At 48.0% G+C, this 107428-nt stretch carries 104 protein-coding genes, 1 tRNA gene, 2 pseudogenes and 1 riboswitch (1 of these 108 only partly in view); of the genes and pseudogenes, 43 read left to right on the forward strand and 64 right to left on the reverse strand.

All coding sequences use genetic code 11. The annotated features are described in order from the left end of the window. From BM124_RS07590 to BM124_RS07610, 5 genes are all read left to right on the forward strand, one after another. Positions 1-298 carry the 3' portion of an ABC transporter permease gene (locus BM124_RS07590; RefSeq protein WP_093336508.1) on the forward strand. Its footprint begins 623 nt before the window's first position, so the window shows 298 of its 921 coding nt (coding positions 624-921); its start codon lies off the left edge, out of view; its stop codon occupies positions 296-298. 29 nt (positions 299-327) lie between these two features. Beyond that, the gene (locus tag BM124_RS07595; RefSeq protein WP_093336509.1) at positions 328-1362 is read left to right on the forward strand and encodes an ABC transporter ATP-binding protein; all 1035 of its coding nucleotides are present in this window, start codon (positions 328-330) and stop codon (positions 1360-1362) included. Then, positions 1334-2344 carry an ABC transporter ATP-binding protein gene (locus BM124_RS07600; RefSeq protein ID WP_093336511.1) on the forward strand — a complete coding sequence of 337 codons (1011 nt, stop codon included), beginning with the start codon at positions 1334-1336 and terminating at the stop codon, positions 2342-2344. Before BM124_RS07595 ends, BM124_RS07600 begins: the two co-directional genes overlap by 29 nt. A gap of 101 nt (positions 2345-2445) precedes the next feature. Further along, positions 2446-3030, forward strand: a complete 585-nt coding sequence (locus BM124_RS07605; protein ID WP_170841030.1) for an EAL and HDOD domain-containing protein — start codon at positions 2446-2448, stop codon at positions 3028-3030. 30 nt (positions 3031-3060) lie between these two features. Continuing rightward, a complete protein-coding gene (locus tag BM124_RS07610) occupies positions 3061-3996 on the forward strand; it encodes a PD-(D/E)XK nuclease family protein (protein ID WP_093336514.1) in 936 nt (311 codons plus the stop codon). 4 nt (positions 3997-4000) lie between these two features. On the opposite strand, the gene manA is transcribed toward BM124_RS07610, so the two are convergent. Then, complete coding sequence (manA, locus tag BM124_RS07615; protein ID WP_093336515.1) at positions 4001-4960, reverse strand: mannose-6-phosphate isomerase, class I; 960 nt, start codon at positions 4958-4960, stop codon at positions 4001-4003. A 122-nt stretch (positions 4961-5082) separates the two neighbouring features. On the opposite strand from manA, the gene BM124_RS07620 reads away from it, so the two are divergent. The 3 genes from BM124_RS07620 to BM124_RS07630 all read left to right on the forward strand — a co-directional run bounded on the left by BM124_RS07620 (position 5083) and on the right by BM124_RS07630 (position 8046). Continuing rightward, positions 5083-5523: a DUF6884 domain-containing protein gene (locus BM124_RS07620; protein WP_170841031.1), complete on the forward strand. Its 441-nt coding sequence runs from the start codon at positions 5083-5085 to the stop codon at positions 5521-5523. Positions 5524-5646: 123 nt separating this feature from the next. Then, the gene (gene ytvI, locus BM124_RS07625; protein WP_093336517.1) at positions 5647-6765 is read left to right on the forward strand and encodes a sporulation integral membrane protein YtvI; all 1119 of its coding nucleotides are present in this window, start codon (positions 5647-5649) and stop codon (positions 6763-6765) included. 363 nt (positions 6766-7128) lie between these two features. Next, positions 7129-8046 carry a peptidoglycan-binding protein gene (locus tag BM124_RS07630; protein ID WP_212634945.1) on the forward strand — a complete coding sequence of 306 codons (918 nt, stop codon included), beginning with the start codon at positions 7129-7131 and terminating at the stop codon, positions 8044-8046. A 52-nt stretch (positions 8047-8098) separates the two neighbouring features. Here the strand turns inward: BM124_RS07630 and mnmH are convergent, their stop codons facing one another. Further along, positions 8099-9127 carry a tRNA 2-selenouridine(34) synthase MnmH gene (mnmH, locus tag BM124_RS07635; RefSeq protein ID WP_093336519.1) on the reverse strand — a complete coding sequence of 343 codons (1029 nt, stop codon included), beginning with the start codon at positions 9125-9127 and terminating at the stop codon, positions 8099-8101. Between the two features lie 149 nt (positions 9128-9276). Here mnmH and BM124_RS07640 point away from each other — a divergent pair, with 149 nt between their 5' ends. Next, entirely contained in the window at positions 9277-10794 is a 1518-nt protein-coding gene (locus BM124_RS07640; protein WP_093336521.1) for an aldehyde dehydrogenase family protein, read from the forward strand. 167 nt (positions 10795-10961) lie between these two features. Here the strand turns inward: BM124_RS07640 and BM124_RS18870 are convergent, their stop codons facing one another. After that, positions 10962-11168, reverse strand: a complete 207-nt coding sequence (locus BM124_RS18870; protein WP_170841032.1) for a hypothetical protein — start codon at positions 11166-11168, stop codon at positions 10962-10964. 26 nt (positions 11169-11194) lie between these two features. On the opposite strand from BM124_RS18870, the gene BM124_RS07645 reads away from it, so the two are divergent. Beyond that, positions 11195-11620 carry a hypothetical protein gene (locus BM124_RS07645; RefSeq protein ID WP_093336523.1) on the forward strand — a complete coding sequence of 142 codons (426 nt, stop codon included), beginning with the start codon at positions 11195-11197 and terminating at the stop codon, positions 11618-11620. Positions 11621-11647: 27 nt separating this feature from the next. Here the strand turns inward: BM124_RS07645 and BM124_RS07650 are convergent, their stop codons facing one another. Next, positions 11648-11851 (reverse strand): hypothetical protein, encoded by a 204-nt coding sequence (locus BM124_RS07650; RefSeq protein WP_093336524.1) that lies wholly within the window; start codon positions 11849-11851, stop codon positions 11648-11650. Positions 11852-12064: 213 nt separating this feature from the next. On the opposite strand from BM124_RS07650, the gene BM124_RS07655 reads away from it, so the two are divergent. Beyond that, entirely contained in the window at positions 12065-13255 is a 1191-nt protein-coding gene (locus BM124_RS07655) for an MFS transporter (protein WP_093336656.1), read from the forward strand. A 38-nt stretch (positions 13256-13293) separates the two neighbouring features. Here the strand turns inward: BM124_RS07655 and BM124_RS07660 are convergent, their stop codons facing one another. After that, positions 13294-14709, reverse strand: a complete 1416-nt coding sequence (locus BM124_RS07660; RefSeq protein ID WP_093336526.1) for a sodium/glutamate symporter — start codon at positions 14707-14709, stop codon at positions 13294-13296. A gap of 198 nt (positions 14710-14907) precedes the next feature. On the opposite strand from BM124_RS07660, the gene BM124_RS07665 reads away from it, so the two are divergent. Both BM124_RS07665 and BM124_RS07670 read left to right on the forward strand, forming a co-directional pair. After that, on the forward strand, positions 14908-16011 hold the full coding sequence (locus BM124_RS07665; RefSeq protein WP_244504274.1) for an ABC transporter substrate-binding protein: 1104 nt from the start codon (positions 14908-14910) through the stop codon (positions 16009-16011). Positions 16012-16014: 3 nt separating this feature from the next. Further along, positions 16015-18048 carry an iron ABC transporter permease gene (locus tag BM124_RS07670; RefSeq protein ID WP_093336529.1) on the forward strand — a complete coding sequence of 678 codons (2034 nt, stop codon included), beginning with the start codon at positions 16015-16017 and terminating at the stop codon, positions 18046-18048. A 53-nt stretch (positions 18049-18101) separates the two neighbouring features. On the opposite strand, the gene BM124_RS07675 is transcribed toward BM124_RS07670, so the two are convergent. Further along, a complete protein-coding gene (locus BM124_RS07675) occupies positions 18102-18938 on the reverse strand; it encodes an ABC transporter ATP-binding protein (protein WP_425288580.1) in 837 nt (278 codons plus the stop codon). Positions 18939-19114: 176 nt separating this feature from the next. On the opposite strand from BM124_RS07675, the gene BM124_RS18875 reads away from it, so the two are divergent. The 3 genes from BM124_RS18875 (at position 19115) to BM124_RS07695 (ending at position 20514) form a co-directional block, all read left to right on the forward strand. Further along, complete coding sequence (locus BM124_RS18875) at positions 19115-19291, forward strand: SE1832 family protein (protein ID WP_170841033.1); 177 nt, start codon at positions 19115-19117, stop codon at positions 19289-19291. A 721-nt stretch (positions 19292-20012) separates the two neighbouring features. Then, on the forward strand, positions 20013-20390 hold the full coding sequence (locus BM124_RS07690; RefSeq protein ID WP_093336534.1) for a helix-turn-helix domain-containing protein: 378 nt from the start codon (positions 20013-20015) through the stop codon (positions 20388-20390). Beyond that, positions 20380-20514 carry an anti-repressor SinI family protein gene (locus tag BM124_RS07695; protein WP_093336536.1) on the forward strand — a complete coding sequence of 45 codons (135 nt, stop codon included), beginning with the start codon at positions 20380-20382 and terminating at the stop codon, positions 20512-20514. Before BM124_RS07690 ends, BM124_RS07695 begins: the two co-directional genes overlap by 11 nt. 9 nt (positions 20515-20523) lie before the next feature. On the opposite strand, the gene BM124_RS07700 is transcribed toward BM124_RS07695, so the two are convergent. The 6 genes from BM124_RS07700 to BM124_RS07725 all read right to left on the reverse strand — a co-directional run bounded on the left by BM124_RS07700 (position 20524) and on the right by BM124_RS07725 (position 25267). Further along, positions 20524-20850 carry a helix-turn-helix domain-containing protein gene (locus tag BM124_RS07700; protein WP_093336659.1) on the reverse strand — a complete coding sequence of 109 codons (327 nt, stop codon included), beginning with the start codon at positions 20848-20850 and terminating at the stop codon, positions 20524-20526. Between the two features lie 202 nt (positions 20851-21052). Further along, complete coding sequence (locus tag BM124_RS07705; RefSeq protein WP_093336537.1) at positions 21053-21172, reverse strand: anti-repressor SinI family protein; 120 nt, start codon at positions 21170-21172, stop codon at positions 21053-21055. Between the two features lie 33 nt (positions 21173-21205). Further along, positions 21206-21295: riboswitch (cyclic di-GMP riboswitch) on the reverse strand. A 72-nt stretch (positions 21296-21367) separates the two neighbouring features. After that, the gene (locus BM124_RS07710) at positions 21368-22264 is read right to left on the reverse strand and encodes a diacylglycerol/lipid kinase family protein (RefSeq protein WP_093336539.1); all 897 of its coding nucleotides are present in this window, start codon (positions 22262-22264) and stop codon (positions 21368-21370) included. Positions 22265-22416: 152 nt separating this feature from the next. Continuing rightward, positions 22417-22905 (reverse strand): hypothetical protein, encoded by a 489-nt coding sequence (locus BM124_RS07715; protein ID WP_093336541.1) that lies wholly within the window; start codon positions 22903-22905, stop codon positions 22417-22419. Positions 22906-22925: 20 nt separating this feature from the next. Beyond that, positions 22926-23282, reverse strand: a complete 357-nt coding sequence (locus BM124_RS07720) for a DUF2325 domain-containing protein (protein WP_425288581.1) — start codon at positions 23280-23282, stop codon at positions 22926-22928. A gap of 125 nt (positions 23283-23407) precedes the next feature. Next, complete coding sequence (locus BM124_RS07725; RefSeq protein WP_093336542.1) at positions 23408-25267, reverse strand: cation:proton antiporter; 1860 nt, start codon at positions 25265-25267, stop codon at positions 23408-23410. A gap of 394 nt (positions 25268-25661) precedes the next feature. On the opposite strand from BM124_RS07725, the pseudogene BM124_RS07730 reads away from it, so the two are divergent. Beyond that, a pseudogene (locus tag BM124_RS07730) lies at positions 25662-26102 on the forward strand (peroxiredoxin-like family protein); the annotation flags it as partial. A gap of 18 nt (positions 26103-26120) precedes the next feature. Here the strand turns inward: BM124_RS07730 and BM124_RS07735 are convergent. Then, positions 26121-26678: a 3-dehydroquinate synthase II domain-containing protein gene (locus tag BM124_RS07735; protein WP_093336545.1), complete on the reverse strand. Its 558-nt coding sequence runs from the start codon at positions 26676-26678 to the stop codon at positions 26121-26123. A gap of 38 nt (positions 26679-26716) precedes the next feature. Beyond that, entirely contained in the window at positions 26717-26917 is a 201-nt protein-coding gene (locus BM124_RS07740) for a hypothetical protein (RefSeq protein WP_093336547.1), read from the reverse strand. A 227-nt stretch (positions 26918-27144) separates the two neighbouring features. Here BM124_RS07740 and BM124_RS07745 point away from each other — a divergent pair, with 227 nt between their 5' ends. Then, positions 27145-27780: a superoxide dismutase family protein gene (locus BM124_RS07745; RefSeq protein ID WP_170841034.1), complete on the forward strand. Its 636-nt coding sequence runs from the start codon at positions 27145-27147 to the stop codon at positions 27778-27780. A 91-nt stretch (positions 27781-27871) separates the two neighbouring features. Here the strand turns inward: BM124_RS07745 and BM124_RS07750 are convergent, their stop codons facing one another. The 3 genes from BM124_RS07750 to cshA all read right to left on the reverse strand — a co-directional run bounded on the left by BM124_RS07750 (position 27872) and on the right by cshA (position 32160). Continuing rightward, positions 27872-28660 (reverse strand): TerC family protein, encoded by a 789-nt coding sequence (locus tag BM124_RS07750; RefSeq protein ID WP_093336549.1) that lies wholly within the window; start codon positions 28658-28660, stop codon positions 27872-27874. Between the two features lie 69 nt (positions 28661-28729). Continuing rightward, positions 28730-30625: an ABC-F family ATP-binding cassette domain-containing protein gene (locus tag BM124_RS07755; protein ID WP_093336551.1), complete on the reverse strand. Its 1896-nt coding sequence runs from the start codon at positions 30623-30625 to the stop codon at positions 28730-28732. Between the two features lie 116 nt (positions 30626-30741). Beyond that, complete coding sequence (gene cshA / locus BM124_RS07760) at positions 30742-32160, reverse strand: degradosome RNA helicase CshA (RefSeq protein ID WP_170841035.1); 1419 nt, start codon at positions 32158-32160, stop codon at positions 30742-30744. Between the two features lie 379 nt (positions 32161-32539). On the opposite strand from cshA, the gene BM124_RS07765 reads away from it, so the two are divergent. Then, on the forward strand, positions 32540-32761 hold the full coding sequence (locus BM124_RS07765) for a hypothetical protein (RefSeq protein WP_093336552.1): 222 nt from the start codon (positions 32540-32542) through the stop codon (positions 32759-32761). A gap of 198 nt (positions 32762-32959) precedes the next feature. Further along, a complete protein-coding gene (gene mqo, locus BM124_RS07770) occupies positions 32960-34459 on the forward strand; it encodes a malate dehydrogenase (quinone) (RefSeq protein WP_093336554.1) in 1500 nt (499 codons plus the stop codon). 847 nt (positions 34460-35306) lie between these two features. Here the strand turns inward: mqo and BM124_RS07775 are convergent. The 10 genes from BM124_RS07775 to BM124_RS07820 all read right to left on the reverse strand — a co-directional run bounded on the left by BM124_RS07775 (position 35307) and on the right by BM124_RS07820 (position 47915). Beyond that, complete coding sequence (locus BM124_RS07775) at positions 35307-37481, reverse strand: DNA topoisomerase III (protein ID WP_093336555.1); 2175 nt, start codon at positions 37479-37481, stop codon at positions 35307-35309. A 159-nt stretch (positions 37482-37640) separates the two neighbouring features. Then, positions 37641-39080, reverse strand: a complete 1440-nt coding sequence (locus BM124_RS07780; RefSeq protein ID WP_093336557.1) for a bifunctional 2-methylcitrate dehydratase/aconitate hydratase — start codon at positions 39078-39080, stop codon at positions 37641-37643. Positions 39081-39086: 6 nt separating this feature from the next. After that, positions 39087-40004: a methylisocitrate lyase gene (gene prpB / locus BM124_RS07785; protein WP_093336558.1), complete on the reverse strand. Its 918-nt coding sequence runs from the start codon at positions 40002-40004 to the stop codon at positions 39087-39089. A gap of 15 nt (positions 40005-40019) precedes the next feature. After that, complete coding sequence (locus tag BM124_RS07790) at positions 40020-41396, reverse strand: SLC13 family permease (RefSeq protein WP_093336560.1); 1377 nt, start codon at positions 41394-41396, stop codon at positions 40020-40022. Positions 41397-41429: 33 nt separating this feature from the next. Then, the gene (locus BM124_RS07795) at positions 41430-42929 is read right to left on the reverse strand and encodes a tripartite tricarboxylate transporter permease (protein WP_170841036.1); all 1500 of its coding nucleotides are present in this window, start codon (positions 42927-42929) and stop codon (positions 41430-41432) included. Positions 42930-42944: 15 nt separating this feature from the next. Continuing rightward, positions 42945-43388, reverse strand: coding sequence for a tripartite tricarboxylate transporter TctB family protein (locus BM124_RS07800; protein ID WP_093336561.1), 444 nt, complete (start codon positions 43386-43388; stop codon positions 42945-42947). Positions 43389-43457: 69 nt separating this feature from the next. After that, on the reverse strand, positions 43458-44447 hold the full coding sequence (locus tag BM124_RS07805; protein WP_093336563.1) for a tripartite tricarboxylate transporter substrate binding protein: 990 nt from the start codon (positions 44445-44447) through the stop codon (positions 43458-43460). A 209-nt stretch (positions 44448-44656) separates the two neighbouring features. Further along, positions 44657-45334, reverse strand: a complete 678-nt coding sequence (locus BM124_RS07810) for a response regulator (RefSeq protein ID WP_093336565.1) — start codon at positions 45332-45334, stop codon at positions 44657-44659. Position 45335: 1 nt separating this feature from the next. Continuing rightward, positions 45336-46940 carry an ATP-binding protein gene (locus BM124_RS07815; protein ID WP_093336566.1) on the reverse strand — a complete coding sequence of 535 codons (1605 nt, stop codon included), beginning with the start codon at positions 46938-46940 and terminating at the stop codon, positions 45336-45338. 564 nt (positions 46941-47504) lie between these two features. Beyond that, positions 47505-47915 (reverse strand): organic hydroperoxide resistance protein, encoded by a 411-nt coding sequence (locus tag BM124_RS07820; RefSeq protein ID WP_093336568.1) that lies wholly within the window; start codon positions 47913-47915, stop codon positions 47505-47507. 200 nt (positions 47916-48115) lie between these two features. On the opposite strand from BM124_RS07820, the gene ytvA reads away from it, so the two are divergent. Together ytvA and BM124_RS07830 are read left to right on the forward strand one after the other, a co-directional pair. Further along, the gene (ytvA, locus tag BM124_RS07825) at positions 48116-48904 is read left to right on the forward strand and encodes a YtvA family blue-light photoreceptor (RefSeq protein ID WP_093336569.1); all 789 of its coding nucleotides are present in this window, start codon (positions 48116-48118) and stop codon (positions 48902-48904) included. A 173-nt stretch (positions 48905-49077) separates the two neighbouring features. Then, entirely contained in the window at positions 49078-49278 is a 201-nt protein-coding gene (locus BM124_RS07830; RefSeq protein WP_026703289.1) for a cold-shock protein, read from the forward strand. 207 nt (positions 49279-49485) lie between these two features. Here the strand turns inward: BM124_RS07830 and BM124_RS18880 are convergent, their stop codons facing one another. Further along, the gene (locus BM124_RS18880) at positions 49486-49632 is read right to left on the reverse strand and encodes a hypothetical protein (protein WP_170841037.1); all 147 of its coding nucleotides are present in this window, start codon (positions 49630-49632) and stop codon (positions 49486-49488) included. Between the two features lie 61 nt (positions 49633-49693). Continuing rightward, complete coding sequence (gene recQ / locus BM124_RS07835; protein WP_093336571.1) at positions 49694-51475, reverse strand: DNA helicase RecQ; 1782 nt, start codon at positions 51473-51475, stop codon at positions 49694-49696. 131 nt (positions 51476-51606) lie between these two features. Between recQ and BM124_RS07840 the strand changes: the two genes are divergently transcribed. Further along, positions 51607-52704 (forward strand): PQQ-dependent sugar dehydrogenase, encoded by a 1098-nt coding sequence (locus tag BM124_RS07840; protein WP_093336573.1) that lies wholly within the window; start codon positions 51607-51609, stop codon positions 52702-52704. 302 nt (positions 52705-53006) lie between these two features. On the opposite strand, the gene BM124_RS07845 is transcribed toward BM124_RS07840, so the two are convergent. The 5 genes from BM124_RS07845 to BM124_RS07865 form a co-directional block, all read right to left on the reverse strand. Beyond that, entirely contained in the window at positions 53007-53576 is a 570-nt protein-coding gene (locus tag BM124_RS07845) for a manganese catalase family protein (protein ID WP_093336574.1), read from the reverse strand. Between the two features lie 15 nt (positions 53577-53591). Then, positions 53592-53861: a spore coat protein CotJB gene (locus BM124_RS07850; protein WP_093336576.1), complete on the reverse strand. Its 270-nt coding sequence runs from the start codon at positions 53859-53861 to the stop codon at positions 53592-53594. After that, the gene (locus BM124_RS07855; RefSeq protein ID WP_425288582.1) at positions 53858-54085 is read right to left on the reverse strand and encodes a spore coat associated protein CotJA; all 228 of its coding nucleotides are present in this window, start codon (positions 54083-54085) and stop codon (positions 53858-53860) included. The genes BM124_RS07850 and BM124_RS07855 overlap by 4 nt, the downstream gene beginning before the upstream one ends. A 48-nt stretch (positions 54086-54133) precedes the next feature. Further along, positions 54134-54799, reverse strand: a complete 666-nt coding sequence (locus tag BM124_RS07860) for a hypothetical protein (RefSeq protein ID WP_212634946.1) — start codon at positions 54797-54799, stop codon at positions 54134-54136. A gap of 92 nt (positions 54800-54891) precedes the next feature. Beyond that, complete coding sequence (locus BM124_RS07865) at positions 54892-56262, reverse strand: dipeptidase (protein ID WP_093336578.1); 1371 nt, start codon at positions 56260-56262, stop codon at positions 54892-54894. Between the two features lie 113 nt (positions 56263-56375). On the opposite strand from BM124_RS07865, the gene BM124_RS07870 reads away from it, so the two are divergent. Next, positions 56376-56463: transfer RNA gene (locus BM124_RS07870), tRNA-Leu, on the forward strand. Positions 56464-56588: 125 nt separating this feature from the next. Here the strand turns inward: BM124_RS07870 and BM124_RS19715 are convergent. The 3 genes from BM124_RS19715 to uxuA all read right to left on the reverse strand — a co-directional run bounded on the left by BM124_RS19715 (position 56589) and on the right by uxuA (position 58906). Next, complete coding sequence (locus BM124_RS19715; RefSeq protein ID WP_093336664.1) at positions 56589-56699, reverse strand: HepT-like ribonuclease domain-containing protein; 111 nt, start codon at positions 56697-56699, stop codon at positions 56589-56591. 294 nt (positions 56700-56993) lie between these two features. Continuing rightward, positions 56994-57839 carry an SDR family oxidoreductase gene (locus tag BM124_RS07880; RefSeq protein ID WP_093336580.1) on the reverse strand — a complete coding sequence of 282 codons (846 nt, stop codon included), beginning with the start codon at positions 57837-57839 and terminating at the stop codon, positions 56994-56996. After that, positions 57836-58906 carry a mannonate dehydratase gene (gene uxuA, locus BM124_RS07885; RefSeq protein WP_093336581.1) on the reverse strand — a complete coding sequence of 357 codons (1071 nt, stop codon included), beginning with the start codon at positions 58904-58906 and terminating at the stop codon, positions 57836-57838. Before uxuA ends, BM124_RS07880 begins: the two co-directional genes overlap by 4 nt. 221 nt (positions 58907-59127) lie before the next feature. On the opposite strand from uxuA, the gene BM124_RS07890 reads away from it, so the two are divergent. The 8 genes from BM124_RS07890 (at position 59128) to BM124_RS18535 (ending at position 65005) form a co-directional block, all read left to right on the forward strand. Then, positions 59128-59784 (forward strand): GntR family transcriptional regulator, encoded by a 657-nt coding sequence (locus BM124_RS07890; RefSeq protein ID WP_093336583.1) that lies wholly within the window; start codon positions 59128-59130, stop codon positions 59782-59784. Between the two features lie 18 nt (positions 59785-59802). Beyond that, positions 59803-61026 (forward strand): glucuronate isomerase, encoded by a 1224-nt coding sequence (locus tag BM124_RS07895; protein ID WP_139217085.1) that lies wholly within the window; start codon positions 59803-59805, stop codon positions 61024-61026. A 14-nt stretch (positions 61027-61040) separates the two neighbouring features. Continuing rightward, positions 61041-62078 (forward strand): C4-dicarboxylate TRAP transporter substrate-binding protein, encoded by a 1038-nt coding sequence (locus BM124_RS07900; protein ID WP_093336586.1) that lies wholly within the window; start codon positions 61041-61043, stop codon positions 62076-62078. 21 nt (positions 62079-62099) lie between these two features. Continuing rightward, positions 62100-62618 carry a TRAP transporter small permease gene (locus BM124_RS07905; protein WP_093336588.1) on the forward strand — a complete coding sequence of 173 codons (519 nt, stop codon included), beginning with the start codon at positions 62100-62102 and terminating at the stop codon, positions 62616-62618. Then, positions 62615-63895 (forward strand): TRAP transporter large permease, encoded by a 1281-nt coding sequence (locus tag BM124_RS07910; protein WP_093336589.1) that lies wholly within the window; start codon positions 62615-62617, stop codon positions 63893-63895. Before BM124_RS07905 ends, BM124_RS07910 begins: the two co-directional genes overlap by 4 nt. 252 nt (positions 63896-64147) lie before the next feature. Next, complete coding sequence (locus BM124_RS07915) at positions 64148-64552, forward strand: MFS transporter (protein WP_139217086.1); 405 nt, start codon at positions 64148-64150, stop codon at positions 64550-64552. 10 nt (positions 64553-64562) lie between these two features. Continuing rightward, a complete protein-coding gene (locus BM124_RS18530) occupies positions 64563-64805 on the forward strand; it encodes a hypothetical protein (protein ID WP_139217087.1) in 243 nt (80 codons plus the stop codon). A gap of 29 nt (positions 64806-64834) precedes the next feature. Then, positions 64835-65005, forward strand: a complete 171-nt coding sequence (locus BM124_RS18535; protein ID WP_139217088.1) for an RCC1-like domain-containing protein — start codon at positions 64835-64837, stop codon at positions 65003-65005. A 179-nt stretch (positions 65006-65184) separates the two neighbouring features. Here BM124_RS18535 and BM124_RS07920 read toward each other — a convergent pair whose 3' ends face one another. Together BM124_RS07920 and BM124_RS07925 are read right to left on the reverse strand one after the other, a co-directional pair. Further along, positions 65185-65358: a nucleotidyltransferase domain-containing protein gene (locus BM124_RS07920; protein ID WP_093336593.1), complete on the reverse strand. Its 174-nt coding sequence runs from the start codon at positions 65356-65358 to the stop codon at positions 65185-65187. 184 nt (positions 65359-65542) lie between these two features. Then, on the reverse strand, positions 65543-66049 hold the full coding sequence (locus BM124_RS07925) for a DUF1648 domain-containing protein (protein ID WP_093336594.1): 507 nt from the start codon (positions 66047-66049) through the stop codon (positions 65543-65545). Positions 66050-66168: 119 nt separating this feature from the next. On the opposite strand from BM124_RS07925, the gene BM124_RS07930 reads away from it, so the two are divergent. After that, a complete protein-coding gene (locus BM124_RS07930) occupies positions 66169-66897 on the forward strand; it encodes an NAD-dependent protein deacylase (RefSeq protein WP_093336596.1) in 729 nt (242 codons plus the stop codon). 157 nt (positions 66898-67054) lie between these two features. Continuing rightward, entirely contained in the window at positions 67055-67327 is a 273-nt protein-coding gene (locus BM124_RS07935) for an ammonium transporter (RefSeq protein WP_093336598.1), read from the forward strand. A gap of 173 nt (positions 67328-67500) precedes the next feature. Here BM124_RS07935 and BM124_RS07940 read toward each other — a convergent pair whose 3' ends face one another. The 5 genes from BM124_RS07940 to BM124_RS07960 form a co-directional block, all read right to left on the reverse strand. Further along, positions 67501-67872: a DUF3221 domain-containing protein gene (locus BM124_RS07940; RefSeq protein WP_170841038.1), complete on the reverse strand. Its 372-nt coding sequence runs from the start codon at positions 67870-67872 to the stop codon at positions 67501-67503. Between the two features lie 163 nt (positions 67873-68035). Then, on the reverse strand, positions 68036-69283 hold the full coding sequence (locus BM124_RS07945) for a YeeE/YedE family protein (RefSeq protein ID WP_093336601.1): 1248 nt from the start codon (positions 69281-69283) through the stop codon (positions 68036-68038). 710 nt (positions 69284-69993) lie between these two features. Continuing rightward, positions 69994-71523, reverse strand: a complete 1530-nt coding sequence (gene ahpF / locus BM124_RS07950) for an alkyl hydroperoxide reductase subunit F (RefSeq protein ID WP_093336602.1) — start codon at positions 71521-71523, stop codon at positions 69994-69996. Between the two features lie 116 nt (positions 71524-71639). Then, positions 71640-72203, reverse strand: coding sequence for an alkyl hydroperoxide reductase subunit C (gene ahpC, locus BM124_RS07955; protein ID WP_093336604.1), 564 nt, complete (start codon positions 72201-72203; stop codon positions 71640-71642). A 283-nt stretch (positions 72204-72486) separates the two neighbouring features. Further along, the gene (locus BM124_RS07960; RefSeq protein WP_093336605.1) at positions 72487-73068 is read right to left on the reverse strand and encodes a DNA-3-methyladenine glycosylase; all 582 of its coding nucleotides are present in this window, start codon (positions 73066-73068) and stop codon (positions 72487-72489) included. A 350-nt stretch (positions 73069-73418) separates the two neighbouring features. On the opposite strand from BM124_RS07960, the gene metE reads away from it, so the two are divergent. The 4 genes from metE (at position 73419) to BM124_RS07980 (ending at position 80379) form a co-directional block, all read left to right on the forward strand. Next, entirely contained in the window at positions 73419-75698 is a 2280-nt protein-coding gene (gene metE, locus BM124_RS07965; protein WP_093336607.1) for a 5-methyltetrahydropteroyltriglutamate--homocysteine S-methyltransferase, read from the forward strand. 47 nt (positions 75699-75745) lie between these two features. Further along, positions 75746-78025, forward strand: coding sequence for a ribonucleoside-diphosphate reductase subunit alpha (locus BM124_RS07970; RefSeq protein ID WP_093336609.1), 2280 nt, complete (start codon positions 75746-75748; stop codon positions 78023-78025). 26 nt (positions 78026-78051) lie between these two features. Next, positions 78052-79089 carry a ribonucleotide-diphosphate reductase subunit beta gene (locus BM124_RS07975; protein ID WP_093336610.1) on the forward strand — a complete coding sequence of 346 codons (1038 nt, stop codon included), beginning with the start codon at positions 78052-78054 and terminating at the stop codon, positions 79087-79089. 90 nt (positions 79090-79179) lie between these two features. Then, a complete protein-coding gene (locus BM124_RS07980) occupies positions 79180-80379 on the forward strand; it encodes a CynX/NimT family MFS transporter (RefSeq protein WP_244504275.1) in 1200 nt (399 codons plus the stop codon). On the opposite strand, the gene BM124_RS07985 is transcribed toward BM124_RS07980, so the two are convergent. Further along, positions 80361-81569: a DUF2515 family protein gene (locus tag BM124_RS07985; protein WP_139217089.1), complete on the reverse strand. Its 1209-nt coding sequence runs from the start codon at positions 81567-81569 to the stop codon at positions 80361-80363. The genes BM124_RS07980 and BM124_RS07985 overlap by 19 nt on opposite strands. A 91-nt stretch (positions 81570-81660) precedes the next feature. Between BM124_RS07985 and BM124_RS07990 the strand changes: the two genes are divergently transcribed. Continuing rightward, positions 81661-82986, forward strand: a complete 1326-nt coding sequence (locus tag BM124_RS07990) for a DUF2254 domain-containing protein (protein WP_170841039.1) — start codon at positions 81661-81663, stop codon at positions 82984-82986. A gap of 113 nt (positions 82987-83099) precedes the next feature. Here BM124_RS07990 and BM124_RS07995 read toward each other — a convergent pair whose 3' ends face one another. Further along, positions 83100-83630: a hypothetical protein gene (locus tag BM124_RS07995; protein ID WP_093336616.1), complete on the reverse strand. Its 531-nt coding sequence runs from the start codon at positions 83628-83630 to the stop codon at positions 83100-83102. A 179-nt stretch (positions 83631-83809) separates the two neighbouring features. On the opposite strand from BM124_RS07995, the gene BM124_RS08000 reads away from it, so the two are divergent. Further along, positions 83810-84532, forward strand: a complete 723-nt coding sequence (locus BM124_RS08000) for a DUF421 domain-containing protein (RefSeq protein ID WP_139217090.1) — start codon at positions 83810-83812, stop codon at positions 84530-84532. A gap of 35 nt (positions 84533-84567) precedes the next feature. Here BM124_RS08000 and BM124_RS08005 read toward each other — a convergent pair whose 3' ends face one another. After that, the gene (locus BM124_RS08005; RefSeq protein ID WP_093336618.1) at positions 84568-85191 is read right to left on the reverse strand and encodes a CAP domain-containing protein; all 624 of its coding nucleotides are present in this window, start codon (positions 85189-85191) and stop codon (positions 84568-84570) included. A gap of 96 nt (positions 85192-85287) precedes the next feature. Between BM124_RS08005 and BM124_RS08010 the strand changes: the two genes are divergently transcribed. Then, on the forward strand, positions 85288-85896 hold the full coding sequence (locus BM124_RS08010) for an RsiV family protein (protein WP_093336619.1): 609 nt from the start codon (positions 85288-85290) through the stop codon (positions 85894-85896). A gap of 43 nt (positions 85897-85939) precedes the next feature. Next, the gene (locus tag BM124_RS08015) at positions 85940-86395 is read left to right on the forward strand and encodes a hypothetical protein (protein WP_093336620.1); all 456 of its coding nucleotides are present in this window, start codon (positions 85940-85942) and stop codon (positions 86393-86395) included. 62 nt (positions 86396-86457) lie between these two features. Here BM124_RS08015 and BM124_RS08020 read toward each other — a convergent pair whose 3' ends face one another. From BM124_RS08020 to BM124_RS08045, 6 genes are all read right to left on the reverse strand, one after another. Then, the gene (locus BM124_RS08020; protein WP_093336622.1) at positions 86458-87645 is read right to left on the reverse strand and encodes a nitrate/nitrite transporter; all 1188 of its coding nucleotides are present in this window, start codon (positions 87643-87645) and stop codon (positions 86458-86460) included. Positions 87646-87909: 264 nt separating this feature from the next. Then, a complete protein-coding gene (locus tag BM124_RS08025; RefSeq protein WP_093336623.1) occupies positions 87910-89904 on the reverse strand; it encodes a hypothetical protein in 1995 nt (664 codons plus the stop codon). Further along, a complete protein-coding gene (locus BM124_RS08030) occupies positions 89879-90781 on the reverse strand; it encodes an ABC transporter ATP-binding protein (RefSeq protein ID WP_093336625.1) in 903 nt (300 codons plus the stop codon). Before BM124_RS08030 ends, BM124_RS08025 begins: the two co-directional genes overlap by 26 nt. Further along, entirely contained in the window at positions 90774-91157 is a 384-nt protein-coding gene (locus BM124_RS08035; RefSeq protein WP_090926921.1) for a GntR family transcriptional regulator, read from the reverse strand. The genes BM124_RS08030 and BM124_RS08035 overlap by 8 nt, the downstream gene beginning before the upstream one ends. Before the next feature lie 195 nt (positions 91158-91352). Then, a complete protein-coding gene (locus tag BM124_RS08040; RefSeq protein ID WP_093336626.1) occupies positions 91353-92750 on the reverse strand; it encodes a hypothetical protein in 1398 nt (465 codons plus the stop codon). Between the two features lie 78 nt (positions 92751-92828). Continuing rightward, complete coding sequence (locus BM124_RS08045) at positions 92829-93806, reverse strand: Gfo/Idh/MocA family protein (protein WP_093336667.1); 978 nt, start codon at positions 93804-93806, stop codon at positions 92829-92831. Positions 93807-94027: 221 nt separating this feature from the next. On the opposite strand from BM124_RS08045, the gene BM124_RS08050 reads away from it, so the two are divergent. Next, positions 94028-94231 carry a hypothetical protein gene (locus BM124_RS08050; protein WP_093336628.1) on the forward strand — a complete coding sequence of 68 codons (204 nt, stop codon included), beginning with the start codon at positions 94028-94030 and terminating at the stop codon, positions 94229-94231. Between the two features lie 138 nt (positions 94232-94369). Here BM124_RS08050 and BM124_RS08055 read toward each other — a convergent pair whose 3' ends face one another. From BM124_RS08055 to BM124_RS08105, 11 genes and pseudogenes are all read right to left on the reverse strand, one after another. Continuing rightward, positions 94370-94744, reverse strand: a complete 375-nt coding sequence (locus BM124_RS08055) for a YbaN family protein (protein ID WP_093336629.1) — start codon at positions 94742-94744, stop codon at positions 94370-94372. 274 nt (positions 94745-95018) lie between these two features. Continuing rightward, a complete protein-coding gene (locus BM124_RS08060) occupies positions 95019-95678 on the reverse strand; it encodes an HAD family hydrolase (protein WP_093336631.1) in 660 nt (219 codons plus the stop codon). Positions 95679-95681: 3 nt separating this feature from the next. Next, on the reverse strand, positions 95682-96599 hold the full coding sequence (locus tag BM124_RS08065; RefSeq protein ID WP_093336632.1) for an aldo/keto reductase: 918 nt from the start codon (positions 96597-96599) through the stop codon (positions 95682-95684). A gap of 519 nt (positions 96600-97118) precedes the next feature. Beyond that, on the reverse strand, positions 97119-99119 hold the full coding sequence (locus BM124_RS08070) for an alpha-L-fucosidase (RefSeq protein ID WP_170841040.1): 2001 nt from the start codon (positions 99117-99119) through the stop codon (positions 97119-97121). 353 nt (positions 99120-99472) lie between these two features. Further along, a complete protein-coding gene (locus BM124_RS08075; RefSeq protein ID WP_093336635.1) occupies positions 99473-100816 on the reverse strand; it encodes a GntP family permease in 1344 nt (447 codons plus the stop codon). Between the two features lie 108 nt (positions 100817-100924). Further along, positions 100925-102109: an L-rhamnonate dehydratase gene (gene rhmD, locus BM124_RS08080; protein WP_093336636.1), complete on the reverse strand. Its 1185-nt coding sequence runs from the start codon at positions 102107-102109 to the stop codon at positions 100925-100927. A 15-nt stretch (positions 102110-102124) separates the two neighbouring features. Further along, complete coding sequence (locus BM124_RS08085) at positions 102125-103150, reverse strand: zinc-dependent alcohol dehydrogenase (protein WP_093336637.1); 1026 nt, start codon at positions 103148-103150, stop codon at positions 102125-102127. Positions 103151-103160: 10 nt separating this feature from the next. Next, entirely contained in the window at positions 103161-104060 is a 900-nt protein-coding gene (locus BM124_RS08090; RefSeq protein WP_093336639.1) for a fumarylacetoacetate hydrolase family protein, read from the reverse strand. Positions 104061-104090: 30 nt separating this feature from the next. After that, complete coding sequence (locus BM124_RS08095; protein WP_093336640.1) at positions 104091-104837, reverse strand: IclR family transcriptional regulator; 747 nt, start codon at positions 104835-104837, stop codon at positions 104091-104093. Positions 104838-105108: 271 nt separating this feature from the next. Continuing rightward, positions 105109-105351 (reverse strand): annotated as a pseudogene (locus BM124_RS08100) (AAA family ATPase); the annotation flags it as partial. 444 nt (positions 105352-105795) lie between these two features. After that, positions 105796-107190, reverse strand: coding sequence for an IS1380 family transposase (locus BM124_RS08105; RefSeq protein ID WP_342028612.1), 1395 nt, complete (start codon positions 107188-107190; stop codon positions 105796-105798). Positions 107191-107428 lie beyond the last annotated feature (238 nt).

The following is a 107428-nucleotide window of genomic DNA, read 5'->3' on the forward strand; positions in this document are numbered from 1 at the left end:
GCGTGCTAAAGGTGTAAAGGAACGTATTGTCATTTACAAACATGCGTTGAAAAATGCGATGATTCCTGTTGTTACGGTTATCGGCCTTGAATTCGGGACACTGCTTACAGGTGCGGTACTGACAGAGACGGTGTTTTCCATCAACGGTCTCGGACGCTTTGTCGTAGAGTCCATCACAGCACGGGACTTCCCTGCCGTACAGGGATCAGTCCTTGTGATAGCGCTGATCTTTATTCTTGTGAACCTGCTTGTCGATTTGTCCTACCGTTTTCTGAATAAACGGATTGATTTGAACTGATTAACGAAAGAAGAAAGGCGGAATGAGATATGTCCAATGACGCCGATGTTCTGCAGATACAAGACCTTCAGACCTCCTTTTTTGTGGACGACGGAGAAGTGAAAGCCGTGGACGGGGTCTCCCTCGATATTCCGAAAGGAAAAACGGTCGGTATTGTCGGAGAGTCCGGTTCCGGAAAAAGTATCACGTCCATGTCGGTGATGCGTCTGATCCGCAATCCGGGCCGTATCAAAGGCGGTTCCATCCACTATAACGGAGAAGATCTGCTGCAGAAAACGGAAAAACAGATGCAGAAGATAAGAGGCAATAAGATTTCCATGATATTTCAGGAGCCGATGACGTCCCTGAACCCGGTTTATACTATCGGACAACAGATTTCTGAAGTGATTCAGATCCACCAGGGGCTTTCTAAAAAAGACGCCCTGTCGAAATCTGTGGAAATGCTTGAACTTGTCGGCATTCCTTCCCCCAAAGACCGGGTGAAACAGTATCCGCACGAATTATCCGGCGGTATGCGGCAGCGCGTCATGATCGCAATTGCCCTCGCCTGTAATCCGGAGCTGCTTATCGCCGATGAGCCGACGACAGCTCTTGACGTAACCATCCAGGCCCAGATTCTCGATCTTATCAATGAGCTTCGGCGGAGTCTCGGCATGTCGGTCATTCTTATTACCCATGACCTTGGCGTTGTGGCGGAGACGTGCGATTATGTAGCGGTCATGTATGCTGGGAAAGTAGTAGAGTACGCGGACGTCCATACGCTCTTCAAGGAGCCGAAGCATCCCTATACAGTGGGGCTGATGAATTCACTGCCAAGACATGATATGGACCAGGATGAATTGAATGTTATTGAAGGGAACGTACCGAAACCAGGCGAAATGCCGGAAGGATGCCGCTTTGCTCCGCGCTGTCCGTTCGCATCGGATATCTGTACAAATGAACTTCCCGATCTCATGGAAACAGAGGACGGTAACCAGGTGCGGTGCTGGATTTACAGTGAAAAATGGGACGGAGATCCGGAGGTGAATGTGAAAAATGACTACCAAACTGCTCGAAGTCAATAATTTAAAACAGTATTTTCCCATTAAAGGCGGTGTGTTCGGACGAACCGTCAACCATGTCAAAGCCGTGGACGATGTCAGCTTTTATGTAAATGAAGGGGAAACCCTCAGCATTGTCGGCGAATCCGGGTGCGGCAAATCGACAACCGGACGGGCGGTGCTCCGTCTCGATGAACCAACCAACGGCAATATTCAGTTTAACGGGGAAAACCTGCTTGATTTAAATAAAAAAGAAATGCGGAAAAAACGAAAAGACATGCAGATTATTTTTCAGGACCCGTACGCTTCCATTAATCCACGTCAGACCGTCCGTCAGGTACTCGAAGAAGCGATGGCCATTCAGGACGCGGTGCCAAAATCTGAACGGGTCGACAAAATGATGGAACTGCTCGACACGGTCGGACTTGGTTCCCACCAGCTGGACCGGTTTCCGCACGAATTCAGCGGCGGCCAGCGTCAGCGCGTGGGAATCGCCCGTGCGCTTGCGGTCGATCCAACATTCATCATCTGTGATGAGTCTGTATCAGCGCTTGACGTGTCGATTCAGGCACAGGTTTTGAACCTTTTAAAAAACCTGCAGCAACAATATAACCTGACGTACCTCTTTATTGCCCACGACCTGGGGGTTGTCCGTCATATCTCCGACCGTGTTGCTGTCATGTATCTTGGAAAAATAGTGGAAATCGGCGAGAAGAAAGAGATTTTTGACAATCCGAAACATCCTTATACAAAATCCCTTCTCTCTGCTATTCCGGTGCCCGATCCTTCGCATAAACAGGAACGGATCGTACTCAAAGGGGACGTTCCGTCACCGATTGATCCGCCATCCGGGTGCCGCTTTCACACGCGCTGCCCGTTTGCCACCGATAAATGCCGCGACGAAAAGCCGGAACTGAGGAAGACGGAAACGATGACCGGCACTCATGAGGCAGCCTGTCATTACATCGAAGATATCGAAGCCGGTAGACACAAAGCAGCAGAATAACCCATAAAACGATTGTCGGCAGGATTTTTTTCTTCTGACAATCGTTTTTTTTGGTATAATGGAAGCGAAGAATGTATGTCGCTCGTAATCTGGAGGGCTGTATGAGTGGCTTTGTAGCTGTACAACCAATTGTGAATGCAGATGAAGAGATTTATGGATATGAACTGTTATACCGGGCTTCGGAAGAACATGATTTTATGAAGGAGGATCCGGATACGGCGACTTTCGATGTTGTGTCCAAAGGACTTCTCTGCATCAATCCGGACACGGTCACCGGACCACACCCCGCATTTTTCAATTTCACAGAACAATCGCTTCTCGAGCGGCTGCCTCTCTCGCTCCCCGCTTCTAAAATCACGGTAGAGATTCTCGAGGATATTAAAGGCTCAGATGAAATGGTGGAGGTTCTCCGGGAGTTAAAAGAAAGCGGCTATCAGATTGCTCTGGATGATTTCGTGCTCGATCATTCCAATGAAATGTTTCTGCCGTTTGCCGATATCATTAAAGTCGACTGGCAGAACAGCAGCAGCGCTAATCTTGAGCGCATCATCGAGTCCCGGCGCCTTTATGATTTTTATCTGCTGGCTGAAAAACTGGAGTCGGCCGCTGAATTCCAAAAAGCCAAATCGATGGGATTCACACTGTTTCAGGGATATTACTTCGGCTGCCCGCAGCTTATGAAATGAATGCCTATCAAAGAAAGAAGGTGAACCGGCATGTTTGAAATCAAAACCTACCCCGAATTTTCCTGGTCACTGTCGCGTCACAAAACGTTGATGCACTGCGCCAGGCAGTACGCTCATCAGTATTATACGTCTCACAACGGCTGGCTGAAGAATGCCGAACCTCTCAGCAGACACGCCTACCGCCTGAAGAACCTGACGAATCTTGAAATGTTCTTCGGCTCCATCGTGCACGACTTGATAGAAAATGTGATTGATAATTACCTGAATACCGGCTGGATTCCGCCGGAAGACGAACTGCGCGGACGGATCCGGACATCGCTGAATGAAGGGTTTCTTGATTCCACCCGCCGAATGGAGCAGTGGAAGCAGAAACCGAAAAAAACGACGATGTTTCACGAAATCTATTACGGCAGCTCCAACCAGCTCCCCGAAGTCAAAGTGGAAAAAATAAAGGGGCGCATGCAGACGACAGCCGGCCATTTTCTAAACAGCCGGACGATGCAGGAACTTGCCTACAATGAAAACATTGAATTTCTGGAATCCGAAAAGTTCCGTATTCTGTATGTCGGACGTCTGAAAGTGTTTGTCGTGCTCGACCTTCTCTACAAAGATACAGCGCGGGACAAATGGATTATCGCCGACTGGAAAACCGGAAAGAAGTCGGAAGAAGACCCCTATCAGCTGGCGCTTTATGCTCTGTACCTTCTTGAAAACTATGAAGTGGACAACCTGGAGGACATTATTATACGAAATGAATACCTGCTCGAAGGCGAAGCAGTGGAACATCAACTCGATCATGTCACACTGGAAAAGGTCCAGGAGCTGATCGGAAGCAGTGTGGAACGAATGACAGAGTATCTGGAGAGTCCGGTGGACAACCAGCCCCTGCCACTCGAGGAGTTCCCGCAGACGACGGATGAGAATGCCTGCCGGTTCTGTAATTTTTATGAGCTTTGTTTTCCCTGATTCATCATTGCCTGGTGCTTACAATCAGTTCTATATCCCCCTTTACTTCCCAGTGCTGCATGGTGGCGGGAATAATAAAGTGCTGCCCCTTTTCCACCGGTATCGTCTTTTCCTCTGTTTCGATAGTTCCTTCACCGCGCAGAACCGTTGCGAGTACGTAAGGCGCATCCAGTCCGGGAGAGAGTCGGCTTCGGCAGTGCATGCGGTACACCTGGAAATACGGTGAATGGACAAGCTGCTCAACGACGCCGTTATCACCCTGATGCACGACATCACGGGAGCTTTTTGGATCCTTGTGCGGTACCTTTGCGGCCTCGAGTGACTTACCGAGGTGAAGCTCCCGCTTGTTTCCGTCCGCATCCGTACGGTCGTAATCATACACCCGGTATGTCGTATCCGAGCTCTGCTGGGTTTCAAGAATCAGGGCTCCGCCTCCGATAGCATGGATGGTACCGCTCGGCACGTAGAAAAAGTCTCCCGCCTGCACTGGAACTGTCCGGAGCAGTGCTTCCCAGTCCCCTTCTTTCATTCGTTTCTCCAGTTCTTCTTTACTGTCCGCGTTATGACCGAGAATCAGCGAAGCACCCGGATCCGCCTGAACAACGTACCAGCACTCTGTTTTTCCAAACGCTTCTCCTTCTTCAAGGACACGCGCCTTGCTGTCGTCCGGATGAACCTGTACGGATAAATCATCAGCCGCATCAAGCAGTTTCACAAGCAGCGGGAACTCCTCCCCGTCTTCCCGGCCGAACAACTCTCTGTGTTCTTTCCAGGCGGTACGCAGAGTCTGTCCGTGAAGCGGTCCGTTTTTTATCGTGCATGCGCCGTTTGGATGCGCGGAAATCCCCCAGCATTCCCCTGTCTGATCAGATGGCAGAAAATAGCCGAATGCCTCATTCAGTTTCGTTCCTCCCCAGATTCTTTCTTTTAACACCGGCTCCAGAAATAGTGGTTCGTTGTACATCAGCCAGCCCTCCTGTTTTTCTATGTTTCCTCCTGTATTGTATCATATAGAACATACCGTTTTTCATGGAAAGCGGGAACCACCTTCCCATCCAGCACAACACAACAAAGGAGACTTGCGCTGTGACAATGCTCTGCATCATTCCATGCGGAAAAAAGAAAATATGGGATATGGATCCGGCAGCCGGGTGCGTCTATGCCAAAGATGCCTACCAGGGAACCCTGCACAAAAAATGCAGAAAGTATGCGGAAGCACACGGCTGGGACTGGACCGTTCTTTCCGCCCGCCACGGCTTTTTGCTGCCGCTGGATATTGTTCCCGAAAACTATGACACCGGCTTTCATTTTCCAAAAGACCAGGTTATCGATGACAAAACACTGACGCAGCAATGGCACGACAAAAGCCTCGACGACACCGACACTATCGTTCTTTTGACAGGAAAAAAACATGAGAATGTGCTCCTGCGTGTTCTTCCTCACCCTAAGCAGTATGAATGGCAGAAACCGCTGCAGGGGTGCCGGGGCATCGGTGACATGCTGCGGCGGCTTGACTTTCTCTCCTGATACATTCTGTGAAGGAGTATGCTGCAAGTACCTGCCCCTTTCACTATGTGTGACCCTGGCAAAAATTCGCTGGAGTAAGTAAAATAGATGTAACAGATGTTTCTACCTGCTAGGAGGATACGTGTGAAAAAAGAAACCGCCTGGATTATCGTCAGATCCCTTATAACCGTAGCTGCAGTGGCAGTCGTTCTTTGGCTGATCGCTGTATTATTCCAATTAACCTATCCATTCTGGCTGGCTGCCTTTTTTACTTGGATGCTCAAACCACTGTCATCCTTCCTGCATCATAAAGCAAGGTTTCCCCGCGGCATCGCTGCGTTGTGTGCCCTGCTCTTCGGTCTCAGCGTCGTCGGCGGCATTATAACCGGATTGACGTTTCTCATCATTGACGGCATCCAGCGTTTTGCCGACAAAGTGCCGAACTGGACGGAACAGACCTTCAGCAATATTCAGCGGTTTTTTAATGAATCAGTCCTGCCGTTATGGCAGCAGATCCGCGGTGCGGCGGATAACCTGAGCAGCGGACAGGGACTGCCGATTAACGGCGGCATCTCTCAAATCGGTTCCCAGCTCGGAACCGCGGTCGGCCAGTATGCCCAGCGCCTGGCTGATGCTCTGACGCAGATCGTATTGAACGTTCCCACCTTTTTGGTTGCGTTTCTTTTCATTCTGATTGCGATTTATTTCTTCGGCAAAGACTGGGAAAAATTCACCCGGGGCGCGGCTCACTATATTCCGGAATCTGTTTTGTCCCGGCTCCGAGCGTTTTATTTTTCTCTCCGTTCCAGGGTATTCGGCTATATCCGCGCACAGCTGATTCTGATGCTGATTACCGGGATTATTGTATTTATCGGGCTGTCCCTGCTTCAGGTCAACGGGAAAGTTTTACTTTCGGTCATTGTCGGCATCGCTGAATTTCTCCCGTATCTCGGCACAGGCACTATTCTTCTTCCGTGGTCGCTGTATCTGCTTCTCACGGGCAGCATTGGGCTGAGTATCGGGCTTGCTGTGTTATACGGTATTACGATGATCGTCCGGCAGACGATAGAACCAAAAGTACTCTCCTCCAGTATGAATCTAAACCCGATAGCCGTGCTCGTCTCGATGTTTGCCGGTCTCCAGCTGTTTGGCGCCGTCGGGCTGCTTCTCGGGCCCGTCCTGCTCGTGTTGATCGTCATACTTATCGATATCGGCGTATTTCGGGACCTGAAACAGTTTATTGTGCACGGATTCAGAGACTAACCCCCCGCATACCTGCCAACGACCATAAAAGACGGCAGCAACCCAAAAAAGCCCGGGAGTTTCCCGGGCTTTTTTGGGTTGGACAGGCCTGGGGCATGATACAACCGGAAGATTCTTTGTGTACGCAGCAAAATGAATCAGCTCCGGAATCATTACGCTTTTTTCCTTCCATAACCTCTCTTTATGCATTTCATATTTGTTAAAAACGTCCTCTTAGATTATAGATAGATTTCCCACGTTTACATTCCTATTTCAATTTGATTAAAACCGCTGATTTCCATTGATTTCCCATTGTCCCGCTTGATACGATGTGAATCGTTGAAGCGGCAAAAGGAAGTATCAATCAAAAAGGAGGTTTATATTTTGAATATAAAACCACTACATCATACATGGAAATTAATCGGTATTCCAGCTCTGGCAGCCGGCATTACACTCGGAGCCGTACCTGCGGCAGCCGGTGCCCAGGAAACCGCAGACACGGATTTAACAAAAGGAGACTCCGGCAGTGAAGTAAAAGAACTGCAGACCCTTCTTGAAGACAGAGGTCTTCTTCAAAGCAGCGACGTAAATGGAACATATGATGAAAACACCGCTTCTGCCATCAAAGATTATCAAAATAAATTCGATCTTAGTGAAGACGGTATTGCAGGTCCTGTTACGGTAGGTTCCCTTGAAATTCTCTCCCAGGGAGATGAAGGAGAAGCTGTGGAGTACCTTCAGGAAAGTCTTTCAAACCTGGGACACTATGAAGGAGAAGCAGACGGTGTCTTTTCCGAAGACCTTCATCAAGCCGTCATAGACTTCCAGCGCTCACAAAATATCCTCGTTGACGGACTTGCCGGTCCTCAAACATTCGGCACGATCAACGCTGAAATCAATGAAGCCGAGCGGGCGGAACAGCGCCAGGCAGAACAGGAACAAGAGGCAGCTGAAACGTCCAAAAACCATAACGAAAGCGTTGCCGCTGAATCGAGCAGTTCCGAGCAGGAAGGCAGAACCATCAACGTCAGCGCCACAGCGTACACAGCTGACTGCGCCGGCTGCTCCGGTGTAACGGCTACAGGAGTTAACTTAAACGCAAATCCTAGCGCCAAAGTTATTGCCGTTGACCCTGACGTCATCCCGCTCGGATCCAAGGTTCACATTGAAGGCTACGGCACTTACACCGCAGCTGATACCGGCGGTTCCATCCACGGCAACAAAATCGATGTTCATATGCCAAGCAAAAGTGCAGCATACGACTTCGGACGCAGAAATCTCGAAGTTACCATCCTCAATTAAATGCGAGGCACACCAAAAGGAGCAGCCCAAAAAACCGGGCTGCTCCTTTTTATTATGATTTTACACTGGAACGAGCGGTGTGCTGCTGCAGATATCCTCTTACTTTTTCCAGGTTACGCACAGTGGTTGGCTCGTTGATGATGACAGCTTCCTGTTCGTACTGCTCGAACGCTTTTTTGTAGCGCGGGTCATAATAATACGTCAGGAGGTTCTCAACTACTTCTTCATACCTTTGCCACTGCAGTGCGTCCTCAAGACGTTCCCTCACGTCCTCAGACATGTTCTTCTTTATCTTTTCCACGGCCTGAACAACCTCATTATGATGAGATTCGGGGGCATACGTTTCCATAATGACCTGCACCCGTTCTTTCATCGGGAGCTGCACATTCAGACGCGTGCCGGCCGCTTTTCCTTCCATTAAGAAATCCGGAAGATTAATGTTGCCGATGCGCCTGCTTTCCCCTTCTATGATAACATAGGGATTTTCACGCAGTTCTTCGAGTCGTTTCCACAAATCAAATTCAAATTGTTTCTGGCTTTTACGCTTCAGCCCTATGTTACCAAACGCAGAGCCGCGGTGGTTGGCAAGGCCTTCAAGATCAATGACCGGCCATCCTTCCTCCTGGAGCCGATGCAGAATAACGGTCTTCGCTGTTCCGGTTCCTCCAGTAATAACGATGTAACGACGACTGCTCTGTTTCTCCTGTTCCAGCGTCTCTATTACCTTTTTCCGCCACGATCGTATCCCGCCCTGCAGCCGGGTGCAGGCTATACCGAGCATCTGCATGGAGGAAACAAACGAACGGCTTCTCATGCCGCCTCTCCAGCAGTACACGACGATTTCTTTATCCCCTGCGGCGTCCGCCGTTTCTTTCATTTTTTCATAATAATCATGGAGCTTCGGGCCTGTTATTTTCAGCCCCTCTTTTACGGCCTGTTCTTTTCCCTGCTGTTTGTATATAGTGCCTACGTGCGCCCGCTCGTCATCACTGAACAACGGGATGTTTACCGCTCCGGGAAGCGCGTATTCTTCAAACTCCGACGGCGAACGTACGTCAACAAATTGTGTGTCTTCAAACATCGGTGGTTCACTCCCTTATAGAACAAGTCTATGCTTTCAAAGAGCATTACACAAGGGTGGCGGACGGAACATAAAGGTTTAAGATGACGTCCGGAAAGGAACAAAGATAGAGGAAAGACTGTTACGAAACTAGAAAGGAGCACATCGATATGGTATTGAAAGCACAGGCGCCGTCTGATGGCGCCGTACTCGGCTCATTTGAGGAAACTCCGGCGGCTGAAACCGGCCGAATCTATGAAAACAGCCGCGCTGCCCGGGATTCGTGGGCGACGCTGTCCACCGTACAACGGTCAGCCTATCTTAAACGATTCCGTCACGTGCTGATTGACCTCCAGGAGGAAATCGCAGATATTATTTCCGCTTCCACCGGCAAAACCAAAACGGACGCATTAACGACAGAAGTGATGGGAGCCGCGGATGCATTGAAACATGTGGAAAAAGAAGCACCAGGCTTGATGTCCAACGAAAAAGTGAAAACGCCTATTCATTTTGCGGGAAAAGCTTCGTATATTAACCGTAAACCGCGCGGCACCGTATTAATCATTTCTCCCTGGAATTTCCCTTTTCAACTGGCTGTTTCTCCGGTGGCCGAGGCCCTCGCTGCAGGAAATACCGTCATTTTGAAACCTTCGGAGGATACGCCGATGGTGGGAGAACTGCTGCGTCGTCTTGCTGCGTTATTTCCAAAAGATGTGCTGCAGGTCGTGATGGGCGATCCGGACCTTGGAGAGGCATTAACGAGCGGAAATCCAGACTTTATCCATTTTACCGGTTCTGTCTCCACAGGCCGAAAGATTCAGGAGAAAGCAGCGAAGGAATTAATCCCTACCACCCTTGAACTTGGCGGAAAAGACGCCATGACCGTTTTTGAGGATGCCAACGTCACTCGTGCCGCAAAGGCTGCGGTCTGGGGATCCTTTCATAACAGCGGGCAGGTCTGCCTGTCCACCGAACGCGTCTTCGTTCAGAAAGGTATCTATGATTCTTTTCTGACAGAAGTGAAACAGGAAGCCGCAAAACTCCGGCAGGGACAGGACACTGACGCGGATATCGGCTCGATGACGACCCGCCGGCAGTATGATCATGTGAAAGAGCAGGTGCAGGAGGCGCTGGATCAGGGGGCGGTTCTTGAAACCGGAAAAGTTCCGGCAAACTGGGATGACAGTAATCTGTTCATTGAACCGGTTATCCTTACCAATGTCACACCTTCGATGGCGCTGTGGAGTGTGGAAACATTCGGACCAGTGATGCCGATTATGGCTTTTGAAACCGAAAAAGAAGCGGTGACCCTTGCCAATGATACCGAATACGGGCTTGGCGGCAGTGTGTTTACAAGCGACATCCCCCGTGCGGAACGATTCACCGCCGGGATGAAAACCGGAAACATGAACATCAACGAAGTGCTGCTAAGTGTCGCGAACTTCTACCTCCCTTACGGCGGTGTAAAAAACAGCGGCATCGGAAAGTATCACGGCCGCGACGGCATGCGCAGCTTCTGTATCGAAACGTCGGTTCTGGCTGATAAAGGTACCGAAGACAATGAAATCATCTGGTATCCAAACGCCGGAAAATACGACCTATTCCTGGACATGATTTCGAACTTCTGGGGACAGCGCCGCAACTGGAAATCGTTTATCCAGTCCTACATGAATTTGAATAAATCATAAAAAAGAGACCTGAGTAACATAATACCAGTTCTCTCATGATCCGGACGTTGGGATAATCTGCTGCGTGCAGCACGATGCTACCGCGTTCGGATTTTTTGTGCTCCTGCCTTTCACACCGGCAGGACGCGCTTACCAGCCGAATGGCTGCATTTACATGCCGAATACCGTCATTTACGTGCCAAATCAAGAGCAATACTGTCCGAATGATACGTTACCGGCCAACCGGCACCTTTTACAAGCCGAATCAGACCAAATACACGCCAAACAAGTACACTTACAAGCGGACGCTGCAAAGCATCATTAAAAAAATGATACGGAACATGCAGGATTTCGGTTGGATTCTGTTTTATTGTTATGTGTGATACACTTCTCAAAGCGACTTGAACAGGAGAGAGACGACATGCGCCTGAAATCTATGATGCAGTACCTTCACCCCGACTCGTTAAAACAAAAATGGAAACAGCTCTCGGGATCTGTGGAAGACCCCTTGGAAGCTGTGAGCCGGATGGACCGCCGGCGCCAGTTGAAAGAGTCCAAACTGGATCATTATCTGTTCCGGTTTTCCCTTTATGCCTTTGGCTTGATCTGCTTCCTGCTTGCTGTTATGCCGTTTATTTATTTTCTGCCTTGGGAGCAGGCTGCCGAATGGATTGTTTATTTTCTTCTGGGTGCCCTGTTTTTATCCTTCAGTTTATCAGCGGTCACCATCCGAAAGCAGTCCAAATATGTAAAACTACCCTATATGTGGGCGATTATGATTTTCTCCATTCTGCTGCTGCTGTTTTATCTATTTATCCTGATATATTTCCGGCTGCTGCTTCCATAAGCACCAGCCGGAAAAAAATATACCCTTCTACATTCCTCCGCCATCCATTCCTCCGGCTCCCGGAGGCCCGTTTCGGCGGGATTTTGCTTTTTCCTCCTCTCTTTCCACCGCTTTTTGTTCTTCGGTGTATTCTCCATTATTCGTTTTATTTTTTTGTCTTCTTTTGTCTATATAGAACATACCGGCGATAATAATGGCAGCTGCTGCTATCCATAAGAGATCTGAAACCAATCGTCTCCTCCTTTCCAAACGGTTCTTCGTTCCATCACTGACTTCCGCTGTAAACTCCCTTTTTTACTATGTTACCTTTTTCATTTTATTCCAAACACAAGGCCCTTCATTCCTTTTATTTATCTCTGTTTTTTTGCTTATGTGATTGGACAATCATCACCGGTATGACGTACGATGGTAGTTTGTGAGAAAAAACAGAGGAGAGAATAAATGATGAAGCTTGATTTTCCACGCAGCGTCATTTTGGCCGTGTTTATGCTTGGAACCTTCGCGGTCGGAATGACAGAATATGTCGTCACCGGTTTATTGACGCAGTTTGCAGAAGGGCTTGATGTGAAAGTATCCACCACCGGGGTGCTGCTCAGCGTTTACGCTATTAGTGTAGCGGTATTTGGACCGCTCCTTCGCATGGTTACGATCAAGTATTCTCCGAAACCGCTTCTGCTTGTATTCATAAGTATTTTTATCATCAGCAACATCATAGCTGCTGCGGCACCGACGTTTGAAATACTGGTACTGTCCCGATTATTTTCAGCAGCCATGCACGCGCCGTTTTTCGGCCTCTGTATGTCGCTTGCCGTTCAGATGTCCGCCCCCGAAAAGCGGACGCAGGCTATTGCATCCGTGCAGGGCGGCCTGACCATCGCGATTATGCTTGGTGTTCCGTTCGGATCGTTTATCGGCGGCGCCCTGGACTGGCGGCTCGTCTTCTGGTTCATTGCACTGCTTGGTGTCCTCACATTCATCGGCCTCGCTGTGGTTACACCGAATGTGAAACCATCAAGCACGCCGCAGCTCAAAAAAGAGCTGGCCGGCATGCTGAAAAACAAAAGCGTCTTAATGGTGATTGCTATCATTGTTTTTGGTTTTTCCGGTGTATTTACCGCTTATACCTTCACGGAACCGATGCTGCGCCAATTCGCCGGCTTCGACGTAACCGGCGTTACCACAGGACTTTTCTTTTTCGGATTGGGTGCTGTCGCCGGCAACTTTGCTTCCGGACGTATTCACCCGGAGAGGTTGACCGAGCGTCTAATTGTATTTCTTGCGGTGCTCGGGGGGATTGTGGCGCTGTTCACCTTTCTTCTTGAGTTTTCTGTATTGGCGTTTATTATGTGCTTTCTGTTCGGCGCAGGCACGTTTGGGACAACCCCGATTCTCAATTCCAAAATCATTATCGCTTCCCCTGACTCCCCGTCGATGTCAGGCACGGTCGCGGCGTCTGTTTTTAACCTTGCCAACTCCATCGGGGCGACGCTGGGAACGGTGTTTCTGGATGCCGGTTTCCCCTACGTCATGATTACGTTTATTGCCGCAGGAATCATTTTCTTTGGTATGATACTAACAATTATTACGCATCTGGTGGAGGATAAATCATTATTCCAGTCACACACTGATGCCTAAAAAGAAGGCAGTCCCGCACGGACCGCCTTCTTTTTCTATTATTCTTCTTTTTTCCGGCCGTAATGCAGCAGACCAAGAAGCATAAAGGCTATCATGAGAACTGTTACGACGATGAATACTGGAATAGCGCCGAATTGGTAAATAAACGGAAGCGCGGTGGCTGTCACGAGGCCCCCGCCGACCATTGGTTCAAATAATATCTGTTTGTACCCGAATGCAGTAAACGCGGGTGATTTATTACCAGGATCGGCCACGCGCATTAAGAGAAGCCCCGTCGCTGCGACACCGGTGGACTGCCCGAAATCGCCGAGAGCCCTCTCAAACCAGTAAGATGGAATCATGCGGGGAGCCAGGTAGATAAAACCGAGCACGTTCAGCGCGATACCGGAAACAGCAAGAACGACAAACGGAATGAAATACGTGCCGAGCACCGATAATTCCAGACTTGCCAGTGCCGATACGATAAGCAGATCAAGAGAAAGCCCTTGAATACGGTTGATCAAACCGCGGTCGATCAGATCATATTTGTCGAACTTCGTAAACGTCATCTGAACAATAATACCACCCAGCATGGCGAGTGGGAACAACGGCACATATTCAAAAATGTACACGTCACTCCATGCCCCCCAGGTCACCGATTCCAGCCATTTCAGTGCTTCCAGCAGTACATAACCGAGAAATACCGCAATGGCAACCAATGCCGCATGGAACGTGAGCGGGTCTATGGAAGTGGGGGACGTCGTCATTTTTCCTGCCGGGTCCCTTGCGTCAAATTCGTTGATCCCAAGCTGGGCATCCACAGAAATCTCTTCCGGTTTCTGAAGGACTCTCGTTTTTTTGCGGCGCACGCCCCAGTTCAGTAAAATCACGCCGGCGATGACACCGGATAACACACCAACCGTTGCAAGACCCACAGCCAGATCATAGCCTGCTTCAAAACCAAGCTGGTTAAAGGTGTTCTGCATACCGGCTGCGGTGCCGTGTCCACCGACAAAGCCGATTTCAATTAAAGCACCAGCCCCCGGCGGCAGCCCGAACACCGGGGTTAAAAAGAGCAGACACAATCCAATCCCCACAACATACTGCCCCCAGGACAAGGTGTAGCCAAAGGCGATCTGCGGCCCGCCGATGCGGAGGATCTCTTTTACGTTCGGGATGCGGAAACCAATAAATAAACCGGCAAAAACGACATTAATTAAAAGGCCGGGCATCGCACCCCAAACTTCGAAGATACCGGACGTAAACAGTCCGTTTTCCAGAAACCCCTCACCAAACAGGTCCTGGGTGACCCGTCCTAAAACCCCGGGGCCGAGAAGCAGGGCCAAAAACCCTCCGATTAAAGCACTCGGAAGGAACAAGCGCTGCATAAGCGGGATGCGGATACGAATCCACTTCCCCAAAGCAAGCATAATACTGATAATGACGATTCCCATTCCTATTACATCATACGACATCTGAACCCTTCCTTTCTTTGTTGGTTGGAATCCGGATTATAACAGAAGGTTATATTGAACGATGTTCTATTTTACCATGTATTCAAACCTATAGAAATACAGAACACCTCAATGATAGCTGATTTGATAGGGACTCATTCAATTTTTGACAAGCCAGCTTTCTATTGACCCGGCGTTGATTTCATAGTATGATTTTTAATGAAATTGATAATCTTTATCATTAATGAAAGGGACGGTTCTATTATGAAATTTGGCAAATCGTTTTACATAGTACTTCTCGCTGTTATGACGGCTCTGGTACTGGCGGCATGCGGCAGTGGATCAGACAGCGGCACTAATAATGACAGCGGTTCCGGCGGGGAGACGTCGTCGGAGAGTACAGAAGATAACAGTGGAAATACCGAAAACAGTGAAAACAGCAGCAGTGAAACGATTACGGTAACCGATGCCACAGGGGAAAAACAACTGGAAGGAACACCGCAGAAGATCGTTGTGCTGGAATGGGTCTATGCGGAAAATCTGCTTTCTCTTGGTGTACAGCCAGCAGGTGTAGCTGATGTACAAGGGTACAAACAATATGTCAATATTGAACCAAAACTCACGGATAGCGTAACAGATGTCGGCACCCGTCAGGAACCGAGCCTGGAAAAGATTGCACAGCTGGAGCCGGATCTCATTATTACAACGAAATCCAGGCACAGCAGTATCGGCAGTGAATTGAACGAGATTGCGCCTACATTGGTATTTCAGCCTTATCCGGGAGAGAACGGTCCGACGCAGTATGAAGAAATGGAAACAACGTTCAAGCAGATTGCCAAAGCCGTAGGTAAGCAGGATAAAGCCGAACAAGTCTTGTCAAATCTTGATCAGCGGTACAGTGAACTCAGTACCCGTCTGAGTGAAGCAGGAATGGACGGCACTGAGATTTTGCTCTCCCAAACCTACAGTTCTAATGAAACAGCGACACTGCGGTTTTTCACGGACAACTCCATGGTGATGGAGATCATGACTAAGATCGGACTGCAAAATGCGTATGAGAGCTCTAAATTCCAGGCTTATGGATTTGCAGAGGGGACGGTTGAAGACCTCGAGCCTTATCAGGACAGCACCTTTATGCATATTACCCAGGAAAATGACAATGTAATCAAAAACCAGCTGCAGGGCAATCCTGTCTGGGAAAACCTCAACTTTGTACAGGAAGACCGTGTCTATGCTCTTCCGGGCGGTACCTGGACATTCGGCGGCCCGCTTTCAGCCGAGGTCATCGCTGAGGAAGCCGTGCAGGCATTGACAGGAGAGTAAAACATGAACGCAATCACGCGTATGAACAGGACTGTCTCTCTGTTTGGGGGAGGGGCAGTTCTCCTTCTTTTTCTTATCTTACTGCATTTATATCAAAGCACCGGCGATATTCTGCTGCAAAGCGTCTGGGCAACGTTGTTCTTATCCGGAAGTGACCTGAACCACCAGATTGTGCGCTCTGTATATCTTCCGAGAATTGTCATCGGTATTCTGTCCGGTGCGGCCCTTGCCGCAGCTGGTGTCATTTTTCAGACATTGACGAAGAATCCTTTGGCGTCGCCGAGCACGCTGGGTGTGCATTCCGGGGCGTATTTTTTTGTTATCGTGGGCACGGTGTCACAAGTGGCATGGCTTGAAAACAGCGGTTTTCTGCTGGCTTTTTTGGGGGGAGCATTTGCAGCGGTTCTCGTCTTTATCATGTCCGGCGGTTCATCAGCCACTCCGGTCAGGATGGCCCTTGCCGGAATGGTTCTGACATTAATGTTTTCCTCCTTTACCTCCGTGCTTCAAATCTTCTTTGAGTATGAAACATCCGGTCTGTTTTTGTGGGGAAACGGCACCCTCGTGCAGCAGGACTGGCAGGGAGTGCTTTTCACACTCCCATGGCTTGGGCTGTTGTTTCTTGTTATCATATGGCTCGGCCGGAAGATGGATCTGCTTCTGCTTGGCGAAGACCAGGCCGGGACGCTCGGGGAAAACGTCCGGCTGATTCAGGTGCTGATGTTTTTCACCGCTGTCGCTCTTACGGCGCTCCCGGTCAGTGTTGTAGGTCCTGTCGCGTTTATCGGGCTTGTTGCGCCGCATATTATCCGCCTTGCAGGGTTCCAGCTTCATGGCAAATTAATTGGTGCTTCCATGCTGTGGGGAGCCAATCTCTTGGTTGGCGCCGATATTCTCGGTCGTTTCCTTGATCCTTCCCTTTCAGAACTTCCGGTCGGATCAATTACAGCGCTGATTGGGGGGCCGTGGCTTGTCTGGCTGATTGTAAAACACAGACAAACCCTTTTTGGATCACGGTCTCAGGAAAGTCTTTCTTCGGGCAGCAATGTATTGTCTCTGCCCTATCCGTTTATCGTCAGCGCGGCGGCGGTCCTTCTTGTGGCCTCCTTTTTTGCAGCACTCGCCGGAGGCGGGGACGGATTTGCATTTGTTGATACGTGGAACGCCCTGCGGGACAGTGGTACGTCCGGCCAAAGATATATTATTTTTGATTTGCGGCTTGGCAGAATCCTCGCAGCTGCGGCCGCCGGTTTACTGCTTTCATTAAGCGGTCTGTTGTTTCAGGGAATTCTCCGGAATCCTCTGGCCGACCCCTCGATTATTGGTATCACTTCCGGCGCAGGCGTTGGTGTATTACTGATCATGTTTGTGTTTTCCGGGCTGTCGGCGGCCTGGTTTCCGGCGGGAGCCATTATCGGTGCCCTGCTTGCTGTCGCGGTGGTTCTGTTTTTCTCCTGGAAAACGGAGTTCGATCCATCAATTCTCGCTCTTACCGGCATCGCAGTTTCAGCGGCATGCAGCGCGGTGACCCAGATACTTATTACCCGCTTCAATATGAACGCTGCCGCTGCGTTGACTTGGCTGTCCGGGAGCACTTATGCGACCGGATACAGTGAATTACAGATGTTTCTAATCTGGCCGATTCTTGTGCTGATTCCAGTGTCCGCCTTTTTGCTGGTGAAACTCAATATTCTTTCTCTCGGAGATCAAACCTCGGTTGGATTGGGTGTCAGGATAGGAGCTGTGCGCTGGGTTACTGCACTTACCGCAACATTTTCAGCAGCGATGGCGGTAGCCGCCGTGGGAACGATTGGTTTTATCGGCCTCGTTGCCCCGCATCTCGCGCGGCTTCTCGTCGGCCAGGATCACCGGAAGATTCTACCCGTGGCGCTTCTTCTCGGCGCTTCTCTTCTCGTCGTTTCCGATATGACCGGACGCATGCTGCTGGCCCCGAAAGAAATTCCATCGGGCCTTGTAGCGGCCGTTATCGGGGCTCCATTCTTTCTATGGCTGATGAGCCGGTCATCCAAAAAATAAGGATGGAACCCGCAGAACATGCGGATTCCATCCTTTCTTTTTTTACGGCGCTGTTATACTTCCGCCAGTGCTTGTTTCCTGTCCTTATCCGGCACGGATTCCAGGTGACGTCCTACCAGATCATATGTCATGCAGACCGGCTTTTTGGTACGCGGATCTTCCACCACGTAGGCATCAATGCCGAATACATTACGAAGAACCGGTTTGCTGATAACCTCCTCCGCGCTGCCGATGTGTTCGGCCGTTCCATCTCTCATGGCAATCAGATGGTCCGAAAAGCGGGCTGCGTGGTTCAAATCATGCAGCACCATGACAATGGTACGTTCTTCTTTCTTATTAAGCGACTCCAGCAGTTCCAGTATTTCAAGCTGATGCGCCATATCAAGATACGTCGTCGGTTCATCGAGGAGCATAACTTCGGTCTCCTGGGCGAGCGCCATCGCTATCCATGCCCGCTGGCGCTGTCCGCCGGACAGCGCATCGAGCGTCCTGTCCTTAAATTCCATCATGCCGGTGTCTTCGATCGCTTTCTCCACCGCTTCTTTGTCTTCCGCCGTCAGCCGTCCGGCGCCGCGGCGGTGCGGATAACGCCCGAAGGAAACGAGCTGGGATACCGTCAGGGTCTGCGGGATATCAGGAGACTGGGCCAGAATAGCCATCTCTTTGGCTACTTCTTTTGTTTTCATTTCATGTATATTGCGTCCGCTTAAATAAACAGCGCCCTGAGTAGGTTTCATAATGCGTGACATAGCTTTCAGCAGCGTGGATTTCCCGCATCCGTTCGGCCCGATGATCGACGTAATGACGCCATCGGGTATCTCTATGTTCATGTCATCAATAATGGTATGATCATTGTAGGCAACTGCTATATGCTCGGTAGACAATTTCATTATGTCCGATGCCCCTTTCCCGGTCGCACGCGTGTGTAACACTGATAATCATTTTCACTTAAAATTATAAAGGCTGCTGCACCAGTTTGCAAGACTTCATTGAAAAATCTTATCATTTGAGTCCTTGAAATCGTTATGATATGTTTCGGACAGCAGGAAAAATGGAGGCTGAAAACATGGATAGAAATGAAATCGAAGAACGGATCCAACATCTGAAAATGGATTACATCCGCATCCAGGGAGATCTCGATAAACTGGAAACCGTAGGAGGAAACGCCGCCGGAGCCATCCGTGAACTCGAACTTATCGAAACAGAAATGAAAGAACTCCGTCAGACGTTGGATAGAATATAAAAAAGAGGGCGGTCTGAACAGTCCGTCCTCCTTTTGCTTATAAAGCAGATAATATGTCGGTGGCGTAGCCGGGCTGGGTTTGAACCAGATAGTATCCGATGAAGCATAAAATGATAAGTATCAATGATATAACGAGCATCCGTTGAAACAATGAGGACTCTCCTTCACACAGCATGTCTTTTTTACTATTTTGTGTGATGATCTTTCCAGTTGTCAATGAAAAAAGAAACATGGTCTGTGTCTGTTTCTTCACACTCTCACATGCACAAAGAGCCCCCTCTGCCCCTCCTGCCAGATGTTACACCCGTTGTAATGAAGGCCCTTTCGTCTGTCGTGATGCTGCAACCTCTGGATCTTTGCTTTCGTGTACTGAAAAGGCACCCTGCCTTTGAATGATCCATCAATATAAAGACGGCTCTCGTTGCATCTGATATGAAACAAAACGATCAAATGCCCCTGTATCCAGGTATAGTATGTACCACCCCGTAACCTCACCATGTTTTCCCAACCCCTTCGATGTGTTCGTTTTATAGAATATAATATAACTATATAATGAATAAAGAGACCTGAAAAGCTCCGAATATTCTTTATTTACGTTATATAGAACAAATATCGTTCTATATAACGTAATTTTCTCCTTATTCCTTTAGATTTCATTTTTTGAAAATTTATTTTTGTTTTATATAATGAACAAAAGGACAGGGATAAGGGAGATAAGCATATGCTGGGTCATAAATTGAGATCATACCGGAAAAAACAGGGGATATCCCTGGCGGATTTATCAAGACAGACGGAGATCTCCAAGTCGTATTTAAGCTATATAGAACGAAATGTGAAACAAAATCCCTCCATCGAGGTACTGAAAAAAATAGCTGCTGTTATGGACATATCGGTGGAAGAATTAATCGGGGATACATGGACAGAGCTCTATCACGAAGAAGAGGAGGAACTGCTTGATGAAGAGTGGGTGCTTCTTATAGAAAAAGCGATACAGGAAGGAGTCAGTAAAGAACAGTTTAAACATTTTCAGGAATATATCAAATACCTGAAGTGGGCAGAACAAAACAAGAAAAACGGGGGAACGTTACATGAGCAGTAATGAAGAAAGCCGCGATCTGGACAAGGAATGGGTGGAACTTATAGATGAGGCAAAGTATATTGGATTATCTCCCGAAGAAGTTCTCGTTTTTTTGAGCGGCAGTAATAAAGATGAGTCGGGATAAAGTGCCGGATTACTTATTTTGAGAACGCCATTTATTGAATTCAAGAAATTCTTTAAACTGTTCTTTCGTCACCCCGGAATCCATAGCTTCCTGGACGATGGAACGCCATTCCTCATCGAGCTCCTGATCATTAGGAGCTGTTTCGTCTTTCAAAAGGGCATCCACCGGCACATCGAGAACACCGGACACTTTCTCAAGAAACTGTACGGAAGGGTTGGTCTGAATATTTCGTTCCATGGCGCTTAAATACGATTTCGCCACACCGGCCTGCACAGCAAGTTCTGTCAGCGAGATGTTTTTTTCTTTACGGTATTTATTTACTCTGTCGCCAATCATAGTCATGGGGTGGACTCCTTTTTCTTAACATGTATGTCATGATTATAACATATAACGAATGAATGTCTGTTATAATGAACAACAAAAACGTTTGAAATATCTGGAACACCATGGCGGGAACCTGTTTTTTCATCAAGCAAAAGGTTCGGGGTATCCATGCTATATAAATAAAGCCAACCTTGGATAGATTGGCTCGTTCCTTTCAGGATGTTACCTGCCGTTCATTCAAAAAAGCTTTCACTTCTTCCACACTTAATCCCGCTTGTTTCGCTTCTTTTATCAGAATCACCCATTCCTGATCGAGCTGCGCCGGATTTTTCATTTGATTCAACCCCCTAAAGCCTGTTGGAATGCCTTAGGCAGCCCAGCCGCCGTGGTCACTGAACATGACGACAGGCCTGTGACTTTGCGTCCCTGCCTTTCGACAGAGTTGCCTTTTTCTCAAGGTAGGTATTCATCGAACCTGTGTGTACGTGTCCCCTTCTGCCGTGCCATACCATCTACTCTTTTAGACCGTTTACTGCGGTGTATCCGGCACGAGAAAAGGGATTCGCGCGGGAAGATTTTCGATAACCGCCGGTGTCTTCATGTAGATTTCGCCATCCGTGTCCGCCTTCATCGGCTCCGGCGTGCTTAAAGCAACGTGCCGGGCTTTATAATGTTTCACATCTGTTGGTTCGGGATCCCATGCAAATGGATTTTTGGCTGTCAGGTATTCCCGCAAGAGCGATGCTCCCCCCTGGCTGACGACAAATACATTGAACAGGCCATCATCCGGAACAATGCCCTGAAATGGAAGCTGCGAAGCTCCAATGAAATTGCCGTTTACGACCAGCACCATCACTGCCTCATCCGTCATCGTTTCGTCATCAAGCGTCAGCTCAAACGAAAACGGATCGGGATTGGTGAACGTCTGAAGAGCGCTGAGCAGATAACTGACTTTCCCCAGCTTGTTTTTCCAGTCTCCATTGATATTTTCCGACGTTTGTGCGATCAGACCGATTCCATAAAAATTGGTGAAAAAACGTTCATTCATCGTTCCGATGTCCACGTGTCTCGTTGTTCCGTTCATCAGACTGTCGGCCGCTCTCTTGATATTCTGGGGAACAGCCAGTGTTCTCGAGAAATCATTGCATGTGCCGCCGGGAAGAATGCAGACGCTCGGCGGATCATTTAGGGCAGCAAGTCCGTTCACGCATTCATGAACGGTACCGTCGCCGCCCATGATAATAATAAGGTCGTACTCTTTGCCGGTACTTTGCAGCACTTCCTCCGCATGCCCCTTGTAATGCGTTTTTCGGATGATAAGTTCTTCAATATGGTTGGTCAATATTCCTGCTGTGAGCTCTATATTTTTTTGGATAAAAGAAGGTCCGGCATTCCCATTTATCAGCATCAGCGCTTTTTCGTACATTCAGTTCATCCTTCTGCATAATGATGTTGATTTTAATGTAACCTTCCAGATGGTGTTTGTAAACCAAATCGATTAGAACCGACAGAAAAACCCCCATTCCAAATGAGGATATGGGAGAGGTGGCAGGTATTTTCACCGGGAGGCCCGTGCTGCTACGGCATGTATTTTCTGCGGGAAAAGCGTTCTGCAGAGAGTGGGTCAGCCGCTGTGAGCGTCCAGGATATGTCCGGAAACTTCTGCTCCAGGATGTGTACCGCCCGCGAGAGCAGGTGTTGTTTGTGCGCTCTCGTGCCGTGAATAAACATCCACGCTTCTGCTCTCTTCTCTTTGTAATGCATGCTTCCTGTCAGGAGAACATCTTCCACGTGTTCCTGAAAACGTTCCCCTGGAAGCGGAAAGGCGGAGAACAGTTTCAGCGATTCATCCATCATTACAGGAAGTGTAATCACATACTGATATATATCCGAAAATTGATCGACAGCAACAAGTTTCCAATTTTGCTTCATCATACGAAGCAGATCGGCGGATGTGACGTTATCTGCCGTGGAAAGCATCCCGAGCACGAGGTTGAAGTAATTCTGCACACTGTATCCCGGGCTTTTCTGCATGGCGTGCTGTAAGTGTTCTGGTTCTTCATTCATGTATATCCCTCCCCGGTCTATTATTTCGACATGCTTTTGATTGCCGGGCACTTCCGGCATACTTCTTCGGAATTGACAAGCGTTTTATAGATCGAACACCATGACCGTTTCGCGTAACAGACGGGCACATTTTGTTCTTTTGCTTTCTTTTTGAGTTTGTCGGTTATGTTATGGTTAATGAAGTCAGTGAGAATCAATATTAAATCCACGTGCTCCGGAATGCTTTTCTGCACCATTTTCACTTTCCTGCCGCTTACATGGGAAATATCCTCAAACCCTGCCTCCTGCAGCCGTTTCGGTATAGACCCAAGCTTGTCCGCTCCTACAATCATCAGCGTATCCAACGGATAAGCACCTCCGACAATAATGATAATCATTCTCAATATTTCTTACCTTTAGTCTATTGGTTTTCTTTTCCGGTGTCAACAAGAAAAAGCGTAAACACCTGACCACCCGAAAATGTCTCCTTCCTTGTCCGTTCCATACAAAAAAACCTCCCTGCTTATTCAGGAAGGTTTTTTTGCGTGTCGTCTTTCGGCGGCATAATATCTCCAACTGTTTCTTCAGGACTGACCGGGGGCACGAGGCTGATAATCGTGTCACCAGCTTCCGGTTTCAGCGGTGCCTCACTCGTAAAGAAATCAAATTTGCCGGTCGGTTTAAAATTTAGAATCGGCAGCGTATCCGCCTGAATGTCCTGCAGAAATGTCTTGTACGTGTACTGTTTGGACAGGCGTGTCTGCACAAAATAATACCCTTCTTCAATTTTGCGGTTCAATTCAGCATAGGTGGCCCCTTTTTCAAACAGAATGCGCCCGCCGATCCGCAGAACCAGATCATCCGGATGTTCTTTTTCCGGATCGTGCCAGCTGAGCTGAAAGAGGTCATTCCGCCCAATATCCGGTACGAAGGTTGTGCAGACCAAAGAGTTATAGGAATCCTTGTCTGTCGCTGCAATTAATTTCTCATATGGTGTAAGATCGAGGTAATATTCCGTCTGCTCTGACAGAATCTCCCCTCTGTAATACGGAACCCCTTCGGCTCTTGCGTTGAACAGCTGCTCAAAGGACGTATCCGTAATAAGAACCGGAATATTCATGGATTTCAGCGTTTTGGCAAGGGCGGTCGTGAAGGAACTGCCGCCGACGATAATCACCCCGGGTTTTCCTTCCAGGGAAAGTCCGAGTTTGCGCGCCAGTGCTCCAATGGAAAAACCGTGCGCACAAACAGTGGCAAACACAAGCGCAAACGTCAGCGGTGTGACGATGGAAGCCCCCGGATAACCTGCCTGTTCGAGCACGTTCGCAAAGTAGCCCGCCACCGTTAATGCGACAATGCCGCGTGGAGCAATCCAGCCGACCAGCGCTTTTTCCTTAAAAGACAGCTCTGTGTTGATCGTTGATATCCAGATCGACAACGGCCGGACGACAATGAGCATTAACAGAACATATGTCAAAATGCGCGGATCAAACACCTGAAGCAGGGTTTCCCGGTCCAGAGATGCCGTAATCATGATAAAGATGCCGGACAAAAGCAGCACCGATATATTTTCTTTAAAATGCCTCATGTCGCTCAAGGAAGCAATATGCATATTCGCCATCGTCATGCCCATCGCTGTCACCGCAAGCAGTCCGGTTTCATGCATTACTTCATCAGCCAGGGCAAAACAGGCGATAACAACGGTGAAGACAATCGGCGACTTTAAAAACTCCGGTACGAATCCGGTCTCAAACATCCAGCCGATTCCCCGGCCGCATGCCCAGCCGATGGCAATCGCAAACAGGGAAGCAAGAAAAAATAACAGGAGCGCGCCGGCTGTTACGGAATCCACCGTTAAGAATTGAATGATTTCAAAAGCAAACACAGCCAGGAGCGCGCCAAGCGGATCCACTACCACTCCTTCCCATTTCAGGATCGCCGCCGGCCTGGCTTTCAGTTTGGCCTGGCGGAGAAGCGGAAGAATAACAGTCGGGCCGGTCACAATAAAAAGTCCTCCGATGACGAAGGAAACAGCCCAGGACAAATCGGCGACAAAATAAGCAGTCAATGAGCCGAGAATCCAGGCCAGAAAAGCGCCCAGCGTAATAATACGGTACACGGACTTCCCAAGGCCCTGTATTTCTCTGTAATCCAGGTTCAGACTACCTTCAAATAAGATGATTGCCACAGCTACCGATATGATGGGGTTAAACAACGCTCCGAAATCCTCACTCGGTGTCATAAAACCGAAAATAGGTCCGATAAGCAGACCCGCTACCGACATGACAACGATCGCCGGCATGCGGAAACGCCATGCAAACCACTGTGACCCTATCCCGAGTACACCAATCAGCATCAAGTGGGACAAAATTGATTCAAACATATCAGGTTCCTCTCTCTTTCGTGTGACATAAATACAGCGCTTATGCCGGCAGGACTCCACTCCTTTTCAAGCGCTGCAGATGCATCCGATATGCAAACAACGGGATGCTGTATTGCAGGTGACGCGTTCCTATGTTAAATGGTATACGTGTATGTCAATGCTGGCATGATGCCCGAAACAAAACAATACAACATGAAGAGGGTTTTTTTCAATCCATTGGCTTTGATTCATAAAAACTTTATAATGGGTGTAGATGAAAAGAGGAGGTTCACTCGTGGATACCGACTATATATTAAAAAAAACAGATGGTTCGGACTGCCACCTGGAGAATAGAATTGCCGGCACCCCGGCGTTTGTCATTTTTCTCCGTCACCCCGGCTGACCATACTGCAGAGATTTTCTCGCGCAGTTGCGTGAGTACGCAGATGAATTCCAGGACAAACGCGGAGTTAAAATAATCACGATTTTCCCGGCATCGGTCACACTGCTTTCCCAATTTGAGGAAGCGTACGGCCCGTTCCCATTTCCGTTGTACGCCGATCCGGAAAAAGAAGCGTTCCGGGGCTTCGGCCATCAAAGCATGAACCCGCTTAAACTGCTTGGTAAAGCGGCTCTTGGAACGATGACCGGAAAAGTGAAAGATCTGCTTCCAAAAGAAGAAGAAAAACGAAAAGTCGTCAAGACTTCCATGCAAAAGTCTGACGTATTCATCCAGGGAGGCGCCTGGTTGTTTGACGCCGGCAGAAAGCTGCAGTGGCAGCATGTCGACGATTCGCCGGAAAACCATGCTTCCATCGAGCAGCTGAAAGAGGCTGCAGACACATATATTATGTAAAACGGAGCCTGTCCTCTGCTAATATTCGTTAATCTGTTCTTCTATTTTCTGCCCCAGATGGCGTCCGGGTTCATCCAGAAAGCAGCGGATCCGGTCGCCTTCTTTCACTTCTTTCATCGAAACAGCACTCCCGTCCTCACCTAGCAGAAAGACACTTTCCGCATCCTGAAGCGTCGCCGATACGTGGATACCTCCGGCGTTCACTTCCATCCGCACGAGATTACGTTTTTCCATTTTCACCCGGCCGATGGGAACCTCTTTGGACGCTGCCCCGTCGTAAACGACCAGTCTGTCACCGCCGCGTAATTCTTCCAGGTAGCGCGTGCCGCCCTGCTGATAAAGGTATTGATGGAGACCACCCGCATTAATCCGGAACGTACGCGGAGGATACGTTTCCGACGCCCGGTTTTCCGACAGGACAAGCAGATAGCCGTGTCCGGTATTTCCCGTGAGCACTCCTTCGGTGGGTGTTAGAATGTCTGCTGTGTCGATGCACACTCTTGTACCAGTGCCGATCGGCGTCACTTTTTCCACGATTCCGCACGTCAGGCTTTCTTTTTCCTGCTCATTCTCCACATCTATCTTCCTTTCTGAACCTGATCATTTCCTGTAATCTACGATCCTGAAGAATCCTGTTCCATTTCCCGCACAATACCGCGCTTGAATTCACGCACTACCACGACAGCAAAGGCCATCATCATAAGTATCGTTACCATATCCGGAACACCGGCCAGCGTCACCGCATAGGCCGATAAAACCTGAAACATCAACATGATGAACCAGATACCGGTCATGATTTTCAATATATTCTTCACCCGTTATCACCTTCGTTATTCCTTTTTTCACCCTGTCTCCAGTATAACGCACCCTGCCTTATTCATCATCTTCTTTCAGTGAAAACATGACAGTCTTTATAAAGACCTTCCGTTCAAATGTAAAAACAGCCGGCGCAGCAGCTGAAAGAACAGAGAGTGAGAATCTTCCTTCTTTGGAATAAATAATGAAAGCAGTGGCAAAGATGGTCCTGAAGGAGGACGAATATATGTTTAAAAAAAGTGCATGGGTGATGGCAGCCGCCGTTTTAACCACAGCCGCAGGATGTGCTCCATCTGAAGAGGAACAAAGCATGCCGCGGCAGGAAGCTGAAGAAGTAGCTTCCGAAAATCCTTACGCAGAGGCGGCCCCCATCGCGAAAGCAGAAATGGTGAACACGGATGACACGAAGATCGGCCTTGTTCGATTTTTTGAGAAAGAGAACGGTGTCATGATGCACAGTGAGTTCGAAGAGGGGGTGCCGGAAGGATTTCACGGGTTCCATATTCATGAGACCGGTCTGTGCGAACCAAATGCGCCCGATGGGCCATTTACCACCGCCGGAGGTCATTTTAATCCGGGAGGCACGGTTCACGGGTCCCACGCCGGTGATATGCCGTCGCTTTTCGGGATGAAAGACGGTTCCGCCTATCTTAAAAGCACGCTCGACAGGATTACACCGGAGCAGCTCATGAACGAAAATCTTGCTGTCATTCTTCATGACGGTCCGAACAATTTTGCCAACATCCCGAACCGGTACGTGCAGGCCGACACCGGTGAACGGGGCCCTGATGAACAGACACTGAGGACCGGAGACTCCGGAAGCAGAATTTCCTGTGGTGTGATCAAACCCGCAAATGCCTGATTGTTTCAACCACTTTCTCTCCACCCGCGGCGGCCGGGTGGATTTTTTTATGTAGAAAAGCCGCCACAGTCATGTGATGACTGTGTCAGCTTTATGCCGTTGACCCTTTTCCCCCGTCGTCTTCTTTTTTTCCGGACAGAAACCAGCCGCCGAGCGCAATCAGTACCAAAACACTGTAAAACGTGATTTTCCATGGTTTGGACTCAGCGAACGCTTCCGGCAGGACGGCAAGCGCCGGGTGCGAAAGCGTGTAAATGGCGAGTTTGATCCCCACCCAGCCGACGATAATGAACGCGGCGATTTCGAGGCCCGGCCGCTGTTTCAGCAGTCTCACAAACAACGTTGCCGCAAAACGCATGATAATAACCCCGATCAGTCCGCCTGTTAAAATGATAATAAACTTGCCTCCATCCAGACCGCCGATATTGCCGATCGGCGTATTCGGAAGGGTGACAGCAAGGGCGACCGCGGCTAGAATGGAGTCCACCGCAAACGCGATATCGGCGACTTCCACTTTCAGCACCGTACCCCAGAAACCCGCGGCACCAGCTTTCTTTTCTTCCGCTTTTTCTTCCGGAGATTTCTCTTTGTCGAGCCATACTTTCCGTACGATATGGTTTCCGGCCATAAACAGAAGATACAGCGCACCGACCGCCTGCACCTGCCAGACATCCACGAGAAACGATATGACAAACAGCGAAGCAAAGCGGAACACAAAGGCTCCGGCCAGCCCGTAAAAAAGGGCTTTTTTCCGCTGTTTTTCCGGAAGTCCTTTCACCATAATCGCGAGGACCAGCGCGTTATCCGCGGCCAGAATGCCTTCCAGCACAATGAGCACCAGAAGCACCCAGCCGTATTCCATCAGTATGCCTGCATCCATAATCATCTTCCTTTATCATTGCTGACCTTAGACTGCCTCTCCAAGGATCAGTTTATGCAGTGCAGACTATTAGTTGTTTATTTCTTCGAGCTCTTCGGCGATCATGGACAGCTCCGTCCAACGGTCCACTGCCTGCTCAATTTCGGTATCGAGTTCTTTCTGGCGTTCCACCCATTCCTGCGCTTTTTCAAAATCACTTCCCGCCTGTTCAACTTTTGCTTCCACTTCCGCTTTTTCCTGCTCCAGTTCATCGATTTTTGCTTCGATGGTTTCCCATTCCTGTTTCTCTTTGTAGGACATTTTTTTACGGGAGGCTTTCGGCTTTTCCTCCGTTTTTTGTTTAAGCGGGGCGGCGGCAGCGGCCTCCTGCTCTTTTCTCTCTTCGATCAATTCTTTATAGCTGCCCTGATACCGTTCGATAGTGCCATTGTCCTGAAAAACGAGCAGCCTGTTTACGACGCGGTCGAGAAAGTAGCGGTCGTGGGATACAGTGATGACAACACCTGGAAACTGGTCGAGGTAATTTTCGAGCACGCTTAATGTCTGGGTGTCGAGGTCGTTGGTCGGCTCGTCAAGAAACAGCACATTCGGCTCTTCCATCAGAACACTTAAAAGGTACAGCCTCCGCCGTTCTCCGCCGGACAGTCTGTAAATGTAATTCCACTGCAGCGGACGCGGGAACAAAAATCGTTCCAGCATCTGTTCGGCGGTAATCTCGCGGCCGTCCACCGTCGTGACAATTTCAGCGGTCTCCCGGATAAATTCAATGACCCGTTTATTTTCATCGAGATCTTCCTGTTCCTGCGAATAATACCCGATGCGTACGGTCGGACCACGCTCGATCCAGCCTTCATCAGGCTCTGTTTTTCCGGCAAGAACATTCAAGAGCGTTGTTTTGCCGCTCCCGTTTGGTCCCACGATACCGAGCCGTTCGCCGGGCGTAACGAGATAATCAAAGTTGGAAAACAGCGTGGCGCCCCCGTATGTTTTCGAAAGTCCTTCTGCTTCCATTACCTTTTTTCCGAGGCGGGTGGAGCCGATCGCAAAATCAACATCCTGTTTTTTCTCCGATCCGGATTGGTTTTTCATTTCCTCGACGCGGTCGACGCGGGCTTTCTGCTTCGTTCCGCGGGCCTTCGGCTGTTTACGGAGCCAGGCAAGCTCGGTGCGGAGAATGTTCTGCCGTTTGGCTTCCTCCTGTTCTTCGCGCGCTTCTCTTTCCGCTTTCTGCTCGAGAAACAGCTCATAGTTTCCCTCATACACATACAGACTGCCGTGGTCCAGTTCATAAATCCGGTTGGTGACCCGGTTCAAAAAATAACGGTCGTGGGTAACAAGAAGCAGGGCGCCGTGATAGGACGACAGGAAATTCTCGAGCCATTCGATCGATTCATTGTCGAGATGGTTCGTCGGTTCGTCCATAATCAGAAGATCAGCCGGCTGAATCAGGGCTTTGGCGATGGCGACCCTTTTCTTCTGGCCTCCTGACAGTTCTTTTACTTTTTTCCGGAACGCGGTGATGCCAAGGCGGGTGAGCACCTGCTTCGCGGTCGTGTTCGCTTCCCAGGCCTGCTCGTTGTCCATCGCCTGCTGGGCTTTCATCAGTTTATCCTGGGCATCCGCGCTTTCACTGTTTTCTTCCAGTTCGGTAAGCGCCTTTTCGTACCGGCGCATTGCTTTCATGACATCCGATTCGCCGTAGTATATCTGATCCAGGACGGTTAATTCTTCTTCGAGTTCCGGTTCCTGCGGCAGGTATTCCACCTGCAGGCTGTTGGCATGGATGAGCTCCCCCTGTTCCGGAGATTCAATGCCGGCCAGAATTTTCAAAAGAGATGACTTCCCTGTCCCGTTCACACCGATCAAGCCGATCCGGTCCTGATTTTCGATAACAAATGATATATGGTCAAATAATGTTTTATCCCCAAACGATTGATATACATTCTCTGCTCTCAGTACACTCATGTTTCTTCCTCCTTCCGCCCGGCGGGATTGTGCGCTTTATTCATCATAACATGCGGATGCCTGTTTTCCGAAACAGGCGGCGCAGCAAACGCCTCTCTAAAAGAAAAAACCGTTCATCAGGAACGGTTTTTCTGGCGTGGATTGCGCTTGGAGCGGTCCATTCGTTTTTTGCCGCCTGGTTTGCCGCCCGGCTTGCCGCCTTTTTTCTGTTTCGGGCGCAGCGGTGCTTCTTCGGTCAGTTTTACCTGTGCCTGGTTCGGCTCACTTGTGTTCATGCCGATGGCCGCAGCTGCTAGAGTGACCGCGTCAAATTCTTCGAGCAGGGTCCGGGCGGTTTGTTCGAGTTCATCCGGAACGTCTTCTGACGCCGCCTCCTTCAGCCTGTTGACCGCCTGCTGATAACGGCCGTATCTGGCTTCTTCGAGCGTCGGAATATCCTGTTTCTTCATTTTCTTATCGATCGTTTTTTCGATGAAACGAAGGTGTCCGATTTCTTTCGGGGTGGAAAAGCTGACGGCGGAACCTTCTTTGCCGGCTCTTCCCGTTCTGCCGATCCGGTGGACGTAGCTCTCCGGATCCTGCGGAAGGTCAAAGTTGTACACGTGCGTCACATTTTGCACGTCCAGTCCACGCGCTGCTACATCGGTTGCGACCAGAATATCAATCGAACCGTTTTTGAACTGACGCAGCACTTTATCGCGCTGCTGCTGCTTCAGGTCCCCGTGGATGCCGGCAGCGGCGTATCCCCGCTGGTTCAGCGCTTCCGACAACTCATCGACCCGGCGCTTCGTGCGTCCGAAGATGATCGCAAGGTCGGGAGGGGTGATATCAAGCAGGTGACAGAGCGTGTCGAACTTCTGCTTTTCCGGCACTTCCATGTAATACTGATCAATGTTTGATACCGTCATTCCTTTGCTTTTCACTTTTACTTCTTCCGGGTCTTTCATGAACTTCTGCATCACGTGCTGCAGCCGTTTCGGCATTGTAGCAGAGAAAAGCAGCGTCTGGCGCTCTTTGGAGACAGAACCGAGAATCGTTTCGATATCTTCGATGAATCCCATGCTCAGCATTTCGTCTGCTTCATCGAGAACGATCATATCCATGTATTCCGGCCGGATCGTTTTCCGCCTCATGTGGTCCATAAACCGTCCCGGTGTGGCGACGATGATCTGCGGACGCCGCTTCAACGCTTTAATCTGACGGGAAATATCCTGGCCGCCGTACACCGCCTGCGCTTTTACACCGATGTACTGTCCAAGCCGGTTTAGTTCTTCAGACACCTGTACCGCAAGTTCTCTGGTCGGTGTCAGAACGAGACCCTGCGGAGAATGCTCATCGTTCGTTACTTTTTCGATTAACGGGATGCCAAACGCCGCTGTTTTACCCGTTCCTGTCTGTGCCTGGCCGGAAATGTCTTTTCCCGATTTCGCTTTTGGAATGACTTCCGCCTGAATTTGCGTGGATTCTTCAAATCCCATCGCATGAACAGCCTGCAGAATGCGGCTGTCCAGCTGTAGTTCTGAAAATAATGTCAATCTTTCATTTCTCCTTTATTTAACGATACAGCTCTATTTTCAGCAGAAAGCGTGAAAATGATGACATGTATAGAAAAAATATTTCATGAGTATTCCTGTCATGACCTAAAAAAACTGCATCCCGCTTCGTTCTAAGGGATACAGACTCCTCATCACATACGCTGACTTTGTGCAAAAACATCACTGTGTTTTATTATTATATAATCATACCACACATTACTTTTTCCTGCTACATGTATGTTAAAAAAACTGTAACAGGATTTTAATCTATACAATGTTGAATTGTTAAAAAATTGATTCTATACTGAAAATAGATTCATAAAGAACATGAATCTGTGGCAGTGGTGCATGAAAACGCCATACGTAAAGGAGGCCTGTCATGCCTGATAAAAAGTACGCCTATCTTTATGATGGAAGAGAACGCCGCATAACTGTCGGCACATCCGAAACCATCGAAGGTCTGAAGGCTGAAAATGTCAACATTTATTATGCAGGAACCGAAGAAGAACTGGCAGCAGATGTTCACCCGTACTACAAACGGGAATACATCGTTACGATGGCGAACCGGCTGCACGATTTTGAAGACAAGTTATTTTTATAGAAACACGGCCTGTTTCCCCAGCTGGAAGCAGGCTCTTTTTTTCTGCTTCTCTTTTAAAACGTTATCTCCTTTCCTGAATAATCGGAGTGACGTTGTAAGCGGAACAGTCATCAGATGACCATATCTTTTCATTGTAATCGGTATCATTTTTGTTTACAATAGAATCGTAGATTGACTTGATAAGAGGGTGAGATAAAAATGGGCAGGAACAACAAACAGACGACAGAGGTTATACTTATCGGCGCCGGCGTTGTCAGTGCGACGCTCGGAACACTTCTGAATAAGTTACAGCCGGACTGGCACATCACCTTGTTTGAAAAGCTGGACGCAGCCGGCATGGAAAGTTCGAACGAATGGAACAACGCAGGAACCGGGCATGCGGCGCTTTGTGAATTAAACTATACCGTTGAAAAACAGGATGGCTCCATCGATATAAGGAAGGCTGTCAAAATCAATGAACAATTCCAGGTTTCCAGGCAGCTTTGGTCTCACCTGGTGGAGACAGGTGACATCCTGGACCCCCGCGAATTTATCCGGCCGCTGCCTCATATGAGTTTTGTATACGGGGAAAAGAACACGGCCTTTTTGAAAAAACGGTTTGACGCTTTGTCCCATCATCCCCAGTTTCAGGGCATGGAATTTTCCAATGACCCGGAACGCTTAGCTGAGTGGATGCCTTTAATGATGCAGGACCGCACCTCGAGCGAACCTGCAGCGGCAACCAAAGCCGACCACGGAACGGATGTGAATTTCGGGGAATTAACCCGTCAGATGCTGAAAAGTCTGGGACAGCAGGATAATGTAGATATTCGGTACAATCATACCGTAGATGATATTACCCAGCTGCAGGACGGGGCCTGGGAAGTGAAAGTGCAGAATAAGGAGCATCAAACGCTGGAAGAGCATCATGCCGATTTCGTGTTTATCGGCGCCGGCGGTGGTGCGCTGCCGCTGCTTCAGAAAACAGGAATCCCTGAGAGCCGGCACATTGGCGGCTTCCCCATCAGCGGTGAATTTCTCGTCTGTCATAACCCCGACATTGTTGAGCAGCACGATGCTAAAGTGTATGGCAAAGAACCGGAAGGCACACCGCCTATGACAGTCCCCCACCTGGACAGACGTCATATTGAAGGGAAAGACACTTTGCTGTACGGCCCTTTCGCAGGGTTCACGCCGAAATTTTTGAAGAGCGGCTCCTACATGGATCTCTTGTATTCCGTTAAACCAAATAACACGTTCACGATGCTTGCCGCGGGCACGAAGAATACGTCGTTGATCAAGTACCTGGCCAAGCAGCTGAGCATGTCCAAGGAACAGCGGATGGATGAACTGCGCAACTTTGTTCCCAGTGCCAAAAGCGAAGACTGGGATATGCTGGTTGCAGGGCAGCGCGTCCAATTGATTGAAGATACGAAAGATGGCGGCAGAGGAGCGCTGCAGTTCGGCACGAAATTGATTCATTCCGATGATCAGTCGTTAGCCGCGCTTCTCGGTGAATCCCCGGGCGCTTCGGTTTCCGCCTCCATTATGCTCGAGGTTCTTGAAAAATGTTTTCCGGACTATCTCAATGCGTGGAAGCCCGGCATTAAACAAATGATCCCGTCTTACGGCGAGTCCCTCGAGGACAACCCCGAACTGCTTGAACACATTCACGCGTCCAGTTCACGCATTCTCGGTCTGAATGGTTCCAAAACGTGATAAAGAGGCAGCGATTAAATAAAGAAGAGAGTGGAACAAAACCTTTATAGGATATAAAAATGCCGAACGATTTTAAAAAATCGTTCGGCATTTTTCGTTCCTGAGATAAACCGCTGCGCCAAAATACTTCGCTTTTACTCCAGAGCACAAGGGTGACATCGATTCGCTGAGGCTCATCGTGTCTTCTTTGCACTCCGGAGTACAAGGGCGACATCGATTCGCCGGAGCTCATCGTGTCTTCTTTGCCGCGGGCACGGCTCAAAAGAAGGAAGATCGGCTAAGACCGGCACGTCCTGGTGGGCGCCGACCTGACCCGCATCCTGCGGGCCCTCGGAAGAAAAACGCTTCCTGCGGGGTCCCCGTGACTCGTGCTGTTCTAAGCTGGAGTCGAAGTATTTTGGCTCCGCTACTATGTGGCTCTTAAACAGCTACTCGAGACATTCGTGTTTTCTTCCGCATATTTATCTTTTGTCCCAGACTCTTCTTTTTTATGCGAAACCCCATTCCGGCAGTTTGTACCGCGGTTGTTACAGGGCGGAGCAGCTCCATGGACACTAAGTCGCCGCGCGGCATGCCCAGTGTCCACGGAAGTTGCCTTGGTGGACACTAAGACTACCCCGGCCGGCAGCTGGTGTCCATTGATTTTTGCCGGTGGACACTGCGTCTCGAAGTCAGCGGTTTAGTGTCCTCGCAACAGTCCTCCGCGGATACTACTGCTGTATTTTCCGACGGTAGTGTCCATATCCGTTCAACAAAAAGGCATTCGAACGCACCTCGTACTACATCAAACGCTCCCGTTTGTCACAAAAGACAACCGGGAGCGTTTTTTCTCTCAGAATACATGATATTACTCTTTGTTTTTCCATTTCTGCAGGGCTTCGGCGAGGGCCGGGTTGGAGATGTTGTCGTCTTCCTGGTTGTTCAGGTATTTCTTCACGTCCTGCTTGGATGCTTTATCCTGCTTTTCTTTATTACGCCGTTCCACAAAAGATGATTCTTTCTCTTTATACCCGCAGCGGCAGACGAAAATCTTTCCGTCCCCTTCCCCGCGCAGCTCCATTTTCTTCTTGCAGTTCGGACAGCGGGCGTTGGTCGTTTTGGCGATATTCCTTTTGTAACCGCACGACCGGTCCTGACATACTTTCATTTTGCCGTTTTTGTTTTTTACTTCGAGCATCAGCTTACCGCACTCGGGGCACGGCGTTCCGGTGACATTGTCGTGCTTGAACGACTGTGAGCTCTTTTTAATGCCGTCTACGATTTCGCCGGTATAGGATTTCATCTGGTCGATGAATTCCTTTTTATTCAGGTTATCTTTTTCAATGTCATGAAGCTGTTTCTCCCACTCGGCTGTGAGTGTGGCTGATTTCAGTTCTTCCGGAACGAGATCGAGGAGCTGCTTTCCTTTGGAAGTCACGTGGAACGCGTTTCCTCTTTTTTCAAGCAGAAAAGAGTTCTGCAGCTTGTCGATAATGTCAGCCCGTGTCGCGACGGTTCCGATGCCGCCTGACTGCTTAATCGTCTGGACGAGCTCTTTGTCTTCGCCCTGCATGAATTTGGCCGGATTCTCCATTGCCGACAGCAGCGCCGATTCCGTCAGCGCCGACGGAGGCTTGGTCTCCCCTTTGTCGAGTCCGCTTTTCACAAGGTTCAGCGTATCCTGTTCCTTGACTCCGGATGGAATGCTGTTCTTTCCTTCGTTTTCTTCTGAATCATACACCGCTTTCCAACCCGTTTCGAGCACCTTTTCTCCTTTTGCGGCAAACGGCTCTCCGCCGATCTCTGCCTGCAGATCCGTCATTTCTTTTTTCTGCGGCGGAAAAAAGGCGGCGAGAAAACGAGTGACGACCATCTCATACAATTTCTTTTCTTTATCGGACATGTTTTGATAAACCGGAGCTTCTTCCGTTGGAATAATGGCATGGTGGTCAGAGACTTTGTTGTCATTGAACATCCGGCCGGCCATCTTCCATCCGTTTTTGTTGATGGTCAGCACGTGCCGCGAAAACGGGCGGACATCGACGGCTTTCAGTCTTTCTTTCATCGTGCCTTTTAAGTCGGAAGAAAGATAGTTCGAATCGGTCCGAGGATAGGTGAGCACTTTGTGCGTTTCGTACAGCCGCTGCAGGACACTGAGCGTCTCTTTGGCGGAGTACCCGAAGCGCTGGCTGCATTCGCGCTGCAGTTCGGTTAAGTCGTACAGCAGCGGAGCATCATTCTTCTTCTCTTTTCGCTCCACCGACGTGACAACAGCCGGCTTGTTTTTCACTTTTTGATCAAGCTGTTCCGCTTTTTCTTTGGAAAACAAACGGGTGTCGCCGGATTTCGGATGTTTCCACCAGAACACGGGTCCTCGTTCCGTTTTCCCGTAAAGCTGATAAAACGTGTCCGGCTTGAACTCTTTTATTTCCTGCTCGCGGGAAGCAACCATCGCAAGCGTCGGTGTCTGGACCCTCCCGCATGAAAGCGACGCGTTGAATTTTGTTGTCAGCGCGCGGGTCGCGTTCATACCGACGTACCAGTCCGCTTCCGCTCTTGCCTGAGCCGCCGCGTACAGGGAATTGAATTTCCGTCCGTCATGCAGCTTCTGAAATCCTTGTTTAATCGCCTGATCCGTTACCGACGAAATCCAGAGACGCTTGATTTTCTTTTTGGCATTCGCTTTATCAAGAATCCAGCGTGCCACAAGCTCCCCTTCGCGGCCGGCATCGGTCGCGATAATGACCTCGCTCACGTCATCACGGGACAGCTGCTTTTTCACGGTATTGAACTGCTTCCCGGATTTATTGATGACGGACAGTTTCAACTTTTCCGGCAGCATCGGCAGATCCTCCAGCCGCCACGTTTTGTAGTTGGCGTCGTACGTATCGGGTTCCGCCAGTGTAACCAGATGGCCGAACGCCCACGTTACAATGTAGCGCGACCCTTCGATGACGCCGTTTTTCTCGTTTCTGCACCCCAGCACTCTGGCTATATCTTTTCCTACAGACGGTTTTTCTGCAAGAATGACTGATTTACTCATGACCGAAAATCCTTCCCACTTTTCATAGTCTCCTTCATAATATCATACTATGTCTACTTTCTGCCTCAGTGGGAACGTGTTGCAGCATGTTTCATCTAATATAAAATTGTGAGCTGAAGACAACCTTATTCCTGAGTCAATCATACCTAGTTCCATTCTTCATTTTTTTAAGCAATCCATAAAATTATTAATGGGTTTATCTGCTAATTGTTCGGTGTTTGAAAACATATGGTATATACTATTCTGCTCTGCTTGTGAAAACTGTGTTCCTATATTGTCTCTGAATTTCCTGTGTAATAGAGGAAAGCCTTCTGTTCTTCTAAAGCGGTGGCCTACCGGGTATTTTCTCTCGACTTTTTCAGTGAAAGTACCGTCTTTAAAATAAATTTGAACAGCATTTGCAATCGCCCGCTTACCAGGTTCCAAATACTCCTTTGTATACTGTTCATTTTCCACCACTTCCATCTTATTTCGTAATTGATCAATGAGTGGGTTTGATGCTGTCTCATCTTCATAGTGGGAAGCCGTAATTTCTCCATAGATCAACCCCACTGCAGTTATATATTGAAGACAATGATCACGATCAGCGGGATTTTGAAGTGGACCGGTTTTATTAATAATGCGCATGGCAGATTCATGCGTATGAATGACAATGCGATCGATATCTTCCATACTCCCCTGCACTTCTTCTGATAATTCAAGCGCACACTCAGCAGCTGTCTGCGCGTGAAATTCAGCAGGAAACGAAATTTTAAATAGTATGTTTTTCATAACATAATTATCGAAAGGTCTTTGTAGATTTACTTTTTCTCCCCCAAGCACTACATCTTCAAATCCCCAATACGGGGCCGTTAATGCCGTGGAGTAGCCCATTTCCCCTTTCAATGCTAAAAACGCAAGCCAAACACCCCTACTCGTTGCATCACCTGCTGCCCATGACTTTCTTGAACCAGCATTTGGGTAATGACGATATGTCCGAAGACTGGAATTATCTATCCAGGCATTGGAAACAGCATTTACTATTTCCTGTTTTGTACCTCCTAACATTGCTGTCGCCACAGCAGTCGTAGCTATTTTTACAAACAATGTGTGGTCCAGTCCCCGGCGGTTCAAACTATTATCCAATGCCAAAATTCCTTGAATTTCATGAGCCTTGATTGTTGCCGTAAGAACATCTTTTACTTTTAAAGGTGGTTCACCCTGCTTCATACTTTTCCTGCTGATATAGTCTGCAACAGACAAAATTCCTCCTAAATTGTCGGAGGGGTGTCCCCATTCCTGCGCCAGCCAGCAATCATTATAGTCCAGCCATCGAATCATTATTCCGGTGTTGAAAGCTGCCTGGACAGGATCTAATTCATAAGAAGTTCCCGGGACAACTGCCCCGTCCTGCACATACGTACCAGGCACTACAGGTCCAAGCAGCTTCGTGCATTCCGGAAAATTTAAAGAGAGCATTGCACAACCTAAACTATCCATCAGTACGTATTGAGCCGTTTCCAGAACTTCTTCTTCCTCTACTTGATCTTTAAGGACATAATCTCCAATAGCTTCCAGCACTTCATCCGTTTGCTTTATACTGTCCTGAATGTTTGCCATAATCCATTATCTCCTTTCCCCTTGTTCTGGTAAAATGCTGGTAGAGATTTTATCATCCAGATTTTCATAGTCATTTAAATGGATTGATTCATAGAGTTCTTCCCGTGTCTGCATGTTTTCTAAAATATCTTTCTGAGTCCCTTTTTGGTAAATTTCTCTAAACGCTTCTTTATACGCTTTAGCAGCAACCCGAAGAGAAGTAACAGGATAGATCACCATTTGATATCCCATACTCTCAAATTCCTCCGCTGTGTAGTAAGGCGTTTTCCCAAATTCAGTCATGTTTGCCAGCAATGGTTTTGAAATGCAGCGGGTGAATGCTTCAAATTCTTCTTCTTTACTTACCGCTTCCGGAAAAATTGCGTCCGCACCAGCTTTTTCATAAATCTGAGCCCTTTTGAGAGCTTCATCCATGCCTTCTACACTATGGGCATCCGTACGGGCGACCACAATAAGAGAAGGTTCAATTTCTTTAGCCATTTGAATTTTTTGAACCATATCCTCTGCAGAGATTAACTGTTTCCCATTGAGATGGCCGCATTTTTTGGGAAGACGTTGATCCTCTATCTGAATTGCTGCCACGTTTGCCTCTACCATCTCTTTAACCGTTCTGGCAACATTTAACGGCCCGCCAAAACCTGTGTCTACATCCACCAGCAATGGAAGATCTGCAGCTCTAGTGATTTCTTTTGCCCTTTCAGCAACTTCCGTAGACTGTAATATCCCGATATCCGGAAGCCCCTTACTTGCTGTAAACGCAGCCCCTGATAAATATAATGACTGAAAGCCCGCTTCCTTTGCTGCCACACCTGCCATACCATCATGAACCCCCATAAGTTTAAGTATGGATTTCTCTTCCATAAAAATTCTGAATTCTTCAGCCAGCTGTTTCTGTGATTTTTGATTTTGAGTCAACCAAGTCAATCGATATAAACCCCCTTATATAATGTGGTTCCAATAAAAAAAGAAAGAGGCAAAAATAAGCCCAACCCATACCACTAGTGCTGCAGATCCAACTTTCCACAAATCTTTCTCTGTAAAATATCCATAGGAATAGCTGATTAAATGAACTGGAGATTGAGTAACAAGTATAAACCCCGGTACACCTGTTAAATAGACGGCCATACCCAGGCTTAAAGGGGAAATTCCAGTTATCTGTTCTCCTAAGGTTACAGAAAGCGGGAGCATGATCGTTAGAAAACCCAGCACATTCACAAATATAATTCTTATCAAAGCGGTGAAAATAATTAGTGTTAAGACTAATATCAGGGAGGGATAGTGATTGGAAAGAGAACTAACATAAGAAGCAAAAATGTCAATCGTATCCGTGCTGATCAGCATATTGGACAACATTAAAGTAGCAGCGAAAAAAATCATCATGTCCCAATTAATTCCTTTTTTCGCCTGTTCCCATGTTAGAACTCCAGAATAAGGCAGGACAGTTAGGACTGCTCCCAGTAACCCCACCAAAGGAATGGAATAGTCATGCAGAGATTGAGTCATCCACAATAACAAAATGATTCCACTGATAATCGTCATTTTTATTTCAGGCCATGTCCATGCTCCTAATTGAACGAATTTAGTATTGAGGAGATGCTTTACCAGTTCGTGATTTACTTTTTCAGCGGGAAAAAACAATTCCAACAGCCCGCCTAACAAGAACACAAATACTAATATAGGGGCTCCTAGATATAATAACCAATGTACATATGTCATCTCACTGGAAACCTCTGAAAATATGCCGAACGCATATATCGTAGAACTTGCACCAGTTGGAACAAATGCAGCTGAAATAGCGCTGACATACGATATTCCAATAAACATTGACTTAGACAAGTTCGGTGTGAACTGCACGCTTTGTAAACGTTGAGAGATATCATCAAGGATGGAACTAATTAAGCTTCCTTTTCCAATATTAGATGGAATAAAAACGGTCAGCACAAACATTAGAGCAAAGGATATAAAAATTAATAATCTGCCTGATCCCTTGCATAGCCGGAGAATGGATAACGAAACACGACCGGCAAGACCTGTCTGAATAAATGCATGTGCCAGAATAAAAGTAGAAAACAATAACCAAACTAATTCAGAACCAAAGAAGCTTAATGTTTCATCATATGAAAAAAAGTGAAAAGACAGCAGCAGAATCAAGAGAATCGAACTGAAAGCAAGCGGAAACACTCTGCCGATCCATAAAATTTGTATCATGACAAGCGCAGACACCGCTTGTATTTGTATGCTCCAATCCAGCCATGGTAAGAAGAACATTCCATAAAGTACTATCACAACAGCTGTTAAAACGTTATTTTTTTTCATTGGCCTTGGCCCCCTATGTTGTTTAAAGGGGTATTACACTTTTTTTTGTTTTCTTTTTTGAATCCAATCAATAAAAAATGGATACAGCACCGACAGTATTGTCATTATGGTTAATACAATCGATACAGAAGAAGCGGACAACATGTTAAAAGGATTATCATGAGCGACGAGACCTTTTCTGAAGTTTTGTTCCATATCAGATCCTACAATGACCGCAAGTATTAAAGGGGCAATAGGAAAATCCATCAGTTTCATAATCAGCCCAACCAACCCAAAGATAACCAGTATATAAAAATCAATCATACTGTAACTCAGCGTGTACGTTCCTATGAACGCTAAAACCAGAATCAGCGGATACAATATCTTCGGAGGCGTATTTAAAATTCTTACTAATACTCCTATTAACAGAATGTTTATAATAACCAGAAATATATTGCCTATAAACATGCTGTTGACCATTGTCCATACCATATCAGGATTGTTTTCAAACAAAAGCGGCCCCGGACGTAATCCCAGCATAATAACAGCACCTAATATGACAGCTGTCGTCCCGGATCCTGGAACCCCCATGGTTAAAAGCGGTATGAAAGCTCCCACCGATCCTGCATTATTCGCGGATTCTGGTGCTGCTAATCCCGCCGGATCCCCTTTACCAAACGTTTGGGGTCTTTTAGCAAGCTGCCGTTCGGTTGTGTAGCCGAGCATTGATGCAATAGAACCACCAGCTCCTGGTAGTACACCTACGATAAAGCCGAGCGGACCGCTTCGTATCACCGGCCATTTGATCTTTTTCCATTGGTCTTTAGTTATCCATTTTTTCCCTATTTTATTGTTACTTGGAATTATGGAATCTATGTTGATGAAATTAAACAGTACCTCTCCAACAGCGTATATTCCGATAATGACAACTAAAAAGTCTATTCCTTCACTTAGCTGCGGTATATCAAATGTAAAGCGGTAAACACCGGTTTGAAGATCGATTCCAACAGTACTAAGTATTAAACCAATAGACATAGAAATAAAACCCTTAACCATGTTACCTTTGGAAAGCGATACAATCGCTGATAAAGTAAACAGCATAAGCATAAAGTATTCGGCAGGGCCGAATCTTAAAGCAAAGGAGGCGAGGGGCTTAGCTAACAGGATAAAACCGGCAATTGCGCACAACCCGCCTATAAGTGAAGAAATTGCAGATATCGTTAATGCTTGACCTGCCTGCCCTTTTTGTGTCATTGGGTAGCCATCAAACGTTGCTGCGATTGCCGAGCCATCACCCGGAGTGTTTAAAAGGATAGAACTTCTGGATCCCCCATACATAGCACCATAATAAATGGCTGCCATTAAAATCAAAGCACTTGTAGGATCCATTCCGAAAGTAATGGGAATTAATACAGCTACTGCAGTAGCAGGTCCCAGCCCCGGAAGCATTCCAACAACTGTACCCAGCAATCCACCAAGTAACACCCATAACAGATTTATAGGGCGGATAGATACCATTAAACCTTCAAGTACATTTTGAAAATCAACTCCCAATTTTCTCCCTCCATTCTATGGCAGACTTACCTGTAGTAGTTGAGCAAAGGCATACCAGGACATAATGGAAAATATAATTCCAACAGCCATATTTTGCTTCCATTTATACCTTCCATTAACTACAAAAAGCATGGAAGTTAAAAATATCATCGTTGAAAATAAAAACCCAATTCGTTCAAATAATAAGATGTAAACAAGGATTAACGCTAAAGAAGATCCAATGAGATAAGGAGTCCGTCCAGTCAATAACCCTTTGAGCTCTTCTAACTTCTCTTTACGCTTTTTCCATTCCTGTGCCAAATAAACGGAACTGATTATTACTAAAAATGTCCCTATTAATGCAGGAAAATATTGTGGAGCATGTGGGTTTCCGGTCTTAGACAGGGGTATTTGCAGTGTAAGAAGCAAATAGATCAAGCCTGCCGCAATTAAGATGATGGGAAAAACCAGCCTCGTCATAACCTTCTCCTCCTTATTGAACGTTTCAAGGGGGAATGAATCCCTTTTTAAAGGATTCATTCCAGGATATTAATCCGTTAACCCTGCTTCACTAATTAATTCTTCATAGTTTTGAGTCTGTTTTTCCAGATACTGGCGGGATTCCTCGCTGTCTTTATAAAAAGACTGCCACTCATTATTTTCAAGTACTGTCTGCCACGCATCTGTCTCGATCATTTGGCTGATTTTTTCATCCCAATACGCAATTTCTTCTTCGGTCATATCTGGAGGCCCCATTATACCTCTCCAGTGCGGAAATACCATATCTACACCTTGTTCCTGCCAAGTTGGCACTTCATCCAAACCATCAATTCTTTCTTCTGATGAAACCGCTATCATATTAATTTCTCCTGCTTTATGCTGTTCTTTAGCTTCTGAAACCGACATGGTAGCAACATCAATATGACCTCCCAGTAGAGCTGTTACAACATCTGCGCCACTTTTATAAATCTGAAACTCCAACTTAGGTACGTCGACACCATACTCCTTGGCCGCCTGCACAAATGATAAGTGATCATTGTTCCCCAATCCTGGAGCCAGACCAATTGTTAACGATTTAGGATCTTTTTTTAATTGTTTCATTACTTCTGAACCTTTTTCATACTCCGAATCAGGAGAAACCGCAACGGAGATCCACTCTGTTGTAAGAATGCCAAGTGGTGTAAAATCTTCATAAGTCAGGTCGCTTTGACCAAGTAGATTATTCGTAATAACTAAGCTGGAATTAATGGCCATACTATGTGCATCCTGATTCCTCAAGTATTGCCAGCCAACTTCGCCACTACCTCCGGGTTTATTGACAACATTTATATTCTGCTCAATAACCCCTTCATCCGACATAATTTTCTGCATAGCCCTTGCTGTTCCGTCCCAACCACCACCAGGTGATGCAGGTGCTACAAATTCAATATCTTTTGTGGGAAAATCAGGCTCTCCTCCTGATCCACTCGTACTTGAAGAACATCCAACAATAAAGAATAGCAATATTAAGGACACAATTCCTGTCCACTTACCTTTCATCCTTTCACTCCCCTTTTTCTAATAAATTCAGAAATAATACAATTGCCTAACGTACATCGCATCCCCCTCTCTCTTTAAAGTCAAGTAAGCGTTAAGCAATTGCTGTAAACTCATCATATTATTCTGACCATGTTATGTCAGCGTTTTCATAATTAGATACGTTTATAATATAAAATGAATTTTGTGTATTTTGTTCACGATAATTCGCTTTACAATAAATAGTATTTTCGTTCTGGTCTTCCTACCATCCCATATTCTTGTTCTATTCCAACTTTCTCAATCGATACAAGATATTCTAAATACCGGCGGGCGGTTGTTCTTGAAGCCCCGGTCTCCTGTCCCATATCCTCAGCCGTCCAACCATTGCCCTGCTTCTGCATTTTTCTTAACACCTTGTTTAATGTAATGCTGTCTATCCCTTTAGGAAGATTCTCAGGCATGTAAAGTTTACCAGACGGTGTGCTGAATAATTTATCAACAACACCTTGATCGATGTACTCCTGATCCCCCAGTAAATTTTGACGCTCTTTATATTCTGTTATCACTTCAATAAACCGCTCCAAAGTTACAGGCTTAATTAAATAATTAAAAACGCCCTTGCGGAGACTCTCTTCAAGAAAACTTTTTTCTTGAGCAGCAGTGATGATAATAATGTCCAGCATAGGAGATATGTCACGGACATTCTGTATCAAATCGGTTCCTAAATAGTCAGGCATATAAATATCAAGTAGCAGCATATCCACGTTGTCATGATTTTTTACGAATTGGATGGTATCTTCTCCATTTAGTGTTTTTCCTATGACTTCAACTCCTTCTATCCTATCAACAAACTTCTCATGAATGCCGGCCACCCGAAAATCATCTTCCGCGATTACTACTTTAATCATTTTATTTCCCCCTTGGTTCTTTTGGAATAAAAACGCTGAACGTGGTTCCGCTATTATTCGATGTTATCTCAATGCTTCCGTTTAGTTCATCTATGACTTCGTTCACATTAAAGAGACCGAAACCACGTTCTTTCTCCGGATTTTTGGTAGAATATCCTGCTTTAGCTGCCTGAGTAAGAGTAAACTTTTCCATGCCGCTTCCGTTATCGGTTATTTCAAATATAATATCCTGCCCTATGTCCAGCGTGGAAAATGTAACTCTTCGTTCTGTTTGATTTATAACTTCTTCAAATGCATTATCTATTAAATTACCTATAATAGTAGCTACATGATACACCTCAATATGAGATGGTAATTCTTCAATATGACTATTTTCATCCACATTGAAATTAATTTTCTTTTCTGACGCCTTACTCATTTTTCCAAGTAAAATTGCCTGCACTTTTGTATCTTTAATGAGTTCAAATATCAAGCTGTTACTGTTTTTGATGTCAATAGCTTCTTTTTGAACCATTTCCAGAGCTTCCTCATAACTTCCTAACTGCAAAAGACCTGAAATGACATACATTTTGTTGGCAAACTCATGGGTTTGGGCTCGAAGATCTTCAGAGTATTTTTTTACTTCTGAAAGTGTATTAATCATTTCTTTAATTTCCGTTTTATCCTTAAACGTCGCTACAGCACCAACTAGTTTTTCTTCCTCAATAATAGGAGTCAAATTTAAAATGATGACTTTATTGTTAATGTAAAGTTCTTCGTTTAATTGCGATTTACTCTTCTTAATTGTATTCGTTACATTCACTTCTGGAATGTTTTCCTGAATTGGGCGATTGACAATATCATGGGACAAGTTCAAGAGCGTCTTTGCTGAGTGATTAATCATTGTAATCCTTCCACTTTCATCCGTTGCAATAACTCCTTCGTTAATAGAGGACAACACAGAATTACGGTCACGGTATAACGCTGCAATTTCACGTGGTTCAAGTCCCAGGGTTTCGTTTCTTATGTGTCTGGCTAAAAAAATACTGGCGCAGACTCCCACCAAAACAACGGCAAGCGCGATATACAGTATATTTTTCACCCAGTCGAAGATCTCCTTATAAATATTGTCTATTAAATAACCAACTGATACGACTCCTAATACCTCACCATCTTCAGATAGAACAGGAGCTTTGCCCATCACTGATTTACCTAAAAATTCTTTTGAAACAATATTATAATAACCGCCAAAAACTGCAGCCCGGTATCCATCATCAAATTCCTGATATTCTCTCACACGTTCTGTAGAAGGGTGCGTTAAAATAATGCCGCTTCGATTTTGTATAATAATAAAATCTGCATCATTTTGTATGCTGAATTTTTCCGTGAGAGCTTGAAGGGATGCAGCAGAATCGTTGTCTTCTTCCTGGAGCGCTTCGCTTACTGCAGGTATATATGAAATTGTCTTCGCTGTTTGTAAGCTGATTGTCTTTTTGTTAGAAAAAATTTGATTCGTCTCAAAGTATGTGAAAATACTAAGAAGTAAGACAATTAACGTCACAATTAATCCAACTACCATCCCTGTTATTTTAGTTTTTAAAGAGACTCTAAGTAATTTTTGAATCATATATCCCCCTTTTTGTTGAAGTGTGTATTAGCTTTCATATCTGGATACTTCAACAAACTCCATTTTCCCTATAAAAACTATAGCATCTTATGCCAAATATATTGCAGAGAAAAAAAGTATTATTTAATACTTTTGTCGTAAAGTCCTTTCATTTTTTACTTATTTTCAGTTGGAAAAGAATCCAGATCTGTATCAAAAAGGTACAGCTCCTTTTTGATGAAAGAGAATGCCAACATAGGCGGGAGGGGATGGCGGCAGCGTAAAACCGGTATGTCAGCGGGGCCCTTTCGACTGTCATTCATCAGGACGTGGACACTACGCTGCTGAGAAAAGAAATTAGTGTCCACCGGCAAAAATCAGTGGACACTAGCTGCCGGCACCGCGGGATTTAGTGTCCTTGGATCCCGCTTCCGTGGACACTATGCATACCGCCGGGCGGTTTAGTGTACATGGAGCCACTGCGCACCGGAACAACTGCAGCAGCTACGGAACAACCGAATCACAGCTTCAGACGCCGGACTTTACAAAAAAAAAGCGCCCCGGCCCGGGACGCTTTTTTTATCATTATTTTGCTTCGGTGTTAATCGTTACTTCGATGTTACCGCGTGTTGCCTTGGAGTAAGGGCACACTTGATGGGCAGCGGCGGTCAGCTCTTCTGCTTCCTCCTGGGACACGCCGGACACTTCCACGTTCAGTACGACACTGATTTTAAATCCATCGTCTGATTCATCTTTGTTGAGGCTGACTTCACCGTTTACAGTGGATTCAATGTCTTTTTTTTGGTTTTTAGCGACAAGATTCAACGCACCGTCATAGCATGCGGAATAGCCTGCTGCAAACAGCTGCTCCGGATTGGTACCTGCATTAGACCCAGCTCCCGGAGTGACAAGATTCTGATCAATTTGTCCGTCTGAGGATTTAACGTGGCCGTCACGTCCGCCCTGTGCTGTTGCTTTTGCTGTATAGATTGCCATACGATCACCAATCCTTTTCTTGTATTATGAGTAGAAACATTTATGTTGCACAATGGTATGTATTTCACGTTCTGCCTGTAATTAAACATGTATTTGAAGATTTTTTCGATATTTGCGAAGAACGTTTTTAAATTATTTGATATAATAAGGGTTACACAGCATAATGAAGCGAAACATGCAGGATAAAGGAGTCAACAGTTATGCAGAACCCCATTTCCTACCCAGCTTCCATGGATTTACTGATGAAGACGCTGGATGCTGCGGGATCGGGCATTATCATTACCGATCCGGACCAACAGGATAATCCAATCATTTACGCGAACAAAGGCTTTTCTCACGTAACCGGCTACGAAACAGAGGAAATTATCGGTTTCAACTGCCGTTTTCTGCAGGGGCCGGATACGTCGGAAGCGGAAGTAGATAAACTCCGCCGCGCCATTCAGGAGTTGTCGGCTGTATCCGTTCAGATTGTCAATTACAAAAAAGACGGCACCCCGTTTTGGAATGACCTTCATATGGAGCCGATATACATAGAAGAAGAAGAAAAGTATTATTTCGCCGGCGTGCAGAAAGACATCACAAAGCAGCGCTCCGCTGAAGACAAGGCTGCCGATTACAATAAGGAAATCCAGCTGCTCTCTGCTCCCATCATCCCGATCGCCGACGACATCTTTGCCCTGCCGGTAATCGGAAATGTCAATGAGGAACGGATGCGCATTATTTTCGATCAGACGACGGAAACGATTCACTCTTCCAAAGTCAGCATACTGATTCTGGACCTCTCCGGCCTGACCAGTCTCGATGAGGAAACGATGAAGGGACTGTTTGGCCTTTATCATCTCGTCCGTCTGCTCGGCTCTGAACTCGTCATCACCGGTATTTCGCCGCAGCTTGCAATGAAGTCGGCCAGTATGAACGCCCGTATCGGCAGCATTAGAATATTTTCGACCATTAAAGATGCGGTAAAAGTGCTTCAGAACAATGTTTAAAATTTTATGAAGGATTTTAGCGGAGACCGCTTGCAATCATTTGAAAGCCATGATATGATGAACTTGCTATTTTGTCACCTAGGATTGATGGGGATGGACATTCCGGTTGATCATAGCGTTTAGCAAGATAAGTAATTTATTTGGTGCGTGGAAAGCGTACACAGGAGGATCACATGGAACAAGGAACAGTAAAATGGTTTAACGCAGAAAAAGGCTTTGGATTTATCGAGCGCGAAGGAGCAGACGACGTGTTTGTCCACTTCTCCGCAATCCAGGAAGAAGGTTTCAAAACACTTGAAGAAGGCCAGCAGGTAAGCTTCGAAATCGTCGAAGGCGACCGCGGTCCACAAGCTGCTAACGTTAACAAACAGTAATGACAACTTAGATATAAAAGAACCCTCCACCGCGGGGGTTCTTTTTACGTTTTGGGCTTGTTTCGACGGTTATGCCTGCCTCGTTACAGCTCCGCCGCATCTTCCGGATATGTCACACGGAGCATAACATCCTTATTTTTCCAATTAAAACTAAAAAAACGGCCGGGGTCTTTCCTTCGCGAAAAACTCCGGTCTTCTTTTTAGTGTCTAGTTTTTATGAAAGGTATCAGAAAACATAGACATGAATGCATGGACCACTTCCACGGACTGAAAAGTGAGCAGGCTGAAAGCGGTCAAAGAAAACAGTCCTACAGCAATAACTCTGACATGCTGAAGCGCGTGTAAGACTACCATCGTGTATCCCTCCTGTCTATTTTATTCTACTCTTCCTCCGTGAAAATGAAAAGCAATGAGCTCAGCTTTTGACTTCACCTACGGCCGCACGCTGTAATACATCCAGAAACGCACCGCCGTAAGTGTCGAGTTTCTGCCTGCCGACTCCTTTGATTTCCATCATCTCCGATTCCTGCTGCGGCAGATAACGACAGAATTCTTTCAACGTTTTGTCCGAGAACACCATGTAAGGAGCGACGCCGTGCTGTTTGGCCAGCTGCAGCCTGAGCTGCCTCATCTCTTCAAATAGCGGATCTTCGGTACTCACCGTTTCGGCGGTCAGTGTCTCTTTGCGCATGACCCGGGCTTCCCCGCGCAGCACGTCCAGTGCCGCGTTCGTCAGCCGCAGGACCGGATAGGCCCCGTCAGACAGCGAAAGATAGGCATGCGCGGCCAGAAAATCAATAAAGGCGGCGACATCTTTCTGGGTTCTGTTTTTCATAAGGCCGTAGGTGGTCAGCGTATGGAGCTTGAGCGTGCGGATCTTCTCATTGGACGATCCTGCCAGTACCTGGGCAGTCATCACTTTTCCGAACCGCTCCCGCATACGTTTTACACATGAAAACACCATCTGCGCTTCTTCGGTCACATCCTCAAGCGTCCGGTCATCGGTACAGTTCAGGCACCTGCCGCACGGCTCCTGTGGTTCTTCCCCGAAATAGCGGAGCATCTCATTCTGCAGGCAGTCTTCGGTGTGGCAGTAATGAATCATCTGCCTAAGCTTCCGGTATTCTTTGTCTTTGCGGTCTTCCTCCAGCTGGGACTGATCAATCAAAAATTGGTGTGTGCCTGCGTCCTGCGGTGAAAATAACAACGTACAGTCGCCGGGCGCTCCGTCTCTGCCGGCGCGCCCCGCTTCCTGATAATATGATTCAATGTTTCTCGGCGTGCGGGCGTGAAGCACGTACCGGACGTTTGATTTGTTGATCCCCATGCCAAACGCCGTCGTCGCCGCCATGACCGTCACGTCATCATACACAAAACGCTCCTGCGCCGCTTCGCGTTCCGCCGTTTCCATGCCGCCGTGGTATTTTTCGACGGACAGGCCTTCTTTGTGGAGCATCTCCCAGAGCTTCTCCACTTCTTTTCTCGTGTTCGCGTAAATAATGCCCGGCTGGTTCTTGCGTTTTTTGACGTAATCGACGATATAAGCCTCACGGTTCTGTCCTTTCACGACAGAAAACGTTAAATTCTCACGGGCGAACCCGGTTTTGACGACTTGGTCTTCCGGAATGTCCAGGGCATGCGAAATATCTTCGGCGACCTGCGGCGTTGCGGTCGCAGTAAGGGCAAGCACCGCTGCACTGCTGCCTGTAAAGGAAAGAAACCTTGGGATTTCCAGATAAGCCGGCCGGAAATCATGCCCCCACTGCGACAGGCAGTGAGCTTCATCCACGGCGGTCAGGGAAACCGGGATGGACTGGAGCTGATAGAGAAATTCCTGATTCGACAGTCGCTCAGGTGCGACATACAACAGCCGGCATTCTCCTCGGCGCAGCGCCTCCATCCGCTCCCTCATCTCCCCATGAGACACGGAGCTGTTAATGAATGTCGCAGGAATACCGGCTTCCCGCGCTTCATCCACCTGGTCTTTCATTAAGGAAATCAAGGGAGAAATGACGATAGTAATCCCCGGAAGCAGCAACGACGGAATTTGGTAACAAACCGATTTGCCCCCGCCCGTCGGCATAATGCCAAGCACGGACTGCCGCTGCATAACGTGATGCAGAATATTCTCCTGTCCATTCAAAAACGTTTCATAACCGAAATGGTGCTGCAGTTTCTCTTTCGCTTCGTCCAGCATAACCGTCCTCCTGTTCTTCATCTATTATACTGCGCTTTCGCTTTATTGAAAAAGGGATTTTTCAATGATTAGCAGAACGGACGGAAGGGAATGGAAAAAACCAAAATGCTTTTTACCCAAAGGAGGAGAACATGAAAAAAATGATAGCAGCAGGGGGGCTTGTCGTACTGCTTGGCGCGTGCAGTCCCGAAGACAACGGAGGAGAACAGAGCGGCGGAGACGAACCGGCAGATGGAAGTAACACGATGGATGACACGCCGCCTCCCCTGTCAGCCGAAACGATCGCCAGCGGTCTGAATGTTCCGTGGGAAGTGCAGATGCATCAGGGTTCCTTTTACATCACCGAGCGGGGCGGAACTATAGTCCACGTGAATGAAAACGGGGAGAAACAACGGCTGGAGCTTGAGCTGAACGAACCGGTCGCTGCTTCCGGTGAAGGCGGACTGCTCGGTTTCCAGCTGGCGCCTGATTTCGCGCAGTCCCGTAAGGCATGGGTGTATCACACATATGAAATGGATCAATCATTGTCGAACCGAATCGTGTCGGTGACGCTCGAAAATGGAACATGGCAGGAACAGAACGTGCTGTTGGACGGTATCCCCGGAGGCTCCATCCATAACGGCGGCCGCCTGAAACTCGGACCGGATGATATGCTGTATGCGACCGCCGGAGACGCGGGAAACGAAAACGCCGCCCAGAACAGGGAATCCAATGCCGGCAGCATTCTCCGTATGACACAGGACGGAGACGTACCGGAAGATAACCCGTTTGAAGGCTCGTATATTTATTCGTACGGCCACCGGAATCCGCAGGGCATCTCCTGGAATGAAAACGGAGACCTGTACAGTTCCGAACACGGCTCGAACGCTCGTGATGAAATCAACCGGATCGAAGCGGGCGCGAACTACGGCTGGCCGGAGATCACCGGGGACGAGAGCGCAGACGACATGCGGACACCGCTCTTCCACTCCGGATCGAACACGTGGGCCCCGTCCGGCACAACGTTTGGTAGCGCCGGTGCCTTTTACGTCACCGGCCTGCGCGGCACCCAGCTGATGCGCTTTGATGTGGATAATGAATCAATGGAAGTCGTGTTCAGCGGCGAAGGCCGGCTCCGCGATGTGCTCCATCACGACGGCTCGCTGTATGTGATAACCAATAACACCGACGGCCGCGGCAGCCCGGATGAACAGGATGATCTGCTGCTCAAACTCGACAGCAGCTCGTGATTGTGCAGTCGGTTGACTCATAACGATGTTTCATACGGATGGTGGAGCGTGCTGTTCTGCCATCCGGATTTTTTTATGACTTACCAGCCAAATTGCATCATTCACATGCCGAACGCCCGTCCATACATGCCAAGGGAAAGGTAATACCGTCCGAGTCATTTAGTACAATCCAACCTGAGCTGGATACATGCCAAGTACGTCCATTTACATGCCAAATCAACTGGAATACATGCGAAGTCCAAATAACAGCGGTGCAGCTAAAAAAGGCGCCGGAGCATACACCCTGACGCCTTCTTTCTTAATTAAAATATTTTCTGCCGGTCCCGCTCTTCTTTCAGCATCTCCACTGCTTCGCGAAAGCGCTGGGAATGAACGATTTCCCGTTCGCGCAGGAACTTCAAGCCGTCGTTCAGATCAGGGTCATCACTCATATCAATAATCCATTGATATGTAGCCCGTGCCTTTTCTTCGGCCGCGATATCTTCATACAAGTCCGCAATCGGATCCCCTTTGGCCTGAATGTAGGTCGCTGTCCACGGCGCGCCGGCAGCATTGTGATAAAACAGCGCGTTATCATGGTTGGCGTAATGAGCACCAAGCCCCGCCTTCTCCATTTCTTCGGCGGTGGCGTCTTTGGTGAGTTTGTAGACCATCGTCGCGATCATCTCGAGGTGCGCAAATTCTTCGGTACCAATGTCGGTCAACAGCCCGATCACCCGGTCCGGAATCGAATACCTCTGATTCAGATACCGGAGGGCCGCGGACAGCTCTCCGTCCGCTCCCCCGTACTGTTCGATCAAATACTTCGCGAGCATCGGATTGCAGGTTCCTACTTTCACCGGGTACTGCAGTTTTTTTTCATAAATCCACATACACAGCCTCCTCCCTTAAATCTGCCATGGCCAAGGTGCCTGATTCCAGTTCCATGGATAGCCGCTGTAACTGTGGCCGAACTGCTGCAGCGGACCCATATACTGTTCCACTTTCGGAACGAGTATCCTTCGGTGGTAGGAGGCTTCATTAAACTGCTGGATCGCGGCATAATCTTCCGGATGGGTATCCAGATACAGCGTAAGTTCCACAAGGACAAAATCCACCACCTGCAGTTCTTCCATCAGCTGATAAAACTCTTTCGGGAACTGCACCTGACTGCTCATGCCTCTTCCCTCCCCCAGTATCTGCCGTTGTACGGAGAAAACAACGCCGGCCACAGGGTACCGGCGTAAAGCGCCTGCTGCGGCTGGTATTGCGGCAGATTGTACGGCTGATAACCCAAGTACAGCTGCGGCGGGGTTACATAGGATTTCACGCGGATCGGCGGACAGGGATCAAATGGACTGACATAAGGCCGGTAGTATTTCTGCTGGGTAAATTCATTCATGTGCATACCTGCCCCTTTTTTAACGGATTACTGTCACCTTATGCCGATTCAGCCCCTGTTAGAACGATTTTTCCATACTTCTTTTCCTTTTTTCAGCCACTTTTTCGCAAGACTTGTCTGATAAAAGAGATCAAATGCTGTGCTGATGACAAGGCCATACAGCACAACTCCGAGAATGCTGAGCAGAACAAGCAGAAACCTGCCCGCGCCGGTCACCGGGTCAAAATCCGACCGTCCGAAAAAAATGAGCGACATCAGGCTGCTTGAGAAGGCATCCCAGTAACTGGTCAGCTCCGGCTCGAGATGATAGAGAGGTATAATGGTAATAAACAAAAAGCCGAACGCCAAGGAAGCGACAAGCGCCAGGTTCTGCTTTTTCAGAAAGCGGATCAGCGGCATCGTGTAATATTTTGTGATCGTCTTCAGGCGTAGAAGGTGGAGGATCCTTGCGAAACGCGCGAACTGGAAGATAGCATCAAGCGGAATGACGGCGATAACAAGAAAGGGATTGGACTTGATAAACTGCCATTTGCTGTCGGCACGCCAAAGCCGGTAGACAAAATCCGCGAAAAACACGCCCCACGTTCCCCATATCAAATAATTGTCCGCTGCAGTGTCATACCAGAGCGTTCCAATCGATAACGCCGCCAGGAGCACCATGATAACTTCGTACGTGATATCCAGGGTGGAGCGGTCTGTGTTTGCTGCACTCATGCTCAGCCACTACTTTCTTTTCTATGTATAATGCAGGATGTTATATCTTTAAAAACCGGAGCGGTTCTGCTCCGGTTTTCTTTACCCTTGATTTATCCCAGATAAGCTTCGAGTTCCTTGAGAAGCCGCGTATAAACTTTCTGTCCTTTTTCAAACTGAGAGATCCGGTAGAATTCGTTTGGTGCGTGCATGCCTTCGTCAAAGACAGAATAGCCAAGCTGGATCGTATGCACGTCAAGCAGCTGCTGCAGGAGTCCGGTAATCGGAATCGATCCGCCGATGCGGAGCTGGGCGGGTGTTTTCTCCTCCACGTGCTGCACCGCTTCTTCCACGGCTTTCAGGCCGGGGTGGGTTTCCGGAAGCATGTAAGGGTACGCTTTTCCTTCGAGCGGAATGACAAACGCCTCCACTTCCTCCGGCGTATGGCGCTCCACGTGCTGCCGGATGAGATCAATGATCTGCTCCGGATTCTGATCCGGCACGAGGCGGCACGTGACTTTGGCGTGAGATTCTGCCGGGATCACCGTTTTCACGCCGATGCCTTGATAGCCGCCCCACAATCCGTTGATATCAAGGGTCGGACGGATCAGCGTCTGTTCTCCCGGCGTGTAACCCGGCTCGCCGTACACCCGGTCCACGCCGGCATTCTGCTGAAACGTATCATTGGAGCTGAAGGTGGCGTTGATTGTTTCTTTTTCTTCATCTCTTCGTTCCACCACGTCGTCATAGAATCCTTCCACCGCCACCGTACCGTCTTCGTGCTTCAACGAATCGAGAATACGCGCGAGAGCCTGCGCGCTGTTTGGCACCGCACCGCCGTACAGGCCGGAATGAAGATCCCCACGTGCGCTCCGCACATCAATCTGCACCCCGGCGAGGCCGCGCAAGCTGACCATTGATGCAGGCTTCTCTTCTTCTATCCGCCCGGAATCGGCGCTGATTGCGGTATCGGCGCGCAGCATGTCTTTATTTTCTTCCATAAATCCGGCAAGCGATGGGCTGCCGATTTCTTCTTCGCCTTCAAACAGGAATTTCACGTTCACCGGCAGTGTTTTGGCGTCTTTCAGCCATGTTTCACACGCAATCACCGGCAGCAGGACGTTGGCTTTCATGTCTGTTGCGCCTCTGGCATAAATCCGTTCGTTTTCGATGACTGGTTCAAACGGCTGGCTGTTCCATAAATCCAGCGGTTCCGCCGGCTGCACGTCATAATGCCCGTAAAAAAGAACCGTCGGCGCACCTTCGGCATGAAGCCAGTCCCCGTACACAATCGGATGACCGTTTGTCTCCATCACCTTCACGTTTTCGATACCCGCGTACTGCAGGCGCGACGCCGTCCACTCCGCCGCCTGCTGCACACTTTCCTTGTATTCAGGCAGGGTCGAAATACTTGGTATCCGGAGAAACTCCGTTAATTCATCGATAAACCGTTTCTGATTGTCCGTTATATAGGAAAAATCCATGTCACTGCCTCCCTGTGATTTGCTTCTTTTATTGTATCATGTCATTTCTAAAAAAAATATTTAAAAACCCCCTTGCAAAACTCGAGGGGTTCTTATATAATAGAATTTGTCTTGCGGTTGTGGCGGAACTGGCAGACGCGCACGGTTCAGGTCCGTGTGGGCATAGCGCCCTTGGAGGTTCAAGTCCTCTCAGCCGCACCAATTTTAACATGAAATGCAGGACCCATAACACAAAACAGTGTTGGCGTAAAAGTCAGCACTGTTTTTTATATTATAAATATGGACCCATAGTGAAAGTTTTCCACGTTTTATACCATTTTTCAACATTAACACAGTAACTGCATGATTTTATCTTTTAACGGCGGAAGCTCTTTATCAATAACATTACACACGAAGTCATTATCTACGCCGAAATACTCATGAATTAATACGTTAATGTTGGAATACCTCTATTCTCTTCCTGTCTATTCGAGAAGAACCGAAACGAAAAAAAGGTTTTATTTCTCAATAAAAATGTTTTATGTTAGCAATTTGCAAGACTAGTGGTTAATAACGAGCTGATTTTCTCTGAAAACTAAAAAATAGCGGAATGGAGGTCCGGGAACTCCTTTAAAAACAGGCATATTTCAGGAAATAGCGGATCACATGTCCGCTTTGTCAATTGTTGTGATCCCGCATATATAATAGAAAAAACCTGCTGTGTTTATTACAGCAGGCCGTTCCGCTTTCATCTATACACCGGAGTACGCCATGAATCCACCATCAACAGGTACGGTCACTCCAGTCACAAATCCTGACATGCTATGATCGGTCAGCCACAGCAGTGTGCCGGTTAAATCATCCGGATTTCCGAAACGTTCCATCGGCGTCTGCCCGATAATTTTGCGGGAACGTTCGGTGTATCCTCCATTTTCATCAAGCAGTAAACTGCGGTTTTGAGAGGTTAGGAAAAAACCCGGGGCAATCGCGTTACAGCGGATATTTTCTTTTGCCATATGCACAGCCAGCCACTGCGTAAAGTTATCAATACCCGCTTTTGCCGAGCTGTACGACAATACTTTCGTCATCGGGCTGGGTGCGCTCATGGATGAGATATTTATTACTACAGGGCTTTCCCGTTTCAGCATTCCTTTCATAAATACCTGTGTCGCCAGCACCGTGCCAATGTAATTCAAATCAAAGACATGTTTCAGCCCTTCTTCGGTCAAGTCGAAAAACGTTTTGACCTGATCGTTCTGCAGATGTTCTTTTTTAAAGTATTCTTCCGAGGTCGCTGCATCGGGATGGTTGCCGCCGGCGCCGTTGATTAAAATATCATAACCTTCATAGTATTTTCTTATTTCCCTGTCTGCCTCCTCAATACTTTCAAGCTGCAGTACGTCACATGCCACGCCAATCGATTCGCCGCCATCCCGGACGATGTCATCGGCTACGGCATCTGCCTTTTCTTTTTTCCTGCTCAGCACCGCGACTTTTACACCCTGTCTGCCCAATTCACGGGCCATTTCTCCGCATAGCACTCCGCCGCCTCCTGTAACGACCGCGACTTTTCCTTGTAAATTTGTGTGATTGTTCATTTTAGTGTTCCACCTTTCTCTAAGTGATCCCAGATGCCGAGCATATACATTATGCCTAGTGCTCTGTCATAAAGACCGTATCCAGGTCTGCAGTTCTCTCCCCATAAATGGCGGCCGTGATCCGGGCGGATATAGCCTGTATAGCCTATATCATGATAAGCCTGGATCACTTCGACAATATCAACAGAGCCGTCCCCTGCCCGGTGTGATGTTTCAATAAAGTCACCATTATGAAACCTGCGCACATTACGGACATGAGCAAAATGAATACGATCGTGAAACTCATGAATCATCGCGGGAATATCATTGTCCGGATGAGCGCCCAGCGCTCCGCTGCACAGCGTAATGCCGTTGTACCCGCTTTCCACCAGGGCGGTCAGTCTTTTTAGATCATTACGCCCGGTTATAATCCGGGGAAGGCCGAAAACCGACCAGGGCGGATCATCCGGGTGAATCGCCATCCTGACATCACATTCCTTGCAGACCGGAATCACTCTTTCCAGGAAATACTGCAGATTCCCCCAAAGGTCTTCTGCCGTAATATCTTTATATTGATCAATTAAACCTTGTATATGTTCAAGCCTTCCCGGCTCCCACCCAGGCATCGTAAACTCCGGGTTTTCTGTAATTTTTTGAATCAGTTCTTCCGGGGTAATATTTTCAATTTGACTGTTTTCATAAAAGAGGGCCGTAGAGCCATCTCCCAGTTCCTTATGAAGATCCGTTCGTATCCAGTCAAACACCGGCATAAAGTTGTAACATATCACCTTTACTCCGGAAGCCGCGAGATTTCGTATCGTTTCTACATAGTTGTCTATGTATGTTTCCCGCGAAGGAAGTCCAAGCTTGATATCTTCATGAACATTCACACTCTCCACCACTTCGGCGTGTAAACCATGGGAATGAATCAAGTCTACAGTTTGCTCAATCTTCTCTTTCTCCCAGATTTCTCCCGGCTGCTTTTCATGAAGAGCCCAGGCTGCTCCACCTGTTCCGGGTATTTGATTAATATCGTTTAATAAAACGCTGTCATTGTCTTCACCGTACCAACGAAAAATCATATTCATAACCGTTACCCCATTTCAGCAACATTGTACTGTTACTTCATCTTTCAATTCATTTGTTGTATACTAGTATATAAGAATCGCCGATCCAAATCAACCAGAAATTAAAGCGCTGACATTTTTTAAAAATTGAAGGTTGTGAAGAAATTTTCAGTATGCTAGTATACAAATATGTTAATAAGCTGTTTTTTTGAAAGGGGGAAAAGAAAATATCACAACAGTCTATGAGAAGTAATGGGTACAGCGCCATCAAAGATCAGATCATCAAACTGGAAATCCATCCCGGACAGAAAGTTACAGAAAACGAGCTCGCGGAACGGTTTGACGTCAGCCGCACTCCCATTCGCGAGGCCATTGTGCGTTTATCCCAGGAAGGGTTAATTGATGTTTATCCACAGCGGGGCACATTTGTCTCCCTTATCGATGAAGAACATGTCGAAGAAGGACGCTTTATGAGAGAGCACATGGAAATAGCCGTCGCAAGACTGGCTTGTGAGAAACTTTCCGCTACTGCTCTTCAGGATTTATCAGAAAACCTTGTCCTTCAGGAAATGAGCGTAAAAGAGAAAAACTATCAGAGAATCTTCCAGCTGGATGAGGATTTTCACCGGATCATTTTTGCCGGCTGTAAAAAGCAGAGAACATGGCAGTCGGTACAGAGCATGATGGTAAATCTGAACCGGACCAGAATGCTCAGTCTGGCTTCTGAGTACAACTGGGAAATGATTTTAAATCAACACCAGAAAATTTATGAAGCCATTAAAAATAAGAAACCGGGCGAAGCTGAACACGTAATGAAAGAACATTTATCCTTGGTCAATATTGACCTGGCAGAATTAAAAGAACGCTATGCCAGTTATTTTCAAGGAGTCGAAACGTAAAACATGGGGCGGTATTCTATGAATCTTCAGGAAAATGTAAACGACGTCATTCAAAAGACACCTGTGCTGGATATGCATACTCATCTTTTTCCTTCAGCGTTTCATCAACTCTGTTTAACCGGTATTGACGAGCTGCTGACGTATCACTATCTGGTATCGGAAGCATTTTTATGGTTGGATATGGAGTATGCTTCGTTTTTCGAACGGCCCAAAACGGAACAGGCGGAGATTGTATGGAACACCTTGTTTGTACAGCGTTCTCCCATAAGCGAAGCATCCCAGGGAATACTGACGGTGCTTCAGGAACTGGGGATCCCTTTTTCCAGGGATCTGAATGATATTCGATCCCGCTTTGCTGCTTTCGATCACAACGATTACCCCGAGTATCTAATGAAGGTGGCGAACATTTCTTCCATTGTAATGACAAATAATCCGTTTGATGCTGCCGAAAGGAAGTATTGGGACAGCCATACAACATTTTCACGAGAAACATTCCTTCCAGCCCTGCGGGTCGATCCCTTGATCAGTCACTGGACCGAAGCCGCCATAACGCTTAGAAATGATGGCTTTCCTGTATCAGACACGGTGAATGATCAAACCATTGAAACGGCGAAACAGTATATACGTTCTTGGGTGGAGACAATGAATCCTGTTTATATCGCTGCATCTCTGCCATGGGATTTCCCTAAAAGCAACGTTGAAAGCGCTTTACTAGAAAGGTGTGTTCTGGCTGTCTGTCAGGATTATAACCTGCCTTTATCTTTAATGATAGGAACAAAAAGAGGACTTAACCCTGATCTTCAAATGGGCGGAGACAGTACCGGACAATTTAATTTTGAATATTTAGAAAACATATGTATGCAGCATCCGAATCAGAAGTTTCTCATTACTATGTTATCCCGGGAAAACCAATATGAACTGACCGTTCTCGCGCAAAAGTTCCGCAATGTGATGGTATTTGGCTGCTGGTGGTATTTAAATACACCCCAGTTCATGGAAGAGATCACGCAAATGCGCATGAGCCAGCTGGGAATACGGTTTATTCCACAGCATTCGGACTGCCGGGTGATGGAACAATTAATCTATAAGTGGAAACATTTTAAAGACGTGTTTTCCGGGTTATTGTACAAGCACTACGAGGCCCTTGAAACGAAAGGGATACCTGTATCCCGGTCTGATATAGAGAACGATGTCTATGCTATGTTTCAAACGAACTTCCGGCATTTTATTACTAAAAAATAAGGAGTGAACAAACAATGAAACAACTTTTTTCTATATTGACAACAGCCAGTCTTCTTTTCCTGGCAGCCTGTGGTGGAGGAAGCTCCAGCGGGAGCGGGGAAGAAAACGGAGAAGGATCTCAGGACAGCGGCGGGAGTGAAGAATCTTATACGCTGCAGATTGGTATTGTCGTTTCTGAAAACGATCCCATGTATGAAGGACTGGAACAATTCAAGAGTAACGTGGAAGAAAAAACTGATGGTAATCTAACTGTAGAGTTATTTCCTAACTCATCTTTGGGAGATACACCGGAAATACAGGAACAGGCCATCTCCGGTGCGAATGTCGGAACACTGGCCGACGCCGCTATCATGTCGGACTATAAACAGGAAATCGGAATCCTTCAGGGGCCTTACCTTTTTGAAAACTATGAACAGATTCAAAAAGTCACGAATTCCGACCTTTTTGCAGGATGGAAAGAAGATCTCGCATCGGAAAACAACCTTCAGATCCTTTCATTTAACTGGTTCCAGGGATCCAGACATATCATCAGCAATAATGAAATACGGACTCCGGAAGACCTGAACGGTCAGAACTTAAGAACAATCGGCGCCGATATTTTCACGGAAACAATTGAAGCGATGGGAGCAAATGCCACCGGGCTGGACTGGGCGGAAGTTTACTCCGGCATTCAGCAAGGCGTGATTGACGGTGCAGAAGCCCAACATTCTGCAACCCATGGAGCCAGCCTTTATGAAGTAGCCGATTATTATTCCAAGACGAATCATATCCAGCTCATCACCGGCCTTGTTGTCGGAGCAGATTGGTTCAGCAGCCTGCCGGAAGAATATCAGAATATCGTAAATGAAGAAGCCAAAGCAGCGGGCCAGTATGCATCTGAAACCGTTATGGATAGTTCCAGTGAATATGAAAGCATGATGGAAGACGAAGGAATGACCATTATCGAACCGGATACTGCTCCGTTTAAAGAAGCGACAAAAGGTGTGTATGAAGAATTCGAAGGATATCCGGAACTGAGGGACCAGATCACGGAAATCATTGAAAACGAGTAATTTTACAGGAGGGACTCTATCTTGAAACATCTAGCCGTTATCTTAACAAGAATTGAAGATATTGCTACCAAGCTGCTCCTCACCTCCATCGTCGTTTTGGTATTTTACTCCGCAATGGTCAGGTGGCTGGGAGTCCCTATTGCCTGGTCTGTAGAGATGGCTCAATTACTATTTATATGGCTTGTCTTTCTCGGGGCCAATCAGGCCCTTCGAAAAAACCGGCATATAGGCGTGGATATTTTCACCAACAAACTTCCTGAAAAAGGAAAAGCAATATTGAATATAGTGACAGACTGCCTCATTGCCGGTTTTCTTCTCATTATTATCATCTATGGTACACAGCACGCATTCGATCATGCGTTGCGGAGCGTACAGAATCTGCCGATCAGCTATTCCTATATCACATCGTCCGTGCCGGCAGGGTGCGCTTTAATGCTTTTGACACTACTTATAAAATGGATGTCTTTCTTTTTCCGAAGCAATCAGCAGACGTCCCTCACGGAGGACACTGACAGTGATTTAAGGGGGAAACTATCGTGATCTGGGTTGTACTTTCTTTTGTGTTATTAATTATTCTTAATGTACCAATCGCTTTTTCTATTGGTATATCCGGGTTGATTTATTTTCTGCTGGATCCGAATCTCCCCATTAATTTGGCCATACAGCGTTTTGCATCCGGAACCCAGTCCTTCCCCCTGCTTGCTGTCCCATTCTTTGTACTGGCGGGGAATTTACTGAATGCGACCGGAATAACCGAGCGTCTTATTCATTTTGCTAATGCGTTAACAGGACACTTGGCCGGAGGTCTTGCTCATGTTTCCATCATATTAAGTGCGATGATGGGCGGTGTTTCCGGTTCAGCCAACGCCGATGCTGCCATGCAGAGCCGTATTATGGCTCCGCAGATGATCACCAAAGGTTATTCCGGCGGGTTTTCCGTTTCCGTTATTGCTTTAAGTGCTTTGATCACAGCGACCATTCCTCCCAGCGTCGGTTTAATCCTATACGGCTTCGTCGGAGAAGTTTCCATCGGCCAGCTGTTTATCGCCGGTGTTGTGCCAGGTATCTTAATGACGATCACTTTAATGATAACCTCGACTCTCATTTCAAAGAAGAGAGGGTATAAGCCCGCAAACGTGGAACGCGCTTCGTTGAAAACGGTATGGAAAACCTTCAAAGAAAGCTTTTGGGGGCTTCTATTTCCCGTTATTCTGATAGTGGGGATCCGCTTTGGCGTTTTTACCGCTTCTGAAGCTGGAGCGTTTGCCGTCGTCTATGCGTTTTTAGTTGGAATGTTTATTTACAGGGAACTGGATTGGAAAAAACTTAATAAAGTCCTAAAAAATACCGTTGAAGATAATGCTGTGATTATGTTGATGATTGCTGCCGCTTCCATTCTTGGATATGCGATTACATCAGCACGTGTGCCACAGCAGGCAACCGAGAGCATGCTTGCGCTCACGGATAATGGATTTCTCATTATGTTCATCGTATTACTCTTCCTGCTGATCGCAGGCATGGTGATGGAGGCAACGGTTAATACTTTGCTTCTTACCCCGATTCTACTGCCGATCATAACAAATATAGGTGTCGATCCGGTTCATTTCGGTATTCTAATGATGACCATCGTAACCATGGGCGGAATGACTCCTCCCATCGGTGTCACGATGTATACCGCATGCTCTTTATCCAATGTCTCCGTGTATGATTATATGAAGGAGTCGGTTCCCTTTATCGTATCTATCATTGTGCTTGTCGTCATACTCGCCATCTTCCCTCAAATTTCATTATTCCTCCCCAATTTATTAATGCGCTAAGCATAAGCGGTTCTTCTATGCAGAAGGGCCGCTTTATTTTTCAGATTCTTGTTACTTGCACTTCATACTAACAGGGACTATAATATAGCCGCAAAACCATTCCTGACATAGATTATGTACATCCTATGTCTTTTATAAAGAAGGCTCTCCTATGATCGACGTCAAAGCGAAAGCTTTCTGGCTGCAACGCTGGCACTCAGTGCTTCAGCACTGATGACCTTCGCCAACCTGTAATTTCCGCAGCCGCTCCCTTTGTTCTCAGAATCATTCGGTGTATCCGAAACAATGGCGAGCCTTCTGATTTCGGTGCCGTTATTTGTACTCGGCATCAGATTTTTTGTCTATACAGCGTTATCGGACGCATTCGGGAGCCGTATCATTATATTTCTTGCTATAGGGTTTGGAACTGTCGGCACCCTTATCATAAGTGCCGCCCTTGCCTTTGAAATCATGCTGGCCGGACGGATATTTCAAGCGGCCGGGCTCGCCGGCATTCCGGTGGCAGGGATGGCATATATCAGTGAAGAGTACAAAACCCGGGCGATGATGATAGCAGTCGGTGACTACATCAGCTGTAACAGCCTCGGCAGGATGAGCGGCCGTGTCTTCAGCGGGATATTAACCGACCTCTGGAACTGGCGTGCGCGTTTCTTGTGATGGCAGTGTATTGGCCTACTGGCTCCTGCCGCCTTCACAGAAATTTCAGCCCAGACCGTTTAAGCTGAAAACGATCATTGTTGTAGACATCGGAGCAGGCACAGGTAATTGTAGTTTTGAACTTGCTAAGAGTGGTTTAAATGTTTTAGCAGTATCAATTATCGGGCGCGAATCTTTAATAAGGGTTGGTGCCAATGATGCGCCATTAGGCCATTTTGTGGAACAAGGGTTTTGCCGTGAGCATGCCAGGTAATTAAACAGGACAGCTTTCAGGGATGGGATGTGAAAAAATTGAAAAGGTCAATTTCCAAAGTTACCATAGCAGCAGGTCGTCGCCAGACCGTTGGGCTTAAATCGGACGGCACAGTGATTGCTGTGGGTGATAATAAATATGGCCAATGTGATGTAAGCGGTTGGCGTGGCATCCAACTGCCTAGCATTAGATTTCAATGAATTGATCGATATTGGCAGGTGATTGACCTAAAAGCACAAATTATGCCGCAATCGGGCGCGATTGTGGAAAAACCACAAATTTAAAAGACTTTATTGTTACATCCATGAAGTGTTATTCAGCAATTGCACCAAAAATTAAACAACTTTATTGTCATTAAACAAGATGTTCCATGTCTTGTTTAAAACGCATCAAATAAACTTCTTCCTTCTTCAACATCAACTAACAGATCAAGATCGCTTGCAGAATTGGCTTTGGATCGTACGACAGAACCAAACACTCTTACATTTTTCATGACGTGTTCCTGCGCTTTTTCCAAAACCACACCGCGCTTTTCCTGAAGATCGTCTAACATTCAAATCCCTCACAATCTTCATGTTTTTTTGTATTCATTATACCATATTCCAACAAATTTTTATGTTGGAGAGTATCTTTTAACACAATCGAAAATAGTAGAAACCGGCGGATAAAAGATGGCAGAGCATTTTTTTCTATTTCCATCAACAAGTCGGCAGCTGGAACACCTCCGTGTTCTCCTGCTACTCGATTTTTCTTTGCTTCACCATTCCAGTCACAATCGGAGTGAAGACTCCAATCAGAATAATAGGCAGCATCCACACCCCTGCCCCTTCCCTCCAGCCCAGTGCAATAGTGATAGACTTCACTAAAAGAAAGGCAAACATAATCAGGCAGATATTTTTCAGCTGGTTCACCATCTTCCGGCTGTTGCGGTAAAAACGGGCGGCATTGGACGCATTCAACCGCTTGGGATAGTTGTGGATTTCCGGGAACTTTTCAAACAGCGTCATCAAAATAATAGTAAAAACCCCAACGCCCGGCAGGAGCAGGAGCTCCCATTTCGACCCCGAGCGGTCCACCTCCCCCGCTGCGTTATAATGGGCGGGAATCTGCTCCGGAAGCGCACTCCAGGTCAGGGGCAGAAAAACAAGAGAACAGAAAAAACAGAAATACCCGATGATATCCCACACTTTTTCGCTTTTTGTTTTTGGAATATTGATTTTAGGACGATCTTGAAATGCTGCCATCCATTCCTCTCCCTTTGAACAAACACTTCTATGCCTTCTTCGTATTTTTCATCATTGCAATCTATTCTTTACATTTAGGATAATGGAAATTACAACAGCTCACAAGAAGAGGTGATGGCATGAGTGATTTGTCAGATATTCTAAAGGAATCGAATCATACCGTGGTAATGACCGGGGCGGGCATGTCCACTGAAAGCGGACTGCCGGATTTTCGTTCGAGTACAGGGTTATGGAAAAACCGTGACCCGGCGGCGCTGGCGAGTGTGGATGCGATGGAACACCACCGCGGCGATTTCTTTGAATTTTACCGGTCTCGCATCGAGGCGCTGCACGGCGTCGAGCCCAATGCCGGACACCGGATTCTCGCAAAGTGGGAAGAACAGAGTATTGTGCAGAGTGTAATTACGCAGAATGTGGACGGGCTTCATCAGCAGGCCGGAAGCCGTAACACGGCGGAACTGCACGGTTCCATCGCGGGACTGCGCTGCCATTCCTGCGGACACGAGACCGAGAACAGCCGCTACCTGGAACATGATACGACCTGCCCTGTCTGCGGCGGGTTTCTCCGGCCGAGTATCGTGTTGTTTGGTGAAATGCTGCCGGAACAGGCTATTGCAACCGCGCAGCAGGAGGCCGCCCGGGCCGACCTTTTTCTTGTTCTCGGCACCAGTCTCACCGTCGCCCCTGCCTCGCATTTTCCAGCGGAGGCAAAACAGCAGGGCGCCCGGCTTGCCATTGTTAATCAAACGCCGACCGACATGGATGACGAAGCAGACCTCCTCATTCAGGGAGAAAATATCAGCACCGTGCTCAGCGAAGCGGATGCCTGCCTTCAGGACGGACCTTAATTCAGGGTCCGTTTTTTTATGATAACATCGCAGCACCCTTTCCTTTTCTTCCATAAAGTTTGAAAAATAATCTGACAACACATGCTTGTAATTGGAAATGATGTGATACTACTTCATTACATTTAAACGAAAGTCCGTCATACAAAAGGGTGTCTTTATGGAAGAGTTTCAGTTTCATATCGATATGGTGTGGATTATGCTGGGAGCGGTGCTGGTATTTGGCATGCAGGCTGGTTTTACTGCTCTGAAGTCCGGGCTCACCCGGGCGAAAAACTCTATCAACGTCGCGTTGAAAATTATGACGGACATCCTGATAACATCTGTCGTATTCAGTCTTTTCGGTTTTCCGCTGATGTTCGGGGCGACATACGGAGAATGGTTCGGCACAGATGCGTTTTTCCTTCTATTCTATCACATCCACCAAACGTAAAGAGTGCACGCCCATTATTTGGACGTTCGCTCTTCTACGTTCCCCTCTCTTCTGTTGAAACAACAATTGTGACTCTTACTGCGTTTCTACGGGACACAATCACAGCCAATCTGCAAAATGGTGACGTTTAGCTGTGCTGCCACCAGCCTGTACATGACTAACCGCAGCGCACGTTACAGAATCTGCAGTCTCACGGCTTCTCCGTACGCCGGCATGGAGGTATTAATGGCCCGGAACCATACTTTCACCTGCATCCCCGGTTCCAGAGCTTCCGCGTTTTGCACATCATATCTATCAAACCATATCCCGTCCCCATATTTTTCAAGGAGTTTCTTAGTGGATTCATCTTTTGTTTCTTCCGGTTCTGCTCCCTGGACCATCAGCACACTATCCTCTTCCATCGACACGATCGTACCTTTACGGGTGAAGTTCTGACTGGAAGGTTCGGAGTCAGAGTCTGCTGACATAAATTCTGAAAAGAACAACCATCCGGAGAATAGCAGTCCCAGTACCACAACCAGTGACACAAGCAGTACTTTTTTCAATGCGGCCGCCTCCTTTTTTCCTCCTATTCTATCACATCCACCAAATGTAAAAAGCGCACGCCCCATGTTTGGACGTGCGCTCTTCTTCGCTCCTCTTTCTACTGTGAAAACAATTATTGTAACATTTAGCCGTGCCGTGCTGTTTGCATCAATCTTTCATCCGTCAGCAGAAGGAGTCTTTGGATTTTGGCACGGACAGTCCGAACAACGGCCGGATGAACAGGGCGACAAAAGTTCCGGCCATGGCGAGAATGCCCCATAGATAGCCGTGCAGGCTGAAGGACGCGATGCCGGTGAAATAAGCGCCGATGTTGCACCCGAAGGCCAGACGGGCGCCGTAGCCCATCAGCAGACCGCCGATGACAGCGGCAGATACGTTTTTCACATTGACACTGGTGAAACGGAACAGTCCGCCTGCTGCTGACGCGATGAAGGCGCCGAGAATAACACCGAAGTTCAAAACGCTGGTGCCGTGGGCGAAAACACTGGACTGCAGCGTTTCGGCGCTGCCCTGCCAGTATCCCCAGTTGGCCACGTCGACTCCCATCGTTTGGAGGACTTGGGAACCCCAAAGTGTGAATCCTGACGTGACTCCCCAGCCGCTGCCGCGGGTCAGAAGTGTCAGCGCGTTAAGGACAGCAAGTACGACAGCTGCGGTAATGAGCGGCCATGAACCGCGGAGAGCTCTTTTCCAACCTGACGCTGTTGGAACGGCAGCCATCCGTGGCGGCTGTGTCTTTTTCTCCCGGCGGAGAGTCCACCAGATAACGAATCCGAAAAAGAGAACCGAAACGACCCAGGCCCCGAAATAACCGAGTCCGGTTGATGTTGCGAGTGATACCGACCCGAATGACGGCATCTCTTCCGACCAGAACGGCAGGTGATAAGCGCCGAGCGTTGCGCCGATAATGAAAAAGAACAACGTCACAAACATTACCGTGCGGCCGCCGCCTACTGCGTACAGTGTACCGGATGCACACCCGCCTCCAAGCTGCATGCCAAGACCAAATAAGAACGCGCCGACAACCAGACTGATTCCAATTGGCGCGATATTACCGGTGGCTGCTCCGCCGAAAAAGGTTGTACCTATTGCAAGAATCGGAGCGAACAGCGTAACGGCAACCGCGAGCATAACCATATGCGCCCGCAGCGCCTGCCCGTTGCCGACGGAGGCAAATCTCCGGAACGCCGATGTAAATCCGAATCTGGCATGAAATAACGTATAGCCAAGTAAAAGTCCGAGAATTAAAAGAATCGGCTGGGCTGGCTGCTGTGTCAGGGCCAGAAAGACCGTTAATACAGCAGCGACAATGAGTGCCCCGACAACAAGTGGTGTCTGGGCTTGATTCAGCGAAGGCTCTTTGGCGCCTTCATGTTGATGACCGGTAACAGCTTCTGCTTGAACCGCCATATTATCCACCTCTTTCTTATAATACCTATATTATTAGTAGGGATTTAGAACAATCATATTATATACCGCCTTAAACCATATTGTAAAGTTATATGCCCAGTTTTCTCATTTACCGGAATACCGGGGATCTATCGTTTTTTTGTTATCATAGAAGAGGCTGTATCAAAAATCTGTGAATAAAAAAATGCCTCGTCGACATATTGAGTATGCGCTGCAGACGGACACTTTTCCTCCAGAATACAAGGGCGGCATCGACTCGCAGATGTTCACTGTGTCTTCTTCCCTCTGGAGATGTATCTGTTTTTTTGCAGAAAAAGGGCCGGCACATCTGGAATCGGGCTTTGGCTGTTCCGGACCGGAGTGGCTTCGTGGACACTGCATCGCCTGAAAAAACACCCAGTATCCACGGAGGTAGTGTTTGGGGACACTGAGACTTCCCCGCCGTCGGTTAGTGTCCTTTGATTTACGCCTGCATCCACTAATTCCTGATTCCAGCGGCGTAGTGGACACTAAGCGGTGATTCGTGGATACAACACCCTTATTTTTCGATAGTAGTGTCCACAGCTGGAGGATTTGCAACCGAAAGCGCGAAAGCGGCCCGCTGAAATACACGGCATGCACTTATCCTCCAGAGCACAAGCGCGGCATTCCTCTCCTGCCTATGGTTCAAAAAAAGGAGCTGTATCTGTTTGATACAACTCCTCTATTCATCAGTTGCGTATTAAGTGGTCAAAGGCGCCAAGGGCCGCAGAAGCTCCGGATCCCATAGACGTAATAATCTGCTTATACGGCATATCTGTGCAGTCTCCTGCCGCGAAGACGCCGGGTACATCGGTGGCACCTGTTTTATCCGCGACGATTTCACCGAATTTGTTTTTTTCGACGGTATCTTCAAGCCACGCGGTATTTGGATCAAGGCCGATCTGAACGAAAACACCGGCGAGTTCGATGCTGCGCTCTTCATCAGATTCGCGGTCCACATAACTCAGACCCTGCACCTTACTGTCTCCGTAAATTTCAGACGTGCGTGCATTGGTGATGACCGTCACGTTGGAGAGACTGTGCACCCGCTCCTGCAGCACGCTGTCTGCGTTCAATTCGGGAAGGAATTCCAGGATCGTGACGTGCTTGACGATACCGGCCAAATCGATCGCAGCTTCAATACCGGAGTTTCCTCCACCGATGACAGCAACGTCTTTTCCTTCAAACATAGGGCCGTCGCAGTGCGGGCAGTAGGCAACGCCTTTATTTGTAAATTCCGCTTCGCCTGGTATACCAATCGTTTTCCAGCTCGCCCCCGTAGAAAGAACGATAGTCTTACTCTGCAGCGTAGCGCCGTTTTCAAGTTCCAGCTCGAAGTCGTCTTTTTTCTCAAGTGACTTGGCGAACATGGAGTCCATGATATCGACATCATAGTCGCGGACGTGTTCCTCAAGGCTCGCTGTCAGCTGCGGTCCTTCCGTGTACTTGGTCGTGACAAAGTTTTCAATGCCCTTCGTATCCGCCACCTGGCCGCCGAAACGATCGGCTATGATGCCGGTACGGATGCCTTTTCTTGCAGCATAAATGGCGGCACTGGCACCTGCGGGACCGCCGCCGACAATAAGCATGTCAAAAGGATCTTTATCGTTGAGGGCGTCCACATCCACAGCGGTATTCCCGAGCTTTTCGAGGATGCTTTTCAGCGTCTGGCGTCCGTCCACAAAGGAGTCACCATTTAAGTAGACAGATGGAACAGCCATAACATCTTTATTCTCTGCTTCATCTTTAAAGGCCGACCCTTCAATCATCGTATGGGTGATATCCGGGTGAATGACACTCATAAGGTTCAGCGCCTGCACCACATCCGGGCAGTTGTGGCAGGACAGACTGACAAAGGTCTCAAAGTGAAGCGGACCCTGAAGCTGTCTGATTTGTTCAAGCACCTGCTCTTCTTCTTTCGGAGCGCGGCCGCTCACCTGCAGCAGAGCGAGAATCAGGGACGTAAATTCGTGGCCGAGCGGTACGCCGGAGAATACAACACCTGTATCTTCGCCGGGGCGGTTTACGCTGAAACTCGGCACTCTCGGGAATTCTCCCTGTTTCATCGTGATTTTATCAGACATACCCGTGATTTCCTGCACGAGTTCATCTACTTCTTTTGAGACATCGTCTGACCCGAACTGTACTTTCAGAACAATATCGTTTTCGAGCAGTTTCAAATACTCTTTAAGCTGTGACTTAATCTCCTGATCGAGCATAGAGGGACCCTCTCTTTCGTTTTATCTCTACAGTAAGGAAGTTCGACGCCGTCAAACGTCGAACCCCTCCAAAAAACTGTCATGTTTTTATTTTGCTGCGTCTAACGGTGCTTCTCTTAAATTTTACCTACCAGGTCAAGGCTCGGCTTCAGTGTTTCACCGGTTTCGTCCCATTTAGCCGGGCATACTTCGTCCGGATTTTCACGTACATACTGCGCTGCCTTGATTTTGCTTATGATGGTGCTTGCGTCACGGCCGATGCCGTCTGCGTTGATTTCCACCGTCTGGATCACGCCGTCCGGATCAATGATGAACGTACCGCGGTCAGCCAGACCTTCGTCTTCGCGCAGCACATCAAAGTTGCGGGAAAGCTGCTGGGACGGATCGCCGATCATGGTATACTCGATTTTATTGATGGAGTCCGATGCTTCGTGCCATGCCTTGTGTACAAAGTGTGTATCTGTGGAAACGGAATACACTTCTGTACCAAGTTTTTTAAGTTCCGCATACTGTTCCTGCATATCTTCCAGTTCCGTCGGGCAGACGAAAGAAAAGTCTGCAGGATAGAAAACGACGACGCTCCACTGACCTTTGAAATTATCCTGGGTTACGTCAATGAAATCGCCTTGATGGAAAGCTTTCGCTTCAAATGATTCTACTTCTTTTCCAATTAATGACATGATGCATGTCCTCCTTGTTAAAAATACTGATGTATACTCATTATTATATTGTCTTGATAAAGACATGCAATAATGATGTAATGTTTTTTTCCTAATAAAAATTATCAATAATTATTGTCGATTTGTCAACATATCCACGGTGCAGATTCTCTTTTCTGCCCTGAATTGTTAATAATCAATGAACGAATGAAAAGAAAACGCTTTACTGCTTTCATTCTTAATCACAAATACTAATTGAGAATGGCATACCATTACGTGACGGCCACATACGTGGTACCCAGTTCTACTTTGAAATAAACCGATTTTCTGTTTCCCAGAATCTGTACGGATAATCCTTAGCCTCTCCTGTATTCTCAATTCCTATCCGCGGACCGCTTGAAATCTCCTCCGGCCTTTTTCCTTTCATAATATACAGCGTTTCTCCGGAGAAATGACGGCCGTAATCTTCCATTGTAATGCCGAGCGCTTTCGTTAATTTACCCGGGCCGTTTGTTAATTCTATGTCTTTTGGCCGTTTTCTCCGTGAACGCATGAGATCAATACCCTCCACGGGTTCAAGCGCCCGGATAAGCACCGCCTGCGGTACTCCCGCAGGTGCGCTGACAACATTCACAAGGCAATGGGTATGCATCTCAAATACATATACATGCCCGGGGGCGTGGAACATAATTTCTGTACGCTTTGTTCGTTTGTTTTCAAAACTGTGCGCCGCCCGGTCTTCTTCTCCCAAATAGGCTTCCGTCTCTACAATTTTCCCTGCCGCTTTTCCATCTTTCGTTTCTTTGACGAGCAGGCAGCCAAGCAGATTTTGGGCCACCTGCAACGTTGATCCATAAAAAATTTTTTCGACATCACGACATTCCATTATCACGCTTCACCTCGTACATGTTGGTATTTAACAAGATTTCCGGCACAATATATGCGGTTTAAGCGCCCTTGACAGGAAAGGAGCACAAGCGATATAGTTTGTCTACAAACATTGAGATATGACGGTAATAGACACCCATTATTTTATCATTTTTCAGTGAAAGAAAGAACGGTTGTCTATGATTGGACGCCTACAGGTCTGCAGGGGGACAGACAGGTGTCGGACACTACATATCCGGCCGGGTATTTTTACTTACGTTTCTCCCGTCCGTCGTATGGTAAAAATACCTGTTTTTTAAGGCTCTTATCTTTATTATGAACATTTTCATTTATCAAGGAGGCAGCGTTATGGGAATTACCTGGACCAGCAGCACCCCCGGATATCCGAGGCTCGGGGAAAATCGTGAATGGAAACGGACACTGGAAAGTTTTTGGTCGGAAAAAATCGGCAGAGAGGAATTTCTGCAGACGATGAAAGACCTGCGACTCGAGTACCTGCAGAAACAAAAGGACAAAGGCATTGACCTGGTTCCTGTCGGCGATTTTTCCTATTATGACCACATTCTGGACACAGCTGTCATGTTCGGTTTGATTCCTGAGCGGTTTCAGGGCAGCACAGATACACTTCAGACGTATTTTAACATGGCGCGCGGTACAGACGAAGCGCCGGCGTGTGAAATGACAAAATGGTTCAACACCAATTATCATTATATCGTACCGGAACTCGGTAATATTATCCCTTCCCTTCACGAAAACAAACCGCTTCAGGACTACAAAGAAGCCAAACAGGAACTGGGGCTGGAGACAAAGCCGGTTCTTATCGGACCATTCACGCTTTTGAAGTTGTCCAAAGGCTATGACGCTGCGGACTTCAACGCAAAACTCGAACAGCTTCTTCCGCTGTACACAACCGTGCTGCAGCAGCTTCAGGAAGCCGGTGCCTCCTGGGTACAGATCGATGAACCATCACTCGTTCCGACAATAAGCGAAGAGGAAGTCCGCTCTGTACAGCACATCTACGAGACGTTCGCCGCAGATGTGCCGGAGCTTTCCATTCTGCTTCAGACTTATTTTGAAGGTGTTCATTTTTACGAAAAGATAACGAGCCTGCCGGTTGCCGGTATCGGGCTGGATTTTGTTCATGGATACGAAAAAAACATGGCCGCTCTGAAACAATTCGGATTCCCGGAAGACAAGACACTTGCCGCGGGCGTGATCGACGGACGCAACATCTGGCGCGCCGATCTGAAAGCAAAAGAAGAACTGCTGAAAGAGATCGATGCGCATGCCCCTGAATCGGATAAAATGGTGCAGCCGTCCTGCAGCCTGCTTCACGTACCAGTCACAAAAACACTGGAAACAAAGCTCGATTCCGTCCTGTACGGCGCCCTTTCCTTCGCGGATGAGAAGCTGGAGGAAACAGCCGCCCTCACGAGTCTTTTGAATGGATACGGAGTCGAAGAAGTGGTGGGAAATAATCAAGAAGCGCTGAAAACATTCGCAAAGACGTACCGCCAGCAGTCCGCCGACTTGACGAAAGAACGCGGATCGCTGCCGTCCAAGCGTGAGCTTCCTTTTGCCGAGCGCAAAAAGTACCAGGATGAGAAATGGGATCTCCCGCTTCTCCCAACGACAACAATCGGCAGCTTCCCGCAGACAAAAGAAGTCCGTGTGGCGCGCCAGCAGTTCCGCAGAGGGGAAAAAAGCCCGGAAGCCTATAACGAATTCATCCGCGGCAAAATCAAGGAGTGGATTGATCTTCAGGAAGATATCGGCCTTGATGTACTCGTACACGGAGAATTTGAACGCAATGATATGGTGGAATTTTTCGGGGAAAAACTGAATGGCTTCGCGTTCACAAGCTACGGCTGGGTGCAGTCCTACGGTTCCCGCTGCGTCAAACCGCCGATTATTTACGACGATGTGACGTTTGATAAGCCGATGACGGTGGAGGAATCCCGTTACGCACAATCGTTGACTGATAAACCGGTAAAAGGTATGCTGACTGGTCCGGTGACAATTCTCAACTGGTCGTTTGAGCGGGATGATATCCCAAGAAAAGAAACGTCCTACCAGATTGCCGTCGCGCTCAGCCGGGAAGTACAGGCACTGGAGGAAGCAGGCATCGACATGATCCAGGTCGATGAACCGGCGGTACGGGAAGGTCTGCCGCTCAAGCGGGAGGAATGGGATGAATATCTGGACTGGTCGGTGACCGCATTCCGGCTGGCCACGTCCAATATTAAACCGTCCACCCAGATTCACACGCATATGTGCTACAGCGAATTTCAGGACATGATCGAATCGATCCGGGATCTGGACGCCGATGTCATTTCCATCGAAACGTCCCGCAGCCACGGAGAGCTGATCGAATCCTTTGAAACCGCCGTTTATGAAAAAGGAATCGGACTCGGTGTGTATGATATTCACAGCCCCCGCGTTCCTTCTGTTAACGAAATGAAAGAAATGATTGACCGTGCTCTCCGCGTGCTTCCGGCGGATCTGTTCTGGATCAACCCGGACTGCGGCCTGAAAACAAGAAATACACCGGAAACGGTCGATTCTCTGAAAAACATGGTCCAGGCGGCACAAGAAAGCAGAAAAGCACGCGAAATGTCTACCAAGTAAAACAAAAGGGGCCGGCTTTATGGCCCCTTATTGATGGAGGAATCAAAGTGACAGTAATCACAAAAGATAACGGCAACCGGGAACTTCCTTTCGACAGGGAGCGCCTGAGCCGTTTCATCGACGACGTAACAGCCGGCTTCTCAACTCTGTCCGTGCTCGATTTCAAAAATGACGTCATCACCAACATTGAATTCAAAGACACATATGCGTCCGAACAGATCACCCATCTGCTGGCACTGAATGCCTCCGAACGGATTGACCGCACGGAACCGGACTGGACGTATGTCGCTGCCGGCATCTACCTGCGCCGGCTGTATAAAGAAGCATCAAAAAATCGGGCGTATGACACAGACGAAAAATACGGTTCCCTTTACGGGCTGCTGAAAGTGCTCGGATCAAAAGGTGTTTATGACCAGACCCTGCTGCGTGATTATTCCAAAGAAGAAATCATGGAACTCGAAAAAGCCATCGACCCGGAGCGGGATAACCTGTTTACATACGTCGGGATTCTGACGCTTGCCCACAAGTACCTGGCTACCGACAAAAACAGCCATGTGTTTGAGCTTCCGCAGGAACGTTTCATGATTATCGCCATGAAACTGATGATCAACGAACCGGTATCCAAGCGTCTCGAGCTCGTCAAAGAAGCGTACTGGGCGCTGTCGAACCTTTACATGACGGTTGCTACGCCGACGCTCACCAACGCCGGCAAAAACACCGGCCAGCTCAGTTCCTGCTTTATCGATACCGTCGATGACAGCCTGCGAAACATTTTCGATTCCAACACGGATGTTGCCAACCTGTCGAAAAACGGCGGCGGGGTTGGCATCTATTTCGGCAAGCTCCGCAGCCGCGGCTCGGACATTAAAGGCTACACAGGTGTTGCCGGCGGTATCATGGGCTGGATGAAACAGCTGAACAACACCGCCGTGTCGGTCGATCAGCTCGGGCAGCGTCAAGGCGCATTCGCCGTCTACCTCGACGTATGGCATAAAGATATCTTCGAGTTTCTTGACGCAAAACTAAACACCGGTGACGAGCGCCTGCGCACCCATGATATTTTCACTGGTGCCTGCATCCCGGACCTTTTCATGGAAAAAGTGGAGAACCGCGAAGACTGGTTCCTGTTTGACCCTCACGAAGTACAGACCGTGATGGGCTGGTCGCTTGAGGACTTCTATGATGAGAAAGAAGGAGCCGGTTCGTTCCGCGAAAAATATCAGGAGTGTATCGATCATCCGGACCTGAGCCGCGAACGTGTGCCGGCAATCGATATCATGAAGCGTATTATGAAGTCGCAGCTCGAAACCGGCACGCCGTACATGTTCTACCGTGATACAGTGAACCGGGACAACCCGAACAAGCATGCCGGCCTCGTATACAGCTCCAACCTCTGCACAGAAATCATGCAGAACATGAGCCCGACGACGGTAAAAGAAGAATACTTGACCGAAGAAGGAACCATTATTACGGAGAAATCCCCTGGAGACATGGTTGTCTGCAACCTCTCCTCGATTTCCCTTGCCAAATCGGTGCGTGAAGATGTGCTCGAACGTCTCGTGCCGATTCAGGTCCGCATGCTGGATAACGTCATTGACCTGAATACCATTGACGTATTGCAGGCACGCTGGACAAACGAACGGTACCGCGCTGTCGGTCTCGGCACATTCGGCTGGCATCACCTGCTTGCCCTGGAGGGAATAAGCTGGGAGACAGACGAAGCCGTCGAACTTGCCGACCGTTTGTACGAAAAAATCAATTACCTGACACTGAAAGCATCCCGCGACCTTGCGATTGAAAAAGGGGCCTATCCTCTTTTTGAAGGAAGCGAATGGCAGTCCGGGCAGCACCTTGAACGTACGTACCAAACAGAAAGCGGCTGGACCGACGACGCGTGGCGCGAACTTTCCGAATCCATTCAGGAAAACGGACTCCGCAACGGCTATTTGATTGCGGTGGCACCAAACGCCACAACGTCCCTGATTGCCGGCTCCACCGCGAGCATTGATCCGGTCTTCCGGCAGGAACACGTGGAAGAGAAAAAAGGCTTCCGCTCCCCTGTCACAGCGCCGGACATCAGTTCCAAAACGATCTGGTACTATAAATCAGCGTTCAACCTCGATCAGTCATGGAGCATTAAGCAGAACGCCGCCCGGCAGAAGCATATTGATCAGGCTGTCAGCTTTAATCTCTACATCCCACGCAGTATCAAGGCCAAAGACCTGCTCGGCCTGCATATGCAGGCGTGGAACTCCGGTCTGAAAACGACGTACTATACGAGATCAACCTCGTCCGTTGTGGAAGACTGCGAAAGCTGCGAAAGCTGACACAACGCCGGAAAGGAGCATAAGACATGTCGACTATTCATAAACGCGAACTCTATGATACCCAGGCACCGAACAAATCCACCGGTATCATTAATGGACGCAGTTCCAACATCCTGAACTGGGACGACACCGCCCGTAAATGGGCCTACCCGATGTACAAGAACATGCTGCGAAACTTCTGGATTCCGGATGAAGTTCCACTTGTTAACGATAAAAACCAGTACGAAACACTGACCGAAGACGAACGCGAAGCCTTTAACAAAATCATCGGCCTGCTTGCTTTTCTGGACAGCGTACAGACCGACTTTTCCTCGAAGGTGGCCGACTACCTGACGGACTCCAGTCTGTCCGCGCTCATGTCGGTGCTTGCATTCCAGGAGGTCGTTCATAACGAATCCTACACCTACGTGCTCTCGAGTGTGACCGACAGTAAAACACAGGAAGAGATTTTTGAGTACTGGAAGACCGATGAAGTGCTGCTCGAGCGTAACAAGTTTATCGCCGACGGCTACACCGAATTTACGGAAAATCCGACAAAAGAGAACTTCATCCGCGCCATCGTGTACGACGTGGTTCTCGAGGGACTGTTTTTCTACTCCGGGTTTGCGTTTTTCTACAACCTCGCCCGCAACGAAAAAATGCTCGGCACCGCCAAGATGATTAACTTCATCAACCGTGATGAGCAGCTGCACGTCCGGCTGTTCTGCAACATCCTCAAAGAAACGCTTGAGGAGAACCCGGAACTCAACACCGATGAATTCGCCCAGTTCGTGCATGACACGTTCCTGCGTGCAGCCGAACTCGAGATTAAATGGGGCAATTACATCATCGGCAACAAAATTGAAGGCATCAACTCCAACGAGCTGGAAAGCTATATTAAGTTTATGGCTAATAAGCGTATCAAAGAGCTCGGTTTCGAGCATGTCTTCGAAGGTCACAAGAAAAATCCAATGCGCTGGATTTCCGTGTACAACGACAACACGACCGGCAAGGCCGACTTCTTTGAAACGACTGTCACCGACTACAACCTTGTCGATTCCGACAACGACTTTGATTCCCTGTAATAGAGGCAGTGCTTCTGCCTTCCTGCGAAAGAGGCCCGGTGGGTACCGGCCTCTTTCTTTTTTGGTAACATAAAAAGGATGGAGATACTTATGAACGAACAACGAAACCCTTGGAAAACACCGCAGAACGTGATGCTGATTCTCGGCATTGTTTTTATAGCCTTTAACCTGCGTCCGGCGATTACATCCGTCGGACCGCTTATCGGCATCATCCGCGGGGACACCGGCATTTCAAACGGAGCCGCCGGTCTGTTGAACACCCTGCCGCTGCTGGCATTTGCCGCTCTTTCCCCCCTTGCTCCGGCAGCCGGACAGCGGTTTGGAAAAGAAAAGATCGTCTACGCCGGACTCCTGCTTCTCACCGCTGGTATCGTGCTGCGCGCAGCCGGCGTGCTCCCCGCCGTTTACGCGGGAACCGCCATGGCCGGCGGCGGTATTGCGATCGGGAATGTGCTGCTTCCAGGCGTCGTCAAAGAACGTTTCCCGCAGCACGTCGGAACGATGACGGGGGTCTACACCACATCCATGGTGCTTTTTGCAAGTGCTGCTTCCGGGTTGAGCCTTCCTCTTACGAACGGACTCGACCTGCCCTGGAATATCTCGCTCGGAGCCTGGGCACTTCTTTGTGTACCCGCCCTGCTGCTTTGGCTCCCGCAGCTCAAAGTGAAACAGGACCAGAGCAGCCGGGCTGCCCAACAAGAAAAGGAAACGCCCGTATGGCGCTCACCGCTCGCCTGGCAGGTCACCTTTTTTATGGGGCTGCAATCATTTTTATTTTACTGCCTGATCACGTGGCTTCCCGAAATCCTGCAGGCGCGGGGCATGGATGCCGCTGCCGCCGGATGGCTGCTTTCTCTCATGCAGTTCGTCAGCCTGCCGTTGTCGTTTTTTATTCCGGTGCTCGCCGCACGGCTTCCCCACCAGAAAGGGATTGTGGCCGGGATCAGCATTCTTTACACCGCCGGCCTGGCCGGGCTTTTCATTCACGGCTCTGTTCCAGTGCTTGTCCTTTGTGTAATCTTGTTCGGGCTGGCGCAGGGAGGAGCACTCAGTCTCTCCTTAACCCTGCTCGGATTGCGGGCGCAGACAGCTTCGCAGGCTTCCCGTCTTTCAGGCATGGCTCAGTCGCTTGGCTATCTTCTCGCTGCCGTTGGTCCATTCTCGGCTGGTGTGCTGTTTGATATGTACCAGAGCTGGACGTCCGTTATCGTCATTTTTATCGTCGTCACAGCTGCCATGTTCTGGACCGGAACGAAAGCGGGGGAAGATCGTTATATCTTGTCCTCCTGATGAACGCCCCTTTTGAATGGCTTCATTAGAAGGGCAAGCCGTTCCAGTTTATTCAGTCCGAAACAATACTCCCCTGTCATATCGAAAGCAAAGGGGATCCGCGGTGTTTTCACCCAGTGCAGCACCGACGCGGACGTGAACCAATCCTGCCGCCGGACACGGCGCGGCTCCCTGTCCGGCCAGACCATACCGAGTTCCGGACTGTATAAGAGCGGTGCGTCCTTTCTGATTTTACCTGCAATCAACCGCTCGTTCAGACGATTCGTGCGCCCCCGCGTGGTGAACAGACCGGGCCAGTAATCCCGGCGCGATCCGGAATGAGGCACCTCTTTCATCCATGCTTTTGACCCGTCATATACCTCTTTTACCCCGAAAAGAACTGCATACATCTGTCTGCCGGCTTTGATCCGCTCGGACAACGAGGCAAAATGTTCGAGCGTCAGCCCGGCGAGACGGATGCTTTTTTCCTCCCGGTACGGAAACACAACCTGCGTCATCTGCAAGAGCTCCTGCGTGATAAACGGAAACGTCCTCAGGACCCGTTTTTGAAACCACTCATGCTCCATCACCCGTTTTTCGATGTAATGCTGCTCATTGATAATGAGCGCTATCGTAAGCGGTACCGGATCGCGGTGCATCCAGAAATGATCCCAAAACGGCTGCATGAACCGTGAGACATAAAAAGCCGGAAGCAGGTGGAACAGATTCCGTCCTCGGCGTCTGCTTTCTTCATACAACAGAAGCTGCGGATAGGCATCCTGAAAAATGAGAACATTTGCCGTTTCATAGAAATCAAACAGATGACGGCGTGTTTCTTCTGCCAGCAGCCGCGGCAGCCACTCTCCTTTCAAGTCGGTCATACACCAGCCGCTGTTACGCGAAACCATGTGTGCGAGCATCGCCCAGTGCAGCTCTTCGTATTGAAGATACATGCGGCGGTAGCATTCAGTGCGGGTCACATTATTACGCGCCCCCTCCCTCGTCTGCTGTTTTACTCGTGCGATAATGTCTCTTTCTTCTCCGGAGTACTCCCCGCGTGTCCGGATACCACGTTCCAGCCCGCGGTGGATGTCCCCGCGTACGTCCGGTTCCAGCCGAAACATTTCCCCGCGGCGTGACGCCCTTATGTTACGAATCAGGCTCTTCGACTTGGATTCGATCGGATAAATCAAACGCCCTCCTATACTCACCTGCGTCCCCACCTTTTTTAATAACTTTCCACAGGCAATGCAGCGGCATAAAAGACTGCTCCGCTGCAGACACTGATGGATGGAGGTGGTGATGGTGTTGTCGCTGCGGAGTCTGTTTCATAACATCCGGTCGAATTTTCTCTATGTTCCGTCCCTTTACGGGATAGGTGCCTGCGTGCTGGCCGTGCTCAGTGTGTACCTTGACTCCCGGTTTCTGCCGCAGGCTGCGTCCGGCTGGATTCCGGGTGCGCTGTTTATACCCCTGGATTTATCACGGACGATTTTAGGCGCGATATCAGCGGCCCTGCTTACGATGACGACCATCACGTTTTCTACGATTCTTGTCGTTTTAACAACATATCTTTCCGAGTTTTCGCCTCGGACGCTCCAGAATTTCATCAGTGACGCGAAAACACAGCGGGTGCTCGCCTTTTTTACAGCCGGAATCATCTACTCGCTCTTGCTTCTGTTGTTTCTGCGCGGCAAAGAAGAGGATGTCTTTCTCTCTCCGTCCCTGGCTGTATTTTTTGCGATTATCTGCGTGTTTATGTTTGTTTTTTTCATCCATCACGTATCCAGCTGGATTCAGGTGAGCAGCCTCCTGCACTACATCACCAAAGATACGATGGAAAAAATAGAGAAAGAACTGCCGGATGAGCAGTCACACATTCCGGCTGCGCCGTGGGAAGACTGGGAAAGTGAGGATATTAAAACGGTGGAGCCAAAAGCGGTCCGTGCCGCGGAAGCGGGTTATATTCAGCATATCGATACGCCGGGGCTCGTGCGGCGGGCAGCCCGTGACGACTGTATCGTGCGGATTAATGCAAAGGTAAGTGATTATATCGAGCAGGGGGCGCCGTTTCTGTCGGTGTGGGAACATAACAAACAGATCCATCCCGCGCATTACCGGCCCTTTCTCACCCTTGGTGCGGAAAAATCATCGAGTGACACGATCGAGCTTGCTTTGGTAAAAATCGTGGAAATTGCCCTCCGCGCTCTTTCTCCCGGCATCAATGACCCGAACACCGCCGTTGCCTGCATCCGAAATCTAGGCAAAATCCTTGCCCGTCTCGGCCGCAAACAGCTGCCCCGCACATTTCATTACGATACGTCGGGAGACCTGCGCCTGATGATGAAGCAGCCCTCCTTTTCGGATTACCTGTACACGTCATTTCATCAGATTCGGCAGTACGGGTTTCAGGATTTGGCGGTGCTGTCAGCTGCGCTGGATGCCTTTATTCTGATTGCCGATGCCAACTCCGATGACGTGAAACGCATCATTTGGGAATTCACCGAGTACGTGATGGAAGGGGTGCAGCGCGAAGATCTGCTGACGCTGGACCGGAAACACCTGAACCACAAACTACGGACGCTCGCCTCCATCTGCGGGCACCGTCACCAGTTCCAGCCGCTGTAATCCGGCCGTCATTTCATGATCCAAACGCACCTGAGTACCTGTACGAACCATCTATATACAAAAAAACCCTGCCTCTGCAAGGTCTTTTTGTTTCTATGATATCCAGGATGTTTTTACCGTACTTCGACTTCGACGGTGCCGAGGGTGGTAGTGTTTCCGTTGTGTTTCACATTCAGGTACACCATGGCAGCACCCTTGGATGCCGCGTGCAGGGTGATGTCATGGGCGGAAAGCGGACCTTCCGGCTGCAACGTTTTGGTCAACGCCTCTTCGTTTTCATCGAGACGCACGACGTCCGGATTGCTGACACGAAGAACAAGGTCGCCGGACGTTTCATTGATATAGGATGTATCGTCTATGCTGAACATCTCCTCCACCGGCATCGAAAGCGTGCTGCTTTTCTCGTCAAATCCCTTCCTACCTTCTATCGTATTTAATCCAATATTTAAATCTTCGGTCTGGTCGGAAGTAATCTCCTGACTATCTGTATAATAAGTGCGGATGAGGTCATTCAGGGAAAACGAGTTCATGGACGTATCGGTGCCCGCTGCCGCTGCACTTCCACCAGCAGAAGAAGCTGCCACAATAACGGCTGTTCCAATCAACGTTCGTTTTACGATACGGGAAATTTTTTGTTTTAACATGATTCGTTCCTCCTTAAAAATCTTTCGTCTCTGTCGTTCTATTACTTGCGTTCCTTTTTTGTTACATCCTTAAACGTAAAATTAAAATAATATTACATTTTGAATACAAAAAGATTACAAAAGAAATGGAATAATAGAAACAGAAAGGAGAAAACTACATCAAAAAAGGGGGAAAGGGTGTGGAGACGATCACTGAACTTTTAACCGTGGCCGGGCGCATCATTACGATCCTTCCTCTGCTTCTCTTGATGGCTTTGTTCATGGGAAAACGCGCCATCGGGGAGCTTCCCGTGTTTGACTTTCTGATTGTCCTGACGCTTGGTTCCGTCGTCGGCGCCGATATTGCCGACCCAAATATCCAGCACATACACACAGCCGCCGCCGTCGTTCTCATTGCGCTGCTGCAACGGGGTGTGGCGCTTTTGAAAATGAAAAACAGAACGATTGGAAAATACATCACCTTCAAGCCGACCGTCGTCATTCAAAATGGGACGTTTATCCGAAGCAACCTGAAAAAAATACGCTATTCCGTCGATAATGTGCTCGAGGCCCTCCGCGAAAAGGATATTTTCAACGCAGCAGACGTAGAAACCGCGGTCGTTGAAGCCAACGGCAGCCTGAGTGTGTTGAAAAAGCCGGCCAAATCCACGGTCACCATCGAAGATACGCCGTATGTGAAGCAGTCTTCGGCGATTGCTTTTCCGGTCATAATAGAAGGCGTCATTCAAGAGCCGGTGCTCCGCCGTCAGAACGTGGATGAATCGTGGCTGCTGCAGGAACTCGAAACCCGCGGCGTTACAGATATCAACGATGTGTTCTTTGCTTCGTTGAACCCGGAAAACCAGCTTCACGTATCCCTGCACTATGCTGATACCCTCTCCTTACCGCCTGTTCTGCATTAAAAAACCACCTGAGGCGCTGCAGGTGGTTTTTGGTGTTATTTTTCAATGAACATCTGAGTCCAGTAGTGTCCATTCTCTTCATAGCCGATGCCGATGTGGGTGAGTTCCTCATTCAGGATGTTTTTGCGGTGGTCTTCACTGTTCATCCAGCCCTCGACCGCCTGTTCCGGAGTCGTCTGACCGGCAGCGATATTTTCGGCTGCCGCCTGAAAATCGGCCCCGTATTCTTTCAGCATCTGTAACGGAGATCCGTAGGTCGGTGACTCATGGGCAAAATAATCATTGGCTGCCATGTCTTCGGATTTCGCCTGCGCCGCCTCCGCTACCGTTTCATTTTCCTGGAGCGGCTCGAGCCCTCTTTTCGTACGTTCTTCATTGGTAAGAGCGACGATTTCTGCTTTCACATTTCCGCTGCGCGGCTGTCCCTGCTGCGCGTTCTGTTTTTCCTGTTCTTCCACCTCTCTATTGTTTTGCTCTCTTTGAATTTCCGACTCTTCTTCTGCTTCTGGAACCATATCAAACGGCAAGGCGCCTTCTTCCTGTTCTTCATCAACAATCTGTAAAGGTTTATTGTCTCCTGCACTCTGATCGTCCTGCTGCTGGCACCCCGCTGCCAAAAGCAGCAGGCATGCTGTGCTTGTACCTAAAATACCTTTCATGAACTCCCTCCTTGGCTCATACGATGAATAAACTACTATTACTATGGACCAGCCTTCACATTTTTAATCGTGCAGGCCGAAAAAGGAGTGGTATTTTTGAAAATATGTGACTTTCCTGCTTCTATTCAGACGTACCGCCTGATGGAAGAGCCGGTATTTTTTCCGTGGATTGTCCACCCAGGATCAAATGTCGTTAATCAGGAGATATTCTCCCGTGTGTACGGCATGTTCCGCACATTGCAGCAGGACGGGTACTATCAGCCCGGTCTGACAGAAGTGAAGGGAACATATCAAGTCAAAAACAATCAGGACTGCATCGTCAGTTTCACGTTTTCCCTGTTTGCAAACGCCCCGAATCTAGCCCACCCGGTGGAATACATGGATTCCGTGACGGCAGATGTGTCGCGCGACAAGGTGTATGCGCTGTCCGAACAGTTCAAACCCGGAAGCGGCTGGGAAAAGGCAGTGAACCGGTTGATCGAAGCGCAGATCGAGGAGCGGGACATTCCCCTTCTGGATGGGTTCCCGGGAATCGGGCCCAATCAGAAATATTATCTCGCGGACAAAAGCCTCGTGATTTATTTTGATGAATATGAGATGACGCCGGGCTACGTCGGATTTCCGATGTTTCCCATATCCGGATACGCCCTGCAGGAGGATGTTCAGGATTCTTCACCGCTTGGAGTGATGTTAAGCAGCGGCTGACGTGATATAATAAGGCGACACGACAAGTACATCTGGAGGTTCTATGCTTACATTCGAAGAAAAAATGGAAATACTCAATGCCTTCCCGGAATTGACGATGAAAGAAGTATCGCTCGGCCGGGTGAATTATCACTATGAAGACAGCGTGATTGATAAAAAAAATGTCGTCTACCACCTCCATCCAAACGGTAACGGTTTCGTCTATGCCGGACAGATCCACGGCATGAAAACCGATGAAAAAGGGATGGTCAACATCCGCGAATACAGCGCACAGGAGCTGCGCGAAATCGTCGCCGCGGCGATTGAATCGATGTCACCGCAGGAAGACCCGGAAGAAATGACAATGGAAGAATGGACGAATGAAAACGACCAAGTGCTCGTTATCATGAAAGAAGACGGCGGCTGGAACATCTACGCCGGGCTGGAGCTCGAAGGAGCTTTCAACACGTATCCCGAAGCCGCCGACTTTCTCGAAAAAGAAGGATTCACCAGGGCGTAGCGTATCAAAAAGAAAATCCGAACGTGCGGGGCTTGCCCTGCGTTCGGATTTTTTCGTGTTTTTCAAGCGCGTATTTCTTTCAAATTCTGTTCTTTTTCAGCGTCTTGAAAGGCTTTTTGGTTCACAAGAAAACAGGCGGTGCTCATGACAGCGAGGAGAACAAATCCGATGGCGTAGGCTCCGGTCATGTCGCGCACGACACCGAGCAGGATCGGCGGGAAAAATCCGCCGAGGCCTCCGGCTGCACCAACTATGCCGGTGACCGTTCCGGTCGCACTTGGAAAAATACTCGGAACCAGCTTGAAAACAGCACCGTTTCCAATCCCGGACGCCGCCGCAAGCAGCAGACTGGCGGCCGTCATAAGTACCATGTTTTGCCCTCCGATGGCAATTCCGGATCCTCCTGCCGCCACAGCAAGAAACACTCCTGCCAGAATAGGGCCCGGCGCTGTTTTATCCGCAGCAAACCCGCCGAGCGGGCGGATGAACGTGGCGAGTATGATAAACCCGGCCGTCCGCCGTCCCGCATCCACCGCCGACAAGTCAAACACATCGATGAGCATCGTCGGCAGGTACACGCTGAACGTCACAAAGATGCCGAACGTGACGAAGTAAAACAGCGACAGCGTCCACGTGTGTTTGTACGCAAGCACCGACAGTTCTCCTTTTACCGTGCGGGACGTGTCCGCGCTCGGCGTTTCCGGTGTGAAAAACCAGAGGAGCACCGCCATCGCGGCAATTGGCAGAATCAACGACCAGAATACCCACTCGAGCCCCGCGGCAAGCGCAATCATCGGCAGCGCCAGACTGGCCGCGGCCGTTCCCGCATTTCCAAGCGCATTGATGCCGAGCGCGGTCCCCTGTTTTTCTTTCGATGTCCATTTCGATACAAACGTCATCGATACCGCAAACGATGTGCCGGCCATCCCGAGGAAAAAAGCACAGACGAGAAGCGCTGCGTACGAATCCACAAATCCCGCCGCAGCAAGCGGCAGAATCAGAAACAAAAGCAGCAGCGTATAGACTTTCCTCCCTCCGTACTTTTCCGTCAGAATCCCAAGCGGCACCCGCATCACCGACCCAAGCAGCACCGGCACCGCGGCGAGTACACTTTTTTCCGTGGCGGACAAGTTGTACGTTTCCCCGATTTGATTAATTAACGGAGAAAACGCCCCCCACACCATAAAAGCCACCGTCATGCCAATCGTCGTCAAAAGCAGCAGACTTCCTCCAGCACGTTTTTGTACCATCGCCGGATCCCTCCTTCCTTTATTGCCCGGCTCTTTACCTGTAGAGTCTGCCACAGTTTTCCGGCGCTGTAAGGGAAGTAGGAAGGTTTTCTATCAAAAAATCTGTATTTACGGTGCATGTTTTATAGTGCGTACTGAGTGCTGAATGACGAGGCGTAACCGCTGAATTCCAGCAGCCAAGCACTGAATAATCGCCCTCAACTGCTGAAAAAACATTAATCCTATTAAAAAACCTGCCGGGTAATCTACCCGGCAGGCATTTTTTCATTCAAACGAAGTACGCAGCGATTCGGGCAGATCCTCCTGCTCGATGTATCCATGAACCGTCTGATTGTTGTTTAACTGAATCCTTACAACATAATTTCCCCGCTCCTCACGGGTGAAGTGATTCATAATCATCTGTCGTGCTTCTTCGGATGTGACATCCGCGGTATCTAAGCCTTCCATGTTGTTACTGAAAATATTCCGCGGTGTATCGTTGTCCATATTCAAATTTCGAACGTCTGCAACCTGCATGGAAGAAACCTGCTGCATCGTCGGGCGGATATTTTCAATATAACCATTGGTTTGAAGCCACTGGCTTATTTCATCGAAAGATTTATGATAAGGATATCTGCTTTCAAGTGATCCTGTATCTGGTTGCTTTTCAGGATTAAAATAAATATATCCCCAACGTTCATCAAGGTTATTTAATGCTTCATATGTCATCGTACTGTATTCGGAAATCAATATATCCTTCAATTCCTGCACCTGCTGCGGCTCGGTAATAGAGACCGGTTCATAACCGCCTGACGGATTCGAAATAGTTATCGACGTCATGGGCTGTTGCAGCATATTTAAATTAAAGTGCTGCATGGTGTAAGCATCATGCTCCATAACTGCTCTCAATTCATCCTGAAATGTTTCTTTCGGTACATTGTCGTACCAACGTACAACTTTACGACCGTTCTCCAATTTATAAGCAATGGAAACCGAACGGACTGATTCCCCTGAAATGGTCTCTTCCGTTGGACGCTCTTCCAGTATCGCTTCGTGCAGCTGTTGAACACTATTAATATAGGATTCCGAACCGCTGTACAGATTTTTTCTGCTTAGTTCTTTTTCGTAAGAAGCAATCAACGTTCCTGTTCCAGGTAAAGAACTCAGTGATTCACCGAAGTAAACTCCTTCTACCGCTTCACTGTCGGGAATAGCTGATTCATAACCAAACGCATCGTACCTGAGCAGAAGCCCAAGGAATAGAATGACTGCCGCATATCCGGCATACCCTGCCAGCAATCTGAGCCGGAATACACGCCACGTTTTTTTCAAAATCATTTCGGCGATAAGAAGTCCGACGACGGACCCGAAGATGTACCCGAAAATCAACCAACCAATGCTGTTGTACTGCATATAATAAATGCCAAACGCCAACATTACGCAAAACGTGACTCCATATTTAAAAATGGGGCGCAGGACCGTAAACGTAATAGCCTCCGACGCAGATTCGACGGCTCTATATTTGTAGAGCACCAACGCTGCGGTTCCAAATACAACAACTGCTACCGTGTAGCCTGCCATGACCTTTGTCATAACATCCAGCTCATTAATAACACTGAGAAAAATAAGCGGGGACCACGGAACAATCATTTCAGTGCTTGTATATCCGGAAGGAAAACCATACAGATAGGGGGACATGTTTTCAACCGTAAGAGTATACATTCCTAAGGGCAACAGCAATAATATAATAGTCAGAATACCCGTGGCGGCCGATATGCCGGTTGCCATACTCACGAATACGGTGAACAGGAAAAAGAACAAACTCATAATAATTGATTTAGCGGCCCAGCTCCATAAATCTCCAATAGATAAGTTGTTGAAATGAGGATACATTTCTGCTGTGAAATACACAACTGTAGACGTTATCAAAACGGGAGCAGCAAGCATGATAATACCACTGATGATATGGTTGAAATAAAGACTTACCCTTTTTACCGGTAGACTATGCATCATATCTGCGGCATCCGGCAGCTGAAGATAACGAAAAAAGAAAATCCCGGCAGCAATGGAGAGCCCTGCAATCAAAGGAAACTGGAGACCCTGAGAGATGTCATACACCACATCAATACGATAATCGTTGTTCATGTTCTCTCCGATCATAATCATCCGCAAAGGCAGCACAAACAACCATCCGACCAGCATAACAATACCGATCCATCCATGCTGTTTGAAATTCTGCTTTTGAATCCCCGGATTAAAGAAGGACACTTTCGATTTCATAGCCGATGCCTCCCATCTCGTAAATGAAAATTTCTTCAAGCGTCAGTGGCAGCAGGTCAAATACGCGCGGCTCATACGGTTTGATCTGCTCCTCTATCGCGGCGCGATCTCCGCGGACAATAAGCAGGTAGACGCTTCCGCGTTTTTCTTCGTGGAGAATGTTCAATCCGGCAGCGGCCTTTTCTTTTGTTTCGTTGGAGTCAAAGGCGGCCTGGACTTTATGTGTGTCGGTCTTCAACTCATCGAGTTCTTTTTCGATGCGCAGCGTGCCGTTATGCATGATGCCGACCTGGTCGCAGATGTCTTCGATCTCCCGGAGGTTATGGGAGGAAATAATCACCGTTACATCCCGCTCCGCGATATCCTGAAACAATAGATTTTTAATCTTCTGACGCATAACCGGATCGAGTCCATCAATCGGCTCGTCGAGGATGAGGATCTCCGGCATCGCGGAAAGGGCGAGCCAAAAGGCGGCCTGGCGCTTCATTCCTTTCGACAGCCGTTGGATTTTTCGTTTCGGATCAATCTGGAACACCTGCTCCAGCTTTTGATAACGCTCTTCGTTCCAGTTCGGGTAAAAAGAGCGGTAATAAGCGGCCATCTGTTTGATGGAGGCCTGCGGCAGAAAATACGGATTATCCGGGATAAAAATCATTTTCTGTTTCTTTTCCACATTTTCATAGATCGGTTCTCCGTCGATCTGGACCGTTCCTTCGTCCTGGCGGTAAATGCCGGCGAGTATTTTAAGAAGTGTTGTTTTGCCGGCCCCGTTTGACCCGAGCAGACCGTAAATATACCCTTGTTTCACCGACAGATTCAGATCATGAACAGCGTTTTCTTTTTCAAACGCCTTCGTGACATGCTCCACGTTAATCACGATGGTCTCCCCCTTCCTGTTCTGCTTCCTCAAACCAGCGCAGCAGCTCCTCTTTCGTCAGTCCCATGTAGATGGCTTCTTTGAGAAGAGGCCGGAACTGGTCTTTCATCTCTTCCAACTTGCGGTCATTGGATATCCAGTCGGTCGGTGCCACAAAATACCCCTTTCTGCTTGCGGAATACAGAAACCCCTGCCGCTCCAGTTCGCGGTAGGCTTTCTGAATAGTGTTCGGATTGACCGTCAGTTCCTGTGATACGTGGCGTACCGACGGCAGTTTCTCATCCGGCCGTAACACACTGGTCACAATGAGTTCCTTGATATTGTCCATCAGCTGTTCATAAATCGGCTTCCGGCTCCGCACATCAAGCTCGAACAAAACATCCCCTCCTCTGCTTTACCGATTTGTATGCCTGGTGTGTTTTCTGTATTACATTTATTAATACAATTGATAGTATAAATGCTCTTCTGTCTTTTGTAAAGATACATTTCCCATTCCTTTTAGAAAAAAAAGCCCCGTCCGGCACGCTGGAGGCTGCGCGTTCCGGCCGGGGCCCTGAACCGGGTCAGACGGTCAGGCGTTGGCTTTCTGCATTTTACGGTACAGGTCCTGGTAGGCTTTCGATTCGGCATCGCGGCCGAGATCAAGGTAGATCTTGGAGAGCCAGCGCACAGGTTCCGGATCGGTCGTGTTCATTTCCATTTCCCAGCTGAAGCAGTCCACCGCCTGATCGAGCTGGTTGAAATCATACAGCATCTCACCCAGTTCGCGCTGCTTTTCCGGATCGTCGTGATAGGCTTTCATTTTTTCAAGCTGTTGAATGGTCGGAGAGGCATGCGATTTCTCCCGGATCGGCGTGAGCCACGTGATGACGTCCTGAAGCGGCCGGTCGGCAAGCAGTTCGTTCACGCACAGATGCAGAATTTTCTCTGCCTTACGGGGCTGGTTGTCATACATGGACGCAATATAGAGAGGAAGATCATCTAGCCGCACGCCGGCCGTTTTCAGGTCCATCGTCTCCAGCATATCCTCAAGTGCCGCTTCCTGTTTCTCACCCAGCGTCATGCTGTGCTGCTGGAGCAGGCGCAGCGTGTTCTCCAGATCATGACGGGACAGGTAAATCGAGAGCAGATCCTGCGGCAGACGTTCGATGGACGGCATTTTCGTGTGCAGATCCTCCAGAATCAGCTGCCGGCTTTCGTTGTCATAATACAAGTTGAGCCACTGCAGCAGCTCTTCGTAGTATGCTCCGCCTCCCTCGCGCTGCATTTGATCCATCATCAGCGAAAACGCGTCCACCCAGCGCTTTTCTTCTTTGAAAAACGAAAGAAGCTCCGCGGCGCGTTCCGGATACCTGCGCTCGTAATAGCAGGCTTTCTCCATATAGATGGGGTCTTTTTCCCATAATTCCGGTACCATCCGCTGATACATATCCTTAAAGGTGGAAAATTCCATGTCATTTGCGAGCTGTTTGACCCAGCTGTGCTTCGGTGTGAAATCCATCAGCACACGGATAATCCGGTAGCCGAGAAACAACTGGCCGGTGCGGCGGTGCTGGTAGTAAAACGACTGGATGTCCTGAAACAGATCTTTCTTGGACACGAATGCATCAAAAAAGGTGAGCATGCGGGCGGTTTCCTGATAGGTGTGCTGACTCTGGAATTTGCCGCGGAGCTGGCTCAGGCCGCGCTTTGGAAACGATGTTCTATCCGACAAGACTTCCCCAATGAACGGGTGCGGCGCCTTATAGACCGCGCCGTGCTTCAGTGCTTTTTCAAGAAACGAACGCCGCCGCACCTGATCGGCTTTCATCGTCGTAAGGTACTCATTTTTGAAAAAGATCATGTAGTAAACCTGTCCTGTTTTATCCCAGGCTTCTATCATTTTGCCCTGCAGAAATACAATGGAAGCGGCGGGACGTACCGTCGTCTGTTTTTTTCCATCGGTGATGACGCATTCGGTTTGGTTCATTATGAAAAACCTCCCTTAATATAGTAAATCACGTACAAAAAGAAGCAGCCGCGCGCGGGACTGCTTCTTTTTCTGAAGTCACGTCCGCAGCCGGTCCGCCTCAAATACAACGCCCAGATCCTCTCGGATCCGGTCGGTCTGACGCATCACCATCTGCGAATCGTGCCAAGGTAATGAAGTTGTATCATTCGTGTCACAGTCAGCGATAAACGCTGCCGCTTCGTAATACATATCCGGATGCTGCTGATTGATGTCCACCGTTTCCGGTTCCCCTTTCACCGGAATAAACGTCAGATGCTGCATCTCATGGATCGTGTCGATATAGATGGTCCCTTTCTCCCCTTGAATCTCACTCGGGCTGTTCGACGCCGTGATTTTCGAATAGGCGGTCACCGCATCCATGCCGTCATAGGAAAGAAGCACATTCGCTGCCCCGTCCACGCCGCTCTCGAGCACGTGGCCGGTGGCTTTCACTTCTTCCGGTTCCCCGAAAAGGCGCTGGAGCGGGTGCAGACAGTACACACCGATATCCATCGTCGCGCCATTGGAGAGCGACGGTTTGAACGCGTTCAGCACTTCCCCGTTCAGGTAGGCATCATAACGGCTCGAATACTGGGAAAAATGAAAGACGGCCTTACGCACAGTGCCTACTTTCGGCAGCCATTCCTGCAGAGTTTGAAAACCCGGGGTATAAAGGTTTTTCACCGCTTCCATCAACACCACGTCATGTTTCCGCGCGGTCTCGATCAGGTGACGCGCTTCCTGCTCATTGCTGCAGAGCGGTTTCTCGCAGATGACATGTCTGCCGTGTTCCATCGCCGCCGCGGCCTGCTCGGCGTGATACCGGGTCGGGCTTGCGATGTAGACCGCATCCAGTTCATCGTCACCGAACATAGCCTCAAGATCCGCATAATATGTACCGGCTCCCGTTTTGGCCGCGAAATCCCGGGCCCGCTCTTCGTCTCTGGAATACACCGCATGCAGGTGGAACGTATCCACGCCGCGCGCCGCATCGATAAAGGCCTCTGTGATCCAGTTCGTTCCGATCGTTGCCATCTTCACCGCCGGCGTCCCCCTTTTTATTTCTAGTTGTCCTTATTATACTATACTCAACGCACATTATCACGCATTCTTCTGTATTCAGCATAACGTATGTAATGAAAATATAAAACAAGGGATATATCCGCAGAGGAAATGGTGGATATAATATCCATCCTTATGTTATAAATGTCATAGAAGAAAATGTTCGTAAAAAGCAAAAGGGGAAGTGGAACGATATGCCTAAAAAAATCTATTTCTTACTGGGAGTATGTATTAGTGTGATTGTTTTACCTTTCCTTCAAGCGATTGGTGTACCGTCATTTGAAGTTGTATTGACTTCCTTGTTTGGAAAAGGGAGTATTGGGGCTGTTCTTTTTACAGCTGCTATTCTTGTATTGATTTTAGCTGGAATGCTGACGCTAAACAAATCTACGAATTAAATCTTTGTTTATCAGTAAACTCTTTGATATAACAAAACTCCCGTGCGGTGAATATCCCTCTTTTGGGAGGTCCCTTTTTCTATCGTCATTTTCCGGTGATAAAAGGGCCTTTTTTTTATGCCTTAGCAATCTCTGGATTCAGCGTAAAGTTTTCAATGAAAAAATAAAATACGAGATATAAAGAACGACACCGGTTAAGAAAATCTGGATGATGACGAGCGGAACGAGAAAGAAAATCGAATAAAAGGCGCTGCCCCACAATACGAGCAGCGCAGTCCATTTTGTTTTGAGCGGAAGCGCCCGCTGCGTCCGGTACTGGTGGATGTAGGTGCCGAGCCATTTCGTGTGCAGCAGCCGGTCGTACAGCTTCTGCGACGATTTCGCGTAGCACCAGGCGGCGAGCAGGAGAAACGGCGTCGTCGGCACGAGCGGAAGCACGATACCGATCAGCCCGAGCAGAACACAGAGACTGCCGCTACATAGGAGGAGTGTTTTTTTTATCGACGTGATCATGGTTTTGCCCCTTTAATATGTATCATTTATACATATTATAGATCGGCGCAGCCGTTTCGTAAACCAGACAGCAGTTAGAGAGATTTCCCTTCTGCTTTTGTCCGTAACCCGTGGATTATAGACAGTTTGCCTCCCATTTTGTCCCGTATCTTTTTTTACTGGACACTTCTTCCCGAAAACTTAAGGAAAATGTCCGGTATCCTGATATAACGGACATTTTAAACCCGATAGTGTCTGTAAAAAAACCTGCTGCCCGGGAGGCAGCAGGTTCAGGTTATAAAGATGGGAGAAGCGAGTCGAGAGTGGTATCCTCAAGTGAATCCAGCCGGCGGTCATGGTGCCCGAATACCAGGGTTTCGGTAACTTTATTCGGTACAATCACGCAGCGCATGCCGGCACGTTCGGCAGCGAGGGCGCCGTTGACGGAGTCTTCAAATACGACGCATTCTTCCGGCCGGACGTCGAGACAGAGGGCAGTCTGTTCATACAGCGCCGAATCCGGCTTCACGTGCTCCACGTCATCCGAGGTACGGATGCAGGAGAAATAATCAAACAGCCCCAGGTTCTTAAGATGCATGGACACCCAGTCCAAGTCGGAACTTGAAGCCAGACCGACCGCCAGCCCCCTGTCCCGGGCTTCGCGGATCCGGGCTTCTGCTCCCGGAAGGGCCGGTTCTCCGTTCAGCCGTTCCAGAAAACGTTCCTGGAACTGCTCGATAAACATGTCCTGCTGCACCATTTTCCCCGTACGCGCCGCCAGATAATCAGCCGGCGTGAATCCTGTCGACGTGCCGATTTCCTGCTGCCATACCTCGAGCGGCAGATCGGTGCCGTATTCCGTGAACAATTCCTGCAGCACGTCAAACTGCCTCGTTTCGGTATCCATGATCAATCCGTCAAAGTCAAAAATAACAGCTTTTACGTCTTGTCCCATGGACTACACCGACTGCGGGTGGCTGCCGCTCACCATATCAAGATCGGCCGCTGCCGCGTTTGATGCGACCTGATCCGGGTTCTTGCATCCCGGGATCACGGTGGTCACCGCTTCATGCTTCAAACACCAGGCGAGCGCCCACTGCGCCATCGGGACACCATCCGGCACTTCGGTGCGGGCGAGTTCTTCCACTTTTTCAAGCGTCTGACGCGTTTCATCCTGGTCATGACGGTGCCGCACGTCATTGTCCGCAAACTGCGCGCCCGGCTTATACTTGCCACTCAAATAGCCGCTTGCCATCGGGACGCGGGCAAGGACGCCGAGATTCTGTTCTTCGGCAGACGGCAGTACGTCTTCTTCCGGAGAACGGTCCAGCCGGTTGTAGATGACCTGAATGCTTTCCGCCCCGGTGTCTGCCGCGTTTTTCGTTTGATAGCTGTCTTCTTTCTTCCCGATGGATAGACCGATGTGACGGATTTTGCCTTCCTGCTTCTGCTTATCGAGCATCGTCCATAAGGCGTCGTTTTTGAACTCTTCTCCGACACCGGTATGCATCTGATACAAATCGATGTAGTCGGTACGGAGCGCGCGCAGGGAATCCTCGAGCTGCTGCCGCACGTCATCCACACTGAAATGGCGCGTCCTTTCATAGAGATCATGAAACTTATGTCCAAATTTTGTTGCGAGCACCCAGTTTTCCCGGTCTTTTTCAATAGCTCGTCCGATAAATTCCTCGGACAGGTGATCGCCGTAACACTCGGCCGTGTCAATCAGATTGATCCCGGTTTCTCTCGCCTTATCAAAAATGGCGTCCACTTCGGGCTGGGTGTAGTCTTTGCCCCACTCTCCGCCGAACTGCCACGTTCCCATGCCGATAACCGACACATCCATGCCGGTTTTTCCTAATGTACGGTACTTCATGTATGGATCCTCCTTTTTTCACTCTTGCTTTTTCTATTATAAGGCAAACTGCCGCCAAACGACAGCCACGGCATCTATCTGGTTAATGTCCGGTGGCAGGTGGATGGTGGCGGCGCGGGAACCGTTTGTGGTATCTACGGAGTGCGTAAACGTAACTAGGAATCTATCCCAGTTACGTTTGCACCACTACTGGCTCCCGTAAACGTCGTCATGATCCCTTCTATGTTACGTTTGTGCCTTTTTACTTGGTATAAACGCAACTCGGCAGCCCTGCATCAACCCGGCAGTCTCCCTGCAACCTTTAAATCAAAAGATTGTATAGCTGACTTCATTTTAGAAAAGTCCCAACGACGTTTGCCGCTCCTACGGGACCTCTGAACGCAACTCGGAATCTATCCCAGTTACGTTTGTAACACTGTCGGTACCCATAAACGTCGTCATGAACCTCTCCAGGTTACGTTTACGCCTGTTCCCGATGCACAAACGTAACTCGGCAGCCCCTGCATCAATTAGATGCGGCTAAAACTGAAACACGACAATCTGATGGCCGCGGACTTCGGGTATCGTAACGCTCACCGCGCCCCTGTCATACGAAAAGGACAGCTTTTCTTCCGAGGGAGCAAGGTACACCTCCCGCGGCGTTTCGTCCACCCGGTGGGACACGGTTATACCATACAGCGGAATGACATCTTCGAGCACGTCCAGCCCTTCCGCCCGGCGCTGATGGATGTAATGCAGCACGTGAAGCATCCGGCGCTTCTTATCCGGCTGGTCATTAATCGTGATCTGTGCTGTGGAAGGGAGATCGGTCTCGAGCACCGGTTCGGGGAGCAGAGCATCGATGCACTGCGACGCCAGCTGTTTGTAAGCCAAGCTGCCGTGCCGCCGGTAGGATTCAAATACGGGATGGGCCAAGTACATCACACCACCCTCCCGGACGACCGCTGGATCATCTGTGACCTCATCCACCGGCGTATGAAAGTGGGACATGTACGTCGTCCGGGTGCGGTTGAAAAAGGGGCGCTGCACATAAGCGAGCACGTCTGCACCGGGAGAAACATCCACCCTGCTGCCCCGTTCATAAAACACCTGCGCCGTATCCGACAGGCTTTCAAACGCGTCCGCCGCATTCACGTAATCCGGGGAATACGGCAGTTTCCCTTTATACTGCAGACCGGCCGGCACCTCCCATTCTCCGGCTTCATTCAACCCGGAACGGTGGGACAGAAGAAGTTTGCCGCCCTGCTTGATAAACGCGTTGATCTTCTCCAAAAGCGTATCGGAAAACGGGACATGGTCCGGCGCGATAATCAGCCGTACCCGTGAAAAATCCGACGCTTCATCCAGCAGGCAGAACGGACGCTGCAGCTCCGTCAGCATGCGCATCGCTCCTTCATCACTGAAACTGGACGGTTCGTTTGCCACCCCTTCAGACACCTGGGAAATCAACACGCCGATCTCATCCACCGGACGCACGTCCCGGCACCATTCTTCTTTTTCTACCGCTTGTTGGTACACATCGGCGATTAAACGGTACGTCTCCTTATCAAGAGCTCCGCGCGGATGAAGTTGGTCGCCAACAGCGCAGCCCGCGCCGTGCGCCATCATCAGAAAACATTCATACTCCAGCGCCGCCTGGTTCTTCAGACTGCCAAAGTCCCCCCACATCGTGTGAAACCGTCCGGTCATGCCGGTAAAAGGACAGTCGAGCGTTTTATAAAATGCGGCATACAATGGAAAATGGTTATACCCCCAAAGACCACCGGGCAAGGATTCGATGTCCACATGCGTCATCCATGACATCTCCGGACGGATTCCCGCTTCCGCGTTACGGTCCAGCCGGACACGGCCGTTGAAAAAAACCGGCAGTTCCGGTTTAACACCGTGCACGATTTGTTCCAGCCGCTCCATCGTCTTTCGTTCTGTGATCAGACTGTGCCGGAGCAGATCCTCTGTATCTTCCGGTTCCAGTCCAAGCTTCTCCATCTGCTCAAGGCAGTGCGGGCACACGCAGCCCGGTCTCGTCTGGTGGACAATATCGAAAAAAACACCATCTAAATTGTAATCCCGGACAAACTCCTTTGTATGCGATTCCAAATAATCGACATACGGACTGTTCATGCAGAGCCACTTCCAGCCGGCCGCATCTCGGTTATCTTCGCTGCCAAGCGGCGTCTGCCCAACCAATTTTCCATCCCGGTCCACCTGGCGCCAGGCATTGTTCCCCGCCGCCAGTTCGTCCCACACTACCGTCGTGTACACCGGTACCCGAATGCCGCGGGCGTGACAGGCGTCGATCATTTCACCAAGCATATCCCGCCGCAGCGACGGATGCTTCGTACCGATGCGGGTCGGATAATAAGAATACCCGTGATGGCACTTCGCAAACACCGTGACGGAATCGACAAAACTGTCCTTCAATACTTCTGCAAAAGCTTCGGGATTAAAATCACGTCCCACATCCGGAATGTGCGGCGACGTATGAAAATCCAGGTGTACCTGCCTAAATGGTAATCCCAATATGTCACCTCCTCTAAGTATTCTATAACCTTTTCCCTTCAATCATTTTTCTACTTTTCTTTTATATATCCTTTTTGAAAAATAAAAACTCCATTTCACTAAAGAGAAATGGAGTTTCATTACAAATTCTTCAAAAACTGAACAAAGCCTATAATAACAATACTCATCACAAGTACTCATAAACCAGACCTCATAAAATAGGTAAAGCGGGATGCACCTAGAATGGCTGATTCATATTTGTGTAAGTGTTCACCCATTGTTAACATTACTGTTAAAATATATTATAGTCACGTTTTTGCAAAAGCCAAAACTAAGCTGAATTTGCACAGCTTGAACTTTTAATATAATTCCCTTTAAAAAATATGGGCACCAATGATGGTTATAAGCAAAACAACAATACCAGAAATAGCTTCACTTGTGGTATATGTTTTCAGTCCACCTTTCATACTAAGACCAGCTATTTTGGTTGTGATCCAAAAACCGCTGTCATTCACATGACCAAGCATTAAACCACCCGACAGCGATGCCATGGCTACCCACACGGGGTGAACATCCATCCCTGTGACTACACCTGCCATAATAGTCATAGTAGTAATACCTGCCACCGTTCCAGATCCGGTTATTGTCCGGAATAAAACACCCATAAAAAATGCCACGAGCAACACACTGATTGTGGTTTGAGCATCGCTTACAAAAATGTTTTTAATCGCCTCATCAATCCCTGTATTTTGTATGATCGTTCCAAAAGCTCCTCCTGCCCCGGTTATAAGAAATACAATACCAGCTACCTGCATCGCTTCGGAGGAAGAATTGTCTCTTCTCTGTTTATTTAGTGATTTAGCCGCAACGAAATAGGCTGCAATCGTACCCACCAATAATGCAATAATTCTATGACTTAAAAACGAAACAATGGCTGGATTTTCTTCGAAGAAAACGTTTCCAAAAGAGCCAATCACTATCATCAAACTAGGTAATATAATAGGTATCAACGCCATCAATGCAGAAGGTGGATTGGAAGGTATATCTAAGCTTCCGTATGGGTTTTCCATCGCCTGATCCTCATCTGTTTCCGCTTTCCAAAAACCTTTGTCAAGAATAATAAAATATATCTTTATTGTTAGGAGGGTCGCTACCATTCCAATTATTGCTCCTACAACAAGCATAATTCCCAAATCGAAACCAAATATACTTGCTGATGCCAGAGGATTAGGCGTAGGTGGAACCAATGTATGTGCTATGGCAGCCCCAACAATAATAGATCCTACAGAATAAGGCAGCGGTTTGTTTAATTGCTTTCCAATCTGAACAGCTAAAGGAACTAGTATTATAAATGCAACATCGAAAAATACCGGAATGGCTAACACAAAGGATGCGGCTCCCAAGGAATAGAAAGCCAGTTTTTCAGATGATCTGTTTAGAATAGAAGTTGCAATAGAATATGCTCCGCCTGAATCTGAAATGAGTTTCCCTAAAATAACACCCAGCCCAATAGGGATTCCAAGCTCGCCCATCATTCCGCCAAACCCTTCTGTTATTCCACCCAATGTACCCATCAGACCAAGACCAGAAGCAATTCCCATAAACAGGGAAGCAAAAATTAATGCAATCGCGGCATTAATATTAAACTTTAATACTATTAGTAAAAGAACGCCTAAAGATAAAGCTAAATATACTAACAATTGTACATCATCAGACATCTTATCATCCTTTTCAAAATTTTATAAAACATTTAACATTTAATAAAAAAGAAAGAGAGGATCTTTATAACAAGATCCCGACTTTCAGACTTTAAAGCGCTTTCAAACTTAGCCTTTTTCAATCAATTGCAGGCCGGCGTTTTTATTCAACGTTACTCCAAATCCGGGTTTATCGTTCATTTTGATTTTTCCATTTTCGGGTAGAATTTCTCCTTCCAGCAAAGGTTGAAACTGCGGCACGACTTGGTCGGCTTTCGGGCTCATCATGAGATATTCAGCAAATGGACTATTTGTTTTTGTGATAACATAGTGGTAGCTGTAAATACCGCTTCCATGAGGAACAACATACTTACCGTAACTTTCGGCAAGATTTCCTATTTTAATAAGTTCTGTTAGACCGCCGCACCAGCCGACATCTGCCTGGAGAATATCCATGTCACAGAATTCCAGCAACATTCGGAAACCATATCTTGTTGCTTCATGCTCCCCGCCTGTGATCAACATATTGTTCGGCGCCCGTTTCTTAAGGTCGCGGTATGCCCAGTAGTCATCAGGGTTAAAGCATTCTTCTACCCATTTAAAATTCAGTTCGGATGACTTTTGCATCAGCTTTTGGGCGTAAGGCAGGTCAAGTGACATCCAGCAGTCCCACATGAGCCAAAAATCTTCCCCGACTTTTTTTCTCATCTCTTCAGCCTGTTTCATATTTTTACGCAGACCGGTTTCTCCATCATCCGGACCGTAAGTTAACGGCATCTTCCCGCCGATAAAGCCCATATCCTTAGCAAGGTCCGGTCTGGGTCCTGTAGCGTAGCAGGGCTGCTCTTCACGGACTTTTCCCCCGATCATTGCGTACACAGGCTCATCTCTTAAATGTCCTAGTAGGTCCCATAATGCCAAGTCAATTGCTGAAATCGCATTCATAACAATTCCTTTTCTTCCGTAAAAGAGGGAGCCTTTATACATCTGATCCCACATTTTTTCAATGTTTTCCACGGGCTGGCCTTCGATAAAACGGTCTAAATGGTTCATGACAATCCAAGCAGCAGGATAGCCGCCTGTAGATACACCGAAACCTGTCTCACCATTATCCGCTTCTACTTCCACCACCAGCGTTTTCAATGCATTAATACCGAAGCTGGTTCGTGTTTGTTTATATTCCGGGTAAATACTCATTGGCGTGGAGACCTGTTTCACAATCCAGTGCTCTTCTTCCTGGTCGTGATAGTCACCTCCACCTCCACTCACTACGTATGCGCGGATTTTTTTGATTTTGTGTCCGGTTACTCCCATATTTTCTACCCCCTCTTATTTATTAATTTCAAGAAAGATCTTACTGTTTTTCACCTTTCCTTCTATTAAATCCGTAAACGCCTGCTGACCGTCCTGGAGTTCCCGTACTTCCGACCAGTTCTTCGGATCAATTTCTCCTTCAATCAGCAGCTGAACAGCGTCGTGAAAATCCTTTTTCGAGTAACAGAAGGACCCAAGCACTGTGACTTCATTTCTGATGAAGTCATTAATTGGCAGGGGGGTTTCATTGATTCCAAGCCCAACATTCATGATGATGCCTCCAGAATTAATTATTTCTGAGGCTTGGGTTCTCGTCGGCATAAAACCGGCTGCATCTATAATGATATCAATTCCCTTATCTCCGGCTGTCTTTTGAATCTCGTCTTTTACGTCCTGGTTATTTGGATTCACAGTATGTTTAATACCTGCTTTTTGCATAGTGGCAAGACGTTCTTCATTAATATCTGCCATAATAACGCGGTTGGCCCCGAGAATTTCTGCGACAAATGCACTTAACACACCGATGGTGCCAGCTCCATAAATAAAGATATTCGCAAGGGGATGCTGGTGGAGGGCTCGTCGAACAGCACGGAAACAACAGGCGAGCGGCTCTGCCAAAGAAGCGGTGTAAGAATCGAGAGATTTCGGTACTTCCACTACCGTGCTCTCCGGTACTATCACATAATCAGCAAATGCCCCTGACTGGTGGATACCGATAATCTGTCGGTGATCACATAAATTCTCCAGTCCTTTGCGACATTTGTCACAGCGCCCGCAATGAATCAGAGGATTTACAACGACTTTTGTTCCGCTTGCAATATGGTCCACCTGTTTTCCTGTCTTTTCTACATATCCGCAAAATTCATGTCCCATAATAAGGGGTGGTACTCTCAGACTGTTGTGTCCAAGAAAACCTTCTATTTCAGAACCGCATATGCCGGCGACATTCACCTTAATTAACACTTCCTGTTCTCCGGGATCCGGGATGTTTCGCTCTTCCATGTCCAACTGTTTTGGTCCATTCCATGCCAGTACTTTCATGATTAACCTCCTATCTCACTTTATTTTCTAGTGTACCGATGGATTCAATATCGAGTTTGCATGTGTCTCCTGATTGCAGAAAGATCTGTGGGTCCCGGAACACACCGACGCCATGAGGTGTACCTGTAGCAATGATGTCTCCAGGTTCAAAGGTGAATCCTTGGGATAAGTAAGAAATAATGTAAGGAATCTTGAAAATAAGGTTACTTGTATTGGAATCCTGCAGCTTTTCCCCATTTATTTCTAGTGATATCCCCAGATTGTGAGGATCTTCAATTTCATCTTTTGTTACAATAACCGGGCCAAGCGGAGCAAAGGTATCGTAAGATTTCCCTCTTACCCACTGCACGTCCTCAAACTGAACATCGCGGGCACTGACATCATTCATGATGGTGTAACCAAATACGTAATCCATCGCTTCTTCTTCTGTTACGTTTCTTGCTGTTTTTCCAATAACCACAGTTAATTCTACTTCATAATCCACCTGCTCTGATTCTTCTGGAAGTTCGATGGTCTCTCCATTTCCGATAAGGGACGTTGCCCATTTCGAAAAAATCATTGGCTTTTTCGGAGGTGCCACGTTTTGCTCTATACAATGGTCCATGTAGTTATTGCCGACACAAACGACCTTTCCCGGGTTCGAGAGGGGTTCTTTCACCTTTACATCTTGGATGGCGTACCGTGAAGTTTCCGTCTTACCGCGGTTTTCCAGCGCCCAATTCCAAGCCTCTCTTATACCGGAAAGCTCATTTTTCTGTATGATAGACTCCAGACTTGTTTCTTCTGCAATGCTTTTTCTTTCTGTTTCATTATATGCCCTAATGACTGCATTCAACGAATAAACCTCTTCGTTGAACCGTACTCCGATTTTCGTCTCTCCCGTTTTTATTTCAAATGTAAGTAAATGCATTTTTTCATCCTTTCTAAAATATTATGTCTTTTAGTTCGTAGATAACTGTTTTGCAAGTTTCATAATTTCACCGGTTGCGAGCTCTTTTTTTTCAGGCCAGTTATTGGCGATCATTGTAAAACTAACCCCTGCTATCAACTGTTCTTCCTGATTGTATATAGGCGCTGCCACACAGCAGAATCCGAGCGAGCCTTCCTGCTCTTCTACAACATATCCGTCTTCGGCGGCTTGCTGCAACTGCTTCCACAATTCATCGATATGGCCCACTGTATTCTCTGTTTTTTTTAGAAGATCTTTTTCCGGAAATAGTTCGTGTAACCTCTCATAGGTATGCTGCATCAGTTGTATTTTTCCAATAGCGGAGGCGTGAGCTGGAAATCTCATCCCTGGATCTGTTACTAATCGTGCCGGGGAACTCCCCTCTTCTCTTGCAAGGTAAAACACTTCCGCATCGTACAGCTTCCCAAGTTGTATGTGCTCATCAACGACTTCAACAGCCTTGCCCGCTTCCATTGAGAACGTTTCCAAAATATCGAATTGGCGGTAATATGCAGAGGCGAAAGAACCGAGCACTGGTCCGAGCGAATAAGTTTCGTTTTTGTCCTTTTTTATCCATCCCATCGTCTCGAGTGTATGCAAGAGTGAATACATGGAGCTTTTGTTGATCTCGAGTTTATTGGAGATATCGATCAAACGTAGCTGCGAAGGGAACTGCGCAATCAATTCGATAATAATATTTGCTCTTTCCAAAGCAGGCACCCAATACTTCGGAGCCAATTTTATCCCCCTCCTTGCTTAGTTTATTATAATAAACTAAGTTTTTTATTTTGAACTGTATTAATCGTAACATAAAAAACATCATTGTCAAAATCTTTTCTCTTTTTTTACATACTTACAGCCCTACTTTTGTAAACCGTAAATTTTCTGGCACGATCCACTTAAGTGTCAATTTGATCGTTATTTTGCACCTTTTTGGGTATTATTTTGCACTTTAAGCACATAAAATAAAGCCATCTTTTTTAATCATTGATGGCTTTTATTCAGCAGTTTATTTAATGCCGATTACCAAACTGTCTCGTGCAGCTTCAACCACTTCTGTTGTTATCGTATCCAGTCCATTTATTTCGAGTATTCGATCAATCTGCGTGAACAGTCTTTGTATGATCCTAAAATTTCCATTAGTAATTTTAATTATGCTAGTATTTGCTTCATAATCGGAAAAGTCTTCAAGTTTAATGGAAAGACCTAATTATCCCCATTTATATTCCAAAATATGATGCGATTCATCTTTGCCTGAATCCGTGATAAAGAGAGTTATTGTTTGAGTGAAGTTTCGCCCTATATCTATAACTCGTTTTTACTTCAGGTATACGTTGAAGATAAATAGGCATCCACTGCAGGCGGACGTTTTTACTCCGGAGTACAAGAGCGACATCGGTTCGCCTGGGCTCACCGTGTCTTCTTTGCCGCGGGCAGTGCCTCAGCTATATCCTGTAGAGGAAGATCGGTTAAGTTCGGCACGTTCTGTGCCAACACCGATCTGACTCCCGTCGTGGGAGCCTCCGTTTGATAGGATCTTCGGCTGCTGCTTCGACGAACAGGAGGTTCCAGCATCGGCGTTGGTCACAGGACGTGACCGCTTTTAGCCGATGAACCTTCAAATGTCGCCGCCTTCCGCTCCTGCTTTCGTTTTCTTCTCTTTTGGAAAAGGTTGCTTACGGCAACACAAAGAAACCTACAGGGTTTCTATAGGTTCGCTAATCGATAGGAGAGGCTGAAGCAAAAGAGGGTATGTTGTCTTTTTATGGGGGGGGGCATACCGATGGAATAAACGGGCAAAACAGGCTTTCCAGGGGTGGCCGCGAAATAGGGAAAGACGTTGTTCACGTGCATGCTGAACCATGCGTGAAGCAAACAAAATCATGTGCTGGATAACCGTCTTTAACCGCTGGCGGAAAACGTTTTTCGAGACAGGAAGATCATTACCACGTAGTACATCCTGTCCAATGGAACGAAGTAGATTATAGGCCAGGGATCCAAGAGCCAGCACAAGCGCGTTCGTTGCGAACGTTCCCGAGGGGAACCTTTCTACATCCATATCAGATTTCAACTCGCTGTGAAATTGTTCGCAGGTCCCATGCTGCTTGTAGAGATGGATAATGGTTTCGGCCGGCAGATCCAGGGATGTCCAAAAACGCTGGAACTCTATGTCCGGGAACATGTTGATCTGCCCGTCTTTCATGATAGTTCGTACCACGAGACGGTAGACTTGATAGACTGGACGCTCTTCCAGGACACCGGAAACCGAAATGCGGCCGGTATAGATCGTCTTTCCTTCTCGGGGATTTGAAGCTGTTCCATGTTGTTCAGCATGAGCCAGCCATGCTTCCGGTGATTCTCGGCGCGGGTTCCGTTTGATAATAAAGTCAGCACCATGGTCGTCACACAGCTCCAAGTTTTCTTGGGCATCATTTCCTCCATCCATGCGGACACAAAGTCGTTCCGAAGTAATTTCTTTGGCGGAAGTCAAGGCCTGTTGAAGAACCTCCGGCATGCTTTTCTGCACATGTTCGTTCCCTTCATGCAGCTGAGCATAGACCAGGTGTCCTTCTTCCCCTAAGTAAGCAAAAGCAGGATTATAACCTTCGATCTTTTTATACGTGAAACGAACGCCTTCTTTTTTGGTTCCGCTGTTATCAAACGGAGAATGGTCTACATCAAGAGGAAGAAGAGACAGATCGTCCGCCTTCTGTGTTGTATCGGTTGATACAACGGTCGGAGTAAGCGAAGACGACCGTTGTTTTAAGAACCGGGTGTTTTCCTCCCATATCAACGGGAGGGTTTCCGGATGCTGGGCCAGTTGATTGAAACGCTGCCGCAGTGTCGGGGAAGACGCGACTCCTTGAAGACCAAGGGATTGTTGGAAAAAGACATCACCGCGGGATTCTTCCATCCAGTCAAAATCATTTTTCCCTTGAGAGAGAAGGCCGAGATAGCTGTATACGACATCTCGGTGGGAAATGGCGGCCGACGATGTTAAACCGGGCATGGATAAGAAATGGAGACGTTTATGTAAGTTCAAGGATTGAAGGAGTTCCCCTATCAAAAGAAGTCCGCTGGCAGATATAATATAATCATCCGTTCATTGGATATCAAATCGACGTTTCATTTTTTCACCTTCCGGGCGCATTCATCCAATAAGATGAATAGAATCTTACCCCCTATTTTATCAAGGTTTTTAAGGGGATGTCGAAAGATATCATCACGGATTCATAAAGTGGACCCCTTTGTCAAGACACATTTTTAAAATAAATAAGGTGTGACTCCTTTTGAGATAGAGAGGCTACCTTGGAGGAAAAAAGGAAATC

Origin of the sequence: Salibacterium halotolerans, from assembly GCF_900115625.1 — a bacterium.
In the GTDB taxonomy this organism is placed as follows: Bacteria; Bacillota; Bacilli; order Bacillales; family Marinococcaceae; genus Salibacterium; species Salibacterium halotolerans.

Coding starts and splice junctions, on each gene's coding strand:
- BM124_RS07655 (WP_093336656.1), top strand. CDS start 12,065: ATGAAGCTTGATTTTCCACGCAGCGTCATTTTGGCCGTGTTTATGCTT.
- BM124_RS07975 (WP_093336610.1), top strand. CDS start 78,052: ATGTCGACTATTCATAAACGCGAACTCTATGATACCCAGGCACCGAAC.
- BM124_RS07610 (WP_093336514.1), top strand. CDS start 3,061: ATGTTTGAAATCAAAACCTACCCCGAATTTTCCTGGTCACTGTCGCGT.
- recQ (WP_093336571.1), bottom strand. CDS start 51,475: ATGCTGGACGAAGCGAAAGAGAAACTGCAGCACCATTTCGGTTATGAA.
- BM124_RS07810 (WP_093336565.1), bottom strand. CDS start 45,334: ATGATTAAAGTAGTAATCGCGGAAGATGATTTTCGGGTGGCCGGCATT.
- BM124_RS07815 (WP_093336566.1), bottom strand. CDS start 46,940: ATGATTCAAAAATTACTTAGAGTCTCTTTAAAAACTAAAATAACAGGG.
- BM124_RS07840 (WP_093336573.1), top strand. CDS start 51,607: ATGAAAAAAATGATAGCAGCAGGGGGGCTTGTCGTACTGCTTGGCGCG.
- BM124_RS07750 (WP_093336549.1), bottom strand. CDS start 28,660: ATGGATGCAGGCATACTGATGGAATACGGCTGGGTGCTTCTGGTGCTC.
- BM124_RS07935 (WP_093336598.1), top strand. CDS start 67,055: ATGGAAGAGTTTCAGTTTCATATCGATATGGTGTGGATTATGCTGGGA.
- BM124_RS07755 (WP_093336551.1), bottom strand. CDS start 30,625: ATGAGTGTACTGAGAGCAGAGAATGTATATCAATCGTTTGGGGATAAA.
- BM124_RS07960 (WP_093336605.1), bottom strand. CDS start 73,068: ATGGAATGTCGTGATGTCGAAAAAATTTTTTATGGATCAACGTTGCAG.
- BM124_RS07705 (WP_093336537.1), bottom strand. CDS start 21,172: ATGAAAAATCCGGCGCAGCTCGATCAGGAATGGGTGATTCTGATAAAA.
- BM124_RS08050 (WP_093336628.1), top strand. CDS start 94,028: ATGCCTAAAAAAATCTATTTCTTACTGGGAGTATGTATTAGTGTGATT.
- BM124_RS07700 (WP_093336659.1), bottom strand. CDS start 20,850: ATGATTGGCGACAGAGTAAATAAATACCGTAAAGAAAAAAACATCTCG.
- BM124_RS07715 (WP_093336541.1), bottom strand. CDS start 22,905: ATGAATGAAGAACCAGAACACTTACAGCACGCCATGCAGAAAAGCCCG.
- BM124_RS08040 (WP_093336626.1), bottom strand. CDS start 92,750: ATGAACCAAACCGAATGCGTCATCACCGATGGAAAAAAACAGACGACG.
- BM124_RS07695 (WP_093336536.1), top strand. CDS start 20,380: ATGAGCAGTAATGAAGAAAGCCGCGATCTGGACAAGGAATGGGTGGAA.
- BM124_RS07725 (WP_093336542.1), bottom strand. CDS start 25,267: ATGTTTGAATCAATTTTGTCCCACTTGATGCTGATTGGTGTACTCGGG.
- BM124_RS07800 (WP_093336561.1), bottom strand. CDS start 43,388: ATGACGAGGCTGGTTTTTCCCATCATCTTAATTGCGGCAGGCTTGATC.
- manA (WP_093336515.1), bottom strand. CDS start 4,960: ATGTACAACGAACCACTATTTCTGGAGCCGGTGTTAAAAGAAAGAATC.
- metE (WP_093336607.1), top strand. CDS start 73,419: ATGGGAATTACCTGGACCAGCAGCACCCCCGGATATCCGAGGCTCGGG.
- BM124_RS07775 (WP_093336555.1), bottom strand. CDS start 37,481: ATGAGTAAATCAGTCATTCTTGCAGAAAAACCGTCTGTAGGAAAAGAT.
- BM124_RS07845 (WP_093336574.1), bottom strand. CDS start 53,576: ATGTGGATTTATGAAAAAAAACTGCAGTACCCGGTGAAAGTAGGAACC.
- BM124_RS07925 (WP_093336594.1), bottom strand. CDS start 66,049: ATGGCAGCATTTCAAGATCGTCCTAAAATCAATATTCCAAAAACAAAA.
- rhmD (WP_093336636.1), bottom strand. CDS start 102,109: ATGGGAGTAACCGGACACAAAATCAAAAAAATCCGCGCATACGTAGTG.
- BM124_RS07805 (WP_093336563.1), bottom strand. CDS start 44,447: ATGAAAGGTAAGTGGACAGGAATTGTGTCCTTAATATTGCTATTCTTT.
- BM124_RS08005 (WP_093336618.1), bottom strand. CDS start 85,191: ATGAAAGGTATTTTAGGTACAAGCACAGCATGCCTGCTGCTTTTGGCA.
- BM124_RS07790 (WP_093336560.1), bottom strand. CDS start 41,396: ATGAAAAAAAATAACGTTTTAACAGCTGTTGTGATAGTACTTTATGGA.
- BM124_RS07895 (WP_139217085.1), top strand. CDS start 59,803: ATGAATCTTCAGGAAAATGTAAACGACGTCATTCAAAAGACACCTGTG.
- BM124_RS07720 (WP_425288581.1), bottom strand. CDS start 23,282: ATGATTATCATTATTGTCGGAGGTGCTTATCCGTTGGATACGCTGATG.
- BM124_RS07820 (WP_093336568.1), bottom strand. CDS start 47,915: ATGGCAATCTATACAGCAAAAGCAACAGCACAGGGCGGACGTGACGGC.
- BM124_RS07765 (WP_093336552.1), top strand. CDS start 32,540: ATGCCTGATAAAAAGTACGCCTATCTTTATGATGGAAGAGAACGCCGC.
- BM124_RS07860 (WP_212634946.1), bottom strand. CDS start 54,799: ATGAGTGCAGCAAACACAGACCGCTCCACCCTGGATATCACGTACGAA.
- BM124_RS07640 (WP_093336521.1), top strand. CDS start 9,277: ATGGTATTGAAAGCACAGGCGCCGTCTGATGGCGCCGTACTCGGCTCA.
- BM124_RS08065 (WP_093336632.1), bottom strand. CDS start 96,599: ATGAAGTACCGTACATTAGGAAAAACCGGCATGGATGTGTCGGTTATC.
- BM124_RS18880 (WP_170841037.1), bottom strand. CDS start 49,632: ATGGTAGTCTTACACGCGCTTCAGCATGTCAGAGTTATTGCTGTAGGA.
- BM124_RS08075 (WP_093336635.1), bottom strand. CDS start 100,816: ATGTCTGATGATGTACAATTGTTAGTATATTTAGCTTTATCTTTAGGC.
- BM124_RS07665 (WP_244504274.1), top strand. CDS start 14,908: ATGAAATTGATAATCTTTATCATTAATGAAAGGGACGGTTCTATTATG.
- BM124_RS08025 (WP_093336623.1), bottom strand. CDS start 89,904: ATGAAATCGAAAGTGTCCTTCTTTAATCCGGGGATTCAAAAGCAGAAT.
- BM124_RS07890 (WP_093336583.1), top strand. CDS start 59,128: ATGAGAAGTAATGGGTACAGCGCCATCAAAGATCAGATCATCAAACTG.
- BM124_RS07830 (WP_026703289.1), top strand. CDS start 49,078: ATGGAACAAGGAACAGTAAAATGGTTTAACGCAGAAAAAGGCTTTGGA.
- BM124_RS07710 (WP_093336539.1), bottom strand. CDS start 22,264: ATGTACGAAAAAGCGCTGATGCTGATAAATGGGAATGCCGGACCTTCT.
- BM124_RS08055 (WP_093336629.1), bottom strand. CDS start 94,744: ATGATCACGTCGATAAAAAAAACACTCCTCCTATGTAGCGGCAGTCTC.
- BM124_RS07605 (WP_170841030.1), top strand. CDS start 2,446: ATGAGTGGCTTTGTAGCTGTACAACCAATTGTGAATGCAGATGAAGAG.
- uxuA (WP_093336581.1), bottom strand. CDS start 58,906: ATGAATATGATTTTTCGTTGGTACGGTGAAGACAATGACAGCGTTTTA.
- BM124_RS07600 (WP_093336511.1), top strand. CDS start 1,334: ATGACTACCAAACTGCTCGAAGTCAATAATTTAAAACAGTATTTTCCC.
- BM124_RS07990 (WP_170841039.1), top strand. CDS start 81,661: ATGGTGTTGTCGCTGCGGAGTCTGTTTCATAACATCCGGTCGAATTTT.
- BM124_RS07690 (WP_093336534.1), top strand. CDS start 20,013: ATGCTGGGTCATAAATTGAGATCATACCGGAAAAAACAGGGGATATCC.
- BM124_RS07850 (WP_093336576.1), bottom strand. CDS start 53,861: ATGAGCAGTCAGGTGCAGTTCCCGAAAGAGTTTTATCAGCTGATGGAA.
- BM124_RS07660 (WP_093336526.1), bottom strand. CDS start 14,709: ATGTCGTATGATGTAATAGGAATGGGAATCGTCATTATCAGTATTATG.
- BM124_RS18875 (WP_170841033.1), top strand. CDS start 19,115: ATGGATAGAAATGAAATCGAAGAACGGATCCAACATCTGAAAATGGAT.
- BM124_RS07675 (WP_425288580.1), bottom strand. CDS start 18,938: ATGAAATTGTCTACCGAGCATATAGCAGTTGCCTACAATGATCATACC.
- BM124_RS07745 (WP_170841034.1), top strand. CDS start 27,145: ATGTTTAAAAAAAGTGCATGGGTGATGGCAGCCGCCGTTTTAACCACA.
- ahpC (WP_093336604.1), bottom strand. CDS start 72,203: ATGTCATTAATTGGAAAAGAAGTAGAATCATTTGAAGCGAAAGCTTTC.
- BM124_RS07595 (WP_093336509.1), top strand. CDS start 328: ATGTCCAATGACGCCGATGTTCTGCAGATACAAGACCTTCAGACCTCC.
- BM124_RS08045 (WP_093336667.1), bottom strand. CDS start 93,806: ATGGCAACGATCGGAACGAACTGGATCACAGAGGCCTTTATCGATGCG.
- BM124_RS07945 (WP_093336601.1), bottom strand. CDS start 69,283: ATGGCGGTTCAAGCAGAAGCTGTTACCGGTCATCAACATGAAGGCGCC.
- BM124_RS08060 (WP_093336631.1), bottom strand. CDS start 95,678: ATGGGACAAGACGTAAAAGCTGTTATTTTTGACTTTGACGGATTGATC.
- BM124_RS08085 (WP_093336637.1), bottom strand. CDS start 103,150: ATGAAAGTACTGGCATGGAATGGACCAAAACAGTTGGACATGGAAGAG.
- BM124_RS07780 (WP_093336557.1), bottom strand. CDS start 39,080: ATGGCAAACATTCAGGACAGTATAAAGCAAACGGATGAAGTGCTGGAA.
- BM124_RS07865 (WP_093336578.1), bottom strand. CDS start 56,262: ATGGATTTTTCCTATATAACGGACAATCAGAAACGGTTTATCGATGAA.
- BM124_RS07920 (WP_093336593.1), bottom strand. CDS start 65,358: ATGTTAGACGATCTTCAGGAAAAGCGCGGTGTGGTTTTGGAAAAAGCG.
- ahpF (WP_093336602.1), bottom strand. CDS start 71,523: ATGCTCGATCAGGAGATTAAGTCACAGCTTAAAGAGTATTTGAAACTG.
- BM124_RS08090 (WP_093336639.1), bottom strand. CDS start 104,060: ATGCATTTACTTACATTTGAAATAAAAACGGGAGAGACGAAAATCGGA.
- BM124_RS07900 (WP_093336586.1), top strand. CDS start 61,041: ATGAAACAACTTTTTTCTATATTGACAACAGCCAGTCTTCTTTTCCTG.
- BM124_RS08020 (WP_093336622.1), bottom strand. CDS start 87,645: ATGGTACAAAAACGTGCTGGAGGAAGTCTGCTGCTTTTGACGACGATT.
- BM124_RS07855 (WP_425288582.1), bottom strand. CDS start 54,085: ATGAATGAATTTACCCAGCAGAAATACTACCGGCCTTATGTCAGTCCA.
- BM124_RS07645 (WP_093336523.1), top strand. CDS start 11,195: ATGCGCCTGAAATCTATGATGCAGTACCTTCACCCCGACTCGTTAAAA.
- BM124_RS07670 (WP_093336529.1), top strand. CDS start 16,015: ATGAACGCAATCACGCGTATGAACAGGACTGTCTCTCTGTTTGGGGGA.
- BM124_RS07980 (WP_244504275.1), top strand. CDS start 79,180: ATGAACGAACAACGAAACCCTTGGAAAACACCGCAGAACGTGATGCTG.
- BM124_RS07880 (WP_093336580.1), bottom strand. CDS start 57,839: ATGAACAATCACACAAATTTACAAGGAAAAGTCGCGGTCGTTACAGGA.
- BM124_RS07995 (WP_093336616.1), bottom strand. CDS start 83,630: ATGTTAAAACAAAAAATTTCCCGTATCGTAAAACGAACGTTGATTGGA.
- BM124_RS08015 (WP_093336620.1), top strand. CDS start 85,940: ATGCTTACATTCGAAGAAAAAATGGAAATACTCAATGCCTTCCCGGAA.
- ytvA (WP_093336569.1), top strand. CDS start 48,116: ATGCAGAACCCCATTTCCTACCCAGCTTCCATGGATTTACTGATGAAG.
- mqo (WP_093336554.1), top strand. CDS start 32,960: ATGGGCAGGAACAACAAACAGACGACAGAGGTTATACTTATCGGCGCC.
- mnmH (WP_093336519.1), bottom strand. CDS start 9,127: ATGTTTGAAGACACACAATTTGTTGACGTACGTTCGCCGTCGGAGTTT.
- BM124_RS07930 (WP_093336596.1), top strand. CDS start 66,169: ATGAGTGATTTGTCAGATATTCTAAAGGAATCGAATCATACCGTGGTA.